The organism is uncultured Kriegella sp. (assembly GCF_963975415.1).
GTDB lineage: Bacteria > Bacteroidota > Bacteroidia > Flavobacteriales > Flavobacteriaceae > Kriegella.
The window spans coordinates 461,371-576,713 of record NZ_CAXBGN010000004.1 but is presented as its reverse complement, the minus strand read 5'-3'; the positions used below and the strand labels follow the sequence as shown (position 1 = coordinate 576,713).

General features: G+C 40.4%; 90 protein-coding genes (2 of these 90 only partly in view). 35 read left to right on the top strand and 55 right to left on the bottom strand.

Features of this window, described 5'->3' with window-relative positions; genetic code table 11:
* From AACZ88_RS12135 to AACZ88_RS12095, 9 genes are all read right to left on the bottom strand, one after another.
* Positions 1-1,223, bottom strand: the 5' portion of a protein-coding gene (locus AACZ88_RS12135; protein WP_339710511.1) for a SusD/RagB family nutrient-binding outer membrane lipoprotein. The gene continues 256 nt to the left of window position 1, outside the view; 1,223 of the gene's 1,479 nt are visible here — the first part of the coding sequence; its start codon is at positions 1,221-1,223; its stop codon lies beyond the left edge, outside the window.
* A 19-nt stretch (positions 1,224-1,242) separates the two neighbouring features.
* Positions 1,243-4,422 (bottom strand): SusC/RagA family TonB-linked outer membrane protein, encoded by a 3,180-nt coding sequence (locus AACZ88_RS12130; protein ID WP_339710508.1) that lies wholly within the window; start codon positions 4,420-4,422, stop codon positions 1,243-1,245.
* Between the two features lie 476 nt (positions 4,423-4,898).
* Positions 4,899-6,347, bottom strand: coding sequence for a hypothetical protein (locus tag AACZ88_RS12125; protein WP_339710505.1), 1,449 nt, complete (start codon positions 6,345-6,347; stop codon positions 4,899-4,901).
* A 27-nt stretch (positions 6,348-6,374) separates the two neighbouring features.
* Positions 6,375-7,925, bottom strand: coding sequence for a cytochrome c (locus tag AACZ88_RS12120; protein ID WP_339710503.1), 1,551 nt, complete (start codon positions 7,923-7,925; stop codon positions 6,375-6,377).
* Between the two features lie 224 nt (positions 7,926-8,149).
* Positions 8,150-10,612 carry a glycoside hydrolase family 95 protein gene (locus AACZ88_RS12115; protein WP_339710501.1) on the bottom strand — a complete coding sequence of 821 codons (2,463 nt, stop codon included), beginning with the start codon at positions 10,610-10,612 and terminating at the stop codon, positions 8,150-8,152.
* Between the two features lie 80 nt (positions 10,613-10,692).
* The gene (locus tag AACZ88_RS12110) at positions 10,693-12,351 is read right to left on the bottom strand and encodes a M1 family metallopeptidase (RefSeq protein ID WP_339710498.1); all 1,659 of its coding nucleotides are present in this window, start codon (positions 12,349-12,351) and stop codon (positions 10,693-10,695) included.
* A 438-nt stretch (positions 12,352-12,789) separates the two neighbouring features.
* Positions 12,790-14,241, bottom strand: coding sequence for a SusD/RagB family nutrient-binding outer membrane lipoprotein (locus AACZ88_RS12105; RefSeq protein ID WP_339710495.1), 1,452 nt, complete (start codon positions 14,239-14,241; stop codon positions 12,790-12,792).
* 43 nt (positions 14,242-14,284) lie between these two features.
* On the bottom strand, positions 14,285-17,524 hold the full coding sequence (locus tag AACZ88_RS12100; RefSeq protein ID WP_339710493.1) for a SusC/RagA family TonB-linked outer membrane protein: 3,240 nt from the start codon (positions 17,522-17,524) through the stop codon (positions 14,285-14,287).
* A gap of 423 nt (positions 17,525-17,947) precedes the next feature.
* On the bottom strand, positions 17,948-19,534 hold the full coding sequence (locus tag AACZ88_RS12095; protein ID WP_339710490.1) for an L-serine ammonia-lyase, iron-sulfur-dependent, subunit alpha: 1,587 nt from the start codon (positions 19,532-19,534) through the stop codon (positions 17,948-17,950).
* 279 nt (positions 19,535-19,813) lie between these two features.
* On the opposite strand from AACZ88_RS12095, the gene AACZ88_RS12090 reads away from it, so the two are divergent.
* The 8 genes from AACZ88_RS12090 to AACZ88_RS12055 all read left to right on the top strand — a co-directional run bounded on the left by AACZ88_RS12090 (position 19,814) and on the right by AACZ88_RS12055 (position 29,977).
* Positions 19,814-20,641 carry an AraC family transcriptional regulator gene (locus tag AACZ88_RS12090; protein WP_339710487.1) on the top strand — a complete coding sequence of 276 codons (828 nt, stop codon included), beginning with the start codon at positions 19,814-19,816 and terminating at the stop codon, positions 20,639-20,641.
* A 41-nt stretch (positions 20,642-20,682) separates the two neighbouring features.
* Positions 20,683-21,561 carry an AraC family transcriptional regulator gene (locus AACZ88_RS12085; protein ID WP_339710484.1) on the top strand — a complete coding sequence of 293 codons (879 nt, stop codon included), beginning with the start codon at positions 20,683-20,685 and terminating at the stop codon, positions 21,559-21,561.
* Between the two features lie 236 nt (positions 21,562-21,797).
* Positions 21,798-24,035: a DPP IV N-terminal domain-containing protein gene (locus AACZ88_RS12080; protein WP_339710481.1), complete on the top strand. Its 2,238-nt coding sequence runs from the start codon at positions 21,798-21,800 to the stop codon at positions 24,033-24,035.
* Positions 24,036-24,124: 89 nt separating this feature from the next.
* Positions 24,125-25,522, top strand: coding sequence for an aminopeptidase P family protein (locus tag AACZ88_RS12075; RefSeq protein WP_339710478.1), 1,398 nt, complete (start codon positions 24,125-24,127; stop codon positions 25,520-25,522).
* Between the two features lie 666 nt (positions 25,523-26,188).
* On the top strand, positions 26,189-26,620 hold the full coding sequence (locus AACZ88_RS12070; protein WP_339710475.1) for a hypothetical protein: 432 nt from the start codon (positions 26,189-26,191) through the stop codon (positions 26,618-26,620).
* A 168-nt stretch (positions 26,621-26,788) separates the two neighbouring features.
* Positions 26,789-27,937, top strand: a complete 1,149-nt coding sequence (locus AACZ88_RS12065) for an NEW3 domain-containing protein (protein WP_339710473.1) — start codon at positions 26,789-26,791, stop codon at positions 27,935-27,937.
* Positions 27,937-28,926 (top strand): ABC transporter ATP-binding protein, encoded by a 990-nt coding sequence (locus tag AACZ88_RS12060; RefSeq protein WP_339710470.1) that lies wholly within the window; start codon positions 27,937-27,939, stop codon positions 28,924-28,926. Before AACZ88_RS12065 ends, AACZ88_RS12060 begins: the two co-directional genes overlap by 1 nt.
* A gap of 1 nt (position 28,927) precedes the next feature.
* Positions 28,928-29,977, top strand: coding sequence for an ABC transporter permease subunit (locus AACZ88_RS12055; RefSeq protein WP_339710468.1), 1,050 nt, complete (start codon positions 28,928-28,930; stop codon positions 29,975-29,977).
* Between the two features lie 86 nt (positions 29,978-30,063).
* Here AACZ88_RS12055 and AACZ88_RS12050 read toward each other — a convergent pair whose 3' ends face one another.
* The 5 genes from AACZ88_RS12050 to AACZ88_RS12030 all read right to left on the bottom strand — a co-directional run bounded on the left by AACZ88_RS12050 (position 30,064) and on the right by AACZ88_RS12030 (position 42,010).
* A complete protein-coding gene (locus AACZ88_RS12050; RefSeq protein WP_339710466.1) occupies positions 30,064-31,500 on the bottom strand; it encodes a RagB/SusD family nutrient uptake outer membrane protein in 1,437 nt (478 codons plus the stop codon).
* 18 nt (positions 31,501-31,518) lie between these two features.
* Positions 31,519-34,596: a TonB-dependent receptor gene (locus AACZ88_RS12045; RefSeq protein WP_339710464.1), complete on the bottom strand. Its 3,078-nt coding sequence runs from the start codon at positions 34,594-34,596 to the stop codon at positions 31,519-31,521.
* Positions 34,597-35,230: 634 nt separating this feature from the next.
* On the bottom strand, positions 35,231-36,793 hold the full coding sequence (locus tag AACZ88_RS12040; RefSeq protein WP_339710461.1) for an arylsulfatase: 1,563 nt from the start codon (positions 36,791-36,793) through the stop codon (positions 35,231-35,233).
* Between the two features lie 240 nt (positions 36,794-37,033).
* Complete coding sequence (locus tag AACZ88_RS12035; RefSeq protein WP_339710458.1) at positions 37,034-38,815, bottom strand: RagB/SusD family nutrient uptake outer membrane protein; 1,782 nt, start codon at positions 38,813-38,815, stop codon at positions 37,034-37,036.
* A 12-nt stretch (positions 38,816-38,827) separates the two neighbouring features.
* The gene (locus tag AACZ88_RS12030) at positions 38,828-42,010 is read right to left on the bottom strand and encodes a TonB-dependent receptor (protein WP_339710455.1); all 3,183 of its coding nucleotides are present in this window, start codon (positions 42,008-42,010) and stop codon (positions 38,828-38,830) included.
* A 405-nt stretch (positions 42,011-42,415) separates the two neighbouring features.
* Between AACZ88_RS12030 and AACZ88_RS12025 the strand changes: the two genes are divergently transcribed.
* A complete protein-coding gene (locus tag AACZ88_RS12025; RefSeq protein WP_339710452.1) occupies positions 42,416-46,564 on the top strand; it encodes a two-component regulator propeller domain-containing protein in 4,149 nt (1,382 codons plus the stop codon).
* Between the two features lie 11 nt (positions 46,565-46,575).
* Here the strand turns inward: AACZ88_RS12025 and AACZ88_RS12020 are convergent, their stop codons facing one another.
* Complete coding sequence (locus AACZ88_RS12020) at positions 46,576-47,700, bottom strand: sialidase family protein (RefSeq protein ID WP_339710450.1); 1,125 nt, start codon at positions 47,698-47,700, stop codon at positions 46,576-46,578.
* A 712-nt stretch (positions 47,701-48,412) separates the two neighbouring features.
* Here AACZ88_RS12020 and AACZ88_RS12015 point away from each other — a divergent pair.
* The 11 genes from AACZ88_RS12015 (at position 48,413) to AACZ88_RS11965 (ending at position 58,356) form a co-directional block, all read left to right on the top strand.
* The gene (locus AACZ88_RS12015) at positions 48,413-48,583 is read left to right on the top strand and encodes a DUF6747 family protein (RefSeq protein WP_339710448.1); all 171 of its coding nucleotides are present in this window, start codon (positions 48,413-48,415) and stop codon (positions 48,581-48,583) included.
* A gap of 321 nt (positions 48,584-48,904) precedes the next feature.
* Entirely contained in the window at positions 48,905-50,266 is a 1,362-nt protein-coding gene (gene hemN / locus AACZ88_RS12010; RefSeq protein ID WP_339710445.1) for an oxygen-independent coproporphyrinogen III oxidase, read from the top strand.
* 76 nt (positions 50,267-50,342) lie between these two features.
* On the top strand, positions 50,343-51,164 hold the full coding sequence (locus AACZ88_RS12005) for a universal stress protein (RefSeq protein ID WP_339710442.1): 822 nt from the start codon (positions 50,343-50,345) through the stop codon (positions 51,162-51,164).
* A gap of 368 nt (positions 51,165-51,532) precedes the next feature.
* Positions 51,533-52,042, top strand: coding sequence for a cytochrome c (locus AACZ88_RS12000; protein ID WP_339710440.1), 510 nt, complete (start codon positions 51,533-51,535; stop codon positions 52,040-52,042).
* 38 nt (positions 52,043-52,080) lie between these two features.
* Complete coding sequence (gene nosZ, locus AACZ88_RS11995; RefSeq protein ID WP_339710438.1) at positions 52,081-54,045, top strand: Sec-dependent nitrous-oxide reductase; 1,965 nt, start codon at positions 52,081-52,083, stop codon at positions 54,043-54,045.
* A 126-nt stretch (positions 54,046-54,171) separates the two neighbouring features.
* Positions 54,172-54,837 (top strand): hypothetical protein, encoded by a 666-nt coding sequence (locus AACZ88_RS11990; protein WP_339710436.1) that lies wholly within the window; start codon positions 54,172-54,174, stop codon positions 54,835-54,837.
* Positions 54,838-54,894: 57 nt separating this feature from the next.
* Positions 54,895-55,338, top strand: a complete 444-nt coding sequence (locus AACZ88_RS11985; protein ID WP_339710434.1) for a nitrous oxide reductase accessory protein NosL — start codon at positions 54,895-54,897, stop codon at positions 55,336-55,338.
* 1 nt (position 55,339) lies between these two features.
* Positions 55,340-55,633, top strand: a complete 294-nt coding sequence (locus tag AACZ88_RS11980) for a cupin domain-containing protein (RefSeq protein WP_339710432.1) — start codon at positions 55,340-55,342, stop codon at positions 55,631-55,633.
* The gene (locus AACZ88_RS11975) at positions 55,633-56,874 is read left to right on the top strand and encodes a nitrous oxide reductase family maturation protein NosD (protein ID WP_339710430.1); all 1,242 of its coding nucleotides are present in this window, start codon (positions 55,633-55,635) and stop codon (positions 56,872-56,874) included. Before AACZ88_RS11980 ends, AACZ88_RS11975 begins: the two co-directional genes overlap by 1 nt.
* On the top strand, positions 56,871-57,581 hold the full coding sequence (locus AACZ88_RS11970) for an ABC transporter ATP-binding protein (protein WP_339710428.1): 711 nt from the start codon (positions 56,871-56,873) through the stop codon (positions 57,579-57,581). Before AACZ88_RS11975 ends, AACZ88_RS11970 begins: the two co-directional genes overlap by 4 nt.
* Complete coding sequence (locus tag AACZ88_RS11965) at positions 57,574-58,356, top strand: ABC transporter permease (RefSeq protein WP_339710426.1); 783 nt, start codon at positions 57,574-57,576, stop codon at positions 58,354-58,356. Before AACZ88_RS11970 ends, AACZ88_RS11965 begins: the two co-directional genes overlap by 8 nt.
* 226 nt (positions 58,357-58,582) lie before the next feature.
* Here AACZ88_RS11965 and AACZ88_RS11960 read toward each other — a convergent pair whose 3' ends face one another.
* Together AACZ88_RS11960 and AACZ88_RS11955 are read right to left on the bottom strand one after the other, a co-directional pair.
* The gene (locus AACZ88_RS11960) at positions 58,583-60,391 is read right to left on the bottom strand and encodes a hypothetical protein (RefSeq protein ID WP_339710424.1); all 1,809 of its coding nucleotides are present in this window, start codon (positions 60,389-60,391) and stop codon (positions 58,583-58,585) included.
* Between the two features lie 15 nt (positions 60,392-60,406).
* A complete protein-coding gene (locus tag AACZ88_RS11955) occupies positions 60,407-60,706 on the bottom strand; it encodes a hypothetical protein (protein ID WP_339710422.1) in 300 nt (99 codons plus the stop codon).
* A gap of 128 nt (positions 60,707-60,834) precedes the next feature.
* Here AACZ88_RS11955 and AACZ88_RS11950 point away from each other — a divergent pair, with 128 nt between their 5' ends.
* On the top strand, positions 60,835-62,043 hold the full coding sequence (locus AACZ88_RS11950; protein ID WP_339710420.1) for a hypothetical protein: 1,209 nt from the start codon (positions 60,835-60,837) through the stop codon (positions 62,041-62,043).
* On the opposite strand, the gene AACZ88_RS11945 is transcribed toward AACZ88_RS11950, so the two are convergent.
* The 15 genes from AACZ88_RS11945 to AACZ88_RS11875 form a co-directional block, all read right to left on the bottom strand.
* Entirely contained in the window at positions 62,040-62,366 is a 327-nt protein-coding gene (locus AACZ88_RS11945) for a 2Fe-2S iron-sulfur cluster-binding protein (protein ID WP_339710418.1), read from the bottom strand. The genes AACZ88_RS11950 and AACZ88_RS11945 overlap by 4 nt on opposite strands.
* 33 nt (positions 62,367-62,399) lie before the next feature.
* Entirely contained in the window at positions 62,400-62,759 is a 360-nt protein-coding gene (locus AACZ88_RS11940) for a hypothetical protein (protein WP_339710416.1), read from the bottom strand.
* The gene (locus tag AACZ88_RS11935) at positions 62,716-63,177 is read right to left on the bottom strand and encodes a hemerythrin domain-containing protein (protein ID WP_339710414.1); all 462 of its coding nucleotides are present in this window, start codon (positions 63,175-63,177) and stop codon (positions 62,716-62,718) included. The genes AACZ88_RS11940 and AACZ88_RS11935 overlap by 44 nt, the downstream gene beginning before the upstream one ends.
* Positions 63,178-63,188: 11 nt before the next feature.
* Entirely contained in the window at positions 63,189-63,920 is a 732-nt protein-coding gene (gene ric, locus AACZ88_RS11930; RefSeq protein WP_339710412.1) for an iron-sulfur cluster repair di-iron protein, read from the bottom strand.
* 79 nt (positions 63,921-63,999) lie between these two features.
* On the bottom strand, positions 64,000-64,434 hold the full coding sequence (locus AACZ88_RS11925) for an Rrf2 family transcriptional regulator (RefSeq protein ID WP_339710410.1): 435 nt from the start codon (positions 64,432-64,434) through the stop codon (positions 64,000-64,002).
* Between the two features lie 93 nt (positions 64,435-64,527).
* Positions 64,528-64,917: a group III truncated hemoglobin gene (locus AACZ88_RS11920; RefSeq protein WP_339710408.1), complete on the bottom strand. Its 390-nt coding sequence runs from the start codon at positions 64,915-64,917 to the stop codon at positions 64,528-64,530.
* A 173-nt stretch (positions 64,918-65,090) separates the two neighbouring features.
* Complete coding sequence (locus AACZ88_RS11915; RefSeq protein WP_339710405.1) at positions 65,091-65,594, bottom strand: GTP-binding protein; 504 nt, start codon at positions 65,592-65,594, stop codon at positions 65,091-65,093.
* Positions 65,595-65,605: 11 nt separating this feature from the next.
* On the bottom strand, positions 65,606-66,310 hold the full coding sequence (locus AACZ88_RS11910; protein WP_339710403.1) for a sulfite exporter TauE/SafE family protein: 705 nt from the start codon (positions 66,308-66,310) through the stop codon (positions 65,606-65,608).
* A gap of 116 nt (positions 66,311-66,426) precedes the next feature.
* Positions 66,427-66,870: a FixH family protein gene (locus AACZ88_RS11905; RefSeq protein ID WP_339710401.1), complete on the bottom strand. Its 444-nt coding sequence runs from the start codon at positions 66,868-66,870 to the stop codon at positions 66,427-66,429.
* A gap of 108 nt (positions 66,871-66,978) precedes the next feature.
* Positions 66,979-68,397, bottom strand: coding sequence for a cytochrome c oxidase accessory protein CcoG (ccoG, locus tag AACZ88_RS11900; protein ID WP_339710399.1), 1,419 nt, complete (start codon positions 68,395-68,397; stop codon positions 66,979-66,981).
* Positions 68,398-68,532: 135 nt separating this feature from the next.
* A complete protein-coding gene (locus AACZ88_RS11895; protein ID WP_339710397.1) occupies positions 68,533-69,420 on the bottom strand; it encodes a cbb3-type cytochrome c oxidase N-terminal domain-containing protein in 888 nt (295 codons plus the stop codon).
* A 90-nt stretch (positions 69,421-69,510) separates the two neighbouring features.
* The gene (locus AACZ88_RS11890; protein ID WP_339710394.1) at positions 69,511-69,696 is read right to left on the bottom strand and encodes a CcoQ/FixQ family Cbb3-type cytochrome c oxidase assembly chaperone; all 186 of its coding nucleotides are present in this window, start codon (positions 69,694-69,696) and stop codon (positions 69,511-69,513) included.
* Between the two features lie 89 nt (positions 69,697-69,785).
* On the bottom strand, positions 69,786-71,984 hold the full coding sequence (gene ccoN, locus AACZ88_RS11885) for a cytochrome-c oxidase, cbb3-type subunit I (protein ID WP_339710392.1): 2,199 nt from the start codon (positions 71,982-71,984) through the stop codon (positions 69,786-69,788).
* Positions 71,985-72,145: 161 nt separating this feature from the next.
* A complete protein-coding gene (gene ccoS, locus AACZ88_RS11880) occupies positions 72,146-72,343 on the bottom strand; it encodes a cbb3-type cytochrome oxidase assembly protein CcoS (RefSeq protein ID WP_339710390.1) in 198 nt (65 codons plus the stop codon).
* A gap of 73 nt (positions 72,344-72,416) precedes the next feature.
* A complete protein-coding gene (locus tag AACZ88_RS11875) occupies positions 72,417-74,813 on the bottom strand; it encodes a heavy metal translocating P-type ATPase metal-binding domain-containing protein (protein WP_339710388.1) in 2,397 nt (798 codons plus the stop codon).
* A gap of 121 nt (positions 74,814-74,934) precedes the next feature.
* On the opposite strand from AACZ88_RS11875, the gene AACZ88_RS11870 reads away from it, so the two are divergent.
* Positions 74,935-75,636 carry a Crp/Fnr family transcriptional regulator gene (locus AACZ88_RS11870; RefSeq protein WP_339710387.1) on the top strand — a complete coding sequence of 234 codons (702 nt, stop codon included), beginning with the start codon at positions 74,935-74,937 and terminating at the stop codon, positions 75,634-75,636.
* A gap of 212 nt (positions 75,637-75,848) precedes the next feature.
* The gene (locus AACZ88_RS11865) at positions 75,849-76,748 is read left to right on the top strand and encodes a universal stress protein (RefSeq protein ID WP_339710385.1); all 900 of its coding nucleotides are present in this window, start codon (positions 75,849-75,851) and stop codon (positions 76,746-76,748) included.
* Between the two features lies 1 nt (position 76,749).
* Here AACZ88_RS11865 and AACZ88_RS11860 read toward each other — a convergent pair whose 3' ends face one another.
* The 3 genes from AACZ88_RS11860 to AACZ88_RS11850 all read right to left on the bottom strand — a co-directional run bounded on the left by AACZ88_RS11860 (position 76,750) and on the right by AACZ88_RS11850 (position 78,836).
* Positions 76,750-76,968 carry a hypothetical protein gene (locus tag AACZ88_RS11860; protein WP_339710383.1) on the bottom strand — a complete coding sequence of 73 codons (219 nt, stop codon included), beginning with the start codon at positions 76,966-76,968 and terminating at the stop codon, positions 76,750-76,752.
* 150 nt (positions 76,969-77,118) lie between these two features.
* Positions 77,119-77,808 (bottom strand): LytTR family DNA-binding domain-containing protein, encoded by a 690-nt coding sequence (locus AACZ88_RS11855; protein WP_339710381.1) that lies wholly within the window; start codon positions 77,806-77,808, stop codon positions 77,119-77,121.
* Entirely contained in the window at positions 77,805-78,836 is a 1,032-nt protein-coding gene (locus tag AACZ88_RS11850; protein ID WP_339710379.1) for a histidine kinase, read from the bottom strand. Before AACZ88_RS11850 ends, AACZ88_RS11855 begins: the two co-directional genes overlap by 4 nt.
* A 331-nt stretch (positions 78,837-79,167) precedes the next feature.
* Between AACZ88_RS11850 and AACZ88_RS11845 the strand changes: the two genes are divergently transcribed.
* Entirely contained in the window at positions 79,168-80,043 is an 876-nt protein-coding gene (locus tag AACZ88_RS11845; RefSeq protein WP_339710377.1) for a dienelactone hydrolase family protein, read from the top strand.
* A 266-nt stretch (positions 80,044-80,309) separates the two neighbouring features.
* Complete coding sequence (locus AACZ88_RS11840; RefSeq protein ID WP_339710375.1) at positions 80,310-82,703, top strand: outer membrane beta-barrel family protein; 2,394 nt, start codon at positions 80,310-80,312, stop codon at positions 82,701-82,703.
* Positions 82,704-82,981: 278 nt separating this feature from the next.
* Here the strand turns inward: AACZ88_RS11840 and AACZ88_RS11835 are convergent, their stop codons facing one another.
* From AACZ88_RS11835 to AACZ88_RS11820, 4 genes are read right to left on the bottom strand one after another with little or no spacing between them, the layout of a single operon-like run.
* The gene (locus tag AACZ88_RS11835) at positions 82,982-83,389 is read right to left on the bottom strand and encodes a response regulator (RefSeq protein WP_339710373.1); all 408 of its coding nucleotides are present in this window, start codon (positions 83,387-83,389) and stop codon (positions 82,982-82,984) included.
* Entirely contained in the window at positions 83,386-84,882 is a 1,497-nt protein-coding gene (locus AACZ88_RS11830) for an ATP-binding protein (RefSeq protein ID WP_339710370.1), read from the bottom strand. Before AACZ88_RS11830 ends, AACZ88_RS11835 begins: the two co-directional genes overlap by 4 nt.
* Positions 84,883-84,895: 13 nt before the next feature.
* Complete coding sequence (locus tag AACZ88_RS11825) at positions 84,896-86,062, bottom strand: ABC transporter substrate-binding protein (protein ID WP_339710368.1); 1,167 nt, start codon at positions 86,060-86,062, stop codon at positions 84,896-84,898.
* Between the two features lie 51 nt (positions 86,063-86,113).
* Positions 86,114-86,848, bottom strand: coding sequence for a hypothetical protein (locus AACZ88_RS11820; protein ID WP_339710366.1), 735 nt, complete (start codon positions 86,846-86,848; stop codon positions 86,114-86,116).
* A 621-nt stretch (positions 86,849-87,469) separates the two neighbouring features.
* Between AACZ88_RS11820 and AACZ88_RS11815 the strand changes: the two genes are divergently transcribed.
* The 6 genes from AACZ88_RS11815 (at position 87,470) to AACZ88_RS11790 (ending at position 91,850) form a co-directional block, all read left to right on the top strand.
* Positions 87,470-87,886, top strand: a complete 417-nt coding sequence (locus AACZ88_RS11815) for a response regulator (protein ID WP_339710364.1) — start codon at positions 87,470-87,472, stop codon at positions 87,884-87,886.
* 227 nt (positions 87,887-88,113) lie between these two features.
* Positions 88,114-88,446 (top strand): Hpt domain-containing protein, encoded by a 333-nt coding sequence (locus tag AACZ88_RS11810; RefSeq protein ID WP_339710361.1) that lies wholly within the window; start codon positions 88,114-88,116, stop codon positions 88,444-88,446.
* The gene (locus AACZ88_RS11805; RefSeq protein ID WP_339710359.1) at positions 88,443-89,150 is read left to right on the top strand and encodes a LytTR family DNA-binding domain-containing protein; all 708 of its coding nucleotides are present in this window, start codon (positions 88,443-88,445) and stop codon (positions 89,148-89,150) included. Before AACZ88_RS11810 ends, AACZ88_RS11805 begins: the two co-directional genes overlap by 4 nt.
* 671 nt (positions 89,151-89,821) lie before the next feature.
* Positions 89,822-89,992, top strand: coding sequence for a DUF6747 family protein (locus AACZ88_RS11800; protein ID WP_339710356.1), 171 nt, complete (start codon positions 89,822-89,824; stop codon positions 89,990-89,992).
* Between the two features lie 956 nt (positions 89,993-90,948).
* Positions 90,949-91,119: a DUF6747 family protein gene (locus AACZ88_RS11795; protein WP_339710353.1), complete on the top strand. Its 171-nt coding sequence runs from the start codon at positions 90,949-90,951 to the stop codon at positions 91,117-91,119.
* Positions 91,120-91,448: 329 nt separating this feature from the next.
* Positions 91,449-91,850: a response regulator gene (locus AACZ88_RS11790; protein ID WP_339710350.1), complete on the top strand. Its 402-nt coding sequence runs from the start codon at positions 91,449-91,451 to the stop codon at positions 91,848-91,850.
* Positions 91,851-91,975: 125 nt separating this feature from the next.
* On the opposite strand, the gene AACZ88_RS11785 is transcribed toward AACZ88_RS11790, so the two are convergent.
* From AACZ88_RS11785 to AACZ88_RS11760, 6 genes are read right to left on the bottom strand one after another with little or no spacing between them, the layout of a single operon-like run.
* On the bottom strand, positions 91,976-92,734 hold the full coding sequence (locus AACZ88_RS11785) for a glucosamine-6-phosphate deaminase (protein WP_339710348.1): 759 nt from the start codon (positions 92,732-92,734) through the stop codon (positions 91,976-91,978).
* A gap of 22 nt (positions 92,735-92,756) precedes the next feature.
* On the bottom strand, positions 92,757-93,998 hold the full coding sequence (locus tag AACZ88_RS11780) for an Nramp family divalent metal transporter (protein ID WP_339710346.1): 1,242 nt from the start codon (positions 93,996-93,998) through the stop codon (positions 92,757-92,759).
* 3 nt (positions 93,999-94,001) lie between these two features.
* On the bottom strand, positions 94,002-95,213 hold the full coding sequence (gene nagA / locus AACZ88_RS11775; RefSeq protein ID WP_339710343.1) for an N-acetylglucosamine-6-phosphate deacetylase: 1,212 nt from the start codon (positions 95,211-95,213) through the stop codon (positions 94,002-94,004).
* Between the two features lie 24 nt (positions 95,214-95,237).
* Positions 95,238-96,071, bottom strand: a complete 834-nt coding sequence (locus tag AACZ88_RS11770; RefSeq protein ID WP_339710341.1) for a DUF1080 domain-containing protein — start codon at positions 96,069-96,071, stop codon at positions 95,238-95,240.
* Position 96,072: 1 nt separating this feature from the next.
* The gene (locus tag AACZ88_RS11765; RefSeq protein WP_339710338.1) at positions 96,073-97,065 is read right to left on the bottom strand and encodes a Gfo/Idh/MocA family oxidoreductase; all 993 of its coding nucleotides are present in this window, start codon (positions 97,063-97,065) and stop codon (positions 96,073-96,075) included.
* Between the two features lie 27 nt (positions 97,066-97,092).
* Positions 97,093-98,448, bottom strand: coding sequence for a Gfo/Idh/MocA family oxidoreductase (locus AACZ88_RS11760; RefSeq protein WP_339710335.1), 1,356 nt, complete (start codon positions 98,446-98,448; stop codon positions 97,093-97,095).
* 407 nt (positions 98,449-98,855) lie between these two features.
* On the opposite strand from AACZ88_RS11760, the gene AACZ88_RS11755 reads away from it, so the two are divergent.
* Positions 98,856-101,627 (top strand): TonB-dependent receptor, encoded by a 2,772-nt coding sequence (locus tag AACZ88_RS11755; protein ID WP_339710333.1) that lies wholly within the window; start codon positions 98,856-98,858, stop codon positions 101,625-101,627.
* Positions 101,628-101,646: 19 nt separating this feature from the next.
* On the opposite strand, the gene AACZ88_RS11750 is transcribed toward AACZ88_RS11755, so the two are convergent.
* The 4 genes from AACZ88_RS11750 to gndA form a co-directional block, all read right to left on the bottom strand.
* Positions 101,647-102,123, bottom strand: a complete 477-nt coding sequence (locus tag AACZ88_RS11750; protein ID WP_339710330.1) for a nucleoside deaminase — start codon at positions 102,121-102,123, stop codon at positions 101,647-101,649.
* 183 nt (positions 102,124-102,306) lie between these two features.
* Positions 102,307-102,657, bottom strand: a complete 351-nt coding sequence (locus AACZ88_RS11745) for a ribose-5-phosphate isomerase (protein ID WP_339710328.1) — start codon at positions 102,655-102,657, stop codon at positions 102,307-102,309.
* A 39-nt stretch (positions 102,658-102,696) separates the two neighbouring features.
* Positions 102,697-104,901, bottom strand: coding sequence for an ATP-binding protein (locus tag AACZ88_RS11740; RefSeq protein ID WP_339710326.1), 2,205 nt, complete (start codon positions 104,899-104,901; stop codon positions 102,697-102,699).
* A 186-nt stretch (positions 104,902-105,087) separates the two neighbouring features.
* The gene (gene gndA, locus AACZ88_RS11735) at positions 105,088-106,500 is read right to left on the bottom strand and encodes an NADP-dependent phosphogluconate dehydrogenase (protein WP_339710323.1); all 1,413 of its coding nucleotides are present in this window, start codon (positions 106,498-106,500) and stop codon (positions 105,088-105,090) included.
* 453 nt (positions 106,501-106,953) lie between these two features.
* Here gndA and zwf point away from each other — a divergent pair, with 453 nt between their 5' ends.
* Both zwf and pgl read left to right on the top strand, forming a co-directional pair.
* Positions 106,954-108,486, top strand: a complete 1,533-nt coding sequence (zwf, locus tag AACZ88_RS11730; RefSeq protein WP_339710320.1) for a glucose-6-phosphate dehydrogenase — start codon at positions 106,954-106,956, stop codon at positions 108,484-108,486.
* Between the two features lie 134 nt (positions 108,487-108,620).
* Positions 108,621-109,337, top strand: coding sequence for a 6-phosphogluconolactonase (gene pgl, locus AACZ88_RS11725; RefSeq protein ID WP_339710318.1), 717 nt, complete (start codon positions 108,621-108,623; stop codon positions 109,335-109,337).
* Here pgl and AACZ88_RS11720 read toward each other — a convergent pair.
* The 6 genes from AACZ88_RS11720 to AACZ88_RS11695 form a co-directional block, all read right to left on the bottom strand.
* A complete protein-coding gene (locus AACZ88_RS11720; RefSeq protein ID WP_339710316.1) occupies positions 109,330-109,875 on the bottom strand; it encodes an acyl-CoA thioesterase in 546 nt (181 codons plus the stop codon). The genes pgl and AACZ88_RS11720 overlap by 8 nt on opposite strands.
* 3 nt (positions 109,876-109,878) lie before the next feature.
* Positions 109,879-110,244, bottom strand: a complete 366-nt coding sequence (locus AACZ88_RS11715; protein WP_339710313.1) for a 6-phosphogluconate dehydrogenase — start codon at positions 110,242-110,244, stop codon at positions 109,879-109,881.
* A gap of 44 nt (positions 110,245-110,288) precedes the next feature.
* Complete coding sequence (gene rmuC, locus AACZ88_RS11710) at positions 110,289-111,632, bottom strand: DNA recombination protein RmuC (RefSeq protein ID WP_339710310.1); 1,344 nt, start codon at positions 111,630-111,632, stop codon at positions 110,289-110,291.
* Between the two features lie 64 nt (positions 111,633-111,696).
* A complete protein-coding gene (locus AACZ88_RS11705) occupies positions 111,697-112,464 on the bottom strand; it encodes an ABC transporter ATP-binding protein (protein WP_339710307.1) in 768 nt (255 codons plus the stop codon).
* Between the two features lie 73 nt (positions 112,465-112,537).
* The gene (locus tag AACZ88_RS11700) at positions 112,538-113,569 is read right to left on the bottom strand and encodes an iron ABC transporter permease (RefSeq protein ID WP_339710304.1); all 1,032 of its coding nucleotides are present in this window, start codon (positions 113,567-113,569) and stop codon (positions 112,538-112,540) included.
* Positions 113,570-114,733, bottom strand: a complete 1,164-nt coding sequence (locus AACZ88_RS11695) for an ABC transporter substrate-binding protein (protein ID WP_339710301.1) — start codon at positions 114,731-114,733, stop codon at positions 113,570-113,572.
* A 171-nt stretch (positions 114,734-114,904) separates the two neighbouring features.
* On the opposite strand from AACZ88_RS11695, the gene AACZ88_RS11690 reads away from it, so the two are divergent.
* On the top strand, positions 114,905-115,343 hold the 5' portion of the coding sequence (locus AACZ88_RS11690; protein ID WP_339710298.1) for an FKBP-type peptidyl-prolyl cis-trans isomerase. Its footprint extends 11 nt past the window's final position; only the first 439 of its 450 coding nucleotides appear in the window; it begins with the start codon at positions 114,905-114,907; its stop codon lies off the right edge, out of view.

Sequence of the window (115,343 nt, the reverse complement as noted above, 5' to 3'; positions counted from 1 at the left end):
TCCAAATTGCTGGTGGTTCCTCCGTCCCAGGCCACTTCCGATTCGGTAAGATAGGTAGCTATGGCAGGGTCGTCAATACCGTTCTCTTTCAACGATAAGGTAATGCCCGTATCATAAGCTTCTTTCGCATTGCCTCCTGAAACAAGATTTCGCTGGTAGGCCTCGGCCTTTAGAAAGGAGACTTCCGCTGCATTCATAAACGGGGAGAACCCGCCCGGGTCGTTTCCGAACCTATCACCGATGTGTGATACGTTATTGCCATTATTTAAGGTGTCGTTTAGCTGTTCGGGCCCAAACTTGTAACCTCTGTAATTCCCATACCTGTTTTCATCGGCATAGACCGGTAATCTTGGGTCATTGTTGTCTAGCAAGGAGGTAATCAATGTATTGTTGGTTCTGTAACCATCTGTCTTGTTTCCGTCATCGGCACCCATTCTGACATACCACGGTTCAAGGTCTGGGGCGACACCGGGCCACCATAAATAGGCGTTGTCTTCGTTGTCGGACATCACGGGGTATTGGGTCGGGTTGCCAAGTACATTGGTAATTGTTGCTGCGGCACTCGCCTCGTCTGCCGATGACATTCTTATGGCCACTCGTAATCGTAAGGCATTACAGAATTTTTGCCATTTTTCGGTATCTCCGTTGAATAGAAAATCTCCTTCTCCCAGTGGTTCCCCTCCGAGATCGAACATATCTGCCGCTGTTTTTAGTTCGTCTAGTATTTGATTATAAACTTCTTCCTCAGTATCGTACTTTGGGTAAATCGTTCCCTCGGCCTCCAAGGTAAAAGCTTCTGAATAGGGTATTCTTCCCCACATATCAGTGGCTTTGTGCGCCATATAACTCTTTAATGTCAAGGCTGCGGCATACAGGTTCTCGTTGCCTTCTTCTTCAGCAAGCATCATTGTTTCAACGGCATAGGTCATTGAAGAGAACATGGCATCCCACTGGCTGTTGTTTATCCCGACCCTATATTCATAATCGCCAGCACCTATCGCTGCGGTATAACCCGCATAGGAACCTGCATAATATACATCTAAACGTTCCCCGAATAGTATTTGAGAGGAGGTGAGCAATGCGCGCCCCAGAACATTGGACGCTGGCACCACGGTTGCAGCGTTCGGGTTGGTGTTCATGGCTTCGAAATCCTTTGTACACGATTGCAATAGTAGCGTAACCAGTACAACAATGAGAGCCGTATTTCTTGTTTTTATTTTCATAATATTCATTTTTTATCGATTAAAATCCGGCAGTTAGTCTGAATCCAAAGCTTCGGGTGGTGGGAATCTGGAAATTTTCATATCCGATACCGGCTTCACCTCCTCCAAAACCAACTTCGGGGTCAATGCCCAATTCTTTAGTGCCTTCGCTTCTATACAGAATGGCAAGATTTCTACCTACCAACGAAACATTAAGTTTTGACAGTGCCTTTAGTTTAGATACATTAAAACTATAGCCCAATGATAATTCCCTTAACTTAACGAAAGAGGCATCAAGAATGGAATATTCATGGTTGTTCCACATCCATGAACCATTAAAGTATTCTTGCGCTGAAACGCGTATGTCGTTCGGTGTTCCATCTTCAAAAACCCCATCTACGATTAAGCCTGTTTCCCTAACACCATTTTGAACGGTATTCTCGTATGCTCCAGTAGGGTAGGAGTGCCATGCCGTAGTGCTGAACATGTCGCCGCCGATTTGGGCATCGATTAAAAAGCTCACGCTCGCACCCTTGTAACTAAAGGTATTGGAGATACCCCCGGTCCAATCGGGAGTTACATTTCCGAGGTTAATCGCCTCGTTGGTGGTTAGGGGAATACCATTGGAGTTGACTACGGTCTTTCCATCCTCGTTTTTCACGAAGGGGAGGCCCCATAATACTCCCCATTCCTCGCCGGGAATGCCCAAGGTGGTAACGCCTCCGAAACCTCCTGATATTTGATACGATTCCAAGTTTCCGTACAAGGTATTTACAATACTTTTATTGGTAGCCCAGTTCAGTACAGCGTCCCAATTAAAGCCTGCTGGATTGGAGATCACTTCGCCCGATAGCATGAGCTCAATACCCTTATTTTCAATTTCACCTGCATTTAATCGTATTCCATTATATCCCGTTGTGGTCGATGTGGCCACGGAAAGAATTTGATTAACCGTGGTTTGGGCGTAATAGGTAAAATCTAAAGAGATACGGTTGTTCAGAAATCGCATATCGGTACCAATTTCATACGATGTGGTTTCTTCCGGTTGTAGTGCGGTCGGCGGCAAGGTTCTGGTGGGGGTAAAGACCGAAACACCATTGAATGTACCGGCGGAGTAGGTCTTGTTTAGTTGATAGGCACCAGTATCTCCACCTACTTTGGCCCAACTTCCCCTTAGTTTGGCATACGATAAAAACTTTGAATTTAAGGCCAGCGCATCGGTGACACTTAACCCTAAACTTACCGATGGATAGAAATATGACCAATTTTCTTTTGGAAGGGTAGAACTCCAGTCATTGCGCCCGGTTACACCAAGATAAAGGAACTTTTTGTACGACCCATTTGCAGCAAAATAGACACTGTTTGTCTCGTAGTCATTGGTAAACATACTCGTGCCTGGGGTGCCCTTGGCGTTCGAAATGGTGTAAAGGTCGGCAACGGTAAGATCTGCTGCACTTACCGAAACACTATTGTACAGGTTCGTTCTTTTGTTCGCCCCTACAAGTCCGTCAACTCGGAAGTTGCCGAAAGTTTGGTCAAAGTTTAAGGTGATATCGGTATTGGTCTCTTTGTTATAGAGATGTGTTTCGGTAAATTGTCCGCCAAGCCCCCTTCTTATGTTCTGTGAGGTACCTGACTGGGTGATACTTTTTCTGATTTCGTTGTAGAAATCCATACCCACTCTGGCATTGGCCGAAAGCCAGTCTGTAATTTTGTAGGTGGCGCTTACATTACCAAATATCCTTTCCCGGTCTAAGGCATTGGTGTTCCTTAAACTGTAAAACGGGTTGTTTCCATTAGGAAAGATATAATCTTCGTTACCTTTTTCATAGAATAGGTCTTTGGCATATTGGGTGGGAAAATCGCGTTGTAGCCAAGCAAAGATGTCGGCCCAAGAATACCCATTTGCCGGAAGGTTGTCGCTTTCTCTTTTAATGTACGTGAAACTTACGTTGGCAGAAAGCCTATCGGAAGGCGTCAGACCTAGATTGGCCGAGAGCGTATTTTCTTTTAGCCCCGTGTTGTTTATGATTCCGTCGGTCTCGCTATTGGTGAATGAAATTCTACCTGATGCCTTTTCGCTATTGGAGGTAACCGAGACATTATTTTCGATCGTTATTCCGGTATTAAACCATTCTTTGATATTGTTGGGGCGGGATTCCCAAGGGCTGTTAGGGCCGGTAGACCATTGATCGAGCAGGAGCCCTGCATCGAGTCGGGGTCCCCAGTTGATGGGATTGCCGTCGTTTACACCACCACCGTTGCCATCAACATAATTATAGGCGAACTGTTGGGCATATTCATTGTAAGATAGGGAAGTGCCATTATCTTGGTTATATTTGTTGTAGAAGTATTCACTTCCGTCCCTACCGCCTCCATATTCGTTTTGAAGTTTGGGAAAGTAAGCTGGTTTGTCAAACACTACGGATGAGGAAAAGTCAACGCCCAGTTTTTGGTTTTTGCCGTCACCTTTTTTTGTAGTTATTATGATAACACCATTTGCTGCCCGACTTCCGTATAGGGCGGAGGCATTGGCTCCCTTTAATACTGATACTGACTCAATTGTGTTTGGGTCGATGTCCGCAGCCGTATTTCCCCAATCGACACCTCCATTTCCCCTAAGGTTGGGCGATGAATTATCTATAGGTGTTCCGTCAACTATAAAGAGCGGTTGATTGTCTGAAAAGGAAGAGTTACCGCGAATAACAATTCGTGCAGAGGAGCCCACGGTACTTCCCCCGCTGTTGACTTGTATACCCGCTATTTTTCCCGAAAGCGAATTAATTATATTAGGCTCTGGTGTTAATGTCAATTGGTCGCCGTCAAGCTCTTGAACTGCATAGCCCAAGGTTTGTTTTTCTCTTGAAATTCCAAGTGCAGTAACTACGACTTCGTCTAGAGATTGTACATCAGGCTGCAAGACTATGTCAATGGTCGTTCTTGACCCTATGGCGATTGTTTGTTCCGCATAGCCAACATATCTGAAAATCAAGTTGGTATTTTGGTTTGCTGTAATACTAAATTTACCATCAAAATCGGTGATTGCTCCTTCGTTCGAATTTTCGTTGAGTACGGTTACCCCCAGCAACGGAATACCTGTTTCATCGGTTACGGTTCCAGAAATCGTTTGATTTTGGGCGACTACTGTTCCGGCAATGAAAAGATAAATTCCAAAGAGGAAAATACGTTTGGTTAAAACTGTTTTTAAATTGGTTTTCATAGATTATTAATATGAGTTTAATAATACCATAAAGCTAGCTTAAAACTAGAAACTTATTTAATGATATTTTAGCGAGATACAATACTATTGTGAGGGGGAAGGGCGAATATGGAATAGTATATATCTAATATACAGATGTTTTGTGGTGTATTGTGTTGTTGGGTTGGGTTATGCGGGTACTCCCTTGTAGATGTTTTTTGTCGTTCCTAAATCCTATTTGATACGAGGTTTACAGAAGGTGTTTTTGTTATATCTATTACTTTGGATACTCTAATTATAAAGTGATGTTGAAAAATATAAATTGAAGAATGGACGACTTTACAGCTTTTCGCTTGAATTGGAAGGAAATAAAAATTAATGGCTTGGTTTAAAGTGTATAAAAAAGCTGGTATACAATGCTCTTTTAATCTTTGTGGTGTCGAAGATGGTTCTCGATTTACTTTTTGCCATACGGTTATAGGCCTTAGAGTTTTATTCTACTCGAGCTGCTGTTTATTCTTTAGATTATGAATAGTATTCTGAACCTTTCCCTCAAATTTATTTCCGTGTACATCGGTAACTTTATAGGTGATTTTCATAACATCTACGGGGGCGATATCAGGTAGCATTAGTTTTACGCTTTTTCCTTCGGCTATCAGCTTTGTTTCTGAAATGCTCAGCGTTTTTGTGTTATAGCGTTTTGAACCATAGCGATGACTTCGGAGTAACTCCCAGGTATCTATTTTGAAATTCATGCTGTTTTCGGTTTTTGATGGGTCCAGTTTAGATGGAAAGGATAAAACGATACCGTCCTCATGGGCGCTCAGGGCAATCGGCACCGATAACGGCTTACCGGTATAGCGAAGTCTGAAAAATTCACCACCCTTCATATTTTGGGAAGTACCCCATGCAGACATTCCGCAGGCATATAATTGGCCATCCTGAGGGTTAAATCGGCCTCTCATGATACCGGTCATAAATTTTACACCAGGCAGGTCGACCACCCCAGCCTGTCTTTGACCCTTGATTTTTTCCGGTAGCACTAATTGTATCTTGCCATAACCATAGGAAAAGCTGAGTAGGCTGTTATTCAATGGCCCCCATTTTTGGCTTTTTACCCAAAGCAGTTCGGAGGGAGATCTGTCGAATTCCATATCAACCCAGACCATGGGTTGTTCCATGGCGACTCTCGTAGTGTCTTTGGGTGGATTATAGCCCCAGATATTGCCGTAGAATTTTCCTTTTCCCTCTACCCAGTTAATACGGTTCATGGGGTTCCAGAAGCCTTGTTGGTCAGTCACGATAAAACTTCCATCCGGATTGATACATACTCCGTTGGCGGCCCTGAAACCTGTGGCTATGATATCGGTTTGCGACCCGTCTTTGCTTACCTTGAGTAAGGTGCCGTGTTGTGGAATCAAAGCTTCCCTGGCATGCCGACCACTTTTGGCATAATAGAAATTACCTAGCTCATCTGTCTGTAAGCCCATGGCAAACTCGTGAAAATGATCGGTTACTTGATGGTCACTATTAAAACTTTCATAAAAATCGGTTTCACCATTGCCGTTGAGGTCGTTAAGCTTTACAATCTGGTCTCTACAGATGACATAGATTTCATCATTTACAACTTTGATTCCCAAGGGTTGAAACAAGCCCGAACCAATTCTTTTCCAAACTAATTTATTCGAACCGTCGGTAAGCCCTTTGACCGACCAAACATCACCATCTGTAGTACATACCACCCCAATATTGGTATCTTCTAGAAAATCTACTCCGCTTAGTTTTAAACGGCTTTTCCAAGGATTTTCAAAAGGAGGCGTCAGATGATCCATGGCAATGGGGCCGTCTTCTTTTCCTTCGGTGATAGCGGTGATGATTTCTTGTTTATAATGTGCCTTTCCTCCTTTGGTATATTTATGTAGGTTTTCGGGCCCTGACGCGTTCATGATTAACTTGGCTAATTCGTTTATATTCTATTGAGATATAAATAACTTGATTTTTGCCGATGTGCCCTTGCGAATATTCAAGACCACGAAGCCTTGTGAATTGGTCAAAGACGCTCCTTCGCCGCGTATCTCGACTGTTGTGCCAACAGGAGCGACCCGCATCTGCAATGCCCTATCGGCAGGTTCGATATTCATGGTTCTCGTAAATACCGTATTCTTTCCCGATTGTTGGATGCCAAATCGTTCTAACACGCTTGTATTGCCAATGTCATAGGAAATAATAATATTTTTATCGCTGTGATAGAGGCCTTTAAAGTGGGTCCATTCTCTGGGTAACGGTCCAAACCTTCGACCATCACGGGCCATGAACCTGGGGTCTTCAAAAGATCCGGTTTTAGGATTGGCCCATGCGGGACCAACCGGAGTTTCGAAATGCAGCTTACCGATCGTTCGAGGATAGGTTTCATGGTGACCGTTCAGTAAAATGCCCTCCCAATCGATAAACCCTTCTCCTGTCCATCCTCCTGCCACCCGCATCAGGTCATGGTCGAAAATCATCCAGGCATCACCTTTGGAAACTCCCCCCGGACCCTCATCTAAGCGTATGGCAATTCCCTTATAGGCAAAATTGTTCTTTAGGTAATTCTCGTCGGGATAAGGGCGCGGGCCTGGAGAATGAAATCGTTTGGGACCAGTTTCTGAATCTACCAGTTCGTAGGTGTTGATTAAAAAATTACCATAGTCCATATCAGACCACGGATGGTAGGGTTTAGTCTCCGGGCCCGTTGATTTTCCTTCAGGCAGATCGGTCAAATAATTGGCGTTCACTTCAAAGTATTGTGACGGGTTTAGGGTTTTGACATAGTTTTCCCTGATATAGGCAATGACATCATATTTTTCTTGTGGCGTTAAAGCCATTTGCGGAGGCATTAAACCTGCACCTTTGGTAATGGTTTGGTACATGGCATGGGGATCATTACCGTATTTAAAAGGTTGTGCCCAAAATTGTAACGAGCTCGGTATGGACCCCTCAACTTCTGGAATGCCGTGACAATTGATACAAGTGGCGTTGTAAACTAATCTCCCACGCTCAGTAGCCTCTTTATCAAAATCATGAATCATTCTTTGATGATCGATGTCGTTTTCGTAGTCCTGTAAGTCGGAATCTTTTAAGACGTACGCTACCGCTTTCTGCTGCATAGGTTCTTGGGTGAAGTCATGCTTTTTGGCGGTTAGGGTAATTTCGGGGCCCTTGTCCATCTTTTTGCCCGTAAATCCAGTATCTTTAAATATTCCCTCAATTCTTCTCGACTTACCTTGAATTTCCAAATCGAAGACCAAAGAATTCCCATCGGTTTCAATAATTTCCAGAGGTATGGTTACCCCTATGTCTGAAGTCATGCTTCCCGTATACCCCTTGCTGTTTTTTTCCAGTGTTAGAATTCCGGAGTGTAAATGTTGTTGCGTAATAAAGATTTCGTAATTATAGGTGCCTTGATAATCACGATTGGATTCACAGCTTAAAAAAACAGTCGCTAAAACAATTAACACTAGATACGATTTAATGCTACGCTTCATATTGAGGTCAATTCGAGTTATTTAAAAGTATTGTAATTTATTATTTCCTTATTTTATTGTAGGTGTCGGCATGTTTACCTAAAGATAAATTTTTATGTCACTACAATTTTGGCCGATTACAATGTTCGAGGTTTGCGAGTTGGAACACAAGTTAATATTATAAGCAGGGAATGGAAAATTAAACAGACCCCGAATCTGCCTTTAATGACCTCCATGAGGTTTGTTCAATTGATTTTTACGGTATAGGTTTTTGTTTTTTCGGTCTTGAACTCCGTAATATGGTTTGGACGTTTCTTTACTTTGATTTCCATCCCTTCAGAAAATACCTTTATTTTATTTTTAGATTTTATACGACAGGGCATGCCCGCTTTTGATACTATTTCAACTGAGGAAAGCGTGTTGTCTTTCCAGGTAAAATCAAGTTCAAATCCACCTCGTGCACATACTCCGTCAAATCGACCTTGCCCCCATTCCGAGGGTAGGGCGGGCAGCAGGTCTATATATCCTTCGTGTGATTGGATAAGCATTTCCGTTATTCCCGCAGCCATTCCCAAAGAACCGTCCACTTGAAATTGTTTTGCGCAGATGGCGAAAAGGGAGGGGTAGCACTGTTCCTTCAAATACCCTTTGAAAATTTTATTGGCCCTATCGCCATCACCTAAACGGGCCCATAGGTTGGTTTTCCATGCCCGGGACCAACCGGAAGCTCCATCACCTCTCAGTTCCAATACTTTTTTTACGGGGTCGATGAGTTCAGGGGTATTGTTTACCGAGATTACATTGCCTGGGTAAAGTCCGTACAGATGCGAAGCGTGCCGATGGTTTTTTTCCAATTGGCCATAATCTTCCGTCCATTCCTGAAGTGTGCCGTCTTTTCCTATTTGTGAAGGCACCAATCGCTTTCTGGCAGCAAGAACCTGTTCTGCAAATTCACTGTCAATGCCCAATGTTTTACTGGCCGATGCATAATAGCCGAACAGGTCTTTTAATATCTGCATGTCAATGGTAGATCCCACGGCGATGGTAGTGAAATAGTACATTGATGTAACCTCGTCGAAAAAGTATTTGTACCCCTTTCCTTCAGGAGGGTTCTCTGGAGAGTTTGACGGATTGGTCACCAACCAGTCCTTACCAGGATACTCCACTAGAAAATCCATAAAAAATTCTACACAACCTTTCATCACCGGGTAGACGTTTTTTAGGTATTCCTCATCTTGGGTAAAGAGGTAATGTTCCCATAAATGTGTGGTCAGCCAAGCCCCGCCTACGGTAAAAGTACCCCAAGTTGGGCCATCCATAGGTGCGGCTACACGCCACAGATCCGTGTTTTGATGAAAGACCCATCCCTTGGCCCCGTAATGTTCCCTGGCAACTTCGGTGCCTTGATCCGTAAGTTCCTTTATCATGGTAGTCAAGGGTTCTAAGAGCTCTGGGAGGTTGGCCGTTTCGACGGCCCAGTAGTTCATTTCGGTATTGATGTTGGTGGTATATTTAGAATCCCAAGCAGGGTTCATTTTATTGTTCCATATGCCTTGTAAATTGGCGGGCTGCGTGCCTGGTCTAGAGGAAGCGATAAGAAGGTAGCGCCCAAAATTGTAGACCAAGGAAGCTAATTGTGGGTCTGGGTCGACCTGTATATGGGTCATGCGCTCGTCGGTCGGCAGGAAAGAGTTCGAGGTAGTCGGCAAGGTAAGCGAAACTCTATCGAAATACTTTTTATGGTCGTCTAAAGCATCTGCTTTGATTTTAGGGAACGGACGTTTTTCTAATTTGGTCAGCATATTTTCAACAAGGGCATGCTGGTCGGCACTTACGTCTTTGTAGTTGACGAAATTCGTTGCAGCTACGAAATATAGGGTAACCGCATCGGCATTCTCGATGGTAAGAAAGGCGTCGTCTCTTTCCATGGTGCCCCCTTCAGGGATTGCCTTTATTCTGGCTTCGTAACGTAATTTGCCTTCTACGCCGAGATAATCCGCTGATTTGCCTGTAAGTTGCAATTGATCTCTCCCTAAACCGTCCATTCTAAAATAATCGGTCGCATAATTCGAATGGGCATCGTTTCTTTTTCCGCGAAGTTCGGCGCCAAAGGAAATGCTTCCGGGTGTATCGGATGTGATACGAATAGCTATGGTCTGGTCGATGGCGGACGAAAATATTTCTCGAGTATAGTGAATGCCTTTGTGGCTGTAATTGATGGTGACAGTTCCGGTTTTAAGATCTAAGGACCGTTTGTAGTTTTGCACGCTATCTTCCTCGAAAAAAAGATGCAGGTTTGCTAGGCACTGGTATTTCATTTGTTCCACAGGATAGCCCATCAGTTCCCGACCAAAAAGTTTATGGGCTTTTAGCGGTTCGCCGTTAAATAGCAGCTTTTGAATCTCGGGCAATTTTTTGTAACCTCCTTTTACCACAGTGGAGTAGGGTCCTCCAGTATAATAGGTGTCGTCGTTGAACTGAATGATTTCCTCTCCGTGTTTACCATAGACCATACCGCCCAAGCGACCGTTGCCGACCGGTAGGGCTTCTTCCCAAATGGAAGCAGGTTCGTCAAACCAAAGCACAGTGGCTGGGTCAAAAGAAACTTGCTCGATTTCGGATCCGGTCTGCAGATTTGTATTGTTCTGCGCCAGTAAAAGATTTCCTATAAGGATGATAGCGCAATGTATCAGTAGTTTTATGTGCATAGTGTGAATTGTTAGGCGATGCTTTTTGCTGGTTTTTATGATGATATGTTGCATTTGATTCAGGCTTTCGAACGATTTCTTTACTGCGCTTTTTGCGAAAATTCCAATTGTGCCAACAGTTTGGTTTTAGGGTCTAATTCGATATTTTTGGGCAGAGTTTCAGAAGGAATAGAAACGGTGATGCTTCTTTGATCCAGTGCAATGGTTTCGATCTGTTGAATTGTATTTTTTTCGTGTGATATGCCAATTTCAATAGGCATGTTGAAAGCGTAGTTTTTGGGTTGCACCTGTTTCAGTTCAATAGTGATGAGCTTTTCTTTTTTGTCATAGTCCCACGTGCCCTTTAGCTTGATGTTTCCGCCTTGGTAAAGCCATTGGTCGAACAATTTGTTCAAGTCTTTGCCCGATGCCCTTTCTAGGGCCATTCGCAAGTCTAATGTTGTGGCATTTCCATTAAAAAACTGTTGGTAGTAGTCCCTGATTCCTTTTTGAAAGGCTTCCTCCCCGATATGGTTACAGATCATATGGGTTATCCAGGCACCTTTTTGGTAGGTAAGACCAGAAGTTACCTTGGCCATGTTTGTTAGATTGTCATGTACAATTCGGTAATCTTCATTATTTTTTGATAGTTTGAAGACGATATTCCTGGCCTTTTTCAGTTCAGCGGTAAAAGCATCTTCTCCATAGGCGTGTTTGATGAAGCGCATTGTAAAATAGGTTGTAAGGCCTTCACTTAACCACACATCGTTCCAGTCGTATTCCGTTACCGCATTGCCAAACCATTGGTGGGCGATTTCATGTATAACAACATTTCTCCAACGTACATTTCTATCTCCGACTACTGAATTTTCACCATATAGGATTGCTGAGGCGGCTTCCATTCCCCCATTGACGCTATTCGACTGGATGTTGGCCAACTTTTCATAGGCAAATGGCCCAACGTAATCGCTATAGAATTCGAGTGCATGTTTCGTAGGGGTGGCAAAATCATAAAAACCGGCATCGCGGTCTTGTTTGTATACCCACGTTTGAATTGACTTGCCTTGAAATGAATCGACATATTGAACCGCAAACTCTGCCACGCCCAGTACATAAAGCCAAGTGGCAATAGGAACTGATTGTTTCCAGTGGGTCAATCGCATTCCATTTTCCAAGATGGTTTCCTCCAATTTTATGCCGTTGGAAACTACTTGATAGCGCATGGGCGCCGTTATGATAAACTCACTGGTAGCTTTGTCGTAGGGATGGTCGACAGTGGGCAACCAGTTTCGGGCTTTATTGGGCCAGTTGTCGCTAAAAAAGGTTCTGTCGCCATATTTGTTGGGCCCAATTTTGAGTCCGTCATTGGGTATACCCTCATATGCAATACTGATCGTTCGTTCTTCGTTTTCTTCGGATGGGGGAAAATGGATCAAAAGTACATCGTTACTATGGGTATAGTTTAATGTCGTATTTTTAGAGATTATCTGGGTTACCCTCATCCCTTTGCTGCCGCGTTCGGTATTCTCTTTAATCAGGTCAAGACGCAATGTTTTGATGCCATCCGTTTTGAATTTAACAAGGAGGGTTGCGGTGGCCTTGATTGCGTCAGTTGCGTCGGACAGTTTCAAATCAAAGGAATAGTGAAGAACATCTATATTCGGATTCTTTGGGTAATTATCGGCAAAGGCAGCTTTCGGTGTGAGTATATAGGCGATAAAAACCAGTACTCCAATGATATTTTTTTTCCAATATTTCATTTCTGATTTTTTTGCCTATGGGTCACGTTGATGGTTTGGCGGTTAATTGATCCCAGGGTTCAATCATTCTGATCATTTGAGATCAAGAAGAATTTTTTACATTCTTTTAATGATATGCCACTGTCGCAACATACCGGAGTAGTCCATATTGTTATGACTTGGTCTCTAAGCGGAATGAAAAAAAAGGAATGGCAGCATATGATGGGTGCTACTCCGAACTAACTATGATTACTTAATTTTCTATTCGATGTTTTACTATGTCCTTTTGGCTGTATAAATTTAAAACCTAAACAACTGGCCTGCTTTATCTTATATTTATTTCAACTTGTTCATATGTTTAAAATAGCTAGTTGAAAATGTCATTCCTACAAATTTAACAAGGCTCTTATTCAAAAATAAATAAAATAAGACATGGTTATTTCGGTACGAGCCATAGACTTAGTCGACATCCCACCATAAGCCTGTGCCAAATTTTTCGTCCACGATACCTGGTTGGGCCAAAATAGCGGCCGAAAAACTATCGGGGTTTGATATGGCTTCGGAATATGGATATGGTTTTCTGAGGATTGTACCTTTTCCGGGAAATAAAGATTCTACAGGTTCCGTAGTGGCTACGTATACGGGGAAGCCGGTTCGCCGTATCTCTGCCCAGCCTTGATTGCCATCTGGGTACAGGGCACACCATTTCTGGTCACCAATTAGCTCTCTTTGGTCGGTGCCTCCATTAAAATCGACGAGAGGTTCTGAGAGGTAGGTTCCAATTTCTAGACCATACTCCTCAAAACTTGCGGTAATGGCAGCGTCATACGCTTCTTGGGCCGACATTCCGACATTCCATCCATTCAACGCAGCTTCCGCAATAATAAATAGCACTTCGGAATACCTCATTATCCTCGTTGGCGAATCTAAGGCCCGAAACTCTTCAATACCCATAATTGAAAGGTCTGGTGTGCTTTGACCCAATGTGCCCAAAGGTAAACCGATATATTCTCCACTTGTGGCTGCGGGTTCTGCATATACGGCCAATCTTTGTAGATCATTTCTTTCCTTAAGAAAATCGACCATGTAGGCAGAGGTGACATTTTCTTGTTTGGCCGCTTGGGTCGGATCCATATAATATGGACTGCGATATATTGCATCCTCGGGCAACCAATATTTAAATGCGGCATTGGCATTGGAGTCTATAATAGGGTAGGTACTTGAATCTGCCATGATTTCTTCAATACCGGCTTTCGCAGTTGCTTCGTCTACTAAGGAGATTCGCATATAGATGCGCAATAACAAGGAGTTTGCAAATCTTTTCCATTGCATCATGTCGCCATCAAAAATCACATCTGCAGAGCCTATACTTTGAGAAATATCTATCATGCTATTTGCCTCTTTCAACTGGGCGATAATATCGGTGTAGATGAACTCTTGGGTGTCATATTTTGGGTAGATTGTGGCATTTTCTTCACCGTCAGCAGTGAGTGCCTCGGAATATGGAATGTCTCCGTACCAATCCGTTAGGTTTTGATAGGCGTATGCGTTCAATATTTTAGTTATTGCAACGGCGTTTTTATCGTCTGCTTTTTCTGCCAAATCCATTGCGACAGCCAAATTTTTAAGGTGTCCGCTGTACATATCAAAATTAGTTTCACTGCCAGTGACGCTATATCGGTCATTATGTACGTAAACATCACGGACGTTGTATCTAGACCAGCTAACTTCAAAGTTAAGAACGGGGTTGTAGGCCTTGACAATGCTAATTTCGGCATCAGTGATCATGGTGGTATACGGTACCGACGTCAAATCGTTCGGACTCGTATTCATTTCTTCAAAATCATCCGTACAGCCAAAGGCGGCACTTATCAGAATTAACGGTAAAATTATTTTTTTATAGATGTTCATCTTGGGTTGAATTTAAGATTACACTGAATTTTTTGTATTTACGTTAAAAAGTAATTTTGGCCCGTATTCCAATATTACGTGCAGATGGATTTGATGCAAACTCAGAACCCTGAGAAGACAAGCTGGCATCTCTATTTGAAACTTCTGGGTCGAAATTTTCATTTTTCTTATATAACAGGGCTATGTTTCTAGCGAACAAAGAAAGATCTATGGCGCTAAGACCAATTTGTTGCACGGTTTTTTTCGGTAAGGAATACGACAGTGTTATCTGTCGTAATTTAACGTAAGAAGCATCATAGATCCATCTTTCGGCCCTTGCAAAAGGATTCCATCTAAAACTATCGAGATCTTTATAGACTGTATTGGGGCTTCCATCTTCGAAAACGCCATCAAAAAGGTAACCGCCGCCATCACTTAGGGGGTCTCTCACGGGTACGCCATTTGCATTAAGTCCTGTGGTGCTTGTTAGTGCTCCGGTGGCCCAACCATCTTGGTTTGTTCTTGAATAGACGTCACCCCCGATTTTAGCATCAATAAGAATCGATAGGTTGAGGTTTTTGTAAGTAAACGAGTTATTGAGACCACCAAGCCAGTCGGGCATTATATTTCCGAGTTTTTTTAAGTCGCTGGTCAATGGTACACCATCGGCATCTACAATAGGTTTTCCATTTTCATGATACACAAAACCTTTTCCCCACATTTCCCCGTATGAGCCGCCTACATCGGCAACCACGGTAATCTGGTTACCTTCTGCCGTAAATAACTCAAGCCTTTCAATGTTGTCGTTCAGAGAGATTATCTCACTGGTGTTCTTGGCGTAGTTGGCGGTAATGTCCCAAGAGAAATTAGCGGTTTGAACCGGGGTACCGGTCAAAATTAGTTCGGCTCCTTCATTGTTAACCTGCCCTGCATTTATAACTTGTGAATTAAAACCAGAGGTAGGGGAGATAGGTGCGCTAAGAATTTGATTTTTTGCCACTGATTTATAAAGTGTTAAATCTATTCCTAACCTATTGTTGAAAAATTTGGTGTCAATACCTATTTCGCTAGAGGTAACAAGCTCATTTACTAGGTCAGAAGGCGGCATGGCAGTGCTCAAACTGAACGATGCATTATCGCCATAGGGGGTAGCGGCATTGTAGGTCGCATCTAGTCTGTATGGGTCTGTGTCATTGCCAACTTGTGCGACACTTAAACGTATTTTGCCAAAACTAAGTAGGCTCTTGGCGGTATTAAATGTTTCTGAGAATAACCAACTTGCGGTAGCCGAAGGGTAGAAATAAGAATTATTTACTTGGGGCAACGTTGAAGACCAGTCGTTCCTGCCTGTTAAATCTAAGTAAACTTGGCTCTTGTAACCAAGGGAAAGGGAGGCGAAGGCACTTTGAATTTCCTTTTCCCTTTGGTAGAAGGTGGTAGTCGGTGTTTCCTTGGCATTGGACAGCGAATATATATTGGGAACCACCAATCTATCTACTGACGAGGTTTGTAGTCTATATTGGTTGTTCATGATGTTGGCGCCTAAGTTAGCGTTTAATGATAGGTCGTCAGTGATATTCTTCACAGCAGAAAGCAAGACATCAGCATTTATTTCCTGTCTAAAGTAATTGTTTACGGCATATCTGCCTTCTGGGTCATTATTACCGTAATAGGCCCTAATTAATTCTACTTGTTCATTCGAATAGTCGATACCCGCTCTGGTAGTTAGGCTTAGCCAGTCATTGAATTGATATTTGAGGCTGCTCGACCCGATCAGTCTGTTTTTTGTTTGGGGGTTTAAGTTTTTATATTGTATCCAATAAGGATTGTTGTGCCATCTGTTGATCCAACTAATCTGTGTACCGTCAGGATTCTCAATATTATCCTTCATATATGCCCAATCTACCTGTCTGGCCGTCCATATGGTCTGCATACCTATATTGTTGAAGGTATATCCGGCCCCGTTGAGGTTTCCGTTCGAGTTAATATAGGATCCCTTTGCTTCAAAAGATAGTTTTTCGTTCAATTGAGTGCTCCCCGAGAAGTTTATGGTGTTTTTTATTTGATTGGTATTGGGAACCATTCCGGTTTGATCTGAATTGGTAATCGAAAGCCGCATGTTTCCCCATTGGCCAGAATTGCTAAGGGCAACGTTTGTAATTCGCGTTATTCCTGTTTCATAAAAGTTTTTGATGTTATCAGGATTGGAAACCCAAGGAGTGGGTATTCGTTCTCCGGTAACCGGGTCAACGGGAGAGTTGAATTGAGGAAGTGTCAAAATTTCTCCGGGGGTTTGTGGAAAACCAGCTTCTATTGCCCAGTATAATTTACCTCCTGGAACTATATCTTCGGGTTGGACTTCGTAGTCTAAACGCGGGCCGAAACTTTCATCTACGCCATCGTTTTTCCCGCCATTTAGTCCATCTTCATACCAGAACTGAAGTCCTCCACCTTGTCCGTATTCGTTTTGATAATCTGGAAGCAGTAGTGGGGAACTCATTGTAACCGTACTTTCGACTGATACCGAAAAACCTTTGCCCTTTCCAGATTTGGTGGTTATAAGTACTACTCCGTTCGCCCCTCTAGATCCATATAGTGCAGATGCATTTCCACCTTTTAATATCGTCATTTCGGCAATATCGGAAGGGTTGATGTCAGCGGCTCCATTACCCATATCGGTGAAATCATAGTTACCTCTGGTACTTGATACAATGGTATTGTCTATAGGTATTCCGTCTACAACAAATAACGGTTGATTGTTACCGGTCAATGATTGGTTTCCGCGAATTGTTATTCGTGATGAAGCCCCTACATTACCGTTTGAACTGTTTACGAATACACCGGCTGATTTTCCGGCCAAAGCATTGATAACATTGGTCTCAGCCGTATTTTTTATATCATCTCCATCAATTTCCTGAACAGCGTACCCTAGTGCTTTTTTCTCTCTTGTGATACCGAGTGCGGTAACTACGACTTCATCTAGCGATTGTACGTCAGGTTGCATGACTATGTCAATCGTTGTTCTTGATTCGATCGCAATGGTTTGTTCCGAATAGCCAATATAGCTAAAGGTCAAAGTGGCACTTTCGTTTGTTTGAATACTGTACTTGCCGTCAAAATCGGTAATAGCTCCTTCGTTTGAGTTTTCGGCTAGGACGGTTACTCCCAGTAATGGAATACCTGTTTCATCGGTAACGGTTCCAGAAATCATTTGATCTTGGGCAATCATTGTTCCGGTAACGAAAAGATAAATTCCAAAGAGGAAAAGACGTTTGGTTGAAACTGTTCTTAGAATTGCTTTCATAGATTATTAATATAAGTTTAATAATACTATAAAAGTAAGGCATGTTGCAGGCAATAAATGTGATTATATTGTCTATTGATTATACTATTTTAACAAAGTGTTAGAAAAACAAATATATTGATTTTAAACCTTTATTGTTTTAAGTAATTGATAGTAAGTGTATTATGTAATATCTTGGTTACGGATGGATTATTTTTCGGTATTAATATAATGTTATTAATATGTATTTAAAATATGGTACTGCATGGTGAAGCGTTCACTGATTTGGAGTAATCTTTAAGGTATTGATACTGTTTTCAATCTCCTAAGAATTTTTTTCTTCTCAAGTATTGAAGAAGGTTGGTCGATTGAAGTAGTTCATACTTGTTGGTTACTTATTGAAAATAAGGGTGTATTATTTATGACATGAGGTAGTTTACTGGGTCAGCAATACTTGAAAGCACCAGGCTCTGCAGGGGCTTTGTTTTTATTAAGTCTTGCTTCGATAGCTTTGGCTGTCTTTGTTATGGCCAGACCTCCGAGCCCTGTGCATCTTAATGTGTGCGGTATGGCATCACCTACTTTTTTCATGGTCTCGATAACTTCGTCTAAGGGGATTACTTGGTCATAATTGGATAAAGCCATGTTTGCCGAAGATATAGCGGTGGAGGCAGCCATGACATTTCGGTTTAAACAAGGTGCCTCGACCCTGTCGGCAACCGTATCACAGATAAGTCCCAACGAACTTTGTAGCGCCATTGACGCAGCGGCCAATGATTGCTCGAGTGTACCGTTTTTTAATACGACCACTCCTGCTGCGGCCATTCCGGAAGCCGAGCCGCATTCACCCATACAGCCGCCGACCTCCGCGGAAAAAGTGGCATGGGCGGTAATGAAAACACCTATTATACCCGCGGCTAACATCGCCTGTATCATTTGTTCCCTTGTTAGTTCGAGTGTGGTTGCTGTGCCGATTATTGTACCGGGTAGGGCGCCACAAGACCCGGCCGTTGGGGCTGCCACGATTACGCCCATTGAGCTTTTGACCTCCATCATAGCCGAGGTGTACATGATCGAATTGTTTAAGACATCGCCGGGAACCAATTTCTTTTCTTTCATTTGTTTTTTGAATGATAGCGATTGACTTCCTAGAATTCTGTCTTTATAATGTGTTCCTTTTAGGCCATTATGAATGGAGTTTTGCATGATGTCCACTATTTCTCCCATCTTGTCTTTTACCTCTTGGGATGAAATGTTGCCTCTGTTTTTTTCGTATGCTATAGCTAATTGCCATAGACTTAAATCTTTACCTTCGTTATACTTTAGCATTTCCTCCACAGTAATAAATGGTACGCTGAGGTCTTTTCTTGATTTGATGGGGAGGACCGGGAAGATTTTTATGGCTTCTTTTATTTTCTTATGTTGCGCTAGTTTTTCGAGCAGTTTTTGCTGGTCTTCTTCTTTTGAGTTTACGAGAATATAAGGTGAAGAGGCATTTGGTATTAGGGCTTCCCCCAGATTAAGGCTTTTTATAGTTTCAAAAATATCGTAAGCGTCATCTGAGTATACTATAGTGGTGTAAAAGTCACCGATTATGGAGACGGGTACCTGGTCAATTTCGACAATCTCGATCATTCCTCCTCCGGTAGAGAGTCCGATGACCTGATGGCTTTTATTCTTGTTCTTTAGGGTGATTTTGTAGGTATTGGGATGTGTGGCACCGATGGGATGAATGTCTATGGTTATTTTTATGCCGGATTCCTGCATGTGAAATTCATAGTCTTTTAAGCGTTCATCATCTGCATCCCATCCTAATAAACCACCAAAAAGTCCCATGTCCGACCCTTGACCGGAATGGGTTGTAGCTAGGGAACCATTGGGGTCGAATTCAATATATACTTCGCTAATATCGTTGTTCATTAAGTCTCTGCATATTCTCCCTATTCTTAAGGCGGCAGCACAATGTGAACTTGAGGGGCCTCTCATTACGGGGCCGATTACATCGTTGAAAATACTGGGATATGATTTCATGGAAACTTTTTTAAGTGCAACATTTGATGCGTTTGTAGTATAAAATATTGTAAAAGGTTAATAATATGAATTATTAAAGTTTGCTATTTGTATTTTATAATAATCTTAAAAAAGCACTGAATATTAATTAAAATCAATTTAATCTGATTTATTTGTGCTTTTAGGTAATCTAAGTTACGGCTTTTTTTGTAAATTAGGGTTTTTAACTACATATTATAAAGTGTTATGACAAATCCAATCGCTTTCAAGGTGCCCTTGTATAGAGATAAAACTTTGTATATGGAAGAACATGATGATGCGCATTTCTACGATGCTGTCCATTTTCATGAGGAATACCAACTTACGCACATCGTAGATGGTCGAGGAACGCTCGTTGTTGGGCAGAACTCTTATCCTTTTAGACCTGGCGACTCCTATTTGTTCGGTAGAAATTTACCGCATGTTTTCAAAAAGGAAGTTGAAAGTCGAGCGGATACCAAAAAAGTAAGAGCACACCATTTCAGTATTTTTTTTAGTGGAGATGCGCTAGTTGCCTTTTTAAATCAGGTGCCAGAATCTTCTTCCATTCATGAATTATTGCGATGTGCGGATTGCGGTTTGAAATTGAACAAACGGCAATCTTCAAAATTGTTGTCTAAAATGAAACGATTTCAACATTTAGATGATTTTGATAAACTTTTGGGACTGCTCTATATGCTTGAAGCCATTTCAAAGAGTACAAATCATACGGCTCTTACGACCTCAGAATTTAAAAATTTACATTTTGATGAATACGGTACTCAAAAAATGACGGAAATTTTCAACTTTATCGAGTCGAATCATTCTAAGAAGATTTCACTAGCTAATATTGCGAACCGATTCAATATGAACCCGTCGTCGTTCTGTCGTTTTTTTAAATCAAGGACTCAAAAAACATTTTCCCAGTTTTTGATTGAGATAAGGGTGGCAAGAGCATGTGAATTAATTAGGGAAGGGGCTCATAACGCCACGGAAACCTGTTTTGAATCAGGATTTACAAATCTCTCCAATTTTCATCGACAATTTAAAAATGTCATCGGTATGACACCTACGCAGTATAAGAATAGTGTTTCAACATTTTTGGCATAAGAGAGAAGTTGAAAAATAACCTGTATAAAGCTTAGAACACCATGAAGATTCCTGAATTTTCCGATGCTCCTCGAGAAAAAGGTGTTCCCTGTTTTGAGAAACCCAATGCAGCTGATTTCCATCATTCGACAGGGTTTCAAAGTGAGCTTGAGGTGACCCTGGTGTTGGAGGGGGAAGGTTCGCTATTTATTTTGGATAAAGTCATACCTTTTTGTCAGGGTGATTTGTTCTTCTTCGGGGGGAACCTGAGCAATCCTTTGAAATCTTCAAAAATTGACGATCAAAAGAAAGCAATTGACGGTTCAAGAACCATTTCTTTATTCTTTAATCAAAAACAATTAAAAGATGCGCTAAAAAACTTTCCCGAGGCCTATCGGATAAATAAGATTATTGAATGTTCGGAATACGGAATTAAGGTTTCTAAGGGAGATTGCGAATACTTGGTGAAGCAAATTCAAAGAATTAATTCTGCTATTGGCTTGAGTAAGTTTTTGTTGTTTTTGAAGTTTATAGATGATGTTGCTAAAAATGAAAATATCTCGGTTTTATCAACTAAAGCCAATTTTGGGGGTGGCGGCGATAAAAATGAACCAAAGCTTCGCAGTATTTGTGATTTCATAAAAAGAAACCACAAAGAAACGATTACCCTCGAGCAGATTGCGGCAATCGCCCATATGTCACCAACTGGTTTCTGTAGGTTTTTCAAAACAATGACTCAAAAAACATTTTCTCAATATTTGACCGAGGTAAGAATAGAAAATGCTTGCGAGCTATTGCGTAATGCTGACTATTCTATTGCAGATTGTTGTTACAGTAGCGGTTATAATAATCTATCTAATTTTCACCGACATTTTAAAAAGAATACGGGAATGTCTCCATCTCGGTACAGAGCCACTTTAAAACATAGGGCTGTTAAATAATTTGAAGCGTACACCCATAAAGTGGTAAGAAATATGTTTCCGTTTTTTTGTAGGTATTAAATGCTATTTGTTGTAATGATAAAGAAAAAAATAGTATTACGAATGGCTAATATTCGTAGTATACAACCCATTTTAACTTATTAATATTGGTGCAATTTTCAGATTACATCTATAGAATGTTTTCGCAGATAAGTCAAAGTCTAACTACAGTGTATTGTTTTGAAAGGATAATAACTATGAAGAAAGTAATTTTATTCAACCTAATAATGGTTTTGTTTTTGGCCAACCTTGGATGGGCGCAAGAAAAAAGCACCTTGAAATTGGAAGATGTTTATAAAAACAATGTTTTTAGTCAGAAAGGTTTTGGTCCGATCAGATGGATGAAAGATAACAAAGGGTATTCCACTTTAGAACCAAATGCCGAAGTGGGGGGTAAGGATATAGTAAGGTATGAGGCTAAAACAGGAAAAAGATCGATTGTGGTTTCTGCGAACGATCTAATACCGGAAAAAGAAGAAAAACCATTGCTTATTTACAATTATCAATGGTCGGCAGATAATAGTAAACTGCTTATTTTTACCAATACAAGAAAGGTTTGGCGTTATCACACCCGCGGGGACTATTGGGTGTTAGACCTTGAGAAAAAAACACTGACCCAATTGGGCAAAACAGTACCTTCCGCTACTTTAATGTTTGCCAAGTTTTCACCCGATGCTTCAAAAGTCGGCTATGTAAGTAATCTTAATATTTACATTGAAGATTTAGATACGAATACTGTTAATCAAATTACCTCCGATGGAGGCGATACTATTATAAACGGAACTTTTGATTGGGTTTATGAAGAGGAATTGAGTTGCCGCGACGGATTCCGTTGGAGTCCTGACGGGGAACATATTGCTTATTGGCAATCCGATACCAAGGGCGTGGGTACTTTTTATATGATTAACAATATAGATTCGGTGTACTCAAAGCCGTTGCCGATGCCCTATCCTAAGGTGGGCACTCAACTTTCTGCCGTAAAAGTTGGGGTAATAGCTGCTAAGGGCGGGGAAACACGGTGGTTCGATATTCCGGGAGACCCCAGAAATAACTATTTGGCGCGTATGGATTTCGTACCTAATTCCAACGAGGTTATGATCCAACAATTGAATCGAGAACAAAATACCAACAGGGTTTTTATTGGAGAAATCGAATCAATGAGCCTCAACAATATTTTAGTTGAAAAAGACGAAGCTTTTTTAGATGTTCATGATGATATTCGTTGGTTAGATAATGAAAAGTATTTTACATGGTCTAGCGAACGCAACGGCTGGCTTCATTTATATCGCGTTTCAAAAGATGGTAAAGAAATACAGCCGATTACCAAAGGGAATTTTGATGTTGTCAACATCAATTGTATCGATGTAAAAGGGGGCTATGTCTATTACATTGCATCTCCCGATAACTTTACACAACGCTATCTTTACAGAAGTCGCATCAATGGAAAGGGGGAGGCTGAGCGTGTTACCCCTGTCTCCGACTCTGGTCAAAACACGTATCAGATCTCAGATAATGCCAAATGGGGAATTCAAGTTTTTCAAAATACAATCACTCCACCTATTTATTCCCTAGTTAGTCTCCCTGCCCATAAAAAGGTTAGGGTTCTAGAAGATAATAAAGAATTGAAACAAAAGTTCGATGCACTGCAATTGCGACCGAAAGAATTTGTCAAGGTAGATATCGGTGAAGATGTTCTCGATGCTTATATGATCAAGCCTATTGATTTCGATGCCACTAAAAAGTATCCTCTTTTGTTTTATGTCTATGGAGAGCCGGCCGGATCGACCGTACAAGACAATTGGGGCGGGGGAGACTTGTTTCATCAGTATATGGCACAACAGGGCTATATTGTAATGAGTGTTGATAATCGAGGTACCAAAACACCAAGAGGTAAGAAATGGAGAAATGCCATTTATGGGCAAATCGGAATTTTAGCTTCCCAAGATCAGAGTAAGGCCGCTAAGAAAATACTAAGTACTTATGATTTTATAGATTCTTCCCGAGTTGGAATATGGGGATGGAGTGGTGGTGGTCAAATGACATTGAATTGTATGTTCAAATATCCTGAAATTTATGGTTCGGGCTTGGCCGTATCTTTCGTATCCGATCAGCGCTTATATGATGCCACTTATCAAGAACGATATATGGGGTTGCTGAAAAATAATGCCAAAGGGTATCATGATGGTTCTCCGATCAACTTTGCCCAAAACTTGCAGGGCAACCTAATGATCATGCATGGTACGGCAGACGACAATGTACATTACCAAAGTTTTGAAATGCTGATCGATAGATTGATAAAACATAACAAAATCTTTAATATGATGTCGTACCCAATGCGTTCGCATTCGATACATGAAAGAGAAAATACGTCGTACCACCTTAGGGAAACCATGGAAGATTTTTGGAAAAAGAATTTGCCCGCCGGGGGAAAATGATCTTTGCGATTTGATTATATTGGTTCGATTTGCAATCCTATCTTGATTCCTGACCTAATTTTCGTTTTATTTTAATTTTTATCACACAAATGTTTTCAAAAGAAGAGTATATAGCACGTAGGGAAAAATTAAGGCAGTCGGTTGGCACCGGATTGATTCTTTTCTTGGGAAATGATGAGGTCGGCAGTAACTTTAAAGACAATGTGTATCCGTTCAGACAAGACAGTTCATTTATTTATTTTTTCGGAATTCAGGCTCCTGGTCTAAACGCGATCATTGATGTCGATGGAAATGAAGAAATCATTTTTGGTGATGATTTATCTATTGATGACATTGTATTTTCGGGGCCAACTACACCCTTAAAGGAAAGGGCCAATATGGTGGGTGTGGCCAATGTCATGGCATCTGATAAGTTAAGTGATTACCTAGGTGGCCTAAAAACGAATACAGAAATCCACTACCTACCTCCTTATAGACCTGAGCATATTTTGAAGCTTTCATCATTATTGGGCAGTTTGCCTTCGGAGATTGAGAAAGGCGCTTCCACACAACTGATAAAAGGGGTTGTGAAGCTCCGTTCAATAAAATCTGAGGAAGAAGTTCTGGAAATTGAAAAGGCGGTAAACACTACGGTAGAAATGCAGTACAAGGCCATGGAACTAGCTAAACCCGGAATAACGGAGGCTGACTTATTCGGTGCCGTGAAACAAATAGCCCTTGCTAATGGCAACAATACATCGTTTCCAACCATCATGACCGTCAATGGGCAAATTCTGCATAATCACTATCGCAAAAATATTCTTAAGACAGGCGATATGGTTTTGTGTGATTGTGGGGCTGAGGGGTATTCAAACTATGCGGGAGATTTGACAAGGACTTTTCCCGTGGATGAAAAGTTTACCGATAGGCAAAAGAGAATCTATGATATAGTCTATAGCGCCTATCGCGCTGCGGTAGATAAATTGGCGCCCGGATGCTTGTTTTTGGATGTGCATCTTGCCGCTTGCCAAAAGATTGTTGAAGGTTTGATCGATCTAGGAATAATGAAAGGCAGTGCCAGCGAAGCCATTGCCGAGGGTGCGCACACCTTGTTTTTTCAATGTGGCTTGGGTCACATGTTAGGGTTGGATGTTCATGATATGGAGAATTTAGGCGAACAATATGTCGGGTACACCGACGATTTGAAACAGCGAACCGATTTTGGGTTTAAATCCCTGCGATTAGGGCGTATGCTCGAAGAGGGCATGGTGTTGACCGTCGAGCCGGGCATTTATTTTATTCCAGAACTGATAGCGTTGAGAAAAAGAGCGCATAAGTTTGAAGCGTTTGTAGACTATGGTAAATTAGAGGATTATATGGATCTGGGGGGCATCCGAATTGAAGATGATTTTTTGATAACCGCAAAAGGCAGTAGATTATTAGGTAATAGACTGCCAAGCACTTCTGACGAAATAGAACAATTTAGAATCACTAAACAGCGAATTTAAAGAGGCAAGTTTCAAAAAAGAGGATTAAAATCGACTCATAAGTGTCTAAAATTTTTGAGATTCGGTATGTAAACGGCGCTTAGAATGTTTGATAGTTTACTTTTTAAGTATTGATTGGTTTTTAATCGCATAAGACAGGCCTTGTTCTAATAACATAGTGTTGTCTCTACGGGAAATTTTGATACCTTCCCATTCTGTACTTCATTCGACCAAGCGGGAAATTTTATGGGGAACATGAAAGTCCAAATATATTTTTTGCATTTTTTTAACTTTTTGTGTTTTCCTGAATTTTTATTTTTATCTCAGATTTTACAAATACACTATGCAATTTATTGAATTGGAAAACGGATTTTCGCCCGCGTTTTCTATTTGGTCGATTGAGCAACAACCAGGTAAATTCTTACCAAATAATATAAAAAGCGGGCCTCTTTCGGAGTTAGTATTCATTCCGATGTTATTCTTATTACTTCTTCCTGTGTTATTTTTAGGGATAAAATTTTTTGAGTTCAAGTTCTACAGATGAATTTAAAAAGTTAGCTGCCGGATACCTCCCTTTTTGGATATTTTTTTGGTACGAAACATTTTTTAGTGTCGCGAATCATTCTTCGCTCTTTTTGTTTAGACGAATACTTGTTGTTTTCAAAGTATAATTTAAAAAAAACAGCCATGGAATCATTGGTCAATATTAAAAGAAAGTATAACAGACATACGGTAAACAGCTCTTCTTTATTACGATTTAAAAAATTTGAAATGAACGTGGACGGTACTGCGGTTCACATTCGTCTTTCTGCACATTTTCTGGAGACCGACAACTATCAAGTACAGGTAAAAGACGGAGTATTGCATCTAAAAATAAAATACCCTGTAGGAACTCGTGGTTCTCATAAGAATTCATTTAAGACCGACACGGCGCAAAGGGATATTGATTTAGAAATAAGACTTCCAGATCGACGTCATAAAAAAATAAATTCGGTTCGGTTCAAGAACGGCATCTTGCAAGTGCATCTTGTTCAAAAGGACAAAATCGACGACCTGAAAAAGCTGCCCAATCTTTGTGTAGCCCAAATCAATGAATCGCATTATGAAAAAGTGCATTAGACAATACTTCACCCAGCTCCAATTAGAGGGGTATATAGTTGAAACCAGAGAAAGACCACCTGATTCCTTGTTTGGCCTAGGTGCGATTATAGCATGAAGTTTAACCTCAATGCTTTGCGGTTAAACTTATAAACCAGCTTACTTTTTTTATTATTTAAACGATTTTTTATGATAACTCGTAAACACGATTTAAGAAATTTTTTGTCTTTAGTAACCTTTTTATTTTTGTTTAGCGCTGTTGCAAAGGCTGGCAATGGCATCACTTTATACACGCCCTATACCGATATTTCGGCTCCCCCTGGCGAATCGATCGATTATGCCATTGATGTGAAAAATTATGGTGGCCAGTTAAAAAACGTTGATATCGTTTTATCGGGGATGCCCGAAGACTGGAGCTATACCTTAAAAGCTGGAGGTTACAGCATTCATCGTGTTGCTGTTCTCCCTGGTGAAAAGAAAACACTCTCCTTAACAATTAATGTGCCTCTAAAAGTTGATAAAGGAAAATACCGGTTGAAGGTTATCGGTAGAAATTATGATGTGCTCCCCCTTGTCATCGATGTCTCGGAGCAAGGTACTTTTAAGACGGAGTTTATCGCTGATCAAATCAATATGGAGGGCCATTCTAAGGCGAATTTTAACTTCACAACCAAACTGAAGAATCATACGGGCGAAAAACAGGTGTACTCATTGTTGGCCAAGGCACCCCGTGGTTGGAATGTAGCTTTCAAACCAAATGGAAGGCAAGCTACGGCTGTGGAGATAGAACCTGGTAAAACAACCAATATTACAATTGAGGTAAAACCTCCGTCTCAAGTGGCGTCAGCAGCATATAAGATACCTATTCGTGCCACGAACAAGTATAGTTCGGCCGAATTGGAACTCGAAGTGGTCATAACAGCATCTTACAATATAGAATTAACTACACCGACCGGACTGCTAAGTTCAAGTATTACGGCTGGAAGAGAGAAAAAGCTGGATTTGATGGTGGTGAATACAGGTTCTGGCGAGTTGAATAACATTACTTTTAATTCTTCAAAACCCAAGGACTGGGAAATTTCAATTGAACCTGACACGATACCCTTAATAAAGGCAGGGGCAAGTACGCAGGTGCACGCCACAATAAAGACGGCCGACAAGGCAATACCTGGTGATTATATTTCGAAAATTACTGCTCGAACTCCTGAAATATCCTCTACGACTTCGATAAGATTCTTGGTGAAAACCCCTTTGCTATGGGGGTGGTTTGGTATAATGGTCATTTTGGGCACCTTGGGGGCAATCTATTACCTATTCCAAAAATACGGCAGAAAGTAATGGTAGAAAAAAGTATAGAAATTGTCGGACTAACCAAAAAGTATGGAAACCATGTCGCTGTAGATAATTTGTCGCTATCTATTGAAAAAGGTGAAATTTTCGGTTTGTTAGGGCCGAATGGAGCAGGTAAGTCGACCACTATTTTGATGCTACTGGGTCTTACCGATGCAGATTCGGGAAGTGTAAAAGTATGCGGCATAAATACGGCAAGGTACCCGTTGAAGGTAAAGAGAAGGGTGGGGTATTTACCTGAGGATGTTGGTTTTTATAATGATTATTCCGGTTTGCAAAACCTAATTTATGTAGCGCGCTTGAATAATATGGCTGTTGAAAAAGCAAAAAAAGCGGCCTTGGAAATTCTTTTGGAAGTCGGTTTGTTTGACGCAAAAGATAAGAAAGTCGAAAGTTATTCTCGCGGAATGCGCCAACGATTGGGCTTGGCAGATGTACTGATAAAAAGACCCGAGGTCATTATACTTGACGAACCTACATTAGGACTTGATCCAGAAGGCGTTAATAATTTTTTAGGTTTAATCGTTCGATTAAGTAGAAAAAAGGGAATTACAGTGCTATTCTCTTCACATCATTTACATCAGATCCAACAAGTATGTGACCGGGTAGGCTTATTTGTAAGAGGTAGGCTTTTGGCTGAAGGAAAAATTAGTTCTCTTGCAGAACAATTGTTTTCGAAAAATACTTTTACAATTGAAGGGGCTATCACATCGATTCACGAAGATTTGGACGATGCCGTTATTCCTTTAAGTGAGGTCGTAAGAAAAATGAACCAACTAAATGGTGTTGCAAAAGTGACGTTGAACGATAAACGTTTTGTAGCGGTTTCCGAAAAAGATGTTACTGCTGAATTGTCAAGACTAATAGTGAATTCAGGGTACGGCCTCAATCATTTAAGTAAAAAGGAATATGGATTAGATGATATCTATCACCAATATTTTCAAGAGGAAAAAAAATATAATCAAAAAAAAGTATGAAATGGGGATGTCAAAACTAACGGGCATTAAATTTCCGCAGTGGACTGTTATTTTAAAGTCTTTTCCAGTTTTAAGAAAAAGTAGTGATGAAAACAAATTACATTTAAGTCCATTCCAGGTAATGGTGCAAAAAGAAATTGCCGATCATATTAGAAATTGGCGTTTCCTTATTCTATTTGCCATTATTCTTCTAGCATGTACAGGAACCTTGTTTTCGACCTTGACGGATAGTTTAAAGACACTTGGTTCCGATACTTCGGAAAACACGTTCTTTTTTTTAAACTTGTTTACCAAATCTGATGGTACCTTACCTTCGTTTTTTGTATTTGTAGGTTTCTTGGGTCCCCTTTTCGGAATTGGTTTGGGTTTCGACGCTATCAGCTCAGAACAAAATAGAGGCACGTTAAGCCGTATTATGGCACAACCTGTTCCAAGGGATTATATACTAAATGCTAAATTTTTGGCAGGAATAATCGTTATAGGTGTCATGCTCTTTTCGTTGAGTTTTTTGGTTATGGGTACGGGGTTGATCGCCCTCGGAATTCCTCCTACGGCCGAAGAGTTTTTGCGAATTATAGTGTATACGCTTCTAAGTATTGTCTATGTTTCTTTTTGGTTGAATTTGTCTATTCTGTTTTCAGTCCGCTTTAGACAACCGGCTACCTCGGCTTTGACGGGTATAGCGGTATGGTTATTTTTTACCATTTTTTATCCTTTGATCGTAAACCTTATAGTTAAGGGTTTTGAGCCCTCTAAATATGCTGCTCCGAACGCTATTTACATATACAAAAAATTAAAATTTTATTTGGTTCAAATCATGCCAAATGAGCTGTTCGATGAAATTACTTCGGCTATTTTGGTGCCTTCCGTACGTAGCTTGGGACCATTGACCATGGAACAAATACAGGGTGCGATTCCTGGTAGTTTACCGCTGGCGCAGAGTGTTTTATTAGTGTGGCCACAGGTGACGGGTTTATTGGCATTGACCTTGTTGTGCTTTTTGTTTTCGTATCTCATTTTTATGAAGCGTGAAATACGTTCTAGAGGGTAATGGAATAAAAAAAAACCGCTCCTTAAGCCTATAAGGAGCGGGTTTTTAATTAATTGCTTGGCATGATTTATATGCTAAGCTGGGTTTTACCACCCTGGATTCTGTTCTAGATTAGGATTTATGTTAATTTGGGGCTGTGGAATCGGCCATAGCATAAAGCGTTCTTGAAATGACCTAGTGTGTCCGACTACACTGGTTACACTTTCCATGGCCTCTTTCAAGTCATCGGCACCGTAGCGCAGTAGGTCGAAATAGTGATGGCCTTCAAAAGCAAGTTCTTTTCTACGCTCTAACTTTATTGCATCGCGCATTTGCTCTTTAGTGAGTCCGGTTGCCAAGTCTTCAAGACCGGCCCTATTGCGTATTCTATTTATAGGTGCATATGCGCCATCAGGCCCATTCAATTCGTTCTGTGCTTCCGCTAAATTCAGCAAAATTTCTGCATATCGCATCACCACGAAATTGGCATCTCCATCTGTGGTGACAGTTGGGTCAGGAATTACGAACTTTTTAAACGCGAAGGTAGTGGGCGAGTTGACCCCATCATATATTTCTTCGCCAAACAGGTCGCCTGGTCGTAAAACTGTGGCCGTAAGGCGTATGTCTTCCTCATCATAAATATCTACCAACTCTTGAACGGGCGAAAAAACACTTGATCCGAAGGTTTTAAGTGTGCCTGAATTTTGGTTGAATTGACTTCCTACGTTGGCAACACCTGCTTGTCCTAGAAATTGTACCTCGAAAATAGACTCATTGTTATTATTTTCTAAAGCAGGCAAGAACATATCAGAAAACTGTTCTGCAGGAACTAAATCATAGCCCAAGGTTGCGAATTTATTAGCTTCACTAATGGCCAAAGCATATTGCTGATCGAAGAGGTATACCCTACTTTTAAGACCTATGGCAGCTGCAGAAGTTGCTCGACCGATGTCAGACCCGTTATAGCTAGAGGGCAGATTGACTTCGGCAAAATTTAAGTCGTCGATTATTTGGGCTAATACCTCGCTTTTAGCCGTTCTTGAGACCAATGATTCTTCAATCGACTGAATTTCAAGGATCAATGGAACATCTCCATAAAGATTAATTAAGGTAGTATAAAATAATGCCCGTAAAAATCTACTCTCACCTAATATTCGATTTTTTAGGTTGGCATCCATTTCGATGTCAGTGATATAGGTAATCACCCTATTCGCCCGCACGATACCTTCATAACATCTATTCCAGACTTGTGTTGGTATTGCACTGCTCGAGTCAAAACCACTACCATCACTCATTTCAAGATAAGAGTTGAAAGTGTATTGCGAATAGCCATTATTTGTTATGGCGTCAGAATGCATATAAAAATCACGGTATTGATAATTATCGGCCAAGGTGTTGTACACTCCGTTCACTCCGGTTATGGCATCATCCGATGTTTTCCAAAAAGTGGGTTCTGTTACTGTGTTCAATGGCAACAGGTCAAGTTCTGAACTGCACCCGAAAAAGGTCAAGACCAGTATTATTGGTAGAAATATTCGTTTCATCTTTTTCATTTTATACGTTTAAAAAATCAAGTTTACACCCACTGAAAATGTTTTGGCCAAGGGATAACTATCGTTATTGTTATTGAAGGTTCTAGAATCTTCAGGGTCGTAACCATCTGTAAAATCAGTGATGGTAAAGACGTTTTCCCCAGAAATGAACCAACGCATTTTCTGCATACCAAATTTTGATATTACCTCTTCAGGTAGCGAATATCCAAATTCGAGATGTTTCATTCTCAAATACGAGGCGTCAACAATTGCCGAACTTATAGCAGGGCCAACAAACAATGATGTATTGTATTTGTAGTTTCTTGCGACCCTAGGAACATCGGTATCAGTGTTTTCGGGTGTCCAACGGTCAAGAAACCAGGTGTCCATATTCTGATTGGCCCTGGCATCGTAACCAAATACCCCTCTTTCAACATCACGACCCAGTACTCCTTGAAAGACTGTTCTAAAGTCGAAACCTTTGTACGACATATCAAGAGAGAAACCATAGTTGTTTCGAATGTTGGGGTCGCCAATAATCACTTTGTCGTTTGAATCGACAATACCGTCGCCATCGGTGTCTTCCCAAATATAGTCGCCCGCACTTACGGTATCGCCACCAGGCTGAATGCCATAGGTCTCAAAGTCTTGCGCCTGTTCGTCTGTTTGGAAAATGCCGATTATACGATGGCCATAAAACGAATTAATGGGTTCGCCTTCTCTGTTGATGATTTTGTTGGCACTTATAAATTCATCGTCAAGTTTTAATATTTTATTATCGTTGTGCGTCCAATTAAATGAAGCTCCGAAGCTAAAATGCTCACCGATCATATCAGAATAGCCAATACTTGCTTCCCAGCCTTTATTCTCAATTGCCCCAAAGTTTTGAAAAGGTGCAGTTACATTTCCGAGTGTACTTACAATGGGGGGTGTTAAAAGCACGTCGGTACCTTTGCGAATGTAATAATCACCTTCCAAGCTCAGCCGATGGTCAAAGAACCGGGCATCTAAACCGATATTGGAGGTTGTTGTTGTTTCCCACGTGATATCGGGGTTGGCCAATGCCGTAATAGCCGATCCAGGGGCCAAAGAGCCGCCGAAGGCATAGGGCTGATTCAAATTGATGGTCGGTACCCCGGGGTAGTTACCTACCTGGTTATTGCCGAGCTGACCCCAACCCGCTCTTATTTTGAATAGGTTTATGTTCGAAATGTTTTCCATAAAACTTTCTTTGGCGAGGTTCCAACCTACCGAGAACGAAGGAAAGAATGCAAATCGGTTATCACCTAAAAATTGTGATGAGCCATCGTAACGAACATTGGCTTCAAAGAGGTATTTATCGGCATATCCGTAGTTTATTCTTCCGAAATAGGAAAGCAATGAATATTCTGTTGCGTTGCCATATACCGAAGGATTGCCATCACCGGCATCAAGCTCGCTAAGGAAGTCATAAGAGTACCCTTCATTGTCACCCCGTAAATAATCGTAGCGATATTTTTGGAATCCGTAACCGGCTAAAGCTGTAAAAGTAGACTCCCCAAAACTCTTGTTGTAGTTTGCGGTTATCTCTAACATTGTCAGTTGTTCGCTGATCGCCCTCTCGGAAAGGGTGCCTAGCCCGTTGTTGGTGGTTATCGCAGTGCCGTCTGAAACGGTCAATTTATTTCGGCGGTAGGTGTTTCGTGAACTTTCGATGTTTGCCGAACCGTTTACTTTAATTACAAGGTCTTTAATAGGCAAATACTCAAAATAAACGTTGGGAATCACCCGAAGCGTCTTGATATCATCACGGCCGCCATATTTGGCAAGTGCAATAGGATTAATGGCGTTTGCATCTTGTACGGGGTTTAGGAGGGAGCTTCCCATCGCTATGTAGCCATCGGGTTGAAAGATGGGTGCAAATGGATATTTTCTAATCATATCACGTACTACTTGCGTGGCCCCGTAGCCCGAGTAATTGGGTTCGTAAGAGTCACTTGAACTGCCTGCTACGTTGAGACCGACACGAAATTTTTCAGAGAGGGTTATGTCTAGGTTTGATCTGAAGTTATAACGGGTGGCACCTGTTTCGATAAGTATACCTTCTTGATCTTGGTATCCGGCCGATATCATATATTTGACTTTATCATTGCCACCGGTAACCGAAAAGTAGTGGTTGATAAGGGGGGCAGCCTTTCTATAGCCTTCATCGAAAAGGTTGCCGTTGTACAATCTTGGGTCATTACCTTCTTTTATAATGGCGAGAAGATCGTCTGAATAGAGTGGATCTTGACCAACATTGGTGTATGCCTCATTGAAGGCAACGGCGAATTGATAGGGATTCATAACCGTGGGCGTGGTCGTTGCACTTTGAACACCGTAGTATGAATTGATCGAAACCCTTGCTGCTCTGTCTTTTCCTCTTTTTGTAGTAATCAATACGACACCATTGGCGGCTTTAACACCATAAATAGCTGCAGAAGCCGCATCTTTTAAAACTGAGAAACTTTCAATATCGCTGGGATGTATGTCGTCCATAGTACCTTGTACCCCGTCTATAAGTATTAATGGGGCAGAAGCTGTGTTCTGTGAATCTATACCTGAACGGATTGTACCTACACCACGAATCTGAAAAACTGGTGCATTTTTACCGGGTTGTGATGAACCTTGTATCATTTGTATACCCGCCACGCGACCATGCATGGCACTACCAGCACTGGTGATGGGCTGACTTCCCATATCTTCGGCCGTAACTACCCCTACGGCACCCGTTAAATTCTCTTTTTTCTGGGTGCCATAACCTACGACGACCACTTCATCTAATTGAGCGGCATCTTCGGTAAGTATGATATCGACCGTGGTTTTACCGTTAACAGGTACTTCTTTTGTCGTATAGCCTAATGAGCTAAAAACAAGAACTGCATTTGAAGGGACATTTAAGATATAATTTCCATCAAAGTCGGTAGCTGCTCCATTGGTTGTGCCCTTCTCTACGACACTTGCCCCAGGAATAGGGGTGCCCGATACATCATCTGTGACCACTCCTGAAACTTTTATTTCTTGAGCGAAAATAACGTTAGAAACAAATAGCATACCAAGAAATAATCCATTTTTAATCAATCTTTCCATATGTTCAATTTAAAGTTAGTAATCATCCTATTTGGCTGGTTTATTTAGAGCCCTTTACGCGGTATGGATTCCCTTCGTTTATACCGCTCTTTTTGATAATCATTATAGTAGTGGTCGGAGACCTTTTTGAAGGGTTATTCAACACTGCTTTAATGGTTTAAGGGTTCTGTTTTTGTATCTTTTTAATACAAGTTAAATAAGTGGTAAATTTAGGTTATGTAATTATAAATAAAGACGCCATAATTACCCGTATTATATACTATATTAACATGAAGTTTGTTAAGGTAAAAAATGAGGGTTTTTACTTGTTAAATGTGAGGATTTTTGAACTATTCTAACTTGAATTGAAAACGCTGTAGGTATTTTACTTGTACCGTGAAGTGACCCTGATTTCTATGCAATGGCATTACTGCAATTGTTTAAAACCCACTTAACTATCTAGTTAACGGTTAAAACCCTGCAATTTCATTTAGTTACTATTGTTTCCGTAACGATCTTAGATTCGAGAATGACTATGGTAATCTTTAAGAACTTCCCTTTTAAAAATGTGTTATTTGATGGCCTGCCAACTTTTGGTGATTTCAGTGCTACCATAAAAACTATGGATTGAAAAAGTCATAGTAGTTTACCTCTTTTATAAGTCGGAGAGCAACCCTTTTTCAATACTCGGAATACGGAAGCCCTCTGTGGTTGCATTTATGTGTTCTTTCTTAAAAATAGTAGCAGCTTTTTTTATGATTTCAGGATGGTCATGGGCTAAATTTTCCGATTCAGAGGGGTCATTGGACAGATTGTACAATTCTAGTGTGGGTGTCTTCTTGTCTTTCAAGTGTTGGCGAACTATTTTCCAATCCCCCATTCTTATAGCAACTTGCCCTCCGTATTCGGGATATTCCCAAAACAAGAACTCATGCTCTTTTTGATTTTCATTTCCGAGCAGAGTGGGTAGAAAACTGATGCCGTCATCATCTTTAGGCTTTTCAAAGCCCACCAAGTCGGCCAAAGTGGCCATTACATCATAATGCGCTGAAATAAGGTCAGTTTTCGTTCCCTTCGCTATACTACCCGGCCAACTCGCAATCATGGGTACTCGAATTCCACCTTCATATACAAAACCTTTTGCATCGCCATAAGCTTCCCCAAATACACCTGAGCTATTGAAGAACTCTCCGTCGGTACCTCCAGTATAGGTAACCCCATTATCAGAGGTGAAAATTATTAGCGTATCCTCATAAATACCTTCTTTTTTAAGATGTTCAATAAGCTTTCCAACATTTTCGTCCAAGTAAGAAATCATTGCGGCATAACCTGCCCGCGGATTCTGATGGGGGTAATACCCCTTGTTGCCTAAATAAGGGTCTTCGGTACCAAATTTCTTCTTGTAGTAATCGACCCATCTTTTTGGTGCTTGAATGGGGTTATGGGGAATGGGAGTAGCCCAATAAAAGAAAAAGGGCGACTCTTTTTTTTCTGAAATGAAGTCGATCATTTGATCGAGCATAACATCCGGGGTATACGTATTCAGGGTGAAATCGTTATAGCTCTCGGGGTCTTTCGGATCGGCATCTTCTTCTAATTTTATCGATGGGGGAATGGTATCATTATCGAAATAAACCCTTTCCTCATTATGGTACAGATGAACAGGATAGTAGGTATGTGCCTGTCGTTGGCAGTTGTAACCATAGAAAAAGTCGAATCCCATTTTTGTAGGTATGGCATCGGTATGTGGTGCTCCCAAGCCCCATTTACCGATCATTCCAGTGGAGTACCCTTGTTCTTTTAATTTCTTAGGGATTAATATTGTATTTGAAGGAATAGGTCTCTGTCCCTCTAGGGTAGAGTCTAAAATGGCAGCCTTATAGCTCCATACTTCACCCCTTTCCCTCCATTCATCATTGCCCCTTATGTATGCGTGGCCAGAATGTTTCCCGGTTAAAAGCATATAGCGGGCAGGGGCGCAAACGGGTGCACTCGTATAGTGCTGTGTAAATATGATTCCATTCTTGGCAAGGGCATCGATATTGGGCGTTTCTATTTTTTCCTGTCCGTATACACCAAGTTCGCCATAACCCAAATCATCGGCAAGAATATAGATGATATTAGGCTTTTCGCTTTTTTGTTTCCCCTCAATCTTCTTGTCTCCACATGATGAAAAAGCAATTAGAATAGTGATAATTAAATAATTATAGCGCAGCATAACTTGACTTTTTGAAAAGTTGTATAAAATGATATTCTTGGTTTCGTCTATTAGAATCTCCAACCAGGTGCAACTTGGGAAACGAAATTGTTTTGGCCACTGATTTTTTGCGAGTATTTCTTATGGGATATTTTGAATTGTGGAAAAAGAAGATGTTCACCAATATTGGGGGAACATTGTTGCGGTAAACATCTTCTTCGCTAACTAACAAAACAACTATTTACTAAAACAAAATTACTGTTACTCCCAACCGGGGTTTTGCGTCAACTGTGGATTCAAAACAAGTTGATCAGAAGGAATTGGTTCTAAGTAATAATATTCGGGAACCCCTGGTGGCACACCAAAAGGGGAGACATAGCCTTCGTCTGCACCGCCTTGTATGGGTAAATTACCGCCATAATCTGCATTTACTACCCATCTGCCCAATTTCTCGTCGTCTCCATATTCGACGAGCTTTTTCCAGCGTTTGATGTCAAAAGATCTTCCGAGCGCTTCTCCCAAAAGCTCAATACCTCTTTCCCTGCGTATTTCCCATAATTCTGGGGACACATCCGAATCCCTAGTGGGATCATCAGCTATGTCGGTCAAGCTTAAAGGGGCAACGGAACCCCTAGCTCTCAACTTGTTGATGGTCTGGTCGGCAATTTCTTGAGTGAATTGACCCAATTCGTACATGGCCTCGGCATAGTTCAAAAACACTTCGCCCATTCTGAAAATTGGAGCATCATGGGAATCCCTATTCTGAAGTCTGCTTATTTTATTCGAGAATTTGTAAAATGCATATCCTGTAAAAGTTACATTATAGCCATGGCCTTCATTAAAATTTCTAAAGTGAGGGGAGGTTCGAACCACCAAGCCCCTCCAGTTTATGGTAGGTAACGTTTTATGGGTGTCATCGCTTAACGTGGCCATTAAATCAATATATTCACGGCTTTTAGGGTCGCTGTCATGTTCCCAGGTAAGCTGGTTTTGCCCGTCTGTGTCTACCCTGAAAGGTGGAGGTGTATTAAAATATAATCGGTGATCACGGTTTCTAAACTCATCGTAAGCGTCTTCTTCTCCATCGAAAAGTGGACTTGTGTGAATGGTCTCACCATCTAGACACAAATATTGGTCCACAGCTTTTTTTGTTAGGTCACGGTGTCCAATGGAACTTCTATTGTAATGTGACCAACGGCCGTTTTGAATGCCAAATTCATATGCCTTATATAGTAGAACACCTGCAACACCATTTAAGCTTTCACTATTGAAAACTTCATCATAGCTACTATGAAGATCTGGGTGATCGGCAATAAGTTTTGCCGAAGCATCGGCACTGGCTTGTAAGTATGGTGATTCTCCCCCAAGACCATGGTACTTTCTCCAAGTTCCCTCATATAGTCCAAACCTAGATATTAAAGCACGAACCACACTGGTATTCACCGTATTTGCTCCATGACCATTCGGGCTAATAATGGACTCGGCTTCTAATAGGTCATTGAGAACATTTTGAGCCAGTTCGTCGCGTGGTGTTTTTGGGCCGAACAATACATGCTCATCGGTTTCGTTCAAGGCGCGGTCTACCCACGGTACTTCTCCGTAATTGGCAATCAGGGAAACATATTCGTAAGCCCTGAAAAAGAGTCCGATGCCCCTCCAGTTTTTCTTTTCATCCTCAGATAATTCACTAGTATCTATATTGTCGAGGAGTAAGTTTGCCCGTCTAATATTTTCAAAAGGACCGCTCCACAAAGTAGATGCAGAAGGTACTATTTTACGTTGCCATAACAATTCATGCCCCACTGTACCGGCGTTATTTACCATTAGGTCACTGGCCATTTCGCGAGTAACCGGAGTTAGGTCCCAGTAACCGGGGAAAGATTCGGCGTACATCGACCAAGCATAAGTCTCAAAATTAGAGTTGGTGGTAAATGTGGTCGAGACTGTTAATTGATCCTGAGGTAGTTTTTCAAGAAAATCTTCACTGCACCCCGTGCCTAAAAGCAGTAAAATAAACGCTAAAATTATATATGTATTTTTCATCTCTTTGTGCATTTAGAAAGTTAAGTTTAAACCAATGGAATAACTCCTTAAATAGGGATAGATTCCGCCGCTACCTTGAGTTGCCAATTCAGTATTTATCCCGTCAGGATAATCATTGAAGCTAAACAAGTTTTCCCCCGAAACGTAAAGGCGTAGTTTATCGATTCCGTTCTTTTTCAAAACATCTTGTGGAATAGTGTAGCCCAATGTCAAATTCTTTATTCTCAAATAAGCTCCGTTAATCAGATATTTGGTTTGTGTGCTTCTGCTCACACCATAATTCTCACCACCTAAAGGGTAGTTTCTAGGGAAAAAGGCATCCGTATTTTCAGGGGTCCAATAGTCTAATTGCGATTGATAGACCACTGAAAATTCATCTAGGTATGGAAAACGTACGCGGTTGTTCAAATAGATATCACGTTTGCCGACACCATTGGCTAAAAATGAAAAGTCGACATTCTTATAACTGAAGTTACCAAAAAAGCCATATTGATATCTTCGGGTAGAATTTCCGATTACCGTTCTGTCGCCCGAATCTTCAAGGGTATTGTTTCCGTCATTAATGATACCGTTTCCATCAAAATCTACGAATTTAATATCACCTGGGTTTTGGTTTCGGCCTTCCCATGCGGGTATGCCATCTTTCAAAGTGCCTCCCATAAGATAACTTGAACTACTCACATCTGTATTTAGGGTGCCGTCGACAAAATCGTCATTCGTGTAATACCCGTCTGTGGTGTAACCCCAAATTTGACCTATATCCTGACCCACATAGTATTGGCTTAAGAGCCCTGAAGGATTGTCAAACTTGGTAATTTTCGATTGGTAATCGTACAACGTCGCCCCTATATTATAAGAGAAATCCCCGATTTTGTCATTCCATGAAAGCGCTAGCTCCCATCCGGTCGATTCAAGGTCGGCGACATTTTCAAGAGGAGCCTCGGCTCCTAGTACCGCTGGCAGCTCTGAACCTGGTGCCAACATATCGAGTGTTCTTCTTTTAAACCAATCGAAGGAAGTATTCAATCTGCTTTTAAAGAAGGCGGCGTCAAAACCTAAATTTAACGTTTGAACCGTTTCCCAGGTAAAGGTAGAACTGACCAAGTTAGGTAACAATAAGGTCGAATACCTTGTTCCCGTCTCTTCATTCAACCAGTTTGTTGTTTGGGTAGCGCCGTAATCGGTAATACCTAAGCCTGGGATGGCTGGATATAATATATCATTGCTGCCATCAAGTATTATCTGGTTTCCTATTTCACCCCACGAACCTCTTAATTTTAGACTTGATAAAAATCCGATTGATTCCATAAACGATTCCCGTCCGAGATGCCACCCTCCAGAAAAGGAAGGGAAAAATCCGAATCGATTGCCTTCGGGAAAGCGCGAAGAACCATCATATCTTCCGCTTATTTCTAAAAAGTATTTTTCGGCATAATTGTAGTTCAATCGTCCAAAATATCCTAAAACGGCCCATTCGCCATACGAATCATCGGTGGTTTGGGCGCCAGTAGCCCCCGATAAGGTAGGTTGGTCAACATTGATCAAATTGTTACGTTGTGAAACGAATCCTGCAAAACTGCTCTCTTCACTATTGACCCCTGCCAAAGCACTTAGGTTGTGTTTGTTAAAATCAACGGAGTATTTGGCATAAAAGTTTAAGGCATTATATTCGGTCTGTACATTTTCTTTTCTAAAGAACGTATTGACGGGGTCTACGGCATTCAACACAAAGCGTTCTGGGTTGACCGTTAAAATCTGATTGTCACTAGTTGTTCTGGTCAGGTTTTTTTTCTCATAAGTGTATTCGCCAATAAGATTAAGCCCTTCAATGATATTGTAATCCAACTTCTGGAAAAAGCGGACGTTGTCGTTCAAGATTTTTGGTGCTACTTTTAGTAATTCCCTATTGGCCGGTGTATCGTAGGGTACTTCGGTACCGTCATCAAAAACATGATTGCCCTTTGCCGGGGTATAGGGATTAAAGCTGATGGAGTTGCTGTAGCTTCCCAAGGGGGTTCTTCTTGTACTGTTTCTATAGATAATGTTGGTTGTAGAGGTCAGGTTTGAAGTGAGATTGGAAGTAATTGAAGCGTTTATATTATACTTTTTAAAACTATCATTCCGAGTTATGATGATGCCATCTTCATCGCTATATCCTGCTGATATTCTATAACTGGTTTTATCGCCCCCACCGCTAAAGTTGATGTTGTGGATTTGCGTAAATCCAAGATCATTTATCCATTCCCCGATTAAATCTGTATCCGCCAAAGGATATCTTAACCCGTTAAATTCTGCATAACCCGCGGGGTAGGTCGAAGGATTGGTGCGATATTCTTCCAAAAAGCCAACCCAAGCCGGAATGTCTTGACCTGTCCAAAACGGATTTGTACCCCAATCGTTGATCGCATTGATAAAGTCATAGGTAGATGCTTTGTCAGGGATGTCTTCTGGGTAAAGGAAACTAAACGTTGAAGAGTACTCGAATTTTATAGGTTGATTGGTGTTTGAGCTTTTTGTAGTTATCAGAATAACACCAAATGCCGCTCGTGCACCATAAATGGAAGTAGCGGAGGCATCCTTTAGAACGGTAATCGATTCTACATCTTGCGGGTTGATATCATCGATGGACACAGGTACATTGTTCATTAGAACTAATGGTTCTCCCCCGTTTATAGAGGTCATACCCCTGATATTGACATTAAGCCCTGAGGCCCCGGGCTGACCAGAATTAGTGGTTATCTGCAATCCGGGAATAGTGCCCTGTATCGCTTCAATAGGGTTGGTTACAGGTCGATTACCTAAAATATCGGCCATATCTACAGAACCTGTAGCTCCGGTTACATTGGCCTTTTTTTGTGTACCGAAACCGATGACCACGACTTCATCTAATTGTGCGGTATCTTCCGATAGCGACAAGTTGATAGTGGTCTGTCCGTTGACAGGAACCTCTTGGGTTATATACCCCAATGCACTAAAGACCAAGACTGCATTTGCCGGTACTTCGATAGTATAATTACCATCAAAGTCTGTCGCTACCCCGTTAGCAGTACCTTTTTCTATAATATTCACGCCAGGTGCCGGAGTGCCTATTTGGGCATCTGAAACCGTTCCCGATACAGTTAGATCTTGCGCCCATAGGCTGCCCGCAAGTAAGATTACCGTCAAAAACGATAATTTTTTAATCAATTTTTCCATAGGTTTAATTTAAAGTTAGCAATTGTGTTATTTAGTTGGCACATTAGAACCCCAGTGGGGCTCTTCAGTTTTTTGTTTTTATAGACTTTACCAAAGTTGATTTTTAAGGAAATTTCTTCTTGTATTCACTAAATAGGGTTTTTAGAAGGTTGTTTGGGTGTTGCAGTAATTGCCTTGTTTGAATCATCAAATTTTAACATTCTATTGGGATGACATGGGGGAAATATTTACCTAAAACCCCTGAAATGTTGTACTAAGAAGGCAATTGACGATTATGACCCCCAATTTTGATCAAAACGTATTCTATTCTCCGCACGCGCTAAATTGTAATTAGTAACTTTGAAGCGCTCAAAGAGGCAATGCACGAAAGGTGCGCTTATGTTTTTTATCTTGAAGATGTGTGAGATGAAAGTGATTGAAGATTCAATGATGCGATGGTGTAATAAATCACCGGCAAGAAGAAAATTTGTCTTTCTGATGCTCTTCTTGGGTTTGTGCGCTGGCTCGTACAGCCAAGAAACGGCTAACTTCCATCATCTCGACAAAACTTTTAGATACGATTCTCAATTTGTCTTTGACTCTTTAGGTTATACTTGGATAACGGATAGTGAGGGTCTTTACAAGTATGATGGTTACGATTATTTTTATACTTCCTATGCCGACATATTTAAAAAAACGCATACCAACCCACGGAATATTGTCTTTAAAAAAGATGCAGAAGAAAATTTTTGGTTGGCTACATTCGATGGCGAATTGACCCGTATTACCCCTAGTGGCAACTATAGTTCGTTCAAAGATTCCATTGGTATTGGTAATAATCGTGGTCGAATTTCGGCTATACAGCCCGAAGAGAATTTTGTTTGGTTCGGATCTGCCAATGGCACGATTTATAAGTACGACTACGCTAGCTCACAAATGGATAGTGTTAGCACTGTTCCGCTAAACGAAAACCGTCCGCAACAGATTCTGAGCATAGCATTTACCGATGCGCGAACCATGTGGGTAAGTACTTTCGAGGGGATAATTTACAAATATGCCAGAACGGGTTACGGAAACCCTTGGCAACGGCTTCAGGGCCCTTACTTCAGTCCCATAGGTAGCCTAACAAAAATTGCTGCCGATGGTAATGGGTCTTTATGGATAACTTCGGAGTATAAAGGATTATTTGCCTATGATGTAAATCGCTTGGAATTTAAGAGATATGCACCAAAAGAAGACAGTTCGGAAAGTAACAATATTTTATTTCTGTCTTTATTTCATGACCCTGATGGTAAAATTTGGGCAGGAACTGATGGTAACGGACTCTATTGTGTAGATTTGAAAACCGAGGAAATTAAGGTTTACAAGCACAACAATGCCAATAGATTTTCCTTAAGCAACAATACAGCTGTAAACATCAGCAAAGACTCCAATGGCAATATATGGGTATCCACGAAAAACGGAAACGTTAATATACTTCCGAACAACAATAATAATATTTCATATTATAGCGGATCTGAAAAGGGAGTACCAACACCAATTTTATCAATACTGGAGGCGACAGACGGTTCGCTTTGGTTGGGCACCGATGGCTCTGGTCTTAACAAGGTGTCATCTGATGGGTCGAGTGTTCAATATAGTAGAGATAAAACGGGTGACCATTATTTTCAAGGGAGGTATATACAAAAGTTGGTCGAAGATTCTAAACACAATATTTGGGTGGCAACCTATCAAAACGGACTTTTTGTTCATGATTTAGAAACCAATAGATTCATTAAAATAGAGATTGCCGATGCTGAAGGTAACACGTCGACCGACGTGCGCTACCTCCACCGTGATTCAAAAAACAGAATTTGGGTAAGCTCTGTTGTCGGTATTCATATCTTTTCGACCGATCAAAAAGAATTGGCATTGTTCACTTACAATGACCACGGACTTTCAGGGGATATTTCCCCGTGTATGGCCGAAACATCGAAAGGAGCCATGTATCTTGGTGTTAATAACGGAGGACTTTTGAAGTTTGTAGAGAACGAATCAAACTTACAGGAGTCTAGGTTTGAGGCTTTGACTTATTATAGAGATCAATCGGAGGTCTCCAAAAATTTGACAATTACGAATATAACTGCAGATAGTCAAGACAATTTATGGCTGATTTGCACTTCAGGTTTTTTGATTTTCTACAATACCAATACTTCTGAATACGAATCTTTTGAGAATAAAAAGGAGCTTAAAGGTATTGGTTTCCAATCTTTATCGCAGACCGAGGGAGGAAAGCTTTGGTTGGGAAGTGCTGCAGGTCTTCACGAATATGACCCGAACTTAGAAAAGATAAAGACCTATTATATGACCGATGGGTTGCAAGGAAATTCATATAAGAGGCGAAGCACGTTTCAGGATACCGGGAAGCTTTATTTTGGTGGCGAAAATGGGGTAAGTGCTTTTTTTCCTGAAAATATGCTAAAGAAAGAATCTCGACCACAGTTGCATGTCAATAGTATAGAAATACTTCATCGACCCGCAGGCAATCTGATTCCCGAGCAATTGCCGAAAGGTGTGGAAAACGTGAAATCCCTTGATTTAAAGTCGGATCAATCGTCCTTCTCCTTTCGATTTTCGGCTATTGATAATATACTCAACACCAATTATTACTACACCTATAGATTAAAAGGTTTTGATGAGGATTGGATATCGCCAAAATCGGAGCTTACCGCTACCTATACAAATGTCCCCAGTGGCGAATACCTATTCGAAGTAAGGGCGGGCAGAAAAAAAGGAACTTGGGACATTGCTACAAAGCAGATACAAATACATATATCGCCACCATGGTGGAGAACTTCACTGGCCTATGTCATCTATATTCTTAGTGCTTTACTTATTGGTATGGCCATATATCGGTGGGTGCGTTTGAGAAATAAACTAAGACAAGAGGAATGGGCTTATAATAGCGAAAAAGAAATATATGCCCTGAAAATGAATTTTTTCGCAAAAATGAGTCATGAAATACAAACCCCATTGAGTTTGATTCTCGGCCCCATTGACGATATGCTACAACAAGCGACCGTAAGCAAAAATAGATTGTTGATGCAGCGGTTGGCATTAATTAAAAATAATGCTCAACGACTCTCACGAATTTCTACCGATCTGACGACCATAAGAAATAAAGAGATGAACCAGTTGAAGGTTCGCGCTTCTAAGGGTAATATAGTTAAAGATCTTAAGCAAATTGCACTTTCTTTCGCAGAGCAGGCACGTTTTAAAAAAATCGATTTTATACAAGAATTTCCAGAAGAAGAGTTGTGGTTGTGGTATGATCGAGACAAAATAGAGCACGTATTTTATAATCTTCTCGCCAATGCCTTTAAGTTTGCGCCCCCTGAAGGCACCATTCAATTAAAGGTCGTTAAAAAAGAGAAAAAACAGCGAATTAAAATTTCTGTGGTCGATTCTGGCCCTGGAATACCCAAAGCAGAGCTGAAAAACATTTTTGCGCTCTTCTATCAATCGGAAAGCGGTAAGAATTTGAAAGGCTCTGGTATTGGGCTTGCACTTACCAAAGAGTTGATAGCTATTCACCATGGTAAAATCAAGGTTACTTCCGCTCCGCAGAAGGGAAGCGCATTCGATGTGTTCTTATCGTTACGTGATGATATATTTACAGCGGAAGAAAAGGTGCTGTCTTCCGATATGGAGCAATTCCTTCCACTTGAAGAACATACTTTGAATGGCCAGCATGAGCATCATATGTATAGAGGAGCCGAATCGGATACGCCAACACATTCCATTTTGATCGTGGAGGATAACATAGAGATGCAGATTTTCTTAAAAGATCTATTACAGGGAAGATACATGGTAATCATAGCCGAAAATGGACAAGAAGGATTACAAATGGCAGAACACTTACGCCCAGATCTCATCATTAGCGATATTATGATGCCGATTATGGATGGTGTTGAAATGACTAAAACACTCCAAAAAAATAAACTTCTATCCCATATTCCGATACTTCTGCTTACCGCAAAAAATACTACAAAATCTAAATTGCTGGGTCTCCAGTCAGGGGCGGTCGCTTATGTGAATAAACCATTTAATCCGCAAGAATTGATTCTGAGAATAAATAGCCTTATTACAAGCAAGGAGAACATCAAGTCAAAAGCAAAAACTGATTTTATTAGTAGCACGAGTAGCGAACTTCCGCGGTCGAAGGATCATATTTTTTTAGAGGACCTCGTGACCAATTTAAGCGAACAATTAGAAAACCCTGAATTTAAATTAGAGAATTTATCAGGCAGTATGCATATGAGCTATTCTGTTATTTACCGAAAATGTCAAGAGATTACGGGAAAAACATTAGTGGAATTTTTTAGGAGTCTAAAAATGAAACGAGCGGCTTTACTTATTACGGAACAGGGGTACAATATTTCTGAAGCTGCATTTATGGTGGGCTATAAAGATGCCAAATACTTTTCAAAATGCTTCAAAGATGAATTCGGTATTCCACCGTTCTCTATGAAAAATGAAGGTCAAAAAATTGGTTGGCCTGCTTTGACAAAAAAATATAAGCTACAAACCATTTAAGTTTCAACCGCCTATTTCCAGTCGTTGGGGTCGAAAATTGTTGAAGCGATGTATCTATAGGGCTTAGAGTTTTTCAAAAGAACGTTGTTCCAATAGTAGACCATGACCAATTTTCCATCAGATCTTTGCGTTAATCTCGGGTAACCTGAATCGCGATTGGCACCATCTCCACTTCGAAGTGTAACTTCGTCTCCCCATGTCTCACCGTTGTCATCGCTAAATCTGACGTGTACTCGCGAGCCATGGTCGCTGCGATTAATATAGCCCAGCGCCAACCTTCCGTCTTTTAATTGAGCAAGTGCCGGTGGTGAACCGCCCCTTCCCGTGTCGGGAGCCGGATTTTTGAGTCTTTTCCAAGTTTTTCCATTATCTGTTGATTTATAACTGCTGATAAAGTTTGAACCGTCTTTTACTCGCGTTCGAATGGTTGTGAGCAATTCAGATTCGGAAAGTCTCAGGGAAGAAGGCATTATGTCAAATACTTCATGCTCTGGGGTAATGTAAGAAATCAATGTCCAATTGAGTCCGCCATCCACCGTTCTGACCAAAGCGACTCTTCCCTCTCTTTTATTTGATTTCGCTACGGTAATAAAAACACTTAACGAGTGCTTCCCATCGACAATATAATCTGTACGGTTTGCGATACCCGGTGTTCCGAGGTCAGGGAAGATAAACGCTCCTTCCCAAGATTTGCCCTTGTTGTTTGAATAATAAAAATGAGACGGGCCATTGTGATTATTATGTCTGAGGAAAGTCAATGCAAAACCAGAATTTGTAAAGTCTGCAATGGGGGTTGTCAAGGGTATCGGTTTTACGGCATTTTCAGGGGCTATATTGTTGTCGTGGCCCCAAGCTTTTTGCCCGATGTCAAATGCATCGGTAATCGTCCAAGTGACTCCACCATCTAAACTTCTGGCATATTTATTTCCCGAAGACTTGATGTCGTAGGTATGCATTCCCGGGGCTGTTTCGTTGTAAGGCGCTTCTACAAATCCGACCAAAAGTTCATTTCCCCAAGACCAAATACCGTGATTGGCGGGCCAACCACCATATTTTCCATCTTCCGAAAAAACAATGCCGTGCTCAATTTGTTTACCGTCTGTTTGAGCGAAACTTGTGATACTCTGAAAAAACATAAAGATTAGTGGCAAGATCTTTATTAACTGCGATTTACTTCGGTTACTATTTATATCCATTTTTTTATTTGGTCGTGGTTAAAAATACAGATGGTAAGATAGCTAAAATGATTTCTTAAAACAGCGCAATCTCTTTTTTTGTTTGGTAATCAAAACATAGCTTTTGTAACGATTTTTTTCAGAGCGAACTCAAACCATTGGCAATACGAAAAAAGCGTGATAACAATATGATAGCTGGCTCGCCCCATTGTATGTATTTATAGAGTGGGAGCAAACAGGGGGGTACTGTTTGTTGAAGTCGTGCTTCGCCATATTCTAAGTTTAGTTGCTTCCTTTTTATACCGCATCTGCAAATTTTTGTGAAAAGTGGCTTGATAATAGTTCCTATCACTGTAAACAAATGTGATAAATTAAATGAATTGAGATCTCAACGAATCTGGGCCAACTCTTGAAGTGTGAATATCTTCCTACACTGTTGGCATACATGGTTCCATGCGCTTATGGAGTGGGTCACAGGGTTAAATTACCGAAAAATCTGACAAGTTGTAAGAGTGATGATTTCCATCCGGTACCATACATCCGTCTAGAATGACTGTTTAACGAATGAGATATAATTGTTAAACATAACATCCATTTTTTAGGTGTTTGAACTAGAATCTGTGTGTGGTCAATAATTGCGTCGGAAATTTGTAGCAAATAAAAATAAAGATTTATGAAAACAATTTTACTACTAAAAGAGGTTTACATTGAAGGATTTAAAAATTTAGGCAATTTTATTGTTCAAAAATATTTTAAACTGTTTGCCTGGTTTTGCTTTGCAATGTTCTTTATTGTATTGTATGCTTTTATTTACCGTGTGGCTACTGGGTTTGCGTTCGATTAAGCATGTCAGAACTTTGACTCCTTCCGAATTGGCGAATGAGTTTTGAGCGTTGACTAGAATGCTTTTTTTGTCGGAACTATCTAAAAAAATCACATTTTCTGGTATTCTAAATAGACTAATTTTTCAATGGAATTTTCCTCGACATATGCTGTGGGAAAAACCACTGATTGTAACAAATGTCTATTGGTAGCCATGCAATTGCTTTTGAGTGGCTGTTTCGCAAGCATATATTTAAGATCGGGGTCATAATCGGGCAACCTGACAATTATCATATTTTTACGTCTTAAGGCATGTTAGTTTTGTATAAAATACAAGATCTAAATGTGCACTTTAATTCAAAAATATAATGTCCCCGGTCCACGTTATACGAGTTACCCGACAGTACCGTATTGGAATATGGATGGCTTTTCGGGTGCAAAATGGAAAAATACCGTTAGACGAAGTTTTATAGAAACTAACAGGTCTGAAGGAATTAGTCTATATATCCATTTACCATTTTGTGAAAATTTGTGTACATTTTGTGGATGCCATAAACGCATTACCAAGCGTCATAGTGTTGAGTTGCCTTATATCGATACGGTTTTAAAGGAATGGAAATTGTATATCGATTTTTTTTCTGAAAAACCAATTATCAAAGAACTGCATCTGGGTGGCGGAACCCCTACTTTTTTCTCTCCTGAACACCTAAAAATACTGATTGAAGGTATTTTTAGATATGCCAACCGTGCGGAAGAATATGAATTTAGTTTTGAGGGCCATCCCAACAACACTTCCGAGGCGCATCTTCAAACACTTTATGATTTAGGCTTTAGAAGGGTGAGTTTTGGTATACAAGACTACAACGAAACCGTTCAAAAAGCGATTCATAGAATACAGCCATTTGAAAACGTAAAAAAGGTCACCGATTTGGCGAGAAAAATCGGATATTCCTCTGTCGGCCATGATATTATTTTTGGACTTCCACATCAAACCCTGAAACATGTAGAGGAAACAATTCTAAAGACCAAAGAATTGATGCCCGACCGTTTGGCATTTTATAGTTATGCCCATGTTCCTTGGTTAAAGGGGAACGGACAACGGGGGTACAAAGACGACGATTTGCCCACTGCGGAAGAGAAGCGAAATCAATATGAAAAAGGGAAAAAATTACTTTCGAAAGTAGGGTATCATGAAATTGGAATGGACCATTTTGCCTTACCCTCCGATGGGTTGTACCAATCAATGCTGACTGGTGGGCTTCACCGCAACTTTATGGGCTATACGGCTTCTAAAACGCAATTGATGGTTGGTCTAGGAGCATCTAGTATTAGCGATAGTTGGTATAGCTTTTCGCAAAATGTAAAGAGCATTGAAGAGTACCGGCACTTGGTAGATAATGATATAATTCCTATTTATAGAGGGCATATTTTGACCGATGAAGATCAATTTATTCGAAGACATATTTTAAATTTAATGTGCAGGTTTGAGACAACTTGGGGAGGTGAAAATGAAAAATTACCAAACTTTGAAAAAGTATTGGAAAGATTAATGGAGCTGGAATTGGATGGTTTGGTGGTATGTACCCCGAAAAAGGTATGCGTGACCGATGCAGGTCGGCCGTTTGTGCGAAATATATGTATGGCCTTTGATGCACATTTGCACCGTAAGACACCTGAAAAGCGATTGTTTTCTTTGACAATTTAGCTTTTGTCCCATGACATTAAATTTATTTGGATAATGTTTTTAGTCAATTTTCATTAAAATATAAAAATCTGAACCCATGAAAAATATGATTGTACCCGTTGATTTCTCTGAACAGTCTGAGTATGCCCTTCGATTGGCAGCTTCCCTGGCTAAAAAACACGGTGCGAATATTTTGGCACTCCACATGCTAGAATTGAATCAAGCGATGATTTCATCGTCTGAAGGAATCTTTCCTGAACAGACCGTTTTTCTATTGAAACTTGCGGAAAAGCGATTCAGTGAATTTCTTGCCAAACCTTATTTAGAAGGAATAACGGTTACGCCAATAGTTAAACATTTTAAAGTTTTTAGCGAAGTAAACGAAGTGGCCGAAAAACATCAAGCAGATTTGGTTGTTATGGGGTCTCACGGTACCGACGGATTAAAAGAGATATTCGTGGGTTCCAATGCAGAGAAGGTTGTGAGAAACTCAAATGTTCCGGTGTTGGTCGTAAAGGGTGAACAGGTCGATTTTAAAGTTGATCGCTTTGTCTTTGCCTGTGATTTTAAAGATAGTAGTTTGCCTGCTTTTCAAAAAGCAAAAGAATTTGCAGAATTGTTGTCGGCGAGAATTGAATTGGTGTACATCAATACCCCTGGTGATAATTTCCTTAGCACGGGCGATGCCTATAATAGAATAAATGGGTTTCTCCAAAAGGCAAATGCTGGTCTTGAGGTTAAGATTTATAACGATTATAGTGTAGAACGAGGTGTTTTAAATTATAGTAAATCGATAAGCGCAGATTGTATAGGTATACCGACCCATGGTCGTAAAGGACTATCTCATTTCTTTATGGGAAGTATTGGTGAAGATATCGCCAACCATTCTAAAATTCCCGTGGTTACATTTAAGATTTGAAGCGTAGCTCATAAACCCTAAAGTTTATGGCTTTTTTTAAAATAACATTGCTCTCCGAAAAAGGGAGAAAACCATCTCGGTTTTCTCCCTTTTTCTTATCCCGTTCTACGTGTATTTCTTGAACCTGTCTGAGTTTATTTTCTGAATTAGCCAGAAACATTTGAGTTATATTTAGGAGTTATATTTATTTTAAACTCTTCTAAAACAGTAGTTTATACATTGCTTTAGATGATTTTTGGTTAAGGTCTTGAGTTCCGTATGTTTTAATTAAGGATAAAAGGATGTTTTTATCTTTATTATGACAATTGTCATGTTTTTCCTGCACGGTTACCTCTACTTTTGAAATATAATTAATAACCAGAAATCTAATGAAAATAAGAAGTAAAAGTGTCACTATTATATTTTCACTACTGCTTATGGCTTGTGGGGGAAAAGAGGAAAAGAAGCAGGAAGGGTTTAGTGTTGATCGAACTAAAACGACAACCGAAAAACCAGTTGAAGCCACTCCTGCGGTGAGTGCTACGCCACCTTCGGAGCGCGTAGCGTTGAACAATAAGGGCGTTGGTCCCATAAAGTCGATTACACTAGATGCCGAAATTGATCAAGCCATGGCAAAAGAAGGAGAGGAAATATATGGCCGAATGTGTTTGGCTTGCCACAAGGTTGACAAAAAGTTTATTGGACCTGCCCCCATCGGTGTTTTGGAAAGACGGAGTCCTGAATGGGTTATGAATATGATTTTGAATCCTGAAGTTATGGTAAAACAAGATCCTTTGGCCAAAGAATTATTAGGTGAATTTAACGGAGCGCCTATGGCCAACCAAGGTCTTACCGAAGAACAGGCTAGGGCCGTACTGGAGTACTTTAGAACCTTATAGCTACGAGAACAAATTGTATAACCACTAAAATTTACAGAATGAAAAAGTATAGCCATTTCTCAACAACCTTATTGGTGCTGACGCTGATATTTTCCAGTTGTGGAAACCAAGGGAAAGGCAATAGTGCCTCCAGTGGGGCCCTTAGTTCGAACAATGCCGAAAAAGTGTATGTAGCCCCGGGAGAACATGATGATTTTTATGCCTTTATGTCGGGTGGTTACAGTGGTAACCTTACCGTATACGGCTTGCCTTCTGGGCGAATGTTCAAAGAAATTCCGGTTTTTTCACAATTTGCGACTTCCGGTTATGGGTATTCGGAAGAAACCAAGCCAATGTTGAACACTTCTTTCGGTTTTGTTCCATGGGATGATTCACACCACCCCGATATAAGCCAAACGAACGGTGAATTGGATGGAAGATGGATATTTATCAACGGAAATAATACACCCAGAATTGCACGTATAAGCTTGACTACTTTTGAGACTGAGGAAATTATTGAAGTACCCAATAGTGCGGGTAACCACAGTTCATCCTTTATTACGGAAAACACGGAGTATGTAGTGGCAGGAACCCGCTTCTCTGTGCCTGTTCCACAACAAGATATGCCCATTAAGGAGTACAAGGGCAACTTTAAGGGTGCTTTGAGTTTTATTTCTGTGGATCCCGAACATGGTCATATGAGTTTAGAGTTTCAGATATTAATGCCGGGGTTCAACTATGACCTTTCGCATCCTGGTAGGGGAAAATCACACGGCTGGTTCTTTTTTACCACGTATAATACCGAAGAAGCGAACTCCCTTTTGGAGGTCAACGCCTCCCAAAACGATAAGGACTTTATCGCTGCGATCAACTGGAAGAAAATTGAGGAATATGTAAACGCTGGCGGAGGCACGAAAATGCCTGCCAATTATGCGCACAACGTATATGACGAAGGGACCCATACGGCGACTTCGACCATGAAAAAGGAAGTGTTGACCGTAGATCCGACAAAAATACCTGGAGCCGTATATTTCTTGCCTACTCCTAAGTCACCACATGGTTGTGATGTAGATCCGACAGGACAATATATTATCGGTAACGGAAAACTTTCCGCCGATTTGACCGTACACTCTTTCGACAAGATGTTGGCCGCTATCGAAGGAAAAAAATTCGATGGGGAAGCGTACGGCATTCCTATCCTGAAATTTGAGGATGTACTGGCAGGTCAGGTCAAAAGTGGAGGCCTCGGCCCCCTACACACCGAGTTTGATGGACAGGGTAATGCCTTTACCACTTTCTTTATTTCTTCGGAAGTAGTAAAGTGGAAATTGGGTACTTGGGAGGTTATCGATAGAAAGCCTACCTATTATTCAGTGGGTCACTTGATGATTCCTGGAGGAAATTCTAGAAAGCCTTTCGGCAAGTACGTAGTCGCCATGAACAAGATAACCAAGGACCGCTATCTGCCCACCGGGCCCGAAATGGAACACTCCGCCCAGTTGTACGATATTTCAGGAGACAAAATGGAGCTGATCTATGATTTCCCAACACACGGCGAACCACATTATGCCGCAGGTTGCCCGGCAGAACTTTTGGCTCCGAAATCGAAAAAAATCTATCGATTGGACGAGAACAAGCACCCCTTTGGAATAACCACGCCAACCGACGCCAAGGTAGTACGGGAGGGTAACGAGGTACATGTTTATATGTCCACCATACGAAGTCATTTTACGCCCGATAATATTGAGGGAATCAAGGTAGGCGACAAAGTGTACTTCCATATTACAAACCACGAGCAAGATTTTGATGTGCCACACGGATTTGCGATAATCGGTCAGAACACATCAGAGTTATTGATTATGCCGGGGCAGACCAAGACATCCGTTTGGGAACCCAAGCAAGTCGGTGTATGGCCCTTCTATTGTACCGATTTCTGTTCGGCACTGCATCAAGAAATGCAGGGGTATGTAAGAGTATCGCCAGCCAATTCAAAGATTGAGATTTCTTGGTCCTTGGGCGAGTAAAATTATTAACACTAACTCCTTTCTTTCAAACGGAAAAGCGGGTCGTATTGCAAGATCGCCCCGCTTTTTTAAAATGAAATGCACTGGCAACGAACACTCCGGTTTATTTGCTAAAAATAACGAGAAATGAAAAAAGCAAGTATTTTAATGATAATAGGCCCATTATTTCTCTTGGGGTTGTTTGCTTTCCCGTTATGGAATATTATGTTGGGGGCACCACAATATCCGGATCCATTGGGTATGAATATTCATATTTCTGGGATACATGGGGTGTCAGAGTTCGATTTACAGAATATTGACGGACTCAACCATTACATCGGCATGAAAACCATACCGAAGGCAGGAGAAATGTGGGAGTTTGATATCTTCCCCATGGTCATTATCGGAATGGTATCTCTTGGGGTGCTTATTGGAATACTGGGCTTTTTTGATAAAGTTAAATATACGTGGTTTCTGGGGTGGTTCGTGTTGATGTCCATATTAGGTGTTTTGGGAATGTATGATTTTAACGCCTGGCTTACCGACTATGGCTCAAATCTAGATCCCAATGCAATTATAAAAGTGACGAATCTTGATGGAACTCCCATGACCTATAAACCACCTTTATTGGGGCACCAAAAAATGTTAAACTTTGACGTGACCTCGTTACCTTCCACGGGAGCGTGGATGATGTTTGTCGGTATGATGATGACAGCTCTAGCTTTTTTAATAGGAAGGACAAGTAGTAGATCTTCCATAAAGGAAGAAACCGTAAAATGGCCAAAAGGTGAATTTCTTGAAACGGAAAACTAGCGACTGGCCTCAAAAGCAAATTCAGAAGTCGAACGAACAACTAAAATAAAGGATCAGATGAAAGGTTATTTTGTATTTCTGTTCATGCCGCTACTAGTTTTTATATCATGCAGTGTAAAACCTGAACCTATCGACTATGGTAGTGACGGTTGTCATTTCTGTAGCATGACCATTGTTGATCAGCAACATGCAGCGCAAATTGTGACCTCAAAAGGCAAAGCTTTTAAGTTTGATGCCGCGGAATGTATGATGAATTATTTGCGGGATATGAACACTGCCGATGTGGCGCTGTATTTAACCAATACCTATCATCGACCGGGCGAATTGACAGATGCCATTAAGGCTACCTATTTGATAAGCGAAAATATTCCAAGTCCGATGGGAGAGTTTTTAACAGCCTTCGACTCTGAAGAAGCGGCAAAAAATGTACAATTGGAAAGCCAAGGGAAACTATTTACTTGGCAAGAACTTAAAAATAAATTTGATACAAAAACCAAATAGAATGTACGCAGTAAATAATACGATAGCATCACAATCCTTTGACAAGCTTCAGGTTCAAAAACTTGTAAAGTCCGATGTCTTTGAAATTTTAACCATTAGCCTTGAGGCGGAATCCATTTTTCCTGAACATACTTCTCCCACGGATGCCCATTTAATTGTTCTTCAGGGCGATATTCTTTTCCATATTAACGAGAAGGTTTTTCGAATAAAGACGCAAGAGCATTTTAGTTTCCCTAAAGAGGTTTCGCATTGGGTCGAGGCGAATGAGAATTCAAAATTTTTGATTATCAGATAATGACATTTCGAAGCCCAATATATCTGATACTATTGTTGCTGCTTATTAGTGAAAGTCTATTCGCTAAAGCCCTAATTGTTTGTCCTTCTTGCGAGATAAAATCAATTAAAGAGGGCATTGCCTTAGCCGCAGATTTTGATACCCTTCTGATCAAAAAAGGGCGGTATCACGAATTTAATATTCAGATAACGAAACCATTATCCCTTATCGGGGAAGATTATCCTATTGTCGATGGGGAAGATAACGGTGAAATCATAACCGTTCAAGCGGATAACGTAACCATTGACGGACTCTTTATTATCAATGTAGGAACAAGTTATACCGCTGATTACGCCGCCATACGGGTGGTAGAGAGTGAAAATTTTGTGATACAGAACGTGGTGCTGGAAAAACTTTTTTTTGGCATCTATTTAGAGAAATCGAAAAATGGGAGGGTATACCATAATAAAATTATCGGAGATGCCGTAGACGAATATAATTCTGGGAACGGCATACAACTCTGGTATTCAAAGAATATCGAAGTTGAGCAGAATATTGTTCAACATGTTCGCGATGGTATTTACCTAGAGTTTTCAGACAATATTACCATAGCAGACAACACCAGTGCCAATAATCTACGGTACGGTCTTCATTTTATGTTTTCTAACGATGATGTGTATACGAACAACACTTTTGAGAATAATGGGGCGGGGGTAGCCGTCATGTTCTCTAAACGGATAAAAATGCATGGAAACACCTTCCAAAAGAATTGGGGTACAGCGGCTTTTGGTATGCTTTTAAAAGAAATTAACGACGCTGAAATTAGTGGAAATACTTTTGCCGAGAATACTGTCGGTATCAATATCGAAGGATCAAACCGTATAATCTACAAAAACAATGATTTTATTAATAACGGATGGGCTATTAAAGTGCGCGGGGCTTGTTATGCCAATTCATTCGTAAAGAATAACTTTTTATACAACTCCTTTGATATCTCGTATAATGGCAACTTGAACGATAATATATTCAATACTAATTTTTGGAGTGATTATACAGGTTACGATCTTGATAAGAATGGAATTGGTGATGTGCCTTACCGTCCAGTAAAACTGTTTTCATATATCGTAAACAGAACACCGGAAACCATAGTGCTGCTCAGAAGCCTATTCATGGATATTATTGATTTTTCGGAAAAGGTGTCTCCTGTTTTTACACCAGATAATTTGTTGGACGTAAATCCGCTAATGAAAAAATCCAAATGATACAAATAGCGCATTTATATAAAAAATTCGGAAAAAACCATGTATTGAGAGGTCTGGATCTGCATATGGGGCCAAGTGGTATTTTTGCTATTCTTGGTCCGAACGGTTCAGGGAAAACGACCTTGATTAAGGCAATATTAGGGATGGTCGTACCAGACAAGGGTGTAATTTCTGTTTTGGGAAAACCCATAAAAAACAAATGGAGGTACCGACAAGAAATCGAGTACTTGCCCCAAATCGCAAATTTCCCTGGAAACCTTAGGGTAAAGGAAATCATTAGAATGGTTAAAGACCTACGACAAGAGCCCAGCGACGCGGAACGTTTGATAACCTTATTCTCTCTCGAGCCCTTTCTTGACAAGAAATTAAGCACACTTTCAGGGGGTACCAAACAAAAGGTAAATATTGTTTTAACCTTAATGTTCGATAGTCCACTTATCATTTTAGATGAACCTACAACAGGGTTGGATCCCCTTGCCCTAATTCACCTAAAACAATTGATATACGAAGAAAGGGCGAAAGGTAAGACGATTCTGGTTACTTCCCATATCATGGGTTTTGTAGAAGAAGTGGCCGATGAGATTGTATATCTTTTGGAAGGAAAAATTTACTTCAAAGGAGGTATTCCTGACTTGAAAATAAAAACCGGGCAGCAAGATTTTGAACATGCCATAGCGGCCATAGCCATAACCACCACCGATGCTTAAGATACTTAAATATAGTTTTTATGATTTAATGCGCAGTCGCTGGAGCTATGTATATTTTCTTTTTTACTTGGCATTGGGCTTCGTGTTGTTGTTTTTGAACCAAGATCTTTCAAAAGCGGTCATTACCCTAATGAACGTTATTATTGTTTTAGTACCGTTGATAGGCACCATTTTTGGGGTGATGTATTTTTATAATTCCAAAGAATTTACCGAATTGTTATTGGCCCAGCCCATTAGACGTTCCTCCATCTTTTTAGGGCAATATTTCGGAGTAGCCGGTTCACTTACGCTAAGTTTGGTACTTGGACTGGCCATTCCGTTTGCACTATATGGACTTTTTAAAAGCGATGCCATTTGGGATTTTTCCCTCCTTTTGGTCACAGGAGGCTTTTTGACTATGATATTTACCGCATTGTCATTCAATATTGCGCTGTCGAACGAAAACAAGATTAAAGGCTTTGGTTATGCTGTACTTTTGTGGTTATTTTTAGCCGTTATCTACGATGGACTTTTTCTTATGTCGTTAATCGTTTACGAAGAGTATCCTTTAGACACTTTTTCCTTAGTAGCGACCATGTTTAATCCCATTGATCTGTCGCGGACGCTTATCCTTTTAAAATTAGACATTTCTGCACTCTTAGGGTATACAGGAGCGGTTTTCAAGCAATTTTTTGGAACTGATCAAGGGTTGCTGATCTCTATTCTGATGTTAGTAATTTGGACCGCTTTGCCTATTTGGCGACTGGTAATTGTATCGAAGAAAAAAGATTTTTAGCATTGGTATTTCTCCCCTACGTTCAAAGTAGGGGAGAAATACTCAATTCAAATTCGGCAGCGCACAGGCTATCCGTATTTTGAGGCGCCGAAATCGGTACAGCTTAAACAAGGTTCGAGAATTGCTCTAGTTGTAATTAGCTTTTTTGGTCTTTCTTTTTTTCTGTCGGAGATGGTACATGGGAAGATGAGGTCAGATAGCCTTCATTTCTACCGCTGTTTTATAATTATGTCGATGCATGTTCAAGGGCTTCGATTTCCGTGATCAACTTCGCCAAAACATCTTTGCCGCATTCAAAATCATATAGAATTTTTGCCTTAGACGATTTGAACCCCTCAGAATTGATGAAAAGCACTTTGTAATAAGCTATTCCCTCATTAAGATTGTTTGCAAATTTCAGTAAATACTGTTTTTGTTTTCGGGTAACCGATCTTCGAGACTCGGTAATTTGATCTTCTAAATATTTCAAGTATATAGAAAGTTCTTTAATAAACATGTTGGGCCTATCGGATCGGTTAATTAGATTGGCCCTTCCATAAATATGGTCGGTCATTTCTGAAAGGGAGGCGATCTTTGAAAAATAGGCCATATTCGGCCCGGGACAGATCGAAACGCCTTCGCCCTCGGTTTTTGTGTCCAATCCATAGACCAATAGGGCCGAGGTGCCCAGCCCTACGCAGGTGCATGACTTTTCAGTAATTTGGGTGTATCGCAATTGATATTCTTCCGAGGAAATGGATTCTTTGTTCAGTTCTAGTAATTTTAAATGTTGGTACTGCCGCGACGCTGTACAAAGGCCTTCATCTTTATACTCTTTGTTCAGGGCGACGAATTTTTTGGGGCAGGCACTTCCGGGCCTACCTTTGGCCAGATTCTTCGCTTTTTCCAAATCTTTGGTATTTCCCTTTAAGCTGTGGAAGGGAATACCCAGAGGCGAAATATTACTTAAATAAAGATCATCTTCTTTAGCGGCCACGAGTTTATTCAAGGTTGTTTTATCTACGGTTGAAACTTCAGGAACTAATAAAAATGGCGTGCCCCAGCCTACAGAATCGACTTGGTAATGATTTATAAGAAACTCGTGTTCTTCGCAAGTCCCCACACCACCTTGTGCCGAAATTTTTAACGGTAGAGACCTTTTGGGAACCGGTCGATCTTTCTGCTCCAACGCCGTAATCATCAAGTCGTGGATCTGGGTTGTCAATTCTTCTTTATTACTTTTAAACTGCTCCAATATTGGGCCCATCAGATAGCCATCGGTGGCAAAAGCATGACCACCACAGTTGAGTCCTGATTCGATGCGGTACTCCGACACCCAAATACCTTTTTTGGCCAAAAATTTTCCTTGAATCAAGGCAGATCGGTAATCACTGACCTTTAAAACAAGCTTCTTTTTTAAGTTTCCGTTGCTATCGGGATAAAAGTCATCGAATTGCTCCAAATAACTATACAGTCTAGGATTCATTCCAGCGGAAAGAATTACGGAAGAATTCAAGCCACTATTCATAAAGCCCCGTAGCGCAGCATGCGCATCGTTAAATTCTGTTGATAGTTTTTCCTTTTTGATATAATTTTCCTTGTCGACCTTGGTCATGATGTTGACATCGATACTACCCATGGGCATGCGCGATCTGATCCAAGTTCCAATTTCCTCGAGATTAAGACAATCTTTGGTCAACTGCTCGAATTCTTGTTTAAGGGCAGCGGTATCTGGTAGCTTTCCGAAATATTCCTTGATATCGTTCGTTGTTGCGGTTGTGGTATTTTTGAAATCTTCGAATTTCTTTAGGGCAAGTTCTTGAATTAGGTTGAGATACGACGTAATTCGTTTCGCCCTGAAGTCTTCCATTTTATCCGTTATTTCGGTGTACGGAATTTCAAATTTTCCACAATACATTTTCCGCAGCTTTTCCAAAAGAATGTCGTCGACCAAAGAAATGACAGAGTCGATTCCGAATTGCGAAACTTTTAAAGGAGTATCTATTGTAAAACCTATTCCCATTACGGGGATGTGAAAGGAGTGTTCGTTTGTCATTCTTTATCGATTAAATTATATAACGTGTGTTTGTCCATTTAATAGTAGATACAGGGCCGATTTAACCGAATCTCGCAAATGGTAGAAGGCAACACTTGCAACATTGCTTTCCATTTTTACCGATGAATTTTCTTTTTTCAATTCAAAATAAACGGGTGGCAATACGTTTACTTTGAACAGATCAAGAAAAAGGGTGTTTAAGCCGGATCGGTATTCCATGCCCGCGCGAAGTTCCACAGCTATAGGTAACTGTGCTTTGACTTGAGGGAGTGATAAGATACAGAAAGGGAAAGCTATTATTTTGACTTGTTCCATTTGAATCATCCGGAAGTTTGGTATACAAAATACTGCTTAAAAAAACGCTTAAAAAATGATATTTGTCAGGTTATTTGAGCGCATCCACTATCGTTTCATCCCCCTGTTTTCTTAAATTGCGGTACTAAATGATAAACTTAACACCTCATACAAAAGCAGCTTTTGCCTATTTTATTTTTGCGGCAGTATTGGGTGTGGTATTGCGTTCTTTTCATTCGGTAGACTTGGCTATCAACTACAAGTTCTTTGTTCATACCCATTCCCATATTGCCTTGCTGGGTTGGGTGTATGTGGCTTTGACCATATTGTTGTATAAATTATTTGTGCAAGATGCGATTGTCGATAAAAAATACCGTTATCTCTTTTGGTTCACCCAATTGACATTGCTGGGCATGTTACTGACCTTTCCCTTTCAAGGGTATGCCCTAATCTCTATTTTGTTTTCGACGTTGTTTCTTTTTGCTTCATATTGGTTTTTTTGGTTTTTTCGCAAACATGTAAAAGGGGAATTCAGAAAGACTAAGGCTTACAAATGTGTGAATGCCGCATTATGGTATTTGATAATTTCTAGTTTAGGGCCCTGGGCATTGGGAGCGGTTATGAATATTTGGGGACCCGAATCGGTTTGGTATCGGCTGGCCATTTACTTTTATCTTCATTTTTTGTACAACGGGTGGATGTTGATGGCCATTTTCGGACTGTTCTTTCACATGCTCGAACGACACGGAATTCATCCATCGAAAAAGACATTTAAACTATTTTTTAAAAGTATCAATCTCGGAATTTTATTGACCTTTTTTCTGTCAACCTTATTTGCCAAACCTCCACTTGTATTAAATGTGTTGGGTGGGGCAGGGGCCGTGTTACAACTTTTTGCTTTAGCCGTGCTGATTCTTTTTTTTGTGCGTTCGAAAGGGCAATGGGTATCGGTTTTGTCAAATTTTCAAAACCATCTGTTGAAGACTGTGGGGCTTCTTTTGGTACTTAAAATGGCCCTCCAACTTTTGACAGCTTTGCCTTATTTTGCCAATTTAGCGGCTATGTATCTTGATTTTACCATTGGATATTTACATGGAACGTTTCTGGGGGTCGTGAGTATCTCACTGTTCTTGTTCTTCGATTTTTTTAAGTTGATACGGATATCAAAAAAAGGCTATTGGTTATATCTCTTGGGATTTGTGATCACGGAGGCGCTTATTTTTTTAAAAGGAATAGTTTCATGGTTGCGTCTATCACTTTTTGATGGTTATTTTGAACTTTTGGCGCTAGGAAGCCTTTTGATTCCACTGAGTTTGCTGCTTATTGTATTCGGGACTCAAAAAGGAAGTCAAGTCTAATCATCCTTTAGTATCCGGATGATACTACCGTTTAATTCGGCGTTTACGGGAATCTGGCAAGCCAGTCGGCTGTTTTCGGTGCGGTTTCCAATTTTTGATAGTCTAAGCAGTTCATCCTTATCCATGTTTTCGGTAATGGAACCCTTTACCAACTCGACATGGCAGGTACCGCACCAGGCCCTGCCTTTACATTCGCCCCAATTCTCGACATATTTGTCAAAAAGTAGTTCCATCAGATTATGATATTCATTGACCTTGAAATCGGCATGGCATTCTTCCCCGAACTCATTGAAATATATAAGACTGTAGCAGCTGTTTGTCATTGAACGAGGTTTCGTTTTTTTCTTGGTTGTTCTTTAAAATAAACTGCAAATGATCACAAGAATATTGAACGATACGCTCAGTAGCAATAGGTTGAATACAACCTTTGGTTTCAGTTGTGCCAGTACCGCGCCGTTATAGGCCATACACAAAATGGTGACTAAAAAAAGTAAGGTCAGCATGGCTGCTGTTTGAATGTCGCTCATCAATAATAGCATTGCGGCTATAGAACCGATGCAACTTTGGCCGATGATTGCAATAGTGGCATAGCCCGTTTGTGCTCTTTTGAATTCAGCCAGAAGGTTGGTGTAGTATTTAAAATACTTCACTTTTTTAGAAGTGAATAGGCTCTTATGCCCAGAATGGGTCATCTGAATTGTCTCTGAATTTCTCATCGTTATGTAGTTTTGAAACGGCGCTTAATTGTGCCGTTGTAGCTATTTTTTGAATTTCATTAAAAAGTAGGCGTTCCTCAAAACGTATATGTTTTTCTAGTTCTTCTTCAATACGCTTGATTGATTTATGTATTTCTGGGTCCTCGAACAACCGAATCAATTTGCTGTGTTCTGCAAGGGCTTTTTTGACCAATTCGTTATCCTTACCTAGAATAGGAAACATATAGCGCTCTTCCAACTCGAAATGTGGTACGAGGTGTGTTTTAAAGAACCAATCAGCATAGCGTTTTATTCTGGCTACTTCGATACCTTTTGAAAATCCGGTTCGTATTTTCCAACACAGAAGGAGACCTTGGTGATGATCACGACTGATGCCTTGTAATTCTTTTTTTCTTTTGAGCGGTACGGTTTTTTCCATGATATTGGGTTTTATACCAAAATCGAAAATTCTTTTTCCAATAGCTCCGCTTTTGGGAAAAGTATATTGTTTTCTAAATGGATGTGCCTGTGTAGGTCTTGTTCAAATTCTTGAAGCAAGGAAAACGCTACTTTGTAGGTGTTACAGGCGTCAACCGGAGGCGTATAATTATTACTCAGCGCATCTATTTTTCGAAATCGGTCGCCCTCGGCCTCATGCTCCTCCATCATCATTGCAATCGGGTTTTGAACGGTACCAAAATGGGGTCGATCTAGGTTTGCTCCGCTATGTTTGGCCTTGATCATTTTACGAACAGCCGGAAAAAGAATGAGTTCTTCCTTTTTCATGTGCATGGCCAATTCCCCTGCTGATTTTTCGAAGTGTTCGGTAATCTCGAACAATTCCGGATGTCTTTCCCCGTGTACGCGACATAGTTTGTTAAGATATTGCTTTAAAATGGGAATGCGTTCCTCGACGTAACGATGGTGCCTTTTTTCTATATAATCAGCGAGCAAATCTAAGGGCCAAGATTTGAAATCGATGGTTTCGGCAGTGTCTTGATTCAAGATTGCCTCGATTTCTATTAGTAATTGTTCGGTACTCACATTGCCCTTTTCCGCTATCTCGCTTATGCTTCTGTTTCCCTTACAGCAAAAGTCGATTTTATGATTTTTAAAAACTTGGGCTATTCGGTAGTCTTCAGCTACGATTTGGCCTATATTTTTTTCAAGTATCTTTTCCATAATCTATTTTTTTTTTGATTAATAGCTGTTATTAAAAATAATATCGGATAAAATTATCCTTTATTAAATCAAATTTTTTTTACCTTTTCAGATAGGTCAAGCCAACCTCAAGGCCAGCTGTCATTTCATATAAACTTGTATTTTCAAGCATTTCTTTCAGACCATCACGTATGGCCACGAATTTGTCGTGTACAGGGCAGGGTTTATCGGCATTGCATTCTTTTAACCCGAGGCCACATCCGACATAAATATTATCACCATCGATGGCATAAACAATTTGGCCAAGCGTAATTTTATCTATTTGTTCCTTTTCAATCTGAAAACCGCCTGACGGGCCTTTTACCGAATCGATAATGCGGTTTCTTGACAATTGTTGTAGAATTTTAGCCGTGAATGCTTCGGGAGAATCTATTTTTTTTGCGATATCACGAAGACCGGTCCGTTTCCCATCAAGCGACTGGAGCGCAATGTAGGTGGAAGCTCGTATACCATATTCACATGCTTTTGAAAACATCTCGTGTTGATTAGGATTCAGTAACAAATATAGCGCAAGTTTTAATTCGGACAAAACTATCCGAATTAAATTTTTACTAATTTTCAAAAGATTTTATTTCGTTCTATGCTGAAAAATCTGCATAAATAACATGGTCGACATTTTTTGTGCCCGGTTCTTGGCAATCCAAGCGGTTTCACCTTCGAAAAGTTCGTCTATTGTAGCGAACCAAAGGTTTAACCATAGACCAAAATGTTCCGATGTTATGGTGTGATTCATTTTATCATCGACTTCTTGATGGGCCGTTACGGGGTTACCATAGTATTTGCGTTTGAGAAAAAGTTGCGTTTCCCAGAAATCGATCAGTAGCGTCAAATGGCTTTCCCAATCGGTAATAATACCATTGAATATAGGGCCAAGAACTGTATCAACTCTAATTTTTCCGTAGAACGTTTCTACCAAAAGTTTTACATCGTCTCTATTTTGAATATCTTTCTTATCCATAGAAATTAGTTTAAGCAATTGATTTGCAAATTTGTAATGACTGCTAACCAAGTTTTCGAAAAATTAGGAATAGGTTTTGCAGAGGCATAATCGTGAAATTTTCCGGGCTAAAGTCAGGCAAGTTACTATTTTAAGGTTTTTCGATAAAATAGTAGTAATGATCGCAGTGAGTTTTATATGCCCTGTTCGATAGCCAAGGTTTGTGTCACAAATTGATGTAATTGATGCATTTGGGGTTTGCCTTTGCGTTTTCCAAGTCTTCCGAAAGCATAAAGCACAAACCAAAGTATCGTCATAAAAAACATTAGGCCCAACTGAAGGCCGTAAGGTCGGTTCAATGATGCGCTGGAGTAGGCCCAAACACCTAAAATTATAAAAACTGTGGCCACACCAAAGTGTAGAAACATAAAAAAGGTCCAAAGGGTGGGGTTGGGGCCAAAAATACCGTATAATTTGCAGGTTTTATCATCGACTTCGATAATTTCAAGATGGAGCTGTGGCGACCAGAAATGATTTTTCTCCTTATTAAATTTGATGAAAATATGCTCGTCGATGCGCTTGATTATTAGGGGTTTGTATACCGTATTTTCAAACTTTCCAAGAATCGTTTCTTGGGGTGTAGGTAGTTCAAATTGAAACCTTGGCCTAAGAACGATTTCATTGGGTAGCGATTTCATGAATTCTTATTTCAGTCGTTACATTCCATGGTGCTCGACACCAGTTCGACCACAGGTTTGGGGGATATATAGGGTATTCCTAACCCCAAACCACGTACGATGAAAAGTGCCCCGATAATAATTACAAAAACGGGAATCAACTTTCGTACGTTTTGCCGTGCTACTCCTTTTAAAAGAGAACTAAAATAAACAGCAGTCGTCATTAATGGAATGGTGCCGAGTCCGAACAGCACCATATAAAGTGCGCCCTGTATTGCATTCCCCATGGCAATTGCCCCAAAGAGCGCCATATAAACAAGGCCGCAAGGTAAAAATCCGTTTAAAAAACCGATGGTAAGAAATGTATCAGGGGTCTTCTTTTTGAGTTGTTGGCCCAATCGGCTCTTGATTTTTGCTATAAGCTTATAAAACGGTTGGGAAAGGTTGTATTTACTAAAGGTCTTGTACGGAATAAGGACGACGGCAATCATTAAGGCACCGATTATAATCGACAATTTCTGCTGCATTCCAAAGACATAGAGCCCTTTTCCTAGCATCCCGAATACGAGTCCGATGGTACCGTAAGCCAACAGCCTGCCGAAGTGGTAAACGAAAATCTGCATAAATTTCTTTGCCTCATTGTTCCTTTCCACGGGCAACATAAAGGCAATGGGGCCACACATCCCCACGCAGTGAAGGCTTCCCAATAATCCCATTATGATGGCTGATAGTAACATTGTATCTTTTATTCGAGATTGTTTTTCAACAAGTAACCGTACCTTCCCAGAAAAAATTCGGCATTTATCGATGTAGCTTATACTGCTGGGTCAATGACGGGTTGCTTTGAATTTTTTTAATAGGTCAAACTCTCTTTGTAGAGATATCGTTGGTTACCATATTGCCAAGAAACTTTAATGTCCCAGCGACCATCTAACAAACGTTTGTCAGGTATGAGCAAATGTGAATTGGACAGGCTTACGGGTAAGTCAAAATCCAAGTGTTTATTAGATGGTCTGTAAAGGGACACCGTTCCTTTTATTTTTTTTATATCCAGTTTTTCAGGAAAGTTTAATACAATACCATCGGGCGTTCTTTCCATAGTGATTTTTGCATTTTTGTTGCCGTTATTTTCGGCATCGATTTCTTTCTGATACCCCAATTCGGCCTTATAATAATCTTCCGTTACCAAATCGTGATTTGCCCGATGATCAAGTCCCATCCGTATCACAAAAAATAGAATAAAGCTTATGAACCCTACAAATGCCAAAACGATTCCTGTTCCCCAGTTTATTTTCATAACGAATACTTTTATATTAATACTATTAATCGAAACGTACTTTGTTTTCTCGAATATGAGAAGGAAGACGTCAAATTCTCCATTAGCTTCGAGTCTTTCGAAGCACGATTATTTATAGCTTCTTGGTCCCATAAAAGCGGTGGTGGTGGTTTCTATTAACTCTTCACCACTATAGACTCCGATTTTTATATTGTTCTTATCAGCAGTTAATGCCGAATTGTTGATTTCTACGAAAAGGGTGCCTTCGGCCAATTCTTTTGCGGGTACTATAAAGTCTTTATGGCTTACCAATTTTATGGTTCCTTTATGCGACAAAAGTTTGAAATTGACGTTAGCGACATCTTTTGTGGTTTTGTTGACTAATTTATAGGTGTATACGTTACTGATAATATTATCATCTTTATGCTCATAGAGTTGCCCTGGAAGCCTTAAAATATTGGCCTCAAGATCATTTCTTAAGAAAAGCATTCCGATTAGAATTCCTGTCAGAATGGTTAAAACAGCGGTATACCCCTTTAGACGTGGCGTAAATTTGAACTTTTCCTTTTTTACGATTTCATCTTCGCTGGCATACCGTATCAACCCTTTTGGAAGGTTGACTTTTTCCATGATCGTATCACACTCATCGATACAGGCCGTACAGTTGACACATTCCAATTGTGTTCCGTTTCGAATGTCGATTCCCGTGGGGCATACATTGACACATTGAAAACAATCGATACAATCACCGAAACCTAGTGCTTTTCTGTCTTCGTTTTTTCGCCATTTCTTTCTGCCGTTTTCCGCTTCGCCTCTTTTGTGGTCGTAGGCGACAACAATAGATTTGTTGTCAAGCAGAACACTTTGCATGCGTCCGTAGGGGCAGGCGATGATACATACTTGTTCCCTAAACCAGGCAAATATAAAATAGAACACAGCCGTAAAAATTAATAGTGATACCATGATACTTACATGGCGCATCGGACCTTCCATTATATATTGAAATAGTCGGTCACTGCCAATTAGATAGGCGAGGAAGATATTGGCGATCAAAAACGAAATGATAAAAAAGACCAACCATTTGAGTACACGTTTCCGAATTTTCTCTCCATTCCATTCTTGTCGGTCTAATTTTATCTGCGCGCCTCTGTCCCCATCGATCCAATATTCTATCCTACGGAAAACCATTTCCATAAAGATGGTCTGTGGACACATCCATCCACAAAAAATACGCCCGAAGGCAACGGTAAAAAGGGATACGAAAACAACACCGATGATCATCAAAATGACAAATAGGTAGAAGTCTTGAGGCCAAAAAGGGAGTCCGAAGATATTAAAACGACGTTCCAATACATTGAACATCAAGAACTGGTTGCCGTTGATTTTTACAAATGGAGCTGCAAACAAAAAGGCCAGTAAAAGGTAGCTTACGTACTTTCGGTACCTGTAAAACCTGCCACTGGGTTTTTTAGGATAGACCCAAGCTCTTTTACCTTCTGCGTTGATGGTGCCTATTGAATCTCTAAACTGTTCCTTTTCCTGTGACATCTTCGGTTGCAATACGTTTTGCCCTTCTCGTTATAATAAAATGGCGAACGGGCATCTTAAAGAATTAAAAGCTAGTACATGGTTTCTTATACGCGGTTTCGCCAATTTTAATCGAGGTCGGCTTGAATTTTTCCTTTAGGGTTGGTCTTCCTCAACCCAAATATCACCTTCCGCAGCTTTAGGGTTTGCAGGGGTAGTACCGGTTATATTGGTCAATACATAGCTGGCGACTTGGGCAATTTCCACTGGTTTTAGCGTCTGTTTCCAAGCAATCATGCCTTTGCCGTCTCGACCACCTTCCGATATGGTGTGAAATACATTTTTAATACCACCACCCAAAATCCAATGGTCATCGGTTAAATTAGGACCGATCCCACCACCTCCATCGGCCATGTGACAGGCTATACAATTACTTTCAAAAACGGCTTTACCGGCTTTAAGGTCAGAGGCATCGGCCATGAGTTCAACCGTATTGGCATCAACCAAATCTTTGGCGGTTTTCTTGTAAGCTTCTATTTCAAGTTGGGCTGCGGCTACATCTTGTTCGTATTCCAAATCTTGATCATAGCCTCCGAAAACATGAAAACGGAACATGTATATAAAAGCAAAGACTATCGATGCGTAGAACATGTATACCCACCAAGGGGGCAATTTATTGTTCAATTCGCGTATACCGTCATAGTTATGGTCTAGAATGATTTCTTGCTCTGCTTCCAAGGGCTTGGATCCCAATAATTCCTTATAGGTTTTTTTGGCCCATTTCCATTCCCATGATGCGCCCTTATTTTCTAAATACCGCTTCTTGGCTTCTTCTGAAAGCGTTTGGAACATCACATTCTCAATCGCGTTCAAAATAATTTGTATAATAATCATTAGGAACAGAATGAATACCATGAAAACCTGCAGAAGAGGGTATTCTATGATTGCCGGTTTGTCTCCGGAGTCTATTAAAAGTTCCATCAATCCTAGGATAATAAAGAACGCTAAAGGAATCTTGATCCACCAAGCTGATCCATTTTTCATATTATTTTATTTTACGTTGATAGTTGGTATTCATTTTTTTATATTTTCCTTCTTTGCAAGAAAAATTCACTTGACTTTTGGTATTGGGCCTTAAGGTCTAGGCTGCTTGTCACCTTCCAAGGGTAATTCGCTCATTTCTTTGATATGTGCTTTAGAGGCGGTAAAAACCCACCAGAACAGTACTATGAAAAAGATGAAGAAGATTAACAATGATATCATGGGATAGGTGGCCACTCCTTCAATACTCTCCATATATCCCTTTACAAATTTTAGCATGTCTATTTTTTTAGAAGTTAAATCGGTTTGTGGCTATCAATCCTAGTAGCTTTAAAAGTATTCTCAGTTCGACGCTCCATAACTTTTTACTAATTCCCTGACAAGGTTTCTTCGGTATTCTTAATTTTAATATCGGTACCCAATCGCTGTAAATAGGCGATCAATGCCACGATTTCACGATCTTTCATAGCGATGAATTCTTCACCGTTTTCGGCGGCATATTTTTTATCGGCTTCATAACTTTTAGCAAAATCGGGATCGGTATACAGGTTTTTTTCGATTTGGGCAGCCTGTTCGTTCATACTCGTCTCGGCATTGGCAATATCTTCTTCGGTGTAGGGTACGCCCAAAGACACCATCGTCTCCATTTTTGCCCTTATATCACTTCGGTCGTGAGCATCGCGAATTAACCAGGCGTACGACGGCATAATCGAACCTGCTGAAGTGGTCTGTGGGTCATACATGTGATTGAGATGCCAGTTGTCGGAATATTTACCACCTACTCTTAACAAATCGGGACCGGTACGTTTACTTCCCCAAAGGAAAGGGTGGTCGTAGACAAACTCCCCTGCTTTCGCGTATTCACCATAACGTTCGACTTCACTACGGAATGGCCGTACCATTTGCGAGTGACAACCTACACAACCCTCACGGATATAGAGATCGCGACCTTCCAATTCAAGTGGCGTATACGGTTTCACGCTGGTAATGGTGGGAATGTTCGATTTGACCAATATGGTTGGAACAATTTGAATAACACCTCCAATTAAAATGGCTATCGTGGCCAAAATAGTCAGCTGTATCGGTTTACGTTCTAACCAAGTGTGAAAGGTTTCACCGGCAGTCCTTCTTTTTGATACCCGGGTCAAGGCAGCGGCTTCCGCCAATTCGTCTTCTACTTTGCTTCCAGATTTGATTGTCAAGACAACATTATAAATCATGACACAGGCACCTACGATATACATCGTTCCTCCAATGGCACGCATCCAGTACATGGGCATAATTTCAGTGACGGTCTCTAGAAAGTTACCGTATACTAAAGTGCCATCGGGGTTAAAATCTTTCCACATTAAGGCCTGGGTAAATCCGGCAACGTACATGGGAAGGGCATATAAGATGATCCCCAAGGTGCCGATCCAAAAATGTACATTCGCGAGACCTACCGAGTACAATCGTGTCTTCGTCATTTTGGGTACGAGCCAATAGATCATTCCGAACGTGAGAAATCCGTTCCAAGCCAGGGCCCCTACGTGCACGTGGGCAATAATCCAATCACTAAAGTGAGCAATTGCGTTTACGTTTTTAAGTGATAACATGGGGCCTTCAAAGGTGGCCATACCATAACCGGTAATCGCCACGACCATAAATTTCAGTGTCGGATCCGTCCGTACTTTGTCCCAAGCACCGCGAAGGGTCAGTAGTCCATTGATCATACCGCCCCACGAAGGAGCAAGTAACATAATGGAAAAGGCAACGCCTAAATTCTGAGCCCAATCAGGTAATGCCGAATAGAGTAGGTGATGGGGTCCGGCCCAGATATATATGAAAATTAACGACCAGAAGTGGACGATAGACAGTTTATAGGAATAAACAGGCCTGTTTGCCGCTTTCGGCACAAAATAGTACATCAAACCTAAGAACGGGGTAGTCAAGAAAAATGCCACGGCATTGTGTCCGTACCACCACTGTACCAAAGCATCTTGAACACCGGCATAAACCGAATAGCTTTTCATGGCACTAACGGGAAGTGATAAGCTGTTGAAAATATGAAGCACTGCTACAGTGACAAAGGTTGCCAAATAGAACCAAATGGCAACATATAAATGGCGCTGTCTCCGCTTGATCATTGTGCCGATCAGGTTGGCTCCGAAGGCGACCCAAACAACTGCAATGGCAATATCGATAGGCCACTCGAGCTCTGCATATTCTTTTGAGGAAGTATATCCTAAAGGAAGGGTTATGGCCGCAGCGACAATTATCGCTTGCCAGCCCCAAAAGTTAAAATTACTCAGAAAATCACTGAACATTCGCGCTTTTAGAAGACGTTGGGTGGAATAATAGACACCCGCGAAAATAGCATTACCCACGAAAGCGAATATAACGGCATTGGTGTGCAACGGTCGTAATCGACCAAAACTAAGCCATGAAATACCCTCCATATAATTGGGGAAAATAAACAGGAAGGCTAACATGAGACCGACCGACATTCCGACAATTCCCCAAAACATTGTAGCGTAAAGAAACTTTTTAACAATTTTGTTGTCGTAATAAAACTGCTGTATCTCCATAAGTATTGTTTTTTAATCTAAGGACCTGGAATGTAGCTTATGTTTGTGCTGATTTTAAAAGCCAAATAAGATGTTTGATGGGCTGAACATACACTGTGTTCAACTGCGATAATCAATTGCCTCTTGGCTTCCCATTCCAATTTCCCTTCATTTAGTTGGGTCTATTTGTTACTCGTTTTGTTTTTATTTTGCCGTTCTTCGGAAGGTTTGTCCTCGACCAACTCATCTTCGAACAGCATGCGCACTGAGGGAGTGTATGAATCATCATACTGGCCGTTTTTGACGGATGCGATAAATGCCATAAAAAAGATGACCGCAACAACAAGGCTGATGGCCAATAACACATAAATAACACTCATACCTACCTGAATTCTGGTGTAAAACTACGCCTGCACCAATCGCTATAAAATGACATTTGTCATGTTTCTTTTTTTATTTCAATTTTCTTCCTAACATATTTGTCATCACCGTTGTGAAGACGACAATACTAATGGAACTTAGTGGCATCAAGATTGCGGCTATCACTGGTTGCAACTGCCCCGTTACGGCGAAATAGAGTCCGATTATGTTATATAATAGTGACAGGGCAAAACTCATTTTAACAATCTTAATGGCCTTTTTCGAGGCCAAGATATATTGATACAACCATTTGAATTTCGAGGCATCTAAAATTCCGTCACATGCGGGAGAGAATACATTTACGTTTTCTGAAATGGCTATTCCAACGTTGCTTTGAGCCAAAGCTCCTGCATCGTTCAGACCGTCGCCGACCATTAATACTTTTTTCCCCTGGTTTTGTAACGATTTTATAAAGTCTAGTTTGTCTTCAGGCTTTTGGTTAAAAAATAAAGGGGTGAATTTTGGTAACAACTGCTCTAGCCGAGTTTTCTCCCCTTCATTATCGCCAGAAAGAATGGCCACTTGCAAGGTCTCTGAGATGGCTTTGAATACTTCCGAAATTCCATCTCGGTATTCATTATGAAACACATATTTACCTTTATAGGTATCGTTACTGTTAATATGGACAGATGTGTTCAAAGCCCCTGAATCTTGATGGTAACCTGTGAAATCGGCAGAACCTATTTTGATATGTTCGCCGTCAATACGACCTTCTACACCTTTGCCCAAATGTTCTTCATACTCATCTAAAGTAACAATGTCATGTTCCGCCAACATATTGTAAAGCGTACGACTAAGCGGATGGTTCGACGCCCTAAGGGTGTTTTTTAAAAGAGCTTCCTCTTCTAATGTTAGGGTCATGCCCTGATAACTTGCCGTGCTTTTTTGAGCTGTGGTAATGGTTCCGGTTTTATCAAAAATGGCGGTATCGATTTGAGCGAGTTGTTCTATGGTCTGTGTATTTTTTAGATAGAATTTCTTTCTTCCGAAAATGCGTAGCATGTTGCCCAAAGTAAAAGGTGATGCCAATGCAATAGCACAGGGGCAGGCGATAATCAGTACTGCCGTAAATACATTTAAAGCTTTGCTACTGTCATAGAAGAGCCAAAACGTGGTCGCTGCAAAGGCGACGGACAAAACGGCTATGGTAAAGCGCTTTCCAATACTATCTGTAAGCGTTTGAAACTTGGTAGATTTGTCTTCTTGAAAAACAGCGTTGCTCCATAACTGGGTGAGGTATGATTGGGAAACCGATTTTAAGGTCTCAATTTCAATCGCGTCATTCAATTGCTTGCCACCTGCATAGATTTTTTCACCATACTGTTTAAGTACCGGTTCAGATTCCCCGGTAACGAAACTATAATCGATACGTGCTTTGCCACTGATAAGTATGCCGTCTATGGGGATAAGCTCTTCATTTCTAATCAAAATTCGGTCCCCTTTTTTGAGGTCGTGAACTTGAGTACTTTCTTCTTTTCCTCCAGGTAACATCCGGGTAACGGCAACAGGGAAATACGATTTGTAGTCCCTTTCAAAAGATAAAAAGGAATAGGTTTTTTGTTGAAAGAATTTTCCAAGTAATAAGAAAAACACCAACCCGGTTAAAGAATCGAAGAATCCTGGTCCCCAATTGAAAATGATTTCAACGGTGCTTCTTAAAAATAGCACTAAAATTCCTAAGGCGATTGGTACATCGATATTTAAAAAATTGCTCCGTAAGCCTTTAAATGCCGAAATGAAATAATCGCGACCGGCATAGAAAACCACGGGCAATGAAAAAATAAACATCAACCCTCGAAATACATCTTGATATTGGTTCAGCCAGTATTCACCTCCGGTTGACTTGCTTGTGACCAGGTCAAAATATTCAGGAAAAGAAAGAAACATAACATTCCCGAAAGCGAAGCCGGCCACACCCAATTTGTAGATAAGGCTTCGGTCTGTTTTTTTCTTTTTATTGTCGAAATCATCTAGTGAAATATAGGGCTCATAGCCAATACGGGCCAGAAGAAGAACCAATTCCTTCAGGGAAATTGCGTCGGAGTCATAACTGATTCGTACTGTTTTTTTGGGGAAATCAACCTGTGAACTGATAATCGAGAGATTGAGTTTGTTCAAGTTCTCCAATACCCAAATACACGAACTACAGTGAATGCTTGGAATATAGAGATTGACAATTTGTAGATTCCCATCGCTGAATTCGGTCAACTTTTGAACTATGGCTGAGGTGCCAAGAAAATCGTACTTGTTTTCTACAACTTTCGGAGTAGTACCTGCTGCTGATTGTAAATCGTAATAATAAGACAGGTCATTCGTTGAAAATATCTCATATACGGTTTTGCAGCCGCCACAGCAGAAATTTTTCGTATCGAAAGTAATGGCCGCATTGCCACAATCATCACCACAATGATAACAGTTGATCCTATCCATAAAACATTTGCCTATACCTGTGGCAAAGTTCGTTTAGTGGTAGTATTTATAATATGATTTATGTCATGTTAGAATAAATAATGACCTTGTAGCTTTGCATTTGTAGGCAAAAGCAATAGCAATGGAAAATGGAATTGAATCGCAATGCGAACAATGTATAGTTAGACAGTTCAATTCGCTACGTGCAATGAACAAAGAAGAACTAAAAAAGGTCTCACAAGGTAAAACCACCAAAATAGTCAAAAAGGGAGAAACGATTTTTGAAGAAGGGGAGGCACTCAAAGGCGTTTTTTGCGTACGTAGTGGTGTTTCTAAACTTTCAAAACTGAGCGCTAACGGAAAGGATCAAACGGTTAAGCTTGCTGCAAAAGGTATGGTCATCGGCCAGCGTTCGGTAATCGCTGAAGAGTTGTCAAATTTGAGTGCCACGGCACTAAATGATATGGAGGTATGTTTTATTCCTAAAGAAATTATTGTGAACACCTTAAATACAAATCCAAACTTTACAATGGAGGTGCTTCGACACATGGCGCACGACCTAAAGGAAGCGGATGATGTTATTGTAAATATGTCTCAAAAAACAGTAAAACAGCGGGTAGCGGCCGCATTTCTATATTTGAAAAATAATTTTGGGGAAGACAAAGACGGTTTTTTGCTTTTAACCCTTTCCCGTGATGATATAGCGAATGTCGTTGGCACGGCTACGGAATCATGTATCCGAATTATTTCGGAGTTCAAAAAGACAGGATTATTGAAAAACCACGGCAAGAAAATTGGTATCGTCAATGAAAAAGGACTTCAAGATTTGGCAGAAAGGTATTAACACCGTTCGATTTGAAAATACGGGAGTCGTGCCCGCTTTCCAAGAAATTTTGTTTCATAGTATTTTACTATAATTATTCGGTCTAAATTGGAATAATCAGAAGGTTTTGCCTTTTTGTAAGGGTGCCATATCAGCCTTTCAAAGCTGATATATGTCATAGTTTCAAAGGAAGGCATTCGATAGTTTTACACTTTAAGTCTCAATTGTTGTTTATGAAAAATGTTTTAATTCCCACCGATTTTTCTGAAAATGCATGGAATGCTATCAAATATGCACTGGCATTGTTTGAAGAAGAGAAATGTGTTTTTCATTTACTGAACACCTATACACCAAGTATTTCCAATAGTCGTTTTATGGCATCGTCTATTCAGGGTGGTGTTGTAGATGCAACACACAATAATTCCGTAAAGGGACTGCAAGCGATAGTGAAACAAATCAAAGAAACGCATGATAATCCGAACCATAGCTTTAAAAATATTTCGTCCTTTAGTCTTTTGGTGGATGAAATCAAAGAGATAGTGGCCGCTAAGAAAATCGATTTGGTTATCACCGGAACCAAAGGAGCTTCGAGTTTTGATGAGGTTTTTATGGGAAGCAATACTGTGCGTATCATTAAGTCAATTAAAAATTGTCCTGTTTTGGCAATACCACAGCATTTTAAATTTGAAAGACCTTCAGAAATTGCATTTGCCACCGATTTTAACCGTTTCTATACGGCCTCGGAACTTGAACCCTTAATTGAATTGGCGAAGACCTTTAATGCTGTTGTGCGCATTGTTCATGTACAATACGAGATTAAGGCCTTGACCGAGATTCAGCAGTTTAATTTAAATATGTTGCGTAAATATTTAAAAGGCATCGAACATTACGTGCATACCGTATCTGAACTTAACTCGGTATCAAAAACTTTGGAAGTGTTTACCAATGAACTAGATATACACCTCTTGGCAATGTTGAACTATCAACATAGTTATGTCGAACTTATGACTCGTGAACTCGTTATAAAACGGGTGGCATTTCATACACAAATTCCATTTTTGGTTATTCCCGAATTGGGTATGGGGGCTCCTTCAAGAAAAAAGAATAAGCAAGAAACTTCAGTTCTTAATTGATTCATGAACGCATTGGGTGATCGCTGTAAAAGTCTTCAAAGGTTTTGCTGGTACTGTAATTATCGGTTAATACTTTATAAACCATATAAACAACCATTATTTGCCCCAAAACAGTGATGTAAAACACCCAGTTGGAGGAGAAATCCATTAAAACCATTATTGTTATGGTAACCAATATCAAGGTGGTGACCATCACCCAAAACATCGCCGTATTTTTCATTTTTCTTTTAAAGTTATTAAAACTTTATTGATTTAGCTATTGGTTCGATCAAAGGGGCGACCCACATGTTTACTAGGAAAGTCGTAGGGCGGCGGAAGTATTCCCTATAGGGCACTGTTTCATACGATGTGGGGTAAGCAAAAGAAAGGATTACTTTAAATAGCGCGCGGCAAAGGCTTCTTTATAAGCCCTTCCGATAGGCACGTGCATCTCTTGGTCAAAATAAATACGGTTACCCGATACTTTCATAATACCATGAGTATTCACTATAAAAGATTTATGAATCTGTACGAATTGAACCTCGCTCAAAATTTGGAGCCAATGACGTAATGAATGGGATGTCAGGTGCTTTCTGTCTTTGGTGAAAACTTCAGTATAATCTGCTTCTGATTGAATAAAACGAATGTCATGCACATTGATTTTTAAGTGCTCGTACCCAGATTTAACAAAGAGTATCTCAGGGTTTACTTCCGATATTTGCGTTTCATTTTGTTCGATAGGTACCTTGTTCACGGCTTTTACAAAACGTTCGAATGAAAAGGGCTTCAATAGATAGTCGACCACGTGGTATTCGTAACTTTCCAATGCGTAATCGGAAAAGGCGGTTGTCAAGATAACATGGCGTTTAATGGGCAAGGCCTTCAAAAAATCAATACCTGATATTTTAGGCAGATGGATGTCGAGAAAAATCAGGTCAACAGTTTCCGTTTTTAAAAAATCCATCGCTTTTAAGGCATCTGCAAAAATGCCCTTAAGTTCCAGATTGCCCATATCACCAATGAATTTTTGCAATACACGTTGGGCAGGGGGTTGATCTTCGATAATAATGCATTGTATCATACCGGTCGTACTGTTTTTAATTGTATTTCTAGCTGTACGGAAAAAAGCGAATCAGTTTCTTGAATGGTAAGTTCGTGGGCTTCAGGATAAATGATTTCCAATCGTTTTTTGACATTAAATAGCCCAATACCATGTGACAAATCATCGGTATTGGTTACCGGTCGAAAAGAATTGTCACAGCTGAAATAGAGCTTTCCTTCTTCACTCACCCGAATAGTGATGGCTATCTCAATATCTTCTGACTGACTCGCGGTACTGTGTTTAAATGCATTTTCGATAAACACCATCAAAATAAGGGGGGCAATCTGATGTTCACTTCCAATATTTTCTGTTTTAAAAGTAACCTGGCCACGATCTTCAATCTGTAATTCACTCAATTGTGTAAAATTTTTCAAATGCTCCACTTCTTTGGTCAAGGGAACAAAATCTTCCTTACAATCGTACAACATGTAACGTAAAACTGAGGAAAGTTCTAAAATGATGGAAGGTGTTTTGGGCGAATTATCAATGGCATATGAATAGAGGTTGTTCAAGTTGTTGAACAAAAAGTGGGGATTTATCTGTGATTTTAAGAACTGGAGTTCACTATCTTTTACCGATGCCCTCAGGTCGTCTACTTCATGTTGTTTTTTTGAAGCATCCCAAGCGAACTTGAAGCCGCAGAGTATGGTAATGATCGGCATTACATCTAAAATGCTATAAAATACTCCATGAAAATATTTTCCCCTAGTGTCTGGAAAATAGATTTTTTCGAGTATAAATTCCTCGATACAAATAATGCCCGCTATAACAAGGGCTAAGGTTATAAAAAAGGATGTATATTTTTTTTGGTAGTAGAAGCGGGGCAATAACAAATAATTGATAATAAAGGCGCCGAGGGCATAGTTCGTGAAGAAAATAACTTGATGAAATTGAATCGCCGGACTATGCTTGTCAAAGGAAAAAAAAATAAACAATACCACATGAAGAAGTACTTGAAAGAAGACCTCTTTTGAAACACTACTTAGGTTTTTAAAATATTGAACCATAATTCAAAATTACACTTTTGATTTGAGTAGAATCTTCAAAACCTCTAATCGACATATTTGCAAGGGCGAACGACATTGCTAATGTATTTATATGTAGTGTTTTACAAGATATTGTTGTCGACTTTGAAGTATTTGTGCCTTAAAGGGGGGAGTACTAGTAAAAAGGTTCTAAACCATTGTCGTTGAGGTAGTCATAATTGTCGTTTAAAGATTTATTTCATGTAATTATCTTTTTTCCATTAATATAGGTACTACTTTAGTGGTGGCGGAGATTTAGAATTTCAAAGGCCCTGCCTAAATTAATTGGAAACCCAATGCACTAGGATACATTATGAAAAAGGAAGATATCAAACAGGAAGTATTTGATCTTTATGATGACTATGCACACAGTAGAATCAATCGAAGGCAGTTTATCGATAAGTTGTCAGTTTATGCGATTGGTGGACTAACCGTAGCATCGTTGCTCAGTTTTGTCTCACCGGATTATGAGGGAAAAATTCAAATTGAAAAGCAAGATCCCCGGCTGAAATCAGAATTCATCATGTATAGTTCTCCAAAAGGGGGAGGAGAAATCAAAGGATTACTTTCACGGCCGGTAAATGCCCAAGACAAGTTACCGGGTATTATTGTGGTACATGAAAATCGCGGACTGAACCCGCATATCGAAGATGTTGGGCGAAGGGCGGGTCTGGCCGGATTCATTTCTTTGGCTCCAGATGCACTTACTCCGTTGGGAGGGTATCCAGGGAATGATGATGACGGCAGAACTTTGCAAAGGGAACGTGACCGTGATGAAATGCTGGAAGATTTTATTGCCGCTTATGAATACCTTAAGAAACACCCAGAGTGCAGTGGAAAAGTCGGTGTGGTCGGTTTCTGTTTTGGGGGATGGATCTCTAATATGATGGCAGTCAAGGTTGCTGATTTATCTGCTGCTATTCCTTTTTATGGTGGACAACCAACCGAGGACATCGAGAAAATCAACGCCCCGTTGCAGTTGCATTTTGGGGAGTTGGATAAACGGGTCAATGAGGGTTGGCCGGCTTATGAGGCGGCCCTAAAGGCGCACAATAAAGAATATGAAGCTTTTATATATCCCAATGCAAACCATGGTTTTCATAATGATACAACACCCCGTTATGATAAAGAAGCAGCCGAATTGGCCTGGCAACGGACCATTGATTTTTTTAAAGCAAATTTAAGTTGACCCCTAATTTAGGGCAACACTTTTATCCGCATTATACTTTTCGAATAACCGTCAACCATTACGCAATTGAAAAACCTCGTATTTGTTCATAGGCACAGGCGTTAAGATGTATAGGTTTTTCTGAATTTCCATAAAATGGAATAGGGCTGCCCAAACATTTTTTCGATTACTTGCCGTTCATGATATTATTTTTGTCGTTTACAGAAAATTTAGGCTTTCTTTTTTTTGAAAAGTAAATATTTGATATGAAAATTAGTTAAAAATCTATGATTTCTAAAATTACATTTTACGTGCTTTTCATTGTTTGTATTTTCTTTAATACTACAATGGTTTTGGCCCAAGATGCAAACTCGTCAAGCGTCACGATTAAAGGAACTGTGGTAGAAGAAATGAGCGGACAACCAGTAGCTTTCGCTACGGTCGTTGTGGCCGATAGCGAAACTAAAAAACCTATTTCGGGCACGACAACCTTAGACGATGGTAGTTTTACCCTTGAAACCGATGCCGTTGATTTTTACATTGAAATAAGCTTTATTGGATTTCAGAAAAGAACCTTTGGTCGGCCCGTCGCTAAAACCAGTACCATTGATTTGGGTAAGGTCGCACTTGCCGAAGATGCGGAGCAATTACAGGAAGTGGTGGTTCAGGGTGAGGAGTCACGAACCGAATTTAAATTAGATAAACGGGTATTTAATGTCGGAAAGGATCTCAGCAGCACCGGCGCAAGTGCTCTGGAAGTATTGAATAATGTGCCTTCGGTGAATGTAAATATCGAAGGTCAGATAAGCCTGCGGGGTAGCCAGGGCGTTCAAGTTTTAATTAATGGAAAACCTTCTGTGATCGCAAGTGATGGAGGAAATGCCCTAGGCACGATTACGGCTGATATGATCGATAGGGTAGAGGTCATTACCAACCCTTCGGCAAAGTATGATGCAGAAGGCACCTCAGGCATCATCAACATTGTTATTAAAAAGGAAGAACGCAAGGGGTTGAATGGTTCTATTTCAGTGAATGCCGGTGCACCGGAAAATCATAGTGTTGGTGTGAGCCTTAATAGACGTACGGAAAAATTTAATCTCTTTAGTCAAATCGGGGTGGGAATTCGAGAATATCCGGATGATATAGAGAACCGGAACGTAGATCTGGTTAACAATACGAAAATACTTACCAACGGCACCGAATACAGAAATGAAAACTACTATAACTTTGTTCTTGGAACCGATTATTATATTGATCCTACCAATGTATTAACACTTTCGGGGAATTTTGCCCTAGAGTTGGAAGACCAACCTTCCACAACAAATTATATGGCGCTCGATGAGACCAACACAACGACCTCACAATGGGATCGTAATGAGGTTACCGAAGCCACCAACCCGAAATTTCAATATGAATTACAATACAAAAAAGACTTTCAAGGTAATGAAGACCATACCTTACTTTTTAGTGCTTTGGGCAATTTTTTTGGAAAAGATCAATCTTCCGATTTTGTAGATTCGACCATTTCGGGAGAGGACAGGGATTCAGCTCAAAAGACCCGCACCGATTTCAAGGAGTCGGTATTTACGTTTAAACTAGATTACACAAGGCCATTTTCCGAAAAATGGTCCATGGAGACCGGGGCCCAATATGTGCTAAACGATGTTAGCAACGATTATGAAGTAAACAATTTGGTCAGTGGTAATTTTGTCAACGATCCAGGGCTTACAAATACTTTTGAATACGACCAGAAAGTGCTCGGACTTTATACTACGGCCGCTTATGAAGGTGAGAAATGGGGAATAAAGGCAGGGGCCCGCTTAGAAGATACAGACTTGAACACCCTGTTGACCAATACGAACGAGAACAACAATCAAAACTATTTCAATTTATTTCCAAGTGCGCATTCTTCATACAAAGTCAGCGAAAAATTGTCGTTACAGGCAGGGTATTCCAAACGTATCTATCGACCGCGATTGTGGGATCTTAATCCCTTTTTTAATATCAGGAATAATTTTAGCATTCGTCAAGGAAACCCTGATTTATCACCAGAGTTCACTGATTCTTACGAAATAACAAGTATTTTCTTTGTAGGTAAGGCCTCGATGAATTTGGGGGTATACCATCGATATACCACCGATGTAATAGAACGCGTGTCTTTCTTTGAAAACAATGTAAATACGGTCAAGCCTTTGAACATTGGTACCAATAGGTCTACGGGGCTCGAATTCAATTCAAAATACAGCCCCACCAATTGGCTGACCCTCAACGGAGATTTTAATTATAGTCAGTTTACACGTAATGGCTTTTTTGATGAGACCATTTTTGACTTTAGTGCCGACCAGTGGTCAAGTAAATTAATGGCAAAGTTCAAATTACCCGCAGATATTGATTTTGAAACTACAGGAAATTTTCAATCAAGGTACCAGACGGTTCAAAGTGAGGTTAGTGAAAACCTTTTTCTTGATATGGGGTTGAGAAAGAAACTTTTTAATGGGAAGGCTGTTTTGAATTTAAGTGTTAGGGATGCACTGGCCTCCAGAGTGAACGAAAGTCAGATTACCCAGGCAAACTATGAAATTTACAACCGGCGACAACGGGGCAGATTTTTGGCCTTAGGGTTCAGTTATGGATTTGGAAAGGGGGAGGCCATGGAGTTTTCTGGTCAGCGAAGACGATAAAATCAGATTTTAAAATCTCATCGACACTATAGAAGACATTTGTCAAACTAGAAATAGCCCATACAATAAAGAAGAATACCACATACTTTATTCATGTTAAACCGTCGAAAATATCTCACTTCACTGATTGTTTACGTGGCTTATTTAGTAGTTTTATTTTTCTTGATACGATGTGATTTTTAGCGGTACAGCGAATTCACCGACATAAAATCCTTTTATGACATTGGGTCGATTCAAGAAAATATAGCCGCTTATTTACGATAACCTTCATCTAGCACTTAAGAAAAATGAGTCTTGAAAATTTTGATTATTTTTTCTTCGGTCAATGGTTTGGTTTCAAAGCCATTTACATCATCGATTTCTGTCGCGATTTTACGGTCATTCGGATTAAGCGAAGTCGATAGCATAAAAAGTATGGTTTTGGCTTTTTTTAAAGGGTCTAGTTTTTTATAATGTTCTAGAAATTCCCACCCGTTCATCGCAGGCATGTTAATATCTAGAAAAATCAAATCGATGGGTAATTTATCTTTGGTTTCTCTATTGTTAAGAAAATCTAATGCTTCTTGGCCACTGTGAACGGTAATTACTCTTTTCGCACATTCGAGATCTACAATAACTTTTTGATGAATATAGTTTGTAGCCTCATCATCATCGATCAATAAAATGCAGTTTAATTTTTTTGTCATAATTTTTTCTTAGAAATAGTAAAATAAAAAGTACTGCCTACTTTGGGTACGGATTCAACCCAAATTTTACCCCCGTGCATTTCAACAATTTTGCGGCAATGGGCAAGGCCTATGCCGGTACCTTGATACTCACTTCGGTTATGCAACCGTTGAAAAATAGCAAAAATCCTTTCATAGTGTTGCGCGTCTATGCCAATACCATTATCTTTCACTGCAAATTTCCAAAATCGTGGAAGCTTTTCTACCGAAATGGAGATGCAAGGCGACTTGTCTAAGCCATGAAATTTTATAGCATTACTGATCAAGTTTTGAAAAAGCAATCGTAGTTCGGTCTCGTAGCCTTTGACGAGGGGCAAGTCAGCTATCGTTAGAGTTGCTTGGGTTTTACTAATGGCGAGTGAAAGATCTTCTTTAATTCCTTGTATTAGAATATTGCAATCTACATCGGTTACTTTTTTGGCCTCCCCGATTCGACTATAATCCAGCAACCCTTTAATTAACTGGCTCATTCTGGTGGCGCTTTCGTTGATAAACCTTAAATAAGTATTCGAGTTTTCACCTTTTTTTGTTGGATACTCTTTATCAAGTAGTTCTGTAAAACTTCCTAGCGTTCGTAAAGGCTCTTGTAAATCATGTGATGCAATATATACAAATTGCTCTAGCTCTTTATTCTTTAAATTGATTTCTTCAAAATTCTTCTTCAGCGATTCTGCCATGGTATTAAACGATTCACCCAACGAAGCCAATTCGTCCTTTCCTCTAATGGGCACAGCAATATCATAGTTGCCACTACTAATCTTGCGGGCAGAGACTTGTAATATTTGTATGGGTCTAACGATTGAATTGATTGTGCCAGATGAAATGCTGATTCCGATAACGATACCTAACAGACCAAGAAAAAAGATAATACCCGAGAGGTTCTCAAGTTCTTTAGAAAGCGTAGCTTGGTGTTCATCAAAATTGATACTGTATTCTTTGTGCAACAATGCAATATTTTGGTCGATTTGTTGAGATAAATCCGATAGATCTAGATTGGCCTTTTGGGCTACATCAGCTACTGTCTGAGGATTATCATAATCAGCTCTGGTCATTAAAAGGTTGTTGATGTATTTTACAATATTGATGGAGCTGTCGGTAAGAACGACCAGATTATTCGCGATTTGTATTTTTCTATCATTTCGAGATAGAGCTTGTTTCAATAAATTAACCTTGGTCTTAAAATGAGGCAATTCTACTTCGGTAATCGCTTTTATACGGTTGTTATATTGCTCATCGGTCTGCCGAAGAATTTTATTTATAGTAAGTAACAATAGTTCTCTGTTGACCTCTTGATATTCATTTAATAAGGTTAATGTGGGTCCGATTTCCAATTTTAATTTTTCATAAGTGGCCGTAGACTGTCTCGAAACAATTTGAGTCAAGATAATGTTGACCAACAAAACGAATATCAGTGTTCCGAAACCTAAAAAAAGTTTATTTCTAATTGATCTCACAATAGTTTTTTAATTATCTTCTAACTTTAGAAAGTTTTCCTTTAGAGGTGTATCGGTATAAAGAAAAGTATATGCCTTTTGAAGCTCCATTTTCCGATATTGAAATATTTCCGCAAACACCTTGATAATAACTGATATCGAACAACCGCTTTCGAAGCCAATCATCAAACTGCTCTTTTTTATTCTTTCCATCCTCCATTGTCCTAATTTCCCCTAACACCATATTCATTGCATCATAGGCCTGCATGGCGGGCCATACAGAAACCGGTTGGTGGCCATATTTATCTTCATAATGGGTAAGAAATTCGGTCGCTAGAACATAGTTGCCATCGGCTGGAGTAAAAAAGGTGCACTCGGTGCCTATTATGGCTCCCCTAGAGTTGGTAAAGTACTCGGGGTCTAGTAATACAGTAGATCCAAAAAATGGCGCTTTAATACCCATGTCACGAGCTTGTTTCATGGCAAAGCCGAATTCTTTATATCCAAAAAAAACATAAGCATCAAACCCAGCTTTCATTGCGGCTTTTAGTTCATGTTTAAAGTCAACGGTATTTTTGTCAACGATGATTACCTCATTTTCGATGGCTGCCTGATCTAACAATCTTTTACAAGATGTGGTTGCCCGAGTCATAAAATCGTTTGGATAATGAATAATCAAGACTTTTTTTAAGCCCAGTTCTATGACTCTTACAGCAATCAGTTCGTTGGCCTCTTCTGTAGATTTGGCGATTTTAAATGTGTTATGGTTCAAGCTAGACAGTAAGGCGTCATTATTAAGCGGGTTTATTAAAATCACTTGATCTTTTAAGATTGCATCTTGTAAGGCAATCGTGCCATCGGTGTTGCTAACATAGACTATATCTATGTCATGTTCTTTTCGCAGTTTATGGTATGCCGGTAGTGCTTTGTCTTTTTCCCACTGATCATCCTCTACAAATAGGTTTACTTTTGGGGAATTGTTGCTTCTCGAGGCATTATATTGATTAACGGCCAATTGCAAGGCATTTGATGGTCCGATACCTAAATCGGTGGCACGTTTAGATAATGGACCGATATAGCCAATGTTTACTTCTTCGGATTTCGAATTTGTACACCCAAATAGGCAAGCCAAAACGGTGAAAAAGACCAACAACCTTAAGCTCATATGCCCATTTCCAATATTTCTTATTATTACAGTCAATGTCTCTTATTTAAAGTCGTTACAATACTAACCCATGATTTTGAATTTTCCTTAGAAAATTATTTTATATTCCAACCCATACCCCAAACCATAACTGTCTTCAGTAAAAAAATCGTTGATTCTATACTCTAAGATAGCATATAATTCATCAATAATCCTTAGTCCTAGTTGATGTTCGGTAACCCATTTGAAAGATAGACCACCTCGTCCGTCGTACTGAAAATTCTGATCAATGAACCCACCGATATAAATTCGCCTGTCAAGTGCTTTAGGAGCAATATTTATTTTATAAACATGTTCAATAATCGTCATATATTTTGGGATGGCATTTCTTCTGAACTGAATAAACATGGGGTTAATGGAATATGAGGAATTTAGCTTCTTAAAAAATGAAAATAGTTTCTTAGCGGCATGAGCCCTCCATCGGAATCCTAAACGAAAATCATCATTGTCATCTCCACCTCGCATAACATATTGTAAAGTAAGATCTATGGGTTTGCTTTTATGAAGCGCCCAGCGTACATTATGTTCGGCATAAACAGAATTTAAATCAAAAGATTCGTTTGAACTTTGATAGTTGGTCAAAGAGAAATATTGGAACCGCTTGGGTAGATTGGCCAATATGTTATAGGTCAACACGCTGAATTCTCGGGTGTCATAATAGAAATTAAAATCAACGAATCCTGAAAGATGGGGTGGTGATTTTTTTTCTGTTTGGCAAATGGCTGTTGAGGAGGGCAGACCAAAAAGAAAAAGAAAAAAAATACCACTAATAGAACTTCTCATTTTTGAATTGTTACATAGCTCTTTATGTGAGCTTATCATTTCCGTTCAATGAACTGAAAAGTTTTACCTTATTCTTTATGGCAAAACGAAAGCCTTTTGACCAGAACAAATATTTTGTTTTTTTATCATCTTTTATTTTGCAAGCGGTTTATAGCATTTTAATAAAATGATTTGTCAAATTTTTCAAGCATGTAATGAATATGAAAAATGAATGACTTAATAATAAAGAAAATTCTTCATTATTATTGTGTTTGGTAACAAAAATAGTGCTGAATTAGATTGTTTTTTATTTAATTTATACTTGTTTAAAGTTTTGTAAATCAGTTATATGTAAATGTACTTGTTGTTTTTTTATGTATAAGATGTAACCTGACTTGTTAATACTTTTTGAAAACCATAAAAGTAACCTTATTCTTACTTTTATGTTGTTTTTTTAAGAAAATCGAATACCTTTTGACGACACTAAATTGCCGTTGGTCTAAACTATTTGGTATCCTGACGTTTTATGTAAGATAATGATGACTAAAAGTATAACTTTGATGAAACAGGAAAAACCTTACATAGTTTATACTTGAGTATAATATTTCAATTTTTTTGCACTTGCTCTTAAAAAAATAGCCTATGATGAATAGTAAGTTATACGACCGAACCAAAGTGCTTTTAATAGAGGATGATCTGATCTCTAGTTCATTGGCATTGATAGGACTCACTCAATTAGGTATAACAAAAGTTGAGGCAGTGCAAAACGGATTAATGGCCATAGAGTATCTTGACAATAACTTTCCTGATCTTATATTTTTAGATATCAACATGCCAGAGATGAATGGTTTTGAATTTTTAAATTTTATTGAGAATAATAATTTTATTCCCAATTCATCAATAGCTATGCTAACATCTTCTATATACACAAGTGATAAAATGCAAGCGCTGCAGTTTTCAAGTGTCATAGACTATATTGAAAAACCTATTAATATAAGAAAGCTAGAAATGGCACTCCTTAGAATGACTAACCATAAAAAGTCGACCATAACGGCCTAGTTCGAGAGACCTGATATTTGTAGTAGTCATAAATAAACAAATTATCTCTATTGAGTTTTAAAATTTCAAAATTTTTCCTTCACGAACTTCCTATATATTCTCAGAATAGATTGCAATATTTGCATGATTTTTCCTAATATTGAAACAGATTAAGAGGTACTTTAAATTGTTTTAGGATGATTTTGTGAATTGTTGGCGCTGTAGAACGGACCGAATAAAAAGTAAACATGGTGGAAATACCCAATCTTAATTATGTCGACGGCCTTTCAAAAGGGGATCGATCGTTCACAAAAAAAATTATAAGTATAGTCGCCCGGGAACTTCCTGTTGAAATAAAAACCTATCAACTAGAGCTGGAAAAGAAAGATTATTCAAAAACAGCGGATACCGTACATAAGCTAAAGCACAAAATACGTATTTTAGGCTTGGAAAAAAGTTATGGAATTGCAGAGGAATATGAGCTAAATTTAAGAAAGGGCAATCTTGATTTGAAATCTGTTTTTGAGGAAACATTAGAGACCATGTTGTTTTTTGTTCGTAAAAAAAATCAAGAATTATGAATTGTATTGTTGTTGATGATGATGAAACGTTCAGGGCAATTTTTGAACAGCTGGTTGATAATAACCCAAGCGTGAAAATACAGGGGAGTTTTTCAAGTGCCATAGAGGCTATCAAATATCTTAATTTTAATGAGGTAGACCTGATTTTTCTTGATATTCACATGCCCGACTTCGATGGTTTTGATTTCATTAGAACTATAAAGAATCCGCCGAATATCATTTTGACAACGGCCGATAAGAACTTTGCGCTCGAGGCCTTTGAATATGAGTGTATTATCGATTATTTTGTAAAGCCGGTTACACAAGAGCGCTTTGATAAAGGGATAGTTAAGGCCGTATCTTTATTTAAAGAGTCGGCAGTTACTTATAAGAATCCGGTTCCTGACGAGTCGGTAAACGATTTATATATAAATATTGACCGTAGACTTATCAAAATAGATATTCCTACGATAAGCATTATCGAGGCTAGAGGTGATTATATTTATTTGAAAACCGATACCAAAAACTATACAGTTCATTCTACATTAAAAAAGATAGTAGATAAACTTCCTAAAGAAATTTTTTTAAAAGCTCACCGTTCTTTTGTAATCAATACAAAGAAGATAATCGACATACAAGATAATAGTGTATTGATAGGAAAGGACGTAATTCCCGTAAGTCGCTCCAACAGATCTGAATTGATGCGTCGCTTAAACCTGCTCTAAGGTAAGTTTCGTCCAGGTGCCTCCTTCTTTTTACATTTTGGCTAATAAATAAAGCGCTAGTTCTTCCTTGAATTACTAATGGTGTATGGCATTCCGGTGCCTCCGCACTAATTTCTTCCAACTAGCGATCAATAGTGGGTCAATTTCTCTTAATTAATCACTTTTAAGCATCTTGAAAAGCCATTGTTTGCATTTGTATTGAAGTATTCGGTGGCCCACCCATTTTAAAGTAAGAAAAATCCTATTCAACTACAGTAACTGGTGATCCATCGAAAATCTCCCGAATTATCTTGATATCCGTCTTAACTTTACAGCATTGTTAAACCCCAAATCTTTTAATAATGAAAAATATAAAATTTATTGTTCCTTCGGTTGCATTTCTGACGGCTATAGTTTGTCTTATTGCTTGTTTATTATTTGTTTTTGATACTATGTCTGCAACCACAGGTGATTTAGCATATATGCATTAGTGATGGGTTCTTGATTTTTATTGCGGACAATAGATTTCACGCTTTAATTCAATGTAGTTGCAAGATTCCAAAATTTGAATGGTAGCGTTGCCCCACAAATGTTACGGACACGAATAAGACGGCTCTAACCCTTTCTTTCCACAGTTAGAATTCAATATTATAAAAATTTAGTTTTCCAAATTAACCTTTAAAACATATACCATGAACACATTACAAAACATAAAAGAGATTTACCATGAAGGATTTAAAAATTTAGGCAGCATGATTGTAAAAAACTATTTCAAGGCGTTCGCCTGGTTTGGTTTCGCCATGTATGCTGTAGTGCTTTACGCATTCGTATTTCGGGTAGCGACCGGATTTTCCTTTGATTAGGGCTCCATACTTTTAGTTATATTTCGAGAGAAACCCGAAGGTTCAACCTTCGGGTTTTTTATTTTGGCTCTATAAATATGACAGGTTTTTAAACAAAGGAAAAAAGGTTAACGGGAGAAGGATTTGTTTGAGCTCCCCAATTTTGATTATGGATGTAAAAAGAAAATCGATAGTAAAGCTGATCGGGTTTGAACCGAAAGTGCTATCGTTCTTACAGGTCGTTTTACTGAGTCTGAACAAGTAAGTTTGAGAAAACGGCCGTTAATTTCTTTGTGAAATGTGCAGGAATTGAAACTTTTGTATTGCATAAATTTTCGATGAGACGTATTTACCCGGCTTTGTCCCGATGGCCTTTTTTGTAAACTGTTTTAAAGCTTCTTTCAGTACCCCGCTGGTGCCGGGAAGAACGCTGGGCACTCCACTTGAATTTAAACAACCCTTTAAAGTAGACGCTTTTAAATTTTAAGATTCTACTACGGAATCCAATGTTTTCAAGTAAATCCGTAGTCGCACTTTAAAGTAAGAAAAATCCTATTCGACTACAGTAACTGGTGATCCATCGAAAATCTCCCGAATTATCTTGATATCAGTCTTAACTTTACAGTATTGTTAAACCCCAAATCTCTTTAACATGAAAAAATTAGAAATATTAATTCCCTCGATTTCCACTCTAGTAGCCTTTATTTGTAGCGCTGGTTACCTTTTATATGTCTTTAACACATTGTATTCTACGACCGGGCAATTCCTCTAGCAAGGTGATTTGGATGCTATATGAACCCAATGATGCATTACCTGCTTTAATTTAATAAATGTTAAAGCAACGAGATTTAGACGGCATGACCAGCCCAAAAAAGTTATAGACACAAATAAAAAGGCTTTATCCATTCGTTTTCATAATGCGAATGAATTTTCTGAAAAATTAGTTTTTACCAACTTAAACCCTTAAAACATATACTATGAACACCCTACAAAACATAAGAGAGATTTACCATGAAGGATTTAAAAATTTAGGCAGCATGATTGTAAAAAACTATTTCAAGGCGTTCGCCTGGTTTGGTTTCGCCATGTATGCTGTAGTGCTTTACGCATTCGTATTTCGGGTAGCGACCGGATTTTCCTTCGATTAGGATTTCATTATTTTAGTTATATTTCGGCAGAACTCCCTGAGGATATTCCTTGGGGAGTTTATGTATTGCGGTATAGGGTAATTAGGCAAAGCAATCACTATTTTTGAATGCCTAACTTGAAAATGTGTAGATAATTTCATGTTTAGTTGTTTATTTCGCATTTTTAGTCTAATTAATACTATTCTTTGAAAATGTAGGTAACTACGACCAAAAGTTAAAGTATCTTCGTATATTATTATGAGTGGTATTGCCAAAAAGTGCATTATAGCATTTTTATTAAATTAGGGTTTAAAAAAAGATTAAGAGAACCCCATATGTGATTCGACAATATGAGTAAGACTGAAGATTATAAGGGTATAGATGTACTTTTAATAGAAGACGATCCAATTGCAAATTCGCTGGTTACAATTGCCCTTCGGCAATTGGGCGTGATGGACGTGAATGCTGTTGAAAACGGATTGGAGGCGCTAGAGTTTCTAGATAGTAATAGGCCTGATCTCATCTTTTTGGATATTAATATGCCTGAGATGAACGGCTTTGAATTTTTGAGCTTTATTGAAGAGAATGATTTTATTCTTGAATCATCGATAGTGATGCTCACATCGTCGGTTCTTACACGTGATAAAACAAAAGCTATGGAGTTTTCATGCGTGGTAGACTACATTGAAAAGCCCATGAATAGGGATAGGATGGAAAGTGTATTGATTAAAATATTGGAAAAAAAGAAGTAATCTAATCTATTCCGGTGGTTTGAATTTAGAAATGCAAATAATCGGATAATAGTGGGGTTATAATTTCTTCTATCTAAATTGAAGCGCTTTCATTTGAAAACGATTATTCCTTTTTCTTTGATCAATTAAATCTTTTTGGCAGATTCCCTATCCAGAAATAATACTGTTTCTTGATGTTTGCGTAAAATAGTTGCGGGGCACTCGGTGCCGATTTGGGCGTAGAGGGTGTCATATACTGCATTGGCCTTTCTTTCATCGGGTACCACACAGCTAATAGCCTTGCAGCCCATTATTGCCGGTATAGTCAGGGTGAGGGCATGCGTGGGCACATCTTCGAAGGTAGGAAACCATCCCTCGCCCAATTGTTGGTTTCTACAGGCTTCATCGAGTTTGACCACTTTTACTAATTTTGGATCTTCAAAATCGGCTACTGGTGGATCGTTGAAGGCGATATGACCATTCTCTCCGATACCGATACAGGCAATGTCTATGGGATGCTTTTCAAGTTCTGTGGAATAATGGGCCATTTCCTTTTCAAGGTCTTCGGCATCGCCGTTTAAAAAATAAATTTTCTTTGGTTTTACCTGATCAAGTATGCGCTCACGTAGATATTTTCTGAAACTGGCCGGATGGTCATCGGAAATACCCTTGTACTCGTCTAGATGGAATACCGTGATTTGCTGCCAATCAATATCCCTTTCCTTTAGGGCTTCCAAGAACGGAAACTGCGAGGCGCCCGTTGCGAGAATAAGATTTGCCGATCCTCTTTGAGCAATGGCCGCGTGCAATTTATCTTGTACGAAATCGGCCGCTGCGACACCCATCTCAGAGGGCTCACCGTAAACGGATACTTTTAGTTTATCGATGGTCAAAGTATTTTTCATTCTATGCTTTTAAAGGTGTTGATTACAAAAATTCAGTAAGGGCAAAATAGGTGGTAATTAGCGAGAATAGAATCACGGCAATAATGCCAATGTTCAGTTTAGTACCGGCGGTATATTCATTCATCAGCTTTTTCCTGTTGATTAGTATAAAGATCGGTATCGCCACCGCCGGCAGTATGCATGCCTGAAAGGCCTGTGAAAATACCATGAGGGCCGGAGGCCTTTTCTCTAGGAAAACGGTACCGAAGGCGAAGAGCAGCGCGATAAAGATCAGCCAACGCGAGAGCGGCGAATGTATGTCCCTCGGCGTTCCCCTATAATCGGACACTAACCAAGGAGCGATCAAAACGATGGGGAATATGGTCGAAAGACCCGCCCCGGCGATACCGATGATCAGCATAAAGGCCGCCGCCTTGCCCCCGATCGGTTCGAAGAGCTCGATCATCTCGACGGTGTTCTCCAGTTTCAAACCGGATACATAGAGCGTTCCGGCGGCAACGGCCATGATCACCCCGCTCAAGAGCAGCATCATGGAGGCCGATACGAACGAATCTTTCTTTTCTTTTTTAAGATCTCCGATGCCCCAGCCTTTTTCGGCGACCACGGTACTGCGCATGATAAAGACCGCCGCGGAGCAGGTTGTGCCGGTTATTGCCGCGATTAGGCCCAATGCCCCTGGCGTATTCGGTATGCCCGGGACGGCCCCTTTCGCTATGGCCATTAAGTCTGGATCGACCATGATAAAGACCACGATAAAGGAAATGCCCATGAGCACCACCAATACCGTCAGTATTTTTTCGAAGAGCTGGTAGCGGCCGAACCATAGCAGAAAATAAAGGATGATCGAGAAAAAGAGGATGATCCAAAACGTACTGACGATGAGTCCATCGAAGGCCAGTCTGATGCCTTCCTGTACGAGGTCGGCGACTATGCCCATGACCCCCATCAATGCGAGCAGTTCACCGATGATCAGCGCTATGATGATATATAGTGAGAGCATCCAGCCATATTTGAACTCGCTCTTGAAATTGAAAAGGGCGGTCTTGCCCGTTACCAAGGTGACCTTGCCATAGGTGACCATCAACACATAGGTGAATATACAGGATAGAATAAGTGCCCAGAAAAGGCCCATGCCGTGTTCGGCGCCCGTTTTTGCCATGGTGGTCACGCTTCCGGTGCCGATATTATAGCCGATCAAAAACAGGCCGGGGCCGATGGCGCTCAGCGCAAGGATAATTTTTGTAGGTATGGATCTATTTTTCATAAGCTAATCTTGAGAGTATACCAATTGTCCTGAGACATAGGTCTTTTTAATCGTCATTTGGTTGTTTTCCATCGTAAAAACGATGAGGTCGGCACGTTTGCCCTGTTCGATTGATCCGATATCCTTTAGCGCAAAAAGTTCGGCAGGGTTGGTGCTGGCCATCCGTATGCCTTCTTTCAGGGTGCACTGTGTATAGTCCATCATGACCCCGACGCATTTGCTGATGGGCGAGGCGGCACCGGCCAATACATTCTCTTTGGGCAATTTGACCACGTTGGGCGTCAATAACAGGGTGCGCTCGCCACGGGTGTATTCACCAGGAGGCAGACCTGCCAAATCGAGGGCATCGGATACCAGAATTGTATTTTCAACGCCTTTGGCCTTATAAAAACTACGCACCTCTTCTTTTGTCAAGTGGAAACCATCGGCAATGATACTGGTCGTAATCGCATCGTTGGAGAGCTGTGGCCATAAGGGGTTATGGTGCCGGTTTATCTCGTTGGCGCAACCGTTGCCCAGATGTGTTGCCATTCTCGCTCCCGCATCGACGGCCTTCTGCACATCGGAGGCAGAACCGTTATGGTGCCCTAGTGACACGACGACCCCGCTGTCGACACATTTTCTGATGAAGTCGATGGCTCCTTTAAGCTCAGGGGCAAGCGTAATCAAGACGATACCGTTGTCGGCCGCTTTTTGTATGGCCTGGAATTCTTCCCAGTCGGGATCTTTGATATATTTTTCCAAGTGGGCTCCTCGGAAGCCCTTGATAGGTGAGATATAGGGGCCCTCAAGATGGAAACCGGGAATGGACATGCCGATCTCGGGGTCTTTTCTGGCTTCTGCCAAAATGGCGAAGTTTTTCTTGATCAGGGCGATATCACTGGTTATGATGGTCGGAAAATAAGAGGTTACCCCTGCCTTCCAAAGTGCCTTGGTGGCCTTTTTGACCCCTTCGACAGTCAGGTCGGGGCCCGAAAAATCGATGCCCATATAGCCGTTGATCTGCACATCGATTAGGCCCGGGGCCACATAAGACCTGGAATCCGGTCCGGTGTCCGCAGTCCGTTCTATACCGATAATACTATCCCCAGAAAGTGTAACGGAGACCGTACCGCCATCCGAATAAAGTATGCCTTTTACCATAGTATTTTCGTTTGATTCAATGGGCGTCAGAAGCACCGATCCGGCAAAAAGTAATGTAGCTAGAATTTTCATTATCAATATTTTGTTTAGTACCTGTTATTTTGGACTTGGTGTTATCTCACGGATTTTTATGTTTTTGAACCAAGCATCGTCCTTATGGTTCTGCAAGACGATGTGTCCGCTGCGTTTGTCTATAAAATTTCTATAGTCATTGTATTTGCTCATTTTAAACAACGAATCAAGGTGCTTCGAACCGAATTCGTATTCCAACACTTTTATACCGTTAAGCCAATGCTCCGCATGGTTGCCGTTAATAAGAATACGGCTAGAGTTAAACGTTCCTACAGGATTGGTTTTAGCATTCTTAGGGGGAACCATATCGTAAAGACTACCCGTGTATTGGGTCGGTTTGAGTTTGCCTGCATAAAGCGTGTCGGCATCATCGAGTAGTTGATATTCAAATCCTAAAGCGGAGTATTGTGAACCGTGCTTTTGAGAGAAGGCTTCAGATACATTATACTTGAGCCCCGTATTCCCTGCCTTTAATATCTTCCACTCAAAATACAGTTCGTAGTTAGCATAGGTTTTAATAGTGATCAAATCGCCACCTTCAAAAGCCTTGCCGTCTGGCAACGGCGCGACTTCTTCACTGTTTAGTTTTCGTATCGTACCATTGTCAATTTTCCAAAGCTCGTTTTGAACATCATTGCGTCCCATACCACGCCAACCGTCGAAAGTTTTTCCGTCGAACAGCAATTTCCAGCCCTTGTTTATTTCGCTGTCGGAAAGAGTGTTATCCTCTTTATTAATTGCTTGGTGCGCTAGGTCTTGCGACTTTTTTGCGACACTCTCTTTACAACTGGATAACAGCAATGTCAGCAATAGCATTAAAAAAGAAAAACAAGTTGGTTTGAATAGGGTTGAAATCATATTAAGCCATTACCGTTTCCCATTTTCCTGAATTCGAGGAATTATAAAGTGCTTCCAATACCGCAACACCATGTATAATACTTTCATGACTTCTCGGCTCAACCCCGCTTTCGAACATTTTGACCATATCGGTATAGGTTTTGTCAGGTTCTACTTTTTCCACGCGTGATTTTAATTCAACAATACCTTCATCGGTCTCAATAAAAGTCTGCCATCCGTATTTTTTGGAGGTGATTATCAGGGTCGCCATCATTCCATTTTCAAAAACCAAGCTGGCCGTACTATTCAAATTGTCTTTCTCATTTTTATTGATTCTGGCCGAAACTACTTTTTCATCGAACAAATAAATAAGAGGTTCTACCATATGTACGCCGTAAAAGTAAATCCCTCCGTAGATGGAATTGAGGTCAGCTTTGCCATAGCAGGTTATTTGATTAATGTCTTTTATTTCTGCGACTTGTTTTCTCATGTCATCGGTTGCAAAGCTATGGGCGATGGAACTGTACGACGTAACAGGAGTTCCAACCGCTCTGGCCATTTTGAGAAATTTTTTCGCTGCTTCGCTGCTAAAACAAAAGGGCTTATCTATAAAGGTAGGGACACCGGCCTTGACAAAGGGGGTCGCTGCTTCTAAATGCATATCACCACGACGGTGATCTACAATCAAGGCATCTATTTTGCCCATCATTTCCTTTTGGTCTTTTACAATAATAGGAATAGCCCCTTTTTCTTTGGTCTTTTGGGCAAATTCATCTTTTTCTCCCCAGATGTATTTGACTTCGAATCCCGGAAACGCCTTATCGACGTTGAACATTTTTCCAAAATGAATCGAATGAGAGTTTTCCGCTCCAATAATGCCTATGACTTTAGGTTTTACCATGGTAATCTTCTTTTGTCTTCGTTGTGAAAATATCGGGGCAGGTAGTGATAGAGCCAAGGTAGATAGCGCACTGGCTTTGCCAATTTTTTTTATAAATGTTCTTCTTGATTTCATATAGATCCTTGTATTGTTAGAATGTCGTTAAGAAAGTTTCATTTCCCAACCCGGCTCATACGAACGGCTCCAAAGCTTCTGTGCGTTTTCGTCGTCAATGATATGTCCGTTTTCGGGGTTTATATCCAATGATCGTCCTACCCGTTGTGAAATGTTCCCTAGCTGGACTAACAAGGTGCTTTTGTGGCCTGAATCTATATCGGCATGTAGTTTAGTTCCATTTGTAATGGCATCGAACATGTTTTGAATGTGATAGGCATCTAAATTCTTGGCAGGATTACTCTTGTTTCGGGCATCGATTTCTTCACTGGGTTTCACCTCTTTTACGACTGCACCATCTAAGTCGAAAATGGTATGACTGTCACCGCTGGGAATAAACAGACTTCCATTTTCCCCATAAAATATTACCCCGACGGAACTTCCTTCGATTTTTTTGCCATTACAGCTTCTACCTTCCCACGACATTGATAAATCATCACCGAAATCAAGATTAATTATTTGGGTATCGGGAGCTTCCCAATCGTCTTTATAACGATATCGACCACCATTCGAGCTAACTTTTGTGGGGAAATCAACGTTCATGCCCCATCGCAAAAGATCGATCATATGTGTACCGTTGTTCAAAGCCTCCCCCGTTCCCCAGTGCCAAAGCCAATGCCAATTATAGTGTACAATATTGTCTTTATAATTTTTGCGGGGAGCTGGTCCTTGCCAAAGGTCCCAATTCAACCAATCGGGAGCTTGTACTTCTTTGCCTACCCCGATCGAGGCTCGGTTGTTGGTGTACCAAGATTTGCCAAAATATACCCGGCCTATGGCCCCATTTTTTACAGCTTCTATACCTGCCACCACATTGGGCCATGAACGACGCTGGTTTCCCATTTGAATAACTTTACCATATTTGTTAGCTGCGCTGACCAAAATTTCACCTTCCTTTGGGTTATGGCTACAAGGTTTTTCGACATATACATGTTTTCCAGCTTCCATGGCCAATAAAGAGGCGGGGGCATGCCAATGATCAGGTGCGGCAATGACCAGGGCATCAACATCTTTGCTCTCCAGTGATTTTCTGAAGTCTTCAAATGTTTTTACTTTTCTGTTTTGGCGTTCTTTAACAGCAGACAAGCACTTCGCTATAGCCCGGCTATCTACATCGCACACATGAATAACATTACAGTTTTCTTGGCTTGCAAAGTTTTGGGCCAGTGCATTTCCACGACTGTTTACCCCCATCATGGAAACATTGATTTTTTTGTTGGCCCCAACAATCTGGCCATAGCTTTTGGCCGTGAACCCGGGCAGTACGCCACCAGCCACGAATAGTGCCGAACTGGCAGCGGTTTTCTTTATAAACTTGCGTCGTGAATTCTCATTTTTGCCCATCCCTTTACTTTTTGTATTATTCTTGTGAAATTGGTAAGTAACCTATCGAATAGCTAGTTAATTGATTTGAAATTTATGTATTTTTTTGACTTTAAGCTAAAAATATAGCCAATTAGTTTTGAAAGCTTTACGTAGAATATTCAAATTATGTTATCGATTACATTTTTTAAAACGGCACCAAAAAGTGTATCGGGTTGTAACACAAATATTTATCACTGTTCTGTTGAAACTGGAAGGGGAATTTTATTAGTTGAATTTTTAAAGGCCCCTAGAGCGATTTCTGAGAGGAAGATAGAATTAATGGTAGCCACAGCAAGACAAAAAGGATTAGGCTTAATATATTTGCTTTCTCAATTGGATTTAAGATGATTCGGAATATTATTTTTTTGTTTGTAATATTTTATGGGATGCAGAATGCACTCATTGCCCAAGTAGCTGTTAAGGGAGAGGTTAGGGATTTGAAGGGAGAACCCCTTTTAGGTGCCCATGTAGCCCTTCAACCTTCAAATCATTTTGGCACCACAGATTTACAGGGTTTTTTTAATATACCTGAGGTCTCCGAAGGCAATTATATTTTAACGATAACGTACCTTGGAGCCAAGACCTACAGTGAAACTATTACGGTCGGAAAGGAAGAACTCGACCTTTCATTTATTCTGGAGGACGACTTACTCAATCTACAAAATGTAGTAGTGACCGGAACTTTCGATCCGCGAACACAATTAGAATCGAGTACGGCAATAACCACTTTAGAGTCCGGGGCTTTACAGATGACATTTCCTAGAGGTGCGGCCGACCTTCTTCAGGCTATTCCTGGAACCTTTACCGATCCGTCTGCAGGCGAGGTCTTTACCAAAGTATATGCTCGAGGCATATCGGCTTCCGCTGAAGATGATATGGGATGGTATTACGTTTCTTTACAGGAGGATGGTCTTCCCGTCAGCTTAGTACAACATTCTTATTATTCTCCTGAAATCTTTCAACGTGTCGATTTGACTACAGAAAAGGTAGAGGCTATACGGGGAGGAAGTGCTGCTATCACAGCGCTGAACGGGCCAGGGGGAATCTATAATTTTATTTCTCATGGACCTAGAGATAAATTCGGTGGCGAAATACAGGTTCAAGGAGGTATGCAAGGGGAGGGTAATCCACTATACCGAATCGATGGAAATGTTGGTGGGCCGTTGGGTAGCGGCTGGTTCTTCAATGCCGGTGGCCACTATCGCCACGATGATGGCGCCCGCGATGTTGATTTTACGTTTAGCAAAGGAGGTCAGTTTAGGGCAAACGTCATTAAAAAAACAAAGAGTGGTTATTTTAAGTTTTATGCCAAGGCATTGGATGATTTTACCAACAGATGGACGGGCGTTGCTGCAATAGATTGGGATAATCCCCGTGCCGCATTTGAGCAGGACTTTAATACCACGGCTTTATTGATGCCCAGTTTTAACGCCAATGTTCCCGATGGTCGACGACTCGAGGAAAAGGCTACGAATAGTTTTGATCCTTCCCAAGGACTTCATGCCCAAGATAGAGCTTTTGGAGTCGATATTTTACAAGACCTCGGAAATGAATGGTCGTTGCGGTTCGCTATAAAGTATGCCCATAAAAATGCAAACTGGCAGACTTCCATCAGTAATGCTTTTGTTTCATTGAACGATCCCTTGGCTTATTTCATAAGCGGAGCGCAGTTTCCTATTGGGCAGGTGGTTTTCAGCGACGCTCGATCGGGAATGGAACTGGCCCGTTTGAACAATAGTGGAATTTTGGCCGGTGAATCCATACAATATTTAGGACAAGGCACCTTACCCAATGACGCTATTATGGGAACCGCTTCATGGTTAAAACAGAATAGTACTGATGAACTTGTCAACCAATTGACCGTTCGGAAAAAAACTGAAAATCATGATTTGACCATGGGTCTGGCCTCTGGTTTCGCTGACACCTCATTATTTACTCAGGGGAGTTTTGGTTATGTTACCTATGAACCTAACCCCAGAATGTTGGAAGTGACTCTTGAAAATCCAGGAGACCCTGTTCTTTCCTTGTCAGATACCCATGGGTTAAGTAATTATGGGGGATTGTTTTATGATGTTTCCCAAGCCGATGTGAACCAAATCGCAGCCTTTCTCAATGACCGCTGGGAAATTGAAGATGGATTACATCTAGATATGGGGCTACGTTATGAAACTATCGGTCACAAAGGGTCGAAAGATCGATCGGCGCCTTATCAAGGTGATGGTGGTTATGACGGTGACCCGACCACGGCCTACGATAATGGAATACTCACTTCTACTGGGGAACAAGATCTTTTTGATTATAATTACAGCTATCTTTCTTATTCCGCCGGATTAAATTATCGCTTGCAGGAAACAGCAGCAATTTTTACCCGTTTTTCATCAGGGAATAAGGCTCCCGAACTGAATTACTACTTTAATAATTTTTCAAATGTACCGATTAACCAAAAAGGGGAGGTTCAAAAAATCAAACAAGCTGAAATTGGCCTAAAATGGAACCAAGCGAATTTTTCCTTTACCACAACTGCCTTTTGGAGCCAATTAAAAGATATTGGAATTGCCGGTTTTGAATTCGATCCTGAGGGTGGCAGCGTTTTTTATACCCCGGTGCAGTTCAATAACTCACGTACCATAGGCATGGAGTGGGAGAGTGCTTACACGCCCGTTACGTCATTAACTTTTAGGTTTAATGGTACCCTGCAGAATCCGATCGCCACAAAATGGACCGTTTATGATGCTGGGGGAACGGTAGATGTCGCTGATGATGGTACCACCGATTTTTCCAATAATCAGCTTCCTTTTAATCCGAAATTGATGTTCAACCTCAGTGCAGAATACCATAAAAATAGATTCAATACCTTTTTGAAATGGCAGTTTATGGGTGAGCGGGAAGGCAATGTTGCCAATGCCTTTCAATTGCCAGCATATAGTATTTTTAATTTGGGAATTGGCTATGCCATTAACAAACATCTTTCGGCCGATGTCTTGGTAACCAATCTATTTAATTCGGAAGGCTTGGCAAATTTCTTTGGAGCCAACAGTTTTGGGGCAAGTGCGAATGGGGCTACACGCGAGTTTATTCAAGATAATCCGGATGCCAGCTTCGTCGTGGTGCCTGTGCTGCCAAGAGGGGCATTGTTGAAATTGGGATATCGGTTTTAGAACAATAGGATGCCTTTTGTTAGTATAGGGTACGGTCATTTTTAGCATCCCATGCTTGAAAAACAGTCAGGGCTTCGTTTCGTAAGACTTGTTCGAAAGGAATTTTGCGATCCTCCATATCGACCATAAGCTCATCATAAATAAATTGATCATCGAAGTCAATATTGGCGGCATCTTGGCGATTACAAGCATAAACGACGCGAGTTGGACGAGCCCAATAAATGGCTCCCAAACACATCGGGCAGGGTTCGCAAGAGGTGTAGATAGTACAGCCCTCAAGCTGGAACGAAGAAAGTTTTTCGCAGGCCTTTCGAATGGCAACTACTTCGGCGTGGGCAGTGGGGTCGTTCTTTGTAGTAACGTTGTTGTTGCCTTCAGCAATAATCGAATTATTCTTTACGATGACCGCACCGAAAGGGCCACCTAAATTATTGTCCATTCCTTCATGGGCCAATTGTATGGCCCGTCTCATAAATTTTTTGTCATCGGATGCCATTTTTTCTAATTTTTGTGAGGTTAACTTGTTTTTCTTCAGAAGGGCTATTGAAAAAATAATAACACCAGATTTGACTTCGTTTTGGTTCCTTCAAAGTTGAGTGGTGGTTTGCGGTCAATGAATAAATTTATGAAATTTTCGGTAAGCCTTGCTGTCGGCCATCACAAAATAAGATTTCACTGTTTAATTAAACCAAACGGCATAGCGTTTTCGGCGTAGCTCGAGCGCTAAGGCTTTTTCCATTTTTAGGGCTTCGGCCCTTGTGTTCAACGGTTTGATATGGTTGTAAAGACTTGGGCGTAGATAAGAACCGTAGGTTTTGACAATCTTCGATGATAGATTGAAGCCCTTTTTATTGATGTAGCCCGATTTATGCTGTTCAAAACGCTCTTTTGGAGTTTTACTGGTCATCCCGACATATAAACATTCAAGTACCCCATTGAATTGCGGGTTGGCTTCACGAAATCGTCTGTGCTCTGTAAATACCCGTTTTGATAGTTCTATAACATAAATGTGGTATTGAGACTTGGGCATTATTTGATTAAATAGTTCTTAGAATGAATTAATTTGTCTTCAAAGTGTCAACTTTTCGGCAGGGATATTTTTAATGATGATTTTTATAAATTCGGATCTGTCATAGGGTTTATGTATGATATCGTTAATACCCGAGTTCGTAATTTCTACCCTCATTTCGTCAAGCTCAACAGCGGTCAGTGCTATTATAGGAATATTTTTATCGAACTCCCGTATCATAACCGCTGCTTCCATTCCATTTATTTTAGGCATATTGATGTCCATCAATATTAAGTCATATTTATATAGGCGACTCATTTCAACCGCTTGTTTCCCATCATCGGCAAGACTTGATTTTACGTTGTACTTGTCCAGTATTTTTTGAGTTATTTTTTGATTTATTTTGTTGTCGTCTACTATTAAAATATGTTTGTCACCACTCAGTTTAGTATCGTCGGTATCGGCTGACTTACTAGTTTCATCGTCGCTTTCTTCGTATTGATGGTCGTTTTTCTTCAGATTTATTGAGAAGTTGAACTCCGAGCCATGTTCGGGGGCACTTTTGAGGTGAATCTTACTATTGTAAAGCTTTAATAACTTTTTAACGATGGCCAAACCAAGCCCGGTTCCCTTATAGCTATGATTTGCGTTTTCTACTTGCGTAAACTCATGAAATATTACTTCCTGCTTGTCAATAGGAATACCAGGACCATCATCTTTGATGGTGAAACGGGTCTTATAAGAGCCTTTTTTTGAAACCGATATCAGGTTTAGGGTTATCCATACGTTTCCTTCTTTCGTGAATTTTAAGGCATTTCCAACCAAATTCATCAATATTTGAGAAAGTCTAACAGGGTCACCAATTAATGAATTGGGTATGTTTTTATCTATTTGTACGTGCAACTTATTGTTGCTTTGTTGTAGACTATATTCGAAAGAGCGGGTAATGCTATGGATTAAGGAGTCTAATTTATAAGGCTTTTTTGACAGTTTTATAGCTTCGGCATCCATTTTACTGATAAGTAAAACTTCGTTTATTAGCGCCAATAAATAGTCTGCCGAAAATTTAAGGGATTCAAGATCTTCTTCATACGCTTTTAGCTTCGGGTCTTCTTTTAAAAGTGTTGATATCCCAATTACCCCATATAATGGAGTACGCAATTCATGACTCACCGTGGATAGAAACTTGGTCTGTACTTTCGAAAGTTTTTCGGCTTTCTCCTTGGCAACGATTAACTCTTCATTGTAATTTTTCAAGTGATCGATATATCTTCTTCTTGTTCTGAAAAACAGGAAAAAGCCTAGCAAGGCAATTATGAGAATTATCGTTGCTACAATAAGAATAGCTGTAAGCGTATCGGAATATTCTTTTTCATTTATTACAGTCCTTAAATCATTCTGGGCTTGTTTCAAATCAAATTTCGCCCTTGCCTTTTCCGTTTCTTCTATTTTTTCCAGTGTATAGGCCTTTTGCTTATAATGGTTATATTTCTCTAAGCTTAAAAAGGCATTTTTGGGTTCATCGGTTTTATAATATACTTCTGCCAAGTTATTATAAACTTCGATGGCCAGATCCGTGATAGAATCGTTGTCTATTTCTTCGGTAATGGATTCAAGTTGCTTTTTTGCCAGATCATAATCTTTTATGGCATGGTAATATTTACCAAATAATAGTTCTATGTATAGTTTGTTCAGCGGGTCTATTTTTTTCTTTTCTGAAATTGAGTCCGCCTTGCTCAGTATGGTGTGAGCCTCTTGAAATTGCTGATTGTCAATGTAGGTCCAGGCTAAACTGATGTAAATTAGATAAAGTTGATCTACGTCTTTTAGCCTTTCATTGATGGCAATGCTTTCTTTGAAAAAGTGTATGGCTTTGTCATATGTTTTTTTATTGTCAGAATATAGTATTGCTAGGTTTAATGAACCCCAGGCAATAAGACTATCGACTTTTGTAGCCCGTGCTATTTCCAGGGCTTTCTCAGAGAAAATTCTGCCTTGTACGCTATCATCGGTTTCAGAATAGATGCCTCCTAAAATATCATAGGCCAAAAAACTATGGTAATCATCATGGTATTCTCGGCTTTTATCAATGAGGATAGATGCATATTTAATGGCATCTTTATAGTTATATACTTCGTAGGCGCGATTTGACTGGTCTATGAGCGACCGGAGCGTGTCTTTTTGGTGATCAAGAATATTTTGCGCTGTTAAAAGAGGTATGTTGAAAACAAAGAAAAGTATAAATATGAATCTTTTGATTTTCATTAGGGGGCGATTGGGCATTCATGAAACAGCGGTGATTCGACCATTCGGAACAGCTAAGATAGTAATTGCTTTACGATTTGATAAGATATTATAGTGTAGGAATCGATTAAAGGGCTTGATATGTGGTTCCCGAGAGGCAAAAAACGACGCATACGTGCGCCGTTTTTACTTTATGAATGTGTCTGTTTACTTCTCCCATTCGGTATGAAAAATACCTTCTTGATCTAAGCGCTCATAGGTATGCGAACCAAAATAATCGCGTTGTGCCTGAATCAAATTCAGCGGTAAACGACTTGAGGTGTAGGCATCAAAATAGGTAAGGGAGTTGGAGAGACCTGGCAAGGGAATTCCATTTGTGGCCGCATAGGCGACCAACGACCGAGTGGATCCCACCGTGCTTTGCACTTTTTCAATAAAAGAAGGAGATAGTAAAAGGTTAGGTACGTTCTTATCTTTTTGAAAGGCTTCGGTGATATCGGCCAAGAGGCCGGCACGAATGATGCAGCCTGCACGCCATATTTTTGCAATAACGGCAATATCCAATTCATAACCATATTCTTTCGAAGCATCTGCCAATTGGTGCAATCCTTGGGCATATGTCACAATGAACGAGAAATACAGGGCTTCTTCGGCCATTCGAACCAATTCGGTTTTGTCGATGGTCTCTGGTGACGGACGGTCATAAAGCTCATCGGCTTGTACTCGTTCGTCTTTTAATGCCGAGATTTCGCGCATACTTACGGCAATATCGATAGATGGAATGGGTATGCCCAAGTCCATGGCATTTTGGGATGTCCATTTTCCGGTACCTTTTTGTTTTGCCTTGTCGAGAATTTTATCTACAAGACGGCCGTCGCCCAGGTCATCTTCTTGTTCAAATATTTCAGAGGTAATTTCTACTAAGAATGACTGCAGCCGGCCTTTGTTCCATGTCGAAAAAGTCTGATGCAATTCATCATTGTTCAAATTTCCGGCTTTTTTGAGTATATCGTAAACTTCAGAGGTTAACTGCATGAGTCCGTACTCGATGCCATTATGTACCATTTTTACATAATTACCGGCCGATTTAGGCCCTAGGTATGCTACACAAGGTTCACCGTTATACTTGGCTGAAACGGCCTCGAAGATGGGTTGTACTTCTTTATAGGCTTCTCGGTTTCCACCAGGCATAATACTTGGCCCCAAACGGGCGCCTTTCGCACCACCAGAAACTCCTGCGCCGAAAAAGTGAATGCCCTTTTCCTGTAAGTAAGTTTCCCGTCGGTCGGTATCTGTGAAAAAAGAGTTGCCTCCATCGATAATCAAATCATCAGCGTCTATATGGGGCAATAGACTTTCTATTACTGCATCTACAATTTTCCCGGCAGGAACCAAAAGCATTATTTTTCTGGGTCGAGCCAATGATTGTACAAAAGTATTTAGGTCTGTTGTGGCATCGACTTTCTCTAAATCACCACCTTCTTCTTTTAAAGCATCGACCTTTTCGGTATCAAGATCATAGCCGAAAGCCGTAAAACCATTGTCGGCGACGTTCAGTATAAAATTGCGCCCCATAACCCCGAGACCTACCAATCCAAAATCGTAATTGTTATTTTTCATACGTTTTAATCCTTATTAATTACTTGAATAAAATAGTATTCGTTTGCAGTGATATCATGATATTTTTTGATGGCGTGCTAATTATTGAGATGATCGGTATCTGTGTTTTAATATTCTTGAATACAAACAGTAGTTTGAGCAGCACTAACTTTTAGCCCATACTTTTGTGAACAAGAGATTTTCTTTGATTATAAAACAGCCATCGAACCTGAGTCATGATGTTTCAAGTTCAAAAATATGGTAAATAATCAATTTTGTAACCATTCTTTGACGAAACTCCGCAAGCTTGGCAATATTTGCAAACGGCTTTGAAATCATTCAATAATTTTTTTTTGTCCGTTTTTGCGCCTAACTTCGCTGAAATTTTTGCGTAACTTTTATCTAAATATGACGCAGAAACGCTAATAATTCTTTGCTAAACAAACTCTCGGGTTTTACGATTTATAAGAACACATGAACAAAACAGATAATCAAATGCTTGTCATTTTCGGCGCATCAGGTGACTTGACCGCCCGAAAATTGATTCCCGCACTTTTTAATTTATATAAAGGCGGACACTTGCCCGAAAAATTCGTGGTGCTTGGTGTTAGCCGTAGCGATTTAAGCGATAGGGAGTTTAGAAAAAAAGTGGTGAATGAGAGTAAATATTTAAAAGAACGGGTAGGGAAAGAAGCAAACGGCTTTATTGAAACTTTTGCCAACAAGCTATTTTACGAAGATTTAGGAAGCGATTACGATACCAAGTACCAAAGACTCGAAAATAGAATCTCCGATTTGAATACAAAATATGGTACCGACGAAAATTATATTTTTTACCTGTCGACACCTCCCAGCCTGTATGAGGTTATAGCAAAAAGCCTTTCGGAGGAAGGACTCAATAACGAGGAAAAGGGATGGAAACGGTTGATTGTCGAAAAGCCATTTGGCTACAACCTTGACAGTGCAAGAAAATTGAACGAAGGTTTACACCACTATTTTCAAGAGACGCAGATTTATCGCATTGATCATTACCTGGGAAAGGAAACCGTGCAGAATTTATTGGTGACCCGGTTCGCCAACAGTATTTTCGAACCATTATGGAATCGCAATTACATTCATCATGTAGAGATTACCAATGCCGAAAGGGTAGGAGTCGAGAAAAGAGGTGGTTATTACGATAAATCGGGAGCACTTCGTGACATGTTCCAGAACCATTTATTGCAAATAGTTTCGCTAGTAGTAATGGAGCCGCCAATTGGTCCTGGGGCAGAGGAGATTCGCAACGAAAAGGTAAAGGCCTTAAAATCGCTGCGCAAGATGACCGATGAGAAAACATTGTTTGACAATACTATTCGGGCGCAATATGTAAGCTCGGTAGTCGACGGTGAAAAAGTACCTGGTTATCGCGAAGAAGAAGGGGTAGACCCCAATTCTACGACCGAGACTTATGCGGCCATTAAATTTTTTGTTGACAATTGGCGCTGGGCCGATGTACCGTTTTATGTTCGTACTGCAAAGCGCATGCCGACCAAGGTGACAGAGGTTGTTATTCATTTTAAATCGCCCCACCATCAAATTTTTAAAGATTCGGGAATGGATAGTAAGGATAATAAGTTGATCATACGTATTCAGCCCGACGAAGGAATTTTAATCAAATTTGGGGTGAAGGTACCAGGTCAGGGCTTTAAGGTAGAGCGTGCCAATCTCGATTTTTATTATTCCAGTTTGGTAGAGAAACATGTGATGGAAGCCTATGAACGCCTTCTTTTAGACGCCATGCAGGGCGATGCCACTTTGTACGCAAGGGCGGATGAGGTCGAGGCGGCCTGGGAATTCGTAGATCCTATTTTGAATTATTGGAAGAATGGGGAAAACGTAACAACTTATGGATACTCTGCCGGGGTATGGGGACCCAAAAATTCTGATGACTTAATTGATGGAAACCATATGTGGAGGAATCCGGAAGAACAATTGGCAGATGATCCAGGTTTTTGTGTAATTTGCTGATAACCAGTTTAATTTTGGTGAATAGGCTTTGCGACTGAAAGCCGGTCAATGGTATGTTTGATGTACTTTGACGGCAATTTCGTTTTACTGCCTTTTCTATATTCGGAATCTTAACCCAATGATACTATAAAGAAATGCAACTACATACTTACGATACCAAACAGCAAGTCGCTGAAGCTTTTTCAAAATATTTAACTGAATTTATAGCTTCTCGACCAGAAGTGCATGTGGCGCTTTCAGGAGGAAGCACCCCAAAAATTGTTTTCGATAAATTGGCAGCAGACTATGCAACATCCATCGATTGGAAAAAGGTACATCTGTATTGGGGCGATGAACGCTGTGTACCACCAGCCGATGATGATAGCAACTATAAAATGACGGTGGCACATTTGATTTCCAAAATTGATATCCCCGAGGAAAATATCCACCGGATCAAAGGTGAAAACGACCCCAAAGAAGAGGCGCAACGTTATGGTAAGGTATTGCAGCATAAATTACCAAAGGGGGGCAATGATATTCCCCAGTTTGATTTGGTCATCTTGGGGATGGGCGATGATGGACATACGGCTTCCATTTTCCCCCATGAAATTGAGTTATGGCATTCAGATTTAAATTGTACAGTGGCAATTCACCCCGATTCTGGACAGAAAAGAGTGTCTATAACAGGCAAAATTATTAATAATTCGGAAGCTGTTGCTTTTTTGGTGACCGGAGATAGCAAGACAGAAAAAGTTAAGGAAATTATCAACAAAACCGGAGATTTCGAAAAATATCCTGCCAGTTTGGTAGCTCCTGAATCTGAAAATCTACATTGGTTTCTAGACGCCGCAGCTGCGAAAGGTGTTAACTGAGGGAAAGTTTGATATTCTCCCCTTCCAAAAACTTCATGTGTTCTTCTATTTTGAATTTGGAGGAATCGAATTGGGTATCTCTTGAAAAGGCTTCCTCTTTTCGGCGTTTACTCCGTGCAAATCGTCTTACACCTTCTTCGTCCTCTACCAACAGACCGGGTACGGTCATACCTTTTCCGTGCTCATCTTTGGCGACCATCGTAAAATAGGAAGAATTACAATGACGCTTGGTACCTGTGGTAATGTTTTCCGATTCTACGCGTACCCCTACCACCATTGAGGTTCTTCCTGTATAATTGATCGAAGCCTTCAATGTAATCAGTTCGCCTACTTCAACGGGGTGTAAAAAATCGACCCGGTTTACCGAAGCTGTTACGCAATAACGTTGTGAATGCTTTGAAGCACAGGCAAAGGCGATCTGGTCCATAAGATTTAAAATATGGCCTCCATGCACCTTGCCCCCAAAATTCGAATGGGAGGGAAGCATCAGTTCTGTAATCGAGACCTTCGATTCATGCGCTGTTTTAAATTTTTCCATGCTTTATTTTCTAAAATGCGGTGATTGTTCTTTTTGCACGTCGGTTATGAAGTATTTGCTATCTCCCAACCAAAAAAATGTCGCGAAGCGCTCTGTATACCCAACCTTTACGTATTCTCCCTGATATTCCTTTAGCTTTTCGATAACATCTTGGTCTTTATCCAATACCGAAAAAGAGAATATCTGCGCTCCTGAGATACCTTGACTGATTTCTCCTTCCCAAGTTTTAATAATTACCCCCTTGTTGCTTATTTTGATCAGTTCTCCCGAGCGTACTCCCTCGCTATAAGGAACGAAGTAAATAATGGCGTAGTAAACAACCAGCAATGTCAACAGGCTTCCGATGACGATAAATAGTATTTTTTTCATATAAAAAGTATAAGTGTTCTGTTTTTAGGCGATCTAAAAGCCAGCTATGAGGTTTCCTCGATTTCCTCAAAATCGTCTTCCTTGGCCCTTTTTAAAATAGGGTCGGGAATAGATTTTTTTGCTTTGGCGCCCATTTTCTTCAGTTTTTCAATACTGATAACGATATTTCCACGGCCTTCGACCAACTTGTTCATGGCTCCTTTGTATTCTGATTTTGCCTCGTCCATCTTTTTGCCCACCTTGGTCAAATCAGCTATAAAACCCTCGAATTTATCATATAAAGCGCCCGCTTGACGTGCAATTTCAATTGCATTACGCTGTTGTTTTTCATTGTTCCACATGCTGTCGATGGTACGTAAGGTAGCCAATAGCGTCGAGGGGGTAACGATTATGATGTTCCGTTCAAAAGCCTTATTATATAATGTGCTGTCGTTGTTTATAGCAATTGCAAAGGCAGGCTCTATCGGTACGAACATCAATACGAAATCAGGACTTTCCATTTCGTAGAGGTCCTCATATTTTTTGGCGGATAACTGGTCTACATGTCTTCTGAGGGAATTGATATGGTCTTTCAAAAATTTATCCCTTTGGTCATCTTCGGCATTAACAAAACGTTCGTAATCGGTCAATGAGACTTTAGAATCGACGATCATTTTTTTGCCATCGGGCAGGTTGATGATCACATCGGGAAGTACCCGTGTACCATCTTCACGGGTAAAACTCTGTTGCACCGAATACTCACGGTCTTTTTCAAGTCCTGATTTTTCAAGAACCCGCTCGAGTACCAGTTCGCCCCAGTTGCCTTGCATTTTGCTATCGCCTTTCAAGGCTTTGGTCAAATTTTCTGCCTCTTGGGTGATTTTCAAGTTTTGCGTCTGCAAGTTTAACAGCTGCTCTTTTAATGCCGAATGAATGCTAATATTCTCCTTTTGGCTTTCTTCGACCTTCTTTTCGAAGAGCTGAATTTTTTCGTTTAAGGGCGTAAGAATGTCTTTGATATTCTTTTCGTTACGCTCGGTAAATTTTGAACTCTTCTCTTCCAGTATTTTATTGGCAAGGTTTTCAAATTCTTTGGTGAATTTCTCCTGAAGTTTTTCTACTTCTTCTTTTTGCTCCCTGTTCTTTAACTGTAAATTTTCCAAGTCGGCCTGATAGCGTACGATCTGATTGCCCAATTGTTCTTTTTCGGTCTGTAGGTGCAGTTTATGCTCTTCCGCATCGCGCAACCTTCCATCCAATATGGTAAGATTGTTGTGTAATTGCTGCTCACGTTCTTCGAGTGCGCTCTGGCTTGACTTGGTTTTTAAGCTTTGGATGTAATTTCCTAGAAAAAAGCCCAGTATAAGGCAAACCAATCCAATTAAAAGATATATCAAATATTCGTTCATTTGGTGCACTAGTGTTTGGAGTAAAGATAAGTGTTTGACTTTAAAAATAGGATATCCCCGCAGGCTACTTTTCTATCTTAAAAGAACCGGTCTTGGCATCGAACGAAACCGTATCGGCCGGAAATAAACGTTCAAAGGCCCGTTGTTCGATAAGTTTACAGGGCGGCCCGAAGGTATGGGCCGTAGGGTCAAGCAAAAGCATGGTGTCGCATATCTGAATCGCCATTTCAATTTCATGACTGGTAAAAACAACGGTTTTTTTGGTCTCGTGGGCGATAGACTTTAATACTTTAAGAATTTGAACTTTATGATACAGGTCGAGATGGGTAGTGGGCTCATCCAATAAAATAACGGCAGTATCTTGGGCAAGGGCACGAGCAATCATCGCCCGTTGTAGCTGGCCATCACTTAGTTCATAGCATTTTTTATGTTGTAGGGCTTCCAGCTCCAACATCCAAATGGCGGTTTTTATTTTTGATTTATCGTCATCGTTCAGAGTGCCTACCCAATTGGTATAGGGCTGTCTTCCCAAGGCTACCAATTCTTCTACGGTCATGTTCTTTGAGGCAATGGGTTCGGTTAGCACTACACTAATTTCGGCCGCGAGGGCCATGGGGCTATAGTTTGCCAAATTTTTTCCATTGAGAAACACTTCTCCCGATAATTGGGGCTGTACTTTGCCCAAGGTACGCAGTAAGGTCGATTTACCAGCACCATTAACCCCAACGATGGCCATAAGTTCTCCCTGGCCCAAAGCGAAGTTAATGTTCGAGGCAACACTGTTCCGCGCTTTTTTCGTTCGGTAACCGACCGTCAGTTGACACGCTTCCAAGATGCTATTTTTAGAGGTGTTATTAATGGACTTACGTTTATGCGTTAAATACCTTTGTTTGTGCAACTGTGGGTTAAAATACCATTTTGCGTTTTCGAACCAGCAACCATATGACTACCGGGGCCCCTAAAATACTGGTAATTGCATTAATGGGCAAAACATTGGCCGACCCGGGCAATTGAGCTACCGTGTCGCAAAGTAGCATTAAAATCGCTCCATATATTAAAACCGCCGGTAATAGAATTCTGTGGTCGGTGGTATTGAATATTTGTCGTGTCAAATGGGGTACGGCTAAACCTATAAAGGCAATGGGTCCTGCAAATGCAGTAATTCCACCTGCAAGTATTCCTGTTGCAATGATGATGTAAAACCGTGATTTCTTAAGATTAACGCCCAAGCTTTGGGCATAATTTTCCCCCAATAAAAGCGCATTCAACGATTTTGCAGAAACTAAACTCAGTATTGTTCCTATAAAGATAATACCTAGCAGAAGGGATAATTGTGACCAAGATAGATTGCCCACACTGCCAAACGACCAATAGATATATTGTTGCAGTTTCTCCGCATCTGTAAAATAGGAAAGTACACTTACAATGGCCGCGGTGATGCTCCCGAACATAAGCCCGATAATCAATAGGGTCATGGTGTCTTTTACGCGTGATGCGACCACCATGACCGCCATTAGCACCAAAAAACTTCCAATACTGGCCGCAATGGCAAGTGATACATCGTTTACGAAGCTGAAAATAGAGAGTCCGGAAAATAATGATGCCCCCATGATGAGTAATGCGGCCCCTAGACTGGCACCGGAACTGATGCCCAGTACAAAGGGACCTGCTAAGGGATTTCGAAATAGGGTCTGCATCAGCAGTCCGCTTAACGCCAGTCCGCTTCCCACAAGTATGGCGGTAAATGCTTTTGGAATTCTATAGTTCCAAAGAATATAGTCCCAAGAAGTATTTTCTAGAGTTCCACCAAAAAGTGAAGTAAAGGTCTCTTCCAATGGAATGCTGACCGATCCCAAACTAATATTGATGCCCGTGCAAAGCAACAAGGCGACAAATAAAAGGATGAAATTAAGTCGATATGTGTTAGCGCTTCCCAATTAGTCCAAGGGCTTAAAAAAGAAAAGTTGATGTTCGGGCAACAATTCAGGATGTAAAATATGGATAAGGTCTTTCAATACCAAATCGGGTCGTTGTGGTGCGAGTTCATAGTATAACAATCCACCAGTATCTCCCATAGTTTTGGCAAACGTAAAGACACGTTTGTTCTTAAAAGCGCCGAACTGCTGGTAATGGCGATTGGCCTCTTTCATATTTTGGTACGAGGTGAACTGTGATGGCGAGACCCAAAATTGGGCATTTTGAGCCTTTTCCAATACACTTTCGATACTTAGGGAGAGGCTTCCCGTTTCCTCGGTAGCCGACCATAAATAATTGCTGTTGGCATCTTTTAAAAACTGGGCCGCCCAGCTTTTTCCACCTGGCATGTACCAAACGTCTTTGTAGAGGGCACCGCTAAAGACCGTCGGGTTTGATGTGCTTTTTTTAGCCAATTCTTTTGCTTCGGTATACGAGGTTTCGATACCCTTGAAAATACTATCGGCCTTACGTTCCATTTGGAAAAATGGAGCAAAGAATTTTATCCACTCCGCTTTGCCCAATGGGGTTTCCTCCGTCCAGTCGCCATTATAAACCACAGGAATGTTGGAGCGCTGTAGGGTTTCGTAGGCACTGTTTTGATTATTAATTGAGAAACCAACCACCAGATCAGGCTGTAGTTCCAAGGTCATTTCGGTATTTAACGCTTCGTTACTGCCCAATTCCTTAATTTCTCCGGAAGCGATACGTTCTCGTGTAGTTTTAGAGGAAATATAATCGGTATTCGGAAACCCGACCAACCGATTTTCGACACCCAAAGCCTCCAAGGCCGGAATATGGGTTGTTGAGGTGGCAACGATTCGCTCTACCGGAACCGAAACAATGGCATCGTATGCCGCTTTGTTCAAGGTGATGGTAGCCAACTTTTCCTTCGGAATCAAAGCGTAAGTGAATGCTGCCCCTGCATTCGGCCAAGGCGAGGTTATCGTAATGACGGTAACACCCGATGCCTCCTTTACTATGGTAAACCCCTTGGCGTAACCAAGTGTCTTTACAATAGCCTCGTTTTTTGTAGGCAGTTGCTGCTTTTGTTGTTTACATCCTATAATAGATAGCAGCACGATAAATACAGCGGTCGTAAGAAAGCGAATTTTGGTCTTATCCATTAATTTGAATCGATCTGATGAACATTTGTTTTACGGGATAAAGGTACAGTCTTTATTTTCCAACCGAAAGATGGTTTTCCGATTATTGCTTGGCACCCCTATAATTAATCTAGTGTTGGTTTCCCTGTGAAAACCACTTTTTATTATATTTGCGCCTTTAAAAAAACTGTTATGAAGTATGCCCTGATTATTTTCGTTTGTACACTTTTTGTTTCCTGTAACGATTCTGAAGAAACGGATTATACCGTAAAAAACGATTTGGAAATTCAAGAATATATCGCTGCCAATAATTTGAACGCCGAAAAAAGTGCCACGGGATTGTACTATGTTATCAACGAGGAAGGTACGGGTGAACAGCCGACGGCAACTTCAGATGTGACCGTGGCCTACAAAGGGTATTTTACCGATAAGGCAGTGTTTGATCAAAGTGATGCCGAGGGGATCTCTTTTAACTTACAACAAGTGATTGCTGGTTGGACGGAGGGGATCACCTATTTCAAAGAGGGTGGCAATGGTATTCTTTTGGTGCCATCGAGCTTGGGCTACGGCAGTTCTGGTCGGGCAGGTATACCTGGTGGCTCTGTACTTATTTTCGAGGTTAATTTAGTCT

Coding starts and splice junctions, on each gene's coding strand:
- AACZ88_RS11925 (WP_339710410.1), bottom strand. CDS start 64,434: ATGTTTTCAAAAGCATGTGAATATGGTATACGAGCTTCCACCTACATT.
- AACZ88_RS11975 (WP_339710430.1), top strand. CDS start 55,633: ATGACATTTCGAAGCCCAATATATCTGATACTATTGTTGCTGCTTATT.
- pgl (WP_339710318.1), top strand. CDS start 108,621: ATGCAACTACATACTTACGATACCAAACAGCAAGTCGCTGAAGCTTTT.
- AACZ88_RS12090 (WP_339710487.1), top strand. CDS start 19,814: ATGGAAGAACATGATGATGCGCATTTCTACGATGCTGTCCATTTTCAT.
- AACZ88_RS11970 (WP_339710428.1), top strand. CDS start 56,871: ATGATACAAATAGCGCATTTATATAAAAAATTCGGAAAAAACCATGTA.
- AACZ88_RS12100 (WP_339710493.1), bottom strand. CDS start 17,524: ATGAAAGCAATTCTAAGAACAGTTTCAACCAAACGTCTTTTCCTCTTT.
- AACZ88_RS12125 (WP_339710505.1), bottom strand. CDS start 6,347: ATGAACGCGTCAGGGCCCGAAAACCTACATAAATATACCAAAGGAGGA.
- AACZ88_RS11895 (WP_339710397.1), bottom strand. CDS start 69,420: ATGAAAAATGGATCAGCTTGGTGGATCAAGATTCCTTTAGCGTTCTTT.
- AACZ88_RS11815 (WP_339710364.1), top strand. CDS start 87,470: ATGATGAATAGTAAGTTATACGACCGAACCAAAGTGCTTTTAATAGAG.
- AACZ88_RS11855 (WP_339710381.1), bottom strand. CDS start 77,808: ATGATACAATGCATTATTATCGAAGATCAACCCCCTGCCCAACGTGTA.
- AACZ88_RS11845 (WP_339710377.1), top strand. CDS start 79,168: ATGAAAAAGGAAGATATCAAACAGGAAGTATTTGATCTTTATGATGAC.
- AACZ88_RS11750 (WP_339710330.1), bottom strand. CDS start 102,123: ATGGCATCCGATGACAAAAAATTTATGAGACGGGCCATACAATTGGCC.
- AACZ88_RS11915 (WP_339710405.1), bottom strand. CDS start 65,594: ATGAAATCGCTACCCAATGAAATCGTTCTTAGGCCAAGGTTTCAATTT.
- AACZ88_RS11860 (WP_339710383.1), bottom strand. CDS start 76,968: ATGAAAAATACGGCGATGTTTTGGGTGATGGTCACCACCTTGATATTG.
- AACZ88_RS11715 (WP_339710313.1), bottom strand. CDS start 110,244: ATGAAAAAAATACTATTTATCGTCATCGGAAGCCTGTTGACATTGCTG.
- AACZ88_RS12105 (WP_339710495.1), bottom strand. CDS start 14,241: ATGAACATCTATAAAAAAATAATTTTACCGTTAATTCTGATAAGTGCC.
- AACZ88_RS12020 (WP_339710450.1), bottom strand. CDS start 47,700: ATGTTTTTTCAGAGTATCACAAGTTTCGCTCAAACAGACGGTAAACAA.
- AACZ88_RS12005 (WP_339710442.1), top strand. CDS start 50,343: ATGAAAAATATGATTGTACCCGTTGATTTCTCTGAACAGTCTGAGTAT.
- AACZ88_RS11695 (WP_339710301.1), bottom strand. CDS start 114,733: ATGGATAAGACCAAAATTCGCTTTCTTACGACCGCTGTATTTATCGTG.
- AACZ88_RS11890 (WP_339710394.1), bottom strand. CDS start 69,696: ATGCTAAAATTTGTAAAGGGATATATGGAGAGTATTGAAGGAGTGGCC.
- ccoS (WP_339710390.1), bottom strand. CDS start 72,343: ATGAGTGTTATTTATGTGTTATTGGCCATCAGCCTTGTTGTTGCGGTC.
- AACZ88_RS11865 (WP_339710385.1), top strand. CDS start 75,849: ATGAAAAATGTTTTAATTCCCACCGATTTTTCTGAAAATGCATGGAAT.
- AACZ88_RS12055 (WP_339710468.1), top strand. CDS start 28,928: ATGGGGATGTCAAAACTAACGGGCATTAAATTTCCGCAGTGGACTGTT.
- AACZ88_RS12035 (WP_339710458.1), bottom strand. CDS start 38,815: ATGAAAAATACATATATAATTTTAGCGTTTATTTTACTGCTTTTAGGC.
- gndA (WP_339710323.1), bottom strand. CDS start 106,500: ATGAAAAATAACAATTACGATTTTGGATTGGTAGGTCTCGGGGTTATG.
- AACZ88_RS11810 (WP_339710361.1), top strand. CDS start 88,114: ATGGTGGAAATACCCAATCTTAATTATGTCGACGGCCTTTCAAAAGGG.
- AACZ88_RS11940 (WP_339710416.1), bottom strand. CDS start 62,759: ATGAGAAATTCAGAGACAATTCAGATGACCCATTCTGGGCATAAGAGC.
- ccoG (WP_339710399.1), bottom strand. CDS start 68,397: ATGTCACAGGAAAAGGAACAGTTTAGAGATTCAATAGGCACCATCAAC.
- AACZ88_RS11965 (WP_339710426.1), top strand. CDS start 57,574: ATGCTTAAGATACTTAAATATAGTTTTTATGATTTAATGCGCAGTCGC.
- AACZ88_RS11945 (WP_339710418.1), bottom strand. CDS start 62,366: ATGACAAACAGCTGCTACAGTCTTATATATTTCAATGAGTTCGGGGAA.
- AACZ88_RS11745 (WP_339710328.1), bottom strand. CDS start 102,657: ATGCCCAAGTCTCAATACCACATTTATGTTATAGAACTATCAAAACGG.
- AACZ88_RS12060 (WP_339710470.1), top strand. CDS start 27,937: ATGGTAGAAAAAAGTATAGAAATTGTCGGACTAACCAAAAAGTATGGA.
- AACZ88_RS11920 (WP_339710408.1), bottom strand. CDS start 64,917: ATGGATAAGAAAGATATTCAAAATAGAGACGATGTAAAACTTTTGGTA.
- ccoN (WP_339710392.1), bottom strand. CDS start 71,984: ATGGAGATACAGCAGTTTTATTACGACAACAAAATTGTTAAAAAGTTT.
- AACZ88_RS12075 (WP_339710478.1), top strand. CDS start 24,125: ATGTTTTCAAAAGAAGAGTATATAGCACGTAGGGAAAAATTAAGGCAG.
- AACZ88_RS11950 (WP_339710420.1), top strand. CDS start 60,835: ATGATAAACTTAACACCTCATACAAAAGCAGCTTTTGCCTATTTTATT.
- AACZ88_RS11795 (WP_339710353.1), top strand. CDS start 90,949: ATGAACACCCTACAAAACATAAGAGAGATTTACCATGAAGGATTTAAA.
- AACZ88_RS12085 (WP_339710484.1), top strand. CDS start 20,683: ATGAAGATTCCTGAATTTTCCGATGCTCCTCGAGAAAAAGGTGTTCCC.
- AACZ88_RS11770 (WP_339710341.1), bottom strand. CDS start 96,071: ATGATTTCAACCCTATTCAAACCAACTTGTTTTTCTTTTTTAATGCTA.
- AACZ88_RS12110 (WP_339710498.1), bottom strand. CDS start 12,351: ATGAAATATTGGAAAAAAAATATCATTGGAGTACTGGTTTTTATCGCC.
- AACZ88_RS11955 (WP_339710422.1), bottom strand. CDS start 60,706: ATGGAACAAGTCAAAATAATAGCTTTCCCTTTCTGTATCTTATCACTC.
- AACZ88_RS11840 (WP_339710375.1), top strand. CDS start 80,310: ATGATTTCTAAAATTACATTTTACGTGCTTTTCATTGTTTGTATTTTC.
- AACZ88_RS12120 (WP_339710503.1), bottom strand. CDS start 7,925: ATGAAGCGTAGCATTAAATCGTATCTAGTGTTAATTGTTTTAGCGACT.
- AACZ88_RS12080 (WP_339710481.1), top strand. CDS start 21,798: ATGAAGAAAGTAATTTTATTCAACCTAATAATGGTTTTGTTTTTGGCC.
- hemN (WP_339710445.1), top strand. CDS start 48,905: ATGTGCACTTTAATTCAAAAATATAATGTCCCCGGTCCACGTTATACG.
- AACZ88_RS12040 (WP_339710461.1), bottom strand. CDS start 36,793: ATGCTGCGCTATAATTATTTAATTATCACTATTCTAATTGCTTTTTCA.
- ric (WP_339710412.1), bottom strand. CDS start 63,920: ATGGAAAAGATACTTGAAAAAAATATAGGCCAAATCGTAGCTGAAGAC.
- AACZ88_RS11850 (WP_339710379.1), bottom strand. CDS start 78,836: ATGGTTCAATATTTTAAAAACCTAAGTAGTGTTTCAAAAGAGGTCTTC.
- AACZ88_RS12115 (WP_339710501.1), bottom strand. CDS start 10,612: ATGCACATAAAACTACTGATACATTGCGCTATCATCCTTATAGGAAAT.
- AACZ88_RS11760 (WP_339710335.1), bottom strand. CDS start 98,448: ATGGGCAAAAATGAGAATTCACGACGCAAGTTTATAAAGAAAACCGCT.
- AACZ88_RS12095 (WP_339710490.1), bottom strand. CDS start 19,534: ATGAAATCATATCCCAGTATTTTCAACGATGTAATCGGCCCCGTAATG.
- AACZ88_RS11875 (WP_339710388.1), bottom strand. CDS start 74,813: ATGGATAGGATCAACTGTTATCATTGTGGTGATGATTGTGGCAATGCG.
- nosZ (WP_339710438.1), top strand. CDS start 52,081: ATGAAAAAGTATAGCCATTTCTCAACAACCTTATTGGTGCTGACGCTG.
- AACZ88_RS11935 (WP_339710414.1), bottom strand. CDS start 63,177: ATGGAAAAAACCGTACCGCTCAAAAGAAAAAAAGAATTACAAGGCATC.
- AACZ88_RS12050 (WP_339710466.1), bottom strand. CDS start 31,500: ATGAAACGAATATTTCTACCAATAATACTGGTCTTGACCTTTTTCGGG.
- nagA (WP_339710343.1), bottom strand. CDS start 95,213: ATGAAAATTCTAGCTACATTACTTTTTGCCGGATCGGTGCTTCTGACG.
- zwf (WP_339710320.1), top strand. CDS start 106,954: ATGAACAAAACAGATAATCAAATGCTTGTCATTTTCGGCGCATCAGGT.
- AACZ88_RS11905 (WP_339710401.1), bottom strand. CDS start 66,870: ATGAAAATAAACTGGGGAACAGGAATCGTTTTGGCATTTGTAGGGTTC.
- AACZ88_RS12130 (WP_339710508.1), bottom strand. CDS start 4,422: ATGAAAACCAATTTAAAAACAGTTTTAACCAAACGTATTTTCCTCTTT.
- AACZ88_RS12070 (WP_339710475.1), top strand. CDS start 26,189: ATGGAATCATTGGTCAATATTAAAAGAAAGTATAACAGACATACGGTA.
- AACZ88_RS11740 (WP_339710326.1), bottom strand. CDS start 104,901: ATGAAAATCAAAAGATTCATATTTATACTTTTCTTTGTTTTCAACATA.
- AACZ88_RS11820 (WP_339710366.1), bottom strand. CDS start 86,848: ATGAGAAGTTCTATTAGTGGTATTTTTTTTCTTTTTCTTTTTGGTCTG.
- AACZ88_RS12015 (WP_339710448.1), top strand. CDS start 48,413: ATGAAAACAATTTTACTACTAAAAGAGGTTTACATTGAAGGATTTAAA.
- AACZ88_RS11755 (WP_339710333.1), top strand. CDS start 98,856: ATGCAGAATGCACTCATTGCCCAAGTAGCTGTTAAGGGAGAGGTTAGG.
- AACZ88_RS12045 (WP_339710464.1), bottom strand. CDS start 34,596: ATGGAAAGATTGATTAAAAATGGATTATTTCTTGGTATGCTATTTGTT.
- rmuC (WP_339710310.1), bottom strand. CDS start 111,632: ATGAACGAATATTTGATATATCTTTTAATTGGATTGGTTTGCCTTATA.
- AACZ88_RS11790 (WP_339710350.1), top strand. CDS start 91,449: ATGAGTAAGACTGAAGATTATAAGGGTATAGATGTACTTTTAATAGAA.
- AACZ88_RS11910 (WP_339710403.1), bottom strand. CDS start 66,310: ATGTTACTATCAGCCATCATAATGGGATTATTGGGAAGCCTTCACTGC.
- AACZ88_RS11780 (WP_339710346.1), bottom strand. CDS start 93,998: ATGAAAAATAGATCCATACCTACAAAAATTATCCTTGCGCTGAGCGCC.
- AACZ88_RS11835 (WP_339710373.1), bottom strand. CDS start 83,389: ATGACAAAAAAATTAAACTGCATTTTATTGATCGATGATGATGAGGCT.
- AACZ88_RS11805 (WP_339710359.1), top strand. CDS start 88,443: ATGAATTGTATTGTTGTTGATGATGATGAAACGTTCAGGGCAATTTTT.
- AACZ88_RS11985 (WP_339710434.1), top strand. CDS start 54,895: ATGAAAGGTTATTTTGTATTTCTGTTCATGCCGCTACTAGTTTTTATA.
- AACZ88_RS11990 (WP_339710436.1), top strand. CDS start 54,172: ATGAAAAAAGCAAGTATTTTAATGATAATAGGCCCATTATTTCTCTTG.
- AACZ88_RS12025 (WP_339710452.1), top strand. CDS start 42,416: ATGAAAGTGATTGAAGATTCAATGATGCGATGGTGTAATAAATCACCG.
- AACZ88_RS11870 (WP_339710387.1), top strand. CDS start 74,935: ATGGAAAATGGAATTGAATCGCAATGCGAACAATGTATAGTTAGACAG.
- AACZ88_RS11785 (WP_339710348.1), bottom strand. CDS start 92,734: ATGAAAAATACTTTGACCATCGATAAACTAAAAGTATCCGTTTACGGT.
- AACZ88_RS11960 (WP_339710424.1), bottom strand. CDS start 60,391: ATGACAAACGAACACTCCTTTCACATCCCCGTAATGGGAATAGGTTTT.
- AACZ88_RS12065 (WP_339710473.1), top strand. CDS start 26,789: ATGATAACTCGTAAACACGATTTAAGAAATTTTTTGTCTTTAGTAACC.
- AACZ88_RS11720 (WP_339710316.1), bottom strand. CDS start 109,875: ATGGAAAAATTTAAAACAGCGCATGAATCGAAGGTCTCGATTACAGAA.
- AACZ88_RS11765 (WP_339710338.1), bottom strand. CDS start 97,065: ATGAAATCAAGAAGAACATTTATAAAAAAAATTGGCAAAGCCAGTGCG.
- AACZ88_RS12030 (WP_339710455.1), bottom strand. CDS start 42,010: ATGGAAAAATTGATTAAAAAATTATCGTTTTTGACGGTAATCTTACTT.
- AACZ88_RS11800 (WP_339710356.1), top strand. CDS start 89,822: ATGAACACATTACAAAACATAAAAGAGATTTACCATGAAGGATTTAAA.
- AACZ88_RS11980 (WP_339710432.1), top strand. CDS start 55,340: ATGTACGCAGTAAATAATACGATAGCATCACAATCCTTTGACAAGCTT.
- AACZ88_RS12000 (WP_339710440.1), top strand. CDS start 51,533: ATGAAAATAAGAAGTAAAAGTGTCACTATTATATTTTCACTACTGCTT.